This is a genomic window from Stenotrophomonas sp. 86156_Sma (assembly GCF_056481625.1).
The window spans coordinates 1,631,943-1,745,741 of sequence record NZ_CM151157.1 but is presented as its reverse complement, the minus strand read 5'-3'; the positions used below and the strand labels follow the sequence as shown (position 1 = coordinate 1,745,741).

104 protein-coding genes and 4 tRNA genes (2 of these 108 running past the window's edge) are annotated in these 113,799 nt (G+C 66.2%); 47 read left to right on the top strand and 61 right to left on the bottom strand.

The genetic code is table 11. From position 1 onward, the window contains the following. The 14 genes from ACZK33_RS08120 to ACZK33_RS08055 all read right to left on the bottom strand — a co-directional run. Positions 1–1,060, bottom strand: partial view of an NAD(P)/FAD-dependent oxidoreductase gene (locus ACZK33_RS08120; RefSeq protein WP_423174067.1) — the 5' portion only. It extends 47 nt beyond the left edge of the window; the window shows 1,060 of its 1,107 coding nt (coding positions 1–1,060); the start codon lies at positions 1,058–1,060; its stop codon lies off the left edge, out of view. A gap of 137 nt (positions 1,061–1,197) precedes the next feature. Beyond that, positions 1,198–1,273, bottom strand: a tRNA-Gly gene (locus tag ACZK33_RS08115). Between the two features lie 235 nt (positions 1,274–1,508). After that, entirely contained in the window at positions 1,509–2,135 is a 627-nt protein-coding gene (gene pgsA / locus ACZK33_RS08110; RefSeq protein ID WP_012510614.1) for a CDP-diacylglycerol--glycerol-3-phosphate 3-phosphatidyltransferase, read from the bottom strand. Between the two features lie 18 nt (positions 2,136–2,153). After that, positions 2,154–3,998 carry an excinuclease ABC subunit UvrC gene (gene uvrC / locus ACZK33_RS08105; RefSeq protein WP_071228378.1) on the bottom strand — a complete coding sequence of 615 codons (1,845 nt, stop codon included), beginning with the start codon at positions 3,996–3,998 and terminating at the stop codon, positions 2,154–2,156. Further along, complete coding sequence (locus ACZK33_RS08100) at positions 3,995–5,407, bottom strand: hypothetical protein (protein WP_423174066.1); 1,413 nt, start codon at positions 5,405–5,407, stop codon at positions 3,995–3,997. Before ACZK33_RS08100 ends, uvrC begins: the two co-directional genes overlap by 4 nt. Continuing rightward, positions 5,404–5,892: a low molecular weight protein-tyrosine-phosphatase gene (locus tag ACZK33_RS08095; protein ID WP_032128907.1), complete on the bottom strand. Its 489-nt coding sequence runs from the start codon at positions 5,890–5,892 to the stop codon at positions 5,404–5,406. Before ACZK33_RS08095 ends, ACZK33_RS08100 begins: the two co-directional genes overlap by 4 nt. Beyond that, positions 5,889–6,662, bottom strand: coding sequence for a 3-deoxy-manno-octulosonate cytidylyltransferase (kdsB, locus tag ACZK33_RS08090; RefSeq protein WP_032128906.1), 774 nt, complete (start codon positions 6,660–6,662; stop codon positions 5,889–5,891). Before kdsB ends, ACZK33_RS08095 begins: the two co-directional genes overlap by 4 nt. A gap of 74 nt (positions 6,663–6,736) precedes the next feature. After that, a complete protein-coding gene (gene lpxK / locus ACZK33_RS08085; protein ID WP_423174065.1) occupies positions 6,737–7,756 on the bottom strand; it encodes a tetraacyldisaccharide 4'-kinase in 1,020 nt (339 codons plus the stop codon). Next, a complete protein-coding gene (gene msbA, locus ACZK33_RS08080) occupies positions 7,756–9,504 on the bottom strand; it encodes a lipid A export permease/ATP-binding protein MsbA (RefSeq protein WP_032128904.1) in 1,749 nt (582 codons plus the stop codon). Before msbA ends, lpxK begins: the two co-directional genes overlap by 1 nt. Beyond that, positions 9,501–9,923 carry an ExbD/TolR family protein gene (locus ACZK33_RS08075; RefSeq protein ID WP_032128903.1) on the bottom strand — a complete coding sequence of 141 codons (423 nt, stop codon included), beginning with the start codon at positions 9,921–9,923 and terminating at the stop codon, positions 9,501–9,503. Before ACZK33_RS08075 ends, msbA begins: the two co-directional genes overlap by 4 nt. A 3-nt stretch (positions 9,924–9,926) precedes the next feature. Beyond that, positions 9,927–10,589, bottom strand: a complete 663-nt coding sequence (locus ACZK33_RS08070) for a MotA/TolQ/ExbB proton channel family protein (RefSeq protein ID WP_423174064.1) — start codon at positions 10,587–10,589, stop codon at positions 9,927–9,929. Between the two features lie 3 nt (positions 10,590–10,592). After that, positions 10,593–12,992, bottom strand: coding sequence for a DNA internalization-related competence protein ComEC/Rec2 (locus ACZK33_RS08065; RefSeq protein ID WP_423174063.1), 2,400 nt, complete (start codon positions 12,990–12,992; stop codon positions 10,593–10,595). 58 nt (positions 12,993–13,050) lie between these two features. Further along, positions 13,051–14,403, bottom strand: a complete 1,353-nt coding sequence (locus ACZK33_RS08060; RefSeq protein WP_049462677.1) for a sensor histidine kinase — start codon at positions 14,401–14,403, stop codon at positions 13,051–13,053. Between the two features lies 1 nt (position 14,404). Next, on the bottom strand, positions 14,405–15,076 hold the full coding sequence (locus ACZK33_RS08055) for a response regulator transcription factor (protein ID WP_032128900.1): 672 nt from the start codon (positions 15,074–15,076) through the stop codon (positions 14,405–14,407). A gap of 145 nt (positions 15,077–15,221) precedes the next feature. Between ACZK33_RS08055 and ACZK33_RS08050 the strand changes: the two genes are divergently transcribed. Next, on the top strand, positions 15,222–15,989 hold the full coding sequence (locus ACZK33_RS08050) for a MipA/OmpV family protein (RefSeq protein WP_049423236.1): 768 nt from the start codon (positions 15,222–15,224) through the stop codon (positions 15,987–15,989). A 31-nt stretch (positions 15,990–16,020) separates the two neighbouring features. Then, positions 16,021–16,305 carry a hypothetical protein gene (locus ACZK33_RS08045; protein ID WP_032128898.1) on the top strand — a complete coding sequence of 95 codons (285 nt, stop codon included), beginning with the start codon at positions 16,021–16,023 and terminating at the stop codon, positions 16,303–16,305. Between the two features lie 44 nt (positions 16,306–16,349). On the opposite strand, the gene ACZK33_RS08040 is transcribed toward ACZK33_RS08045, so the two are convergent. Next, positions 16,350–16,490: a hypothetical protein gene (locus ACZK33_RS08040; protein ID WP_165929929.1), complete on the bottom strand. Its 141-nt coding sequence runs from the start codon at positions 16,488–16,490 to the stop codon at positions 16,350–16,352. Positions 16,491–16,672: 182 nt separating this feature from the next. Here ACZK33_RS08040 and ACZK33_RS08035 point away from each other — a divergent pair, with 182 nt between their 5' ends. Continuing rightward, positions 16,673–17,005 carry a hypothetical protein gene (locus ACZK33_RS08035; RefSeq protein WP_197617159.1) on the top strand — a complete coding sequence of 111 codons (333 nt, stop codon included), beginning with the start codon at positions 16,673–16,675 and terminating at the stop codon, positions 17,003–17,005. 98 nt (positions 17,006–17,103) lie between these two features. On the opposite strand, the gene ACZK33_RS08030 is transcribed toward ACZK33_RS08035, so the two are convergent. From ACZK33_RS08030 to uvrB, 3 genes are all read right to left on the bottom strand, one after another. Then, positions 17,104–17,178: transfer RNA gene (locus tag ACZK33_RS08030), tRNA-Val, on the bottom strand. A 98-nt stretch (positions 17,179–17,276) separates the two neighbouring features. Continuing rightward, a tRNA-Val gene (locus tag ACZK33_RS08025) sits at positions 17,277–17,351 on the bottom strand. A 107-nt stretch (positions 17,352–17,458) separates the two neighbouring features. Then, positions 17,459–19,483, bottom strand: coding sequence for an excinuclease ABC subunit UvrB (gene uvrB, locus ACZK33_RS08020; protein WP_032128896.1), 2,025 nt, complete (start codon positions 19,481–19,483; stop codon positions 17,459–17,461). A gap of 92 nt (positions 19,484–19,575) precedes the next feature. Here uvrB and ACZK33_RS08015 point away from each other — a divergent pair, with 92 nt between their 5' ends. After that, the gene (locus tag ACZK33_RS08015; RefSeq protein WP_423174062.1) at positions 19,576–20,136 is read left to right on the top strand and encodes a GspH/FimT family pseudopilin; all 561 of its coding nucleotides are present in this window, start codon (positions 19,576–19,578) and stop codon (positions 20,134–20,136) included. A 60-nt stretch (positions 20,137–20,196) separates the two neighbouring features. Here ACZK33_RS08015 and ACZK33_RS08010 read toward each other — a convergent pair. The 12 genes from ACZK33_RS08010 to grxD all read right to left on the bottom strand — a co-directional run bounded on the left by ACZK33_RS08010 (position 20,197) and on the right by grxD (position 35,921). Continuing rightward, positions 20,197–20,273: transfer RNA gene (locus ACZK33_RS08010), tRNA-Asn, on the bottom strand. Positions 20,274–20,346: 73 nt separating this feature from the next. After that, complete coding sequence (locus ACZK33_RS08005) at positions 20,347–20,760, bottom strand: type IV pilin protein (protein ID WP_423174081.1); 414 nt, start codon at positions 20,758–20,760, stop codon at positions 20,347–20,349. Between the two features lie 23 nt (positions 20,761–20,783). Further along, entirely contained in the window at positions 20,784–25,475 is a 4,692-nt protein-coding gene (locus tag ACZK33_RS08000) for a pilus assembly protein (protein WP_336684304.1), read from the bottom strand. Further along, the gene (locus ACZK33_RS07995) at positions 25,472–25,963 is read right to left on the bottom strand and encodes a pilus assembly PilX family protein (RefSeq protein WP_097049164.1); all 492 of its coding nucleotides are present in this window, start codon (positions 25,961–25,963) and stop codon (positions 25,472–25,474) included. Before ACZK33_RS07995 ends, ACZK33_RS08000 begins: the two co-directional genes overlap by 4 nt. A gap of 7 nt (positions 25,964–25,970) precedes the next feature. Further along, positions 25,971–27,143, bottom strand: coding sequence for a PilW family protein (locus ACZK33_RS07990; RefSeq protein ID WP_232528294.1), 1,173 nt, complete (start codon positions 27,141–27,143; stop codon positions 25,971–25,973). An 8-nt stretch (positions 27,144–27,151) separates the two neighbouring features. Next, the gene (gene pilV / locus ACZK33_RS07985; RefSeq protein WP_049399922.1) at positions 27,152–27,622 is read right to left on the bottom strand and encodes a type IV pilus modification protein PilV; all 471 of its coding nucleotides are present in this window, start codon (positions 27,620–27,622) and stop codon (positions 27,152–27,154) included. After that, positions 27,619–28,134: a GspH/FimT family pseudopilin gene (locus tag ACZK33_RS07980; RefSeq protein ID WP_049399921.1), complete on the bottom strand. Its 516-nt coding sequence runs from the start codon at positions 28,132–28,134 to the stop codon at positions 27,619–27,621. Before ACZK33_RS07980 ends, pilV begins: the two co-directional genes overlap by 4 nt. A 161-nt stretch (positions 28,135–28,295) precedes the next feature. Further along, on the bottom strand, positions 28,296–29,684 hold the full coding sequence (ppnN, locus tag ACZK33_RS07975; RefSeq protein WP_010486098.1) for a nucleotide 5'-monophosphate nucleosidase PpnN: 1,389 nt from the start codon (positions 29,682–29,684) through the stop codon (positions 28,296–28,298). 788 nt (positions 29,685–30,472) lie between these two features. Then, the gene (locus ACZK33_RS07970) at positions 30,473–31,222 is read right to left on the bottom strand and encodes a Fic family protein (RefSeq protein WP_164079890.1); all 750 of its coding nucleotides are present in this window, start codon (positions 31,220–31,222) and stop codon (positions 30,473–30,475) included. 124 nt (positions 31,223–31,346) lie between these two features. Further along, positions 31,347–34,595: a TonB-dependent receptor gene (locus ACZK33_RS07965; protein WP_080355163.1), complete on the bottom strand. Its 3,249-nt coding sequence runs from the start codon at positions 34,593–34,595 to the stop codon at positions 31,347–31,349. A gap of 232 nt (positions 34,596–34,827) precedes the next feature. Continuing rightward, positions 34,828–35,604 carry an SDR family NAD(P)-dependent oxidoreductase gene (locus ACZK33_RS07960; RefSeq protein ID WP_423174061.1) on the bottom strand — a complete coding sequence of 259 codons (777 nt, stop codon included), beginning with the start codon at positions 35,602–35,604 and terminating at the stop codon, positions 34,828–34,830. After that, complete coding sequence (gene grxD / locus ACZK33_RS07955; RefSeq protein ID WP_005408852.1) at positions 35,601–35,921, bottom strand: Grx4 family monothiol glutaredoxin; 321 nt, start codon at positions 35,919–35,921, stop codon at positions 35,601–35,603. The genes ACZK33_RS07960 and grxD overlap by 4 nt, the downstream gene beginning before the upstream one ends. A 120-nt stretch (positions 35,922–36,041) precedes the next feature. On the opposite strand from grxD, the gene ACZK33_RS07950 reads away from it, so the two are divergent. Further along, complete coding sequence (locus ACZK33_RS07950) at positions 36,042–36,620, top strand: superoxide dismutase (protein ID WP_032128886.1); 579 nt, start codon at positions 36,042–36,044, stop codon at positions 36,618–36,620. A gap of 114 nt (positions 36,621–36,734) precedes the next feature. Here the strand turns inward: ACZK33_RS07950 and ACZK33_RS07945 are convergent, their stop codons facing one another. The 3 genes from ACZK33_RS07945 to purE all read right to left on the bottom strand — a co-directional run bounded on the left by ACZK33_RS07945 (position 36,735) and on the right by purE (position 38,837). After that, positions 36,735–37,076 carry a carboxymuconolactone decarboxylase family protein gene (locus ACZK33_RS07945; RefSeq protein WP_004152082.1) on the bottom strand — a complete coding sequence of 114 codons (342 nt, stop codon included), beginning with the start codon at positions 37,074–37,076 and terminating at the stop codon, positions 36,735–36,737. Positions 37,077–37,188: 112 nt separating this feature from the next. After that, complete coding sequence (locus ACZK33_RS07940) at positions 37,189–38,337, bottom strand: 5-(carboxyamino)imidazole ribonucleotide synthase (RefSeq protein ID WP_032128885.1); 1,149 nt, start codon at positions 38,335–38,337, stop codon at positions 37,189–37,191. Beyond that, on the bottom strand, positions 38,334–38,837 hold the full coding sequence (gene purE, locus ACZK33_RS07935) for a 5-(carboxyamino)imidazole ribonucleotide mutase (RefSeq protein ID WP_005412808.1): 504 nt from the start codon (positions 38,835–38,837) through the stop codon (positions 38,334–38,336). Before purE ends, ACZK33_RS07940 begins: the two co-directional genes overlap by 4 nt. 58 nt (positions 38,838–38,895) lie before the next feature. On the opposite strand from purE, the gene ACZK33_RS07930 reads away from it, so the two are divergent. The 4 genes from ACZK33_RS07930 to ACZK33_RS07915 all read left to right on the top strand — a co-directional run bounded on the left by ACZK33_RS07930 (position 38,896) and on the right by ACZK33_RS07915 (position 41,508). Further along, entirely contained in the window at positions 38,896–39,165 is a 270-nt protein-coding gene (locus ACZK33_RS07930) for a Trm112 family protein (protein WP_005408847.1), read from the top strand. Then, positions 39,162–40,013, top strand: coding sequence for a carboxylating nicotinate-nucleotide diphosphorylase (gene nadC, locus ACZK33_RS07925; RefSeq protein WP_423174060.1), 852 nt, complete (start codon positions 39,162–39,164; stop codon positions 40,011–40,013). The genes ACZK33_RS07930 and nadC overlap by 4 nt, the downstream gene beginning before the upstream one ends. Positions 40,014–40,088: 75 nt before the next feature. Then, positions 40,089–41,090, top strand: a complete 1,002-nt coding sequence (locus tag ACZK33_RS07920; RefSeq protein WP_032128881.1) for a DUF2272 domain-containing protein — start codon at positions 40,089–40,091, stop codon at positions 41,088–41,090. A gap of 67 nt (positions 41,091–41,157) precedes the next feature. Beyond that, a complete protein-coding gene (locus ACZK33_RS07915; RefSeq protein ID WP_049423257.1) occupies positions 41,158–41,508 on the top strand; it encodes a DUF3301 domain-containing protein in 351 nt (116 codons plus the stop codon). A gap of 85 nt (positions 41,509–41,593) precedes the next feature. Here ACZK33_RS07915 and ACZK33_RS07910 read toward each other — a convergent pair whose 3' ends face one another. The 7 genes from ACZK33_RS07910 to ACZK33_RS07880 all read right to left on the bottom strand — a co-directional run bounded on the left by ACZK33_RS07910 (position 41,594) and on the right by ACZK33_RS07880 (position 47,658). Next, the gene (locus ACZK33_RS07910; protein ID WP_019659028.1) at positions 41,594–42,046 is read right to left on the bottom strand and encodes a ClpXP protease specificity-enhancing factor; all 453 of its coding nucleotides are present in this window, start codon (positions 42,044–42,046) and stop codon (positions 41,594–41,596) included. 84 nt (positions 42,047–42,130) lie between these two features. After that, positions 42,131–42,766 (bottom strand): glutathione S-transferase N-terminal domain-containing protein, encoded by a 636-nt coding sequence (locus ACZK33_RS07905; RefSeq protein ID WP_005408842.1) that lies wholly within the window; start codon positions 42,764–42,766, stop codon positions 42,131–42,133. A 134-nt stretch (positions 42,767–42,900) separates the two neighbouring features. Beyond that, positions 42,901–43,650: a cytochrome c1 gene (locus ACZK33_RS07900; protein WP_032128878.1), complete on the bottom strand. Its 750-nt coding sequence runs from the start codon at positions 43,648–43,650 to the stop codon at positions 42,901–42,903. Beyond that, on the bottom strand, positions 43,643–44,902 hold the full coding sequence (locus ACZK33_RS07895; RefSeq protein WP_019337153.1) for a cytochrome b: 1,260 nt from the start codon (positions 44,900–44,902) through the stop codon (positions 43,643–43,645). Before ACZK33_RS07895 ends, ACZK33_RS07900 begins: the two co-directional genes overlap by 8 nt. Beyond that, on the bottom strand, positions 44,902–45,522 hold the full coding sequence (gene petA, locus ACZK33_RS07890; protein WP_049423262.1) for a ubiquinol-cytochrome c reductase iron-sulfur subunit: 621 nt from the start codon (positions 45,520–45,522) through the stop codon (positions 44,902–44,904). Before petA ends, ACZK33_RS07895 begins: the two co-directional genes overlap by 1 nt. A gap of 200 nt (positions 45,523–45,722) precedes the next feature. Next, a complete protein-coding gene (locus tag ACZK33_RS07885) occupies positions 45,723–46,643 on the bottom strand; it encodes a lytic transglycosylase domain-containing protein (RefSeq protein WP_423174059.1) in 921 nt (306 codons plus the stop codon). Between the two features lie 46 nt (positions 46,644–46,689). Further along, complete coding sequence (locus ACZK33_RS07880) at positions 46,690–47,658, bottom strand: helix-turn-helix transcriptional regulator (protein WP_071228398.1); 969 nt, start codon at positions 47,656–47,658, stop codon at positions 46,690–46,692. 80 nt (positions 47,659–47,738) lie between these two features. Here ACZK33_RS07880 and ACZK33_RS07875 point away from each other — a divergent pair, with 80 nt between their 5' ends. Both ACZK33_RS07875 and miaB read left to right on the top strand, forming a co-directional pair. Continuing rightward, positions 47,739–48,359, top strand: coding sequence for a glutathione S-transferase family protein (locus tag ACZK33_RS07875; RefSeq protein ID WP_012510589.1), 621 nt, complete (start codon positions 47,739–47,741; stop codon positions 48,357–48,359). 201 nt (positions 48,360–48,560) lie between these two features. Next, the gene (miaB, locus tag ACZK33_RS07870) at positions 48,561–49,979 is read left to right on the top strand and encodes a tRNA (N6-isopentenyl adenosine(37)-C2)-methylthiotransferase MiaB (RefSeq protein ID WP_049399909.1); all 1,419 of its coding nucleotides are present in this window, start codon (positions 48,561–48,563) and stop codon (positions 49,977–49,979) included. A gap of 79 nt (positions 49,980–50,058) precedes the next feature. Here miaB and ACZK33_RS07865 read toward each other — a convergent pair whose 3' ends face one another. Genes ACZK33_RS07865 through ACZK33_RS07855 form a run of 3 tightly spaced genes read right to left on the bottom strand, consistent with a single transcriptional unit; the run spans position 50,059 to position 53,068 of the window. Beyond that, positions 50,059–51,171 (bottom strand): ABC transporter permease, encoded by a 1,113-nt coding sequence (locus tag ACZK33_RS07865; protein ID WP_049399908.1) that lies wholly within the window; start codon positions 51,169–51,171, stop codon positions 50,059–50,061. Next, the gene (locus ACZK33_RS07860) at positions 51,168–52,091 is read right to left on the bottom strand and encodes an ABC transporter ATP-binding protein (protein WP_049399907.1); all 924 of its coding nucleotides are present in this window, start codon (positions 52,089–52,091) and stop codon (positions 51,168–51,170) included. Before ACZK33_RS07860 ends, ACZK33_RS07865 begins: the two co-directional genes overlap by 4 nt. Positions 52,092–52,111: 20 nt before the next feature. Next, positions 52,112–53,068 (bottom strand): HlyD family secretion protein, encoded by a 957-nt coding sequence (locus tag ACZK33_RS07855; protein WP_423174058.1) that lies wholly within the window; start codon positions 53,066–53,068, stop codon positions 52,112–52,114. Positions 53,069–53,551: 483 nt separating this feature from the next. Here ACZK33_RS07855 and ACZK33_RS07850 point away from each other — a divergent pair, with 483 nt between their 5' ends. The 7 genes from ACZK33_RS07850 to ACZK33_RS07820 all read left to right on the top strand — a co-directional run bounded on the left by ACZK33_RS07850 (position 53,552) and on the right by ACZK33_RS07820 (position 59,479). Continuing rightward, the gene (locus ACZK33_RS07850) at positions 53,552–54,538 is read left to right on the top strand and encodes a PhoH family protein (RefSeq protein ID WP_019337148.1); all 987 of its coding nucleotides are present in this window, start codon (positions 53,552–53,554) and stop codon (positions 54,536–54,538) included. Continuing rightward, the gene (gene ybeY / locus ACZK33_RS07845; protein ID WP_049399905.1) at positions 54,535–55,020 is read left to right on the top strand and encodes an rRNA maturation RNase YbeY; all 486 of its coding nucleotides are present in this window, start codon (positions 54,535–54,537) and stop codon (positions 55,018–55,020) included. Before ACZK33_RS07850 ends, ybeY begins: the two co-directional genes overlap by 4 nt. A 41-nt stretch (positions 55,021–55,061) precedes the next feature. Further along, complete coding sequence (locus ACZK33_RS07840) at positions 55,062–55,670, top strand: hypothetical protein (RefSeq protein WP_478454330.1); 609 nt, start codon at positions 55,062–55,064, stop codon at positions 55,668–55,670. Then, positions 55,670–56,257, top strand: a complete 588-nt coding sequence (locus ACZK33_RS07835) for a hypothetical protein (protein ID WP_423174056.1) — start codon at positions 55,670–55,672, stop codon at positions 56,255–56,257. The genes ACZK33_RS07840 and ACZK33_RS07835 overlap by 1 nt, the downstream gene beginning before the upstream one ends. 64 nt (positions 56,258–56,321) lie before the next feature. Further along, complete coding sequence (locus ACZK33_RS07830) at positions 56,322–57,203, top strand: HlyC/CorC family transporter (RefSeq protein ID WP_005408827.1); 882 nt, start codon at positions 56,322–56,324, stop codon at positions 57,201–57,203. Then, positions 57,200–58,450, top strand: coding sequence for a lipoprotein N-acyltransferase Lnb domain-containing protein (locus ACZK33_RS07825; protein WP_423174055.1), 1,251 nt, complete (start codon positions 57,200–57,202; stop codon positions 58,448–58,450). The genes ACZK33_RS07830 and ACZK33_RS07825 overlap by 4 nt, the downstream gene beginning before the upstream one ends. 6 nt (positions 58,451–58,456) lie before the next feature. Continuing rightward, positions 58,457–59,479, top strand: coding sequence for a magnesium and cobalt transport protein CorA (locus ACZK33_RS07820; protein ID WP_012510579.1), 1,023 nt, complete (start codon positions 58,457–58,459; stop codon positions 59,477–59,479). A gap of 191 nt (positions 59,480–59,670) precedes the next feature. On the opposite strand, the gene ACZK33_RS07815 is transcribed toward ACZK33_RS07820, so the two are convergent. The 4 genes from ACZK33_RS07815 to ACZK33_RS07800 form a co-directional block, all read right to left on the bottom strand. Continuing rightward, positions 59,671–61,035: an NAD-dependent succinate-semialdehyde dehydrogenase gene (locus ACZK33_RS07815; protein WP_125893507.1), complete on the bottom strand. Its 1,365-nt coding sequence runs from the start codon at positions 61,033–61,035 to the stop codon at positions 59,671–59,673. Between the two features lie 83 nt (positions 61,036–61,118). Further along, positions 61,119–61,961 carry an ABC transporter permease subunit gene (locus tag ACZK33_RS07810; protein ID WP_032130237.1) on the bottom strand — a complete coding sequence of 281 codons (843 nt, stop codon included), beginning with the start codon at positions 61,959–61,961 and terminating at the stop codon, positions 61,119–61,121. Then, complete coding sequence (locus ACZK33_RS07805) at positions 61,958–62,890, bottom strand: ABC transporter permease subunit (protein ID WP_049399899.1); 933 nt, start codon at positions 62,888–62,890, stop codon at positions 61,958–61,960. Before ACZK33_RS07805 ends, ACZK33_RS07810 begins: the two co-directional genes overlap by 4 nt. After that, positions 62,887–64,023 (bottom strand): ABC transporter ATP-binding protein, encoded by a 1,137-nt coding sequence (locus ACZK33_RS07800; protein WP_100468111.1) that lies wholly within the window; start codon positions 64,021–64,023, stop codon positions 62,887–62,889. The genes ACZK33_RS07805 and ACZK33_RS07800 overlap by 4 nt, the downstream gene beginning before the upstream one ends. Positions 64,024–64,296: 273 nt before the next feature. Here ACZK33_RS07800 and ACZK33_RS07795 point away from each other — a divergent pair, with 273 nt between their 5' ends. Then, a complete protein-coding gene (locus tag ACZK33_RS07795) occupies positions 64,297–65,697 on the top strand; it encodes a flavin-containing monooxygenase (RefSeq protein WP_423175402.1) in 1,401 nt (466 codons plus the stop codon). A gap of 39 nt (positions 65,698–65,736) precedes the next feature. On the opposite strand, the gene ACZK33_RS07790 is transcribed toward ACZK33_RS07795, so the two are convergent. The 3 genes from ACZK33_RS07790 to ACZK33_RS07780 form a co-directional block, all read right to left on the bottom strand. Beyond that, a complete protein-coding gene (locus ACZK33_RS07790) occupies positions 65,737–66,846 on the bottom strand; it encodes a polyamine ABC transporter substrate-binding protein (protein ID WP_004151739.1) in 1,110 nt (369 codons plus the stop codon). Between the two features lie 91 nt (positions 66,847–66,937). Further along, positions 66,938–68,335, bottom strand: coding sequence for a glutamine synthetase family protein (locus tag ACZK33_RS07785; protein ID WP_423175400.1), 1,398 nt, complete (start codon positions 68,333–68,335; stop codon positions 66,938–66,940). After that, positions 68,332–69,093, bottom strand: coding sequence for a gamma-glutamyl-gamma-aminobutyrate hydrolase family protein (locus ACZK33_RS07780; RefSeq protein WP_032127879.1), 762 nt, complete (start codon positions 69,091–69,093; stop codon positions 68,332–68,334). Before ACZK33_RS07780 ends, ACZK33_RS07785 begins: the two co-directional genes overlap by 4 nt. Positions 69,094–69,254: 161 nt before the next feature. On the opposite strand from ACZK33_RS07780, the gene ACZK33_RS07775 reads away from it, so the two are divergent. Both ACZK33_RS07775 and ACZK33_RS07770 read left to right on the top strand, forming a co-directional pair. Further along, on the top strand, positions 69,255–70,532 hold the full coding sequence (locus ACZK33_RS07775) for an NAD(P)/FAD-dependent oxidoreductase (RefSeq protein WP_423175398.1): 1,278 nt from the start codon (positions 69,255–69,257) through the stop codon (positions 70,530–70,532). A gap of 202 nt (positions 70,533–70,734) precedes the next feature. Then, the gene (locus tag ACZK33_RS07770) at positions 70,735–72,339 is read left to right on the top strand and encodes an MASE1 domain-containing protein (protein ID WP_049399959.1); all 1,605 of its coding nucleotides are present in this window, start codon (positions 70,735–70,737) and stop codon (positions 72,337–72,339) included. Between the two features lie 120 nt (positions 72,340–72,459). On the opposite strand, the gene ACZK33_RS07765 is transcribed toward ACZK33_RS07770, so the two are convergent. After that, positions 72,460–73,032 (bottom strand): hypothetical protein, encoded by a 573-nt coding sequence (locus tag ACZK33_RS07765; protein ID WP_134951119.1) that lies wholly within the window; start codon positions 73,030–73,032, stop codon positions 72,460–72,462. A gap of 117 nt (positions 73,033–73,149) precedes the next feature. On the opposite strand from ACZK33_RS07765, the gene ACZK33_RS07760 reads away from it, so the two are divergent. From ACZK33_RS07760 to ACZK33_RS07750, 3 genes are all read left to right on the top strand, one after another. Next, positions 73,150–74,703, top strand: a complete 1,554-nt coding sequence (locus ACZK33_RS07760) for an MASE1 domain-containing protein (RefSeq protein ID WP_423175396.1) — start codon at positions 73,150–73,152, stop codon at positions 74,701–74,703. Positions 74,704–74,798: 95 nt separating this feature from the next. Continuing rightward, entirely contained in the window at positions 74,799–76,142 is a 1,344-nt protein-coding gene (locus tag ACZK33_RS07755; protein WP_032127881.1) for a diguanylate cyclase, read from the top strand. 85 nt (positions 76,143–76,227) lie between these two features. Beyond that, positions 76,228–76,689, top strand: coding sequence for a bacteriohemerythrin (locus ACZK33_RS07750; RefSeq protein WP_004151683.1), 462 nt, complete (start codon positions 76,228–76,230; stop codon positions 76,687–76,689). Here ACZK33_RS07750 and ACZK33_RS07745 read toward each other — a convergent pair. Beyond that, complete coding sequence (locus ACZK33_RS07745; protein ID WP_423175394.1) at positions 76,670–77,971, bottom strand: MFS transporter; 1,302 nt, start codon at positions 77,969–77,971, stop codon at positions 76,670–76,672. The genes ACZK33_RS07750 and ACZK33_RS07745 overlap by 20 nt on opposite strands. A 147-nt stretch (positions 77,972–78,118) precedes the next feature. Between ACZK33_RS07745 and ACZK33_RS07740 the strand changes: the two genes are divergently transcribed. Further along, positions 78,119–78,760, top strand: coding sequence for a hypothetical protein (locus tag ACZK33_RS07740; protein ID WP_423175393.1), 642 nt, complete (start codon positions 78,119–78,121; stop codon positions 78,758–78,760). Positions 78,761–78,913: 153 nt separating this feature from the next. Here ACZK33_RS07740 and ACZK33_RS07735 read toward each other — a convergent pair whose 3' ends face one another. Next, positions 78,914–80,410 (bottom strand): aldehyde dehydrogenase, encoded by a 1,497-nt coding sequence (locus ACZK33_RS07735; RefSeq protein ID WP_423175392.1) that lies wholly within the window; start codon positions 80,408–80,410, stop codon positions 78,914–78,916. 104 nt (positions 80,411–80,514) lie between these two features. Here ACZK33_RS07735 and aptA point away from each other — a divergent pair, with 104 nt between their 5' ends. The 7 genes from aptA to ACZK33_RS07700 all read left to right on the top strand — a co-directional run bounded on the left by aptA (position 80,515) and on the right by ACZK33_RS07700 (position 89,110). Next, the gene (gene aptA, locus ACZK33_RS07730) at positions 80,515–81,867 is read left to right on the top strand and encodes an omega-aminotransferase AptA (RefSeq protein ID WP_423175391.1); all 1,353 of its coding nucleotides are present in this window, start codon (positions 80,515–80,517) and stop codon (positions 81,865–81,867) included. Between the two features lie 63 nt (positions 81,868–81,930). Next, a complete protein-coding gene (locus ACZK33_RS07725) occupies positions 81,931–82,809 on the top strand; it encodes a plasmid replication/partition related protein (protein ID WP_121503818.1) in 879 nt (292 codons plus the stop codon). A 118-nt stretch (positions 82,810–82,927) separates the two neighbouring features. Further along, complete coding sequence (locus ACZK33_RS07720) at positions 82,928–84,214, top strand: DUF445 domain-containing protein (RefSeq protein ID WP_423175389.1); 1,287 nt, start codon at positions 82,928–82,930, stop codon at positions 84,212–84,214. A gap of 291 nt (positions 84,215–84,505) precedes the next feature. Then, a complete protein-coding gene (locus tag ACZK33_RS07715; protein WP_423175387.1) occupies positions 84,506–86,731 on the top strand; it encodes a TonB-dependent siderophore receptor in 2,226 nt (741 codons plus the stop codon). A gap of 107 nt (positions 86,732–86,838) precedes the next feature. Beyond that, complete coding sequence (locus ACZK33_RS07710; protein ID WP_032127889.1) at positions 86,839–87,153, top strand: DUF3649 domain-containing protein; 315 nt, start codon at positions 86,839–86,841, stop codon at positions 87,151–87,153. Continuing rightward, the gene (locus ACZK33_RS07705; RefSeq protein WP_423175385.1) at positions 87,150–88,784 is read left to right on the top strand and encodes a PepSY-associated TM helix domain-containing protein; all 1,635 of its coding nucleotides are present in this window, start codon (positions 87,150–87,152) and stop codon (positions 88,782–88,784) included. Before ACZK33_RS07710 ends, ACZK33_RS07705 begins: the two co-directional genes overlap by 4 nt. After that, positions 88,781–89,110, top strand: coding sequence for a DUF3325 domain-containing protein (locus tag ACZK33_RS07700; protein WP_423175384.1), 330 nt, complete (start codon positions 88,781–88,783; stop codon positions 89,108–89,110). Before ACZK33_RS07705 ends, ACZK33_RS07700 begins: the two co-directional genes overlap by 4 nt. A 155-nt stretch (positions 89,111–89,265) precedes the next feature. On the opposite strand, the gene rlmKL is transcribed toward ACZK33_RS07700, so the two are convergent. Continuing rightward, entirely contained in the window at positions 89,266–91,404 is a 2,139-nt protein-coding gene (gene rlmKL, locus ACZK33_RS07695) for a bifunctional 23S rRNA (guanine(2069)-N(7))-methyltransferase RlmK/23S rRNA (guanine(2445)-N(2))-methyltransferase RlmL (RefSeq protein ID WP_049423319.1), read from the bottom strand. Between the two features lie 145 nt (positions 91,405–91,549). Beyond that, positions 91,550–92,077 (bottom strand): alpha/beta hydrolase, encoded by a 528-nt coding sequence (locus tag ACZK33_RS07690; protein ID WP_057502293.1) that lies wholly within the window; start codon positions 92,075–92,077, stop codon positions 91,550–91,552. A gap of 72 nt (positions 92,078–92,149) precedes the next feature. Between ACZK33_RS07690 and ACZK33_RS07685 the strand changes: the two genes are divergently transcribed. Further along, the gene (locus ACZK33_RS07685; protein WP_423175382.1) at positions 92,150–92,716 is read left to right on the top strand and encodes an N-acetylmuramoyl-L-alanine amidase; all 567 of its coding nucleotides are present in this window, start codon (positions 92,150–92,152) and stop codon (positions 92,714–92,716) included. A gap of 432 nt (positions 92,717–93,148) precedes the next feature. Here the strand turns inward: ACZK33_RS07685 and ACZK33_RS07680 are convergent, their stop codons facing one another. The 3 genes from ACZK33_RS07680 to ACZK33_RS07670 all read right to left on the bottom strand — a co-directional run bounded on the left by ACZK33_RS07680 (position 93,149) and on the right by ACZK33_RS07670 (position 95,689). After that, entirely contained in the window at positions 93,149–94,051 is a 903-nt protein-coding gene (locus ACZK33_RS07680; RefSeq protein ID WP_423174774.1) for a sulfurtransferase, read from the bottom strand. Continuing rightward, on the bottom strand, positions 94,048–94,851 hold the full coding sequence (locus tag ACZK33_RS07675; protein ID WP_032127895.1) for a CoA pyrophosphatase: 804 nt from the start codon (positions 94,849–94,851) through the stop codon (positions 94,048–94,050). Before ACZK33_RS07675 ends, ACZK33_RS07680 begins: the two co-directional genes overlap by 4 nt. 136 nt (positions 94,852–94,987) lie before the next feature. Then, positions 94,988–95,689, bottom strand: coding sequence for an FKBP-type peptidyl-prolyl cis-trans isomerase N-terminal domain-containing protein (locus ACZK33_RS07670; protein ID WP_032127896.1), 702 nt, complete (start codon positions 95,687–95,689; stop codon positions 94,988–94,990). A 167-nt stretch (positions 95,690–95,856) separates the two neighbouring features. Here ACZK33_RS07670 and ACZK33_RS07665 point away from each other — a divergent pair, with 167 nt between their 5' ends. From ACZK33_RS07665 to nth, 3 genes are read left to right on the top strand one after another with little or no spacing between them, the layout of a single operon-like run. Continuing rightward, entirely contained in the window at positions 95,857–96,639 is a 783-nt protein-coding gene (locus ACZK33_RS07665; RefSeq protein WP_088025462.1) for an enoyl-CoA hydratase/isomerase family protein, read from the top strand. A 4-nt stretch (positions 96,640–96,643) separates the two neighbouring features. After that, the gene (locus tag ACZK33_RS07660) at positions 96,644–96,997 is read left to right on the top strand and encodes a hypothetical protein (protein ID WP_032127898.1); all 354 of its coding nucleotides are present in this window, start codon (positions 96,644–96,646) and stop codon (positions 96,995–96,997) included. Further along, entirely contained in the window at positions 96,997–97,689 is a 693-nt protein-coding gene (gene nth, locus ACZK33_RS07655; RefSeq protein WP_049463598.1) for an endonuclease III, read from the top strand. The genes ACZK33_RS07660 and nth overlap by 1 nt, the downstream gene beginning before the upstream one ends. Positions 97,690–97,770: 81 nt before the next feature. Here the strand turns inward: nth and ACZK33_RS07650 are convergent, their stop codons facing one another. Continuing rightward, positions 97,771–99,003 (bottom strand): porin, encoded by a 1,233-nt coding sequence (locus tag ACZK33_RS07650; RefSeq protein WP_032127900.1) that lies wholly within the window; start codon positions 99,001–99,003, stop codon positions 97,771–97,773. A gap of 552 nt (positions 99,004–99,555) precedes the next feature. On the opposite strand from ACZK33_RS07650, the gene pstS (ACZK33_RS07645) reads away from it, so the two are divergent. From pstS (ACZK33_RS07645) to rnt, 11 genes are all read left to right on the top strand, one after another. Further along, positions 99,556–100,572 carry a phosphate ABC transporter substrate-binding protein PstS gene (gene pstS, locus ACZK33_RS07645; protein WP_004151437.1) on the top strand — a complete coding sequence of 339 codons (1,017 nt, stop codon included), beginning with the start codon at positions 99,556–99,558 and terminating at the stop codon, positions 100,570–100,572. Positions 100,573–101,085: 513 nt separating this feature from the next. Continuing rightward, positions 101,086–102,174 (top strand): phosphate ABC transporter substrate-binding protein PstS, encoded by a 1,089-nt coding sequence (gene pstS / locus ACZK33_RS07640; RefSeq protein WP_125895763.1) that lies wholly within the window; start codon positions 101,086–101,088, stop codon positions 102,172–102,174. Between the two features lie 82 nt (positions 102,175–102,256). Continuing rightward, positions 102,257–103,225, top strand: a complete 969-nt coding sequence (gene pstC, locus ACZK33_RS07635) for a phosphate ABC transporter permease subunit PstC (protein WP_049421601.1) — start codon at positions 102,257–102,259, stop codon at positions 103,223–103,225. Further along, entirely contained in the window at positions 103,225–104,088 is an 864-nt protein-coding gene (gene pstA / locus ACZK33_RS07630) for a phosphate ABC transporter permease PstA (protein WP_032127902.1), read from the top strand. Before pstC ends, pstA begins: the two co-directional genes overlap by 1 nt. A 19-nt stretch (positions 104,089–104,107) precedes the next feature. Then, entirely contained in the window at positions 104,108–104,938 is an 831-nt protein-coding gene (gene pstB / locus ACZK33_RS07625) for a phosphate ABC transporter ATP-binding protein PstB (RefSeq protein ID WP_005408788.1), read from the top strand. 91 nt (positions 104,939–105,029) lie between these two features. Next, entirely contained in the window at positions 105,030–105,743 is a 714-nt protein-coding gene (gene phoU, locus ACZK33_RS07620) for a phosphate signaling complex protein PhoU (RefSeq protein WP_110711740.1), read from the top strand. Between the two features lie 205 nt (positions 105,744–105,948). Then, positions 105,949–106,308 carry an HvfA family oxazolone/thioamide-modified RiPP metallophore gene (locus ACZK33_RS07615; RefSeq protein ID WP_423174773.1) on the top strand — a complete coding sequence of 120 codons (360 nt, stop codon included), beginning with the start codon at positions 105,949–105,951 and terminating at the stop codon, positions 106,306–106,308. After that, positions 106,295–107,170, top strand: a complete 876-nt coding sequence (locus tag ACZK33_RS07610) for an HvfB family MNIO-type RiPP peptide maturase (protein ID WP_423174772.1) — start codon at positions 106,295–106,297, stop codon at positions 107,168–107,170. The genes ACZK33_RS07615 and ACZK33_RS07610 overlap by 14 nt, the downstream gene beginning before the upstream one ends. Next, complete coding sequence (locus ACZK33_RS07605; RefSeq protein ID WP_049421604.1) at positions 107,163–107,918, top strand: HvfC family RiPP maturation protein; 756 nt, start codon at positions 107,163–107,165, stop codon at positions 107,916–107,918. The genes ACZK33_RS07610 and ACZK33_RS07605 overlap by 8 nt, the downstream gene beginning before the upstream one ends. Positions 107,919–107,945: 27 nt before the next feature. After that, positions 107,946–108,467, top strand: coding sequence for an HvfX family Cu-binding RiPP maturation protein (locus ACZK33_RS07600; RefSeq protein ID WP_423174771.1), 522 nt, complete (start codon positions 107,946–107,948; stop codon positions 108,465–108,467). Positions 108,468–108,636: 169 nt separating this feature from the next. Beyond that, positions 108,637–109,287, top strand: a complete 651-nt coding sequence (gene rnt, locus ACZK33_RS07595) for a ribonuclease T (RefSeq protein WP_423174770.1) — start codon at positions 108,637–108,639, stop codon at positions 109,285–109,287. A gap of 95 nt (positions 109,288–109,382) precedes the next feature. Here the strand turns inward: rnt and ACZK33_RS07590 are convergent, their stop codons facing one another. Next, positions 109,383–112,409: a ligand-binding sensor domain-containing diguanylate cyclase gene (locus ACZK33_RS07590; RefSeq protein WP_423174769.1), complete on the bottom strand. Its 3,027-nt coding sequence runs from the start codon at positions 112,407–112,409 to the stop codon at positions 109,383–109,385. Between the two features lie 177 nt (positions 112,410–112,586). Further along, on the bottom strand, positions 112,587–113,799 hold the 3' portion of the coding sequence (locus ACZK33_RS07585; protein WP_032127908.1) for an ATP-binding protein. Its footprint extends 197 nt past the window's final position; the window shows 1,213 of its 1,410 coding nt (coding positions 198–1,410); its start codon lies off the right edge, out of view — the gene reads right to left on this strand; the stop codon is at positions 112,587–112,589.

Genomic DNA, 113,799 nt, shown 5'->3' with positions numbered 1-113,799 from the left:
GCCGCGTGGTCGCCGTGTGCAGCAGTGCGTTGAGCGGCCAGTCGGCCTGCAGATGATCCATCGCCCAGCGCAGCAGGCGCTTGCCATGGAATGCCGGCGCCACCTGCCGCGCCACCTGTTCCGCTTCCGGCCCCTGGCCACGCAGATGACGGGCAATCGCCTCGCCGACCGCCCAGCCATGCCGCCACGAGGAATGGATGCCCCCGGCGGACAATGGCGAGACGATGCCCGCCGCGTCGCCGGTCAGGATCACGCGTTGGCCGGTGAACGGCCCATCCGGCCGGCCGCAAGGCACCAGGCCGGCACGGGTAGCCGAGGGGCGCGCCGAAGGCGGAATGCCGACCACATCGCGTACGTGCTCAAGGAAGCCATCAATATCAGGCGGGCGTACCTGATTCGGGTCATGGCGCAGCGCCAATCCCACCTGCAGGCCGGTTGGATTCTGCGCGACCCAGCCGATGTAGCCCGGTGCAAAGCGCTTGCTGACGAAGCAATGCAGTGCGTCGCCCTGCGGCAACTGCAGACCGGCGAACTCACGTTCGACGCCGTAGAGGTTGTCAGGCACCTTGCCGAGCCCGGTGCGCTGGGCAACGCGTGAGCGTGCACCATCGGCACCGACCAGGTAGGCGCACCGCCCTGCCCCTTCCACCTGCCAGCCGTCACCACTGCGATGGGCGTCGGTGAAGGACTGCTGCAGGCGAAGGTCGACACCGTTCGCGCGCAGCTCGCTGGCCAGCCAGCGCATCAGGTTCGGCGTATCGGTGGTGAGGAAGTAATAGCCCGGCGCGGCCAACAACACGCTGCGCAGGTTCGGCGCATACAGGCGCACATTGGCAACGCGTTGCACCAGGTGTTCGGGCATGCGCCCCAGCCAGGTCTGCTCCATCGCTTCCTTCACCACGATGCCGGTGGTGTGCAGGCGTTCGCCGGGGTCGGCCTTGCGTTCGAGTACGCACACGCGCAGTCCATATTGGACAGCAGCCAACGCACAGGCGGCACCGGCGAAACTGGCGCCGACGATGACCACGTCGTGGTCGTAGGCGGAGGATTGATGAGGCATCGCGGCGTCACCCTTGGAACGAAGGATGCAGCATCCAACCTTCATGTGGTGGGGCGATGGGGCGACGGTGAAGTGGCAATGAAGCGCGTTGGACGCAAACGAAAAACGCCCCCTTTCGGGAGCGCTTTTCTTGAATCTGGAGCGGGAAACGAGACTCGAACTCGCGACCTCAACCTTGGCAAGGTTGCGCTCTACCAACTGAGCTATTCCCGCTTGGGAGGCGAAATTTTACCTATTCCAAGGATGGCGTCAAGCGCTTTTTCAGGGTCTGCGAGGCACCTTGCATTGCGTATCCACGCATGGCGTGGATCTACTATGGCATCCCCGCAAACCGATGGATCCGCATCATCCGTGGATGCGGCATTTCCAGTTGATCCACGCCATGCGTGGATAAACGCACCGATGGGGTCAGAGCCCTTTCCCGAGGAAAGGGATCCGACCCCGGGGCTCAGTTGCCCAGCTTCTTCTGACGCGCACGCTCGCGCGCAGCGCGCTCGTCATCGCGCAGGCTCGGCCAGGCGGCGTGCAGGTACTGCAGGCCCGACCACAGGGTCAGCACCGCGGCGATCGCCAGGGTCCAGTCGCCGATGTGGAACACCGGCCAGCCCATCCAGATGTCTTCCACCGGCACGTTCGGTGCCACCGAATACAGCAGGCAGAGCAGCGCGACCATCTGCGCCGTGGTCTTGACCTTGCCGATCATCGCCACGCGCACCTTGGCGCGCTGGCCGAGTTCGGCCATCCATTCGCGCAGCGCCGACACCGCGATCTCACGACCAACGATCACCGCCGCCCAGAACGCCATCCACGGCGTCGGGTGACCCTGCACGATCAGGAACAGCGCCACCGCCACCATCAGCTTGTCCGCGACCGGGTCAAGGAAGGCGCCGAAGGCCGATTCCAGCTGGTAACGGCGTGCGATCCAGCCATCGAGCCAATCGGTGATCGCGGCCAGGCCGAAGATCGCCGCCGAAGCGAAGTTGGTCCAGGTGTAGGGCAGGTAGAACACCAGCACCAGCACCGGGATCATCACGATCCGCAACAACGTCAGCCAGGTGGGCAGGGTCAACTTCATGCTTGCGTGCTTCTCTCTCTACTCGGCCGCATCAGGCGTGGCCAACCCGTGCAGGTTAGCGTAGATACGTGCCGCGAGGGCGTCATTGATGCCTTCCACCTTGGCGATTTCCGCTTCGCCAGCGGCTTTCAGGCCCACCAGGCCGCCGAAATGCTTGAGCAGGCTGGCGCGGCGGCGCGGCCCGATACCAGGGATGTCCTCCAGCTTGCTGGTCATCCGCGCCTTCTGGCGGCGGCCGCGGTGGCCGGTGATGGCGAAGCGGTGCGCCTCGTCGCGCACCTGCTGGATGAACTGCAGCGCCGGGTTGGCCGCGCCGGGGCGCAGCTCGCGGCCGTCGGGCATCACCAGCGCTTCATGGCCAGCGCGCCGCTCCACGCCCTTGGCCACGCCCACCAGCAGCACACCTTCCACGCCCAGGTCGGCCAGTGCGGCCTGCGCCTGCGCCAGCTGCCCGGCGCCGCCGTCGATCAGCAGCACGTCCGGCAGCACGCCCTGCTCTTCCACCGCACGGCGGAAGCGGCGGTCGATGGCCTGGCGCATGGCGGCGTAGTCATCGCCCGGCTCGATGCCGCTGATGTTGAAGCGGCGGTACTGTGCGCGCACCGGACCGGCGGCGTCGAACACCACGCATGAGGCCACGGTGGCCTCCCCCATGGTGTGGCTGATATCGAAACATTCAACACGCTTGACCGGCTCGGCCAGGCCCAGCATGTCGCGCAGTGCATCGCTGCGCGCGTGCTGCGCGTTGCGGCTGTTGAGTTCGGTCGCCAGGGTCAGCTGCGCGTTGCGGCTGGCCAGCTCCACGTAGCCGGCACGCTCGCCGCGCACGTTCCACTTCAGCTGTACCTTGCGCTCGGCCGAGGCTGACAGTGCGGCGACCAGCAGGTCGGCATCGGGAATCTCGCGGTCCAACAGGATCTCGCGCGGCGGCTCGAATTCGATGTAGTACTGCGAGACGAACGCGGCCAGCACTTCCTCCGGGCTTTCTTCACCGTTGGTCCGCGGGAAGAACGGGCGGGTGCCGAGGTTGCGGCCATCACGGAAGGCCAGCAGCAGCACGCAGGCCTGCGAACCCTGCATGGCCACCGCCAGCACGTCCAGATCCGCGGCACGGCCATCCACGTACTGGCGGGTCTGCATGCTGCGCAGCGAGGAGATCAGGTCGCGCAGGCGCGCGGCCTGCTCGAACTCCAGTGCCTCGCTGGCGGCCTGCATCTGCTCGCCCAGTTCGCGGGTCAACTCGTCGCTCTTGCCTTCCAGGAACAGTGCGGCGCGACGCACCGATTCGGCGTAGTCCGGCGCCGGCACCAGCTCCACGCAGGGCGCGCTGCAGCGGCCGATCTGGTACTGCAGGCACGGCCGCGAGCGGTTGCGGAACACGCTGTCCTCGCAGCTGCGCAGCTTGAACAGCTTGTGCATCAGGTTCAGCGTTTCACGCACCGCGGTGACGCCGGGATACGGCCCGAAATAGCGGCCAGGAATGGCGCGCGGGCCGCGATGCAGCGCGATGCGCGGCCAGTCCTCTCGGGTCAGCAGCACGTGCGGATAGGTCTTGTCGTCGCGCAACGAGACGTTGTAACGCGGCGACAGTGATTTGATCAGCTGGTTTTCCAGCAGCAGCGCCTCGGCTTCCGAGCGCGTCACGGTCACGTCCATGCGCGCGATCTGCGAGATCATCGACATGATCCGCGCGTTCTTCGGGCTGCCGTTGAAATAGCTGCCGACACGGTTGCGCAGCGCGCGCGCCTTGCCCACGTACAGCAACGTGTCGTCGGCGGCGTACATGCGGTACACGCCAGGGGCGGTACTGAGCTGGGCCGCGAAGGCCTTGCCGTCGAAGGCCGGGGCGGGAACGTCTGTCATTCGCTGATCGGGACTTCGCTGAGCACGCCGCTATCCGGGTCGAATCGCAGCACGGCATGGGCGTCGGTCTCGGCGATCCACACCGCACCGGCGCCTACCGCCAACCCCGCCGGGCCATGCAGGCGTCGTGGCAACGGCTGGGTGGTCAGTTCGCCACCGCCCAGGCGCAGCGTGCGCAGGCGGCCGTTGCCGGTATCGGCAATCCACAACAGCGGCGCATCCGGGCTGAGCGCGATCGCCTGTGGGAACTGCAGGCTGGCGTCCGAACGCGGACCGTCTTCGCTACCGAAGCGCCACGGCCCCTGCCCGACCAGGGTCTGCACCAGATCGCCGCGCAACTGCAGCGCGCGGATCGAGGAACCCAGCGCATCGGCCACGTACAGCACCTGCTGCACCACGGCCAACGCGGTGGGTTGGGCGAAGGCGGCCAGATGCCCGCTGCCATCACGCTCGTCGATGGAACCACTGCCGGCGCGCCATTGCAGGCTGCGCTGGCCCAGGTGGTAGCTCCAGATGCGGTTGTCGCCGGCCATGGCGATGTGCAGCTGGTTGTCGGCAATGGCCAGGCCGACAGGATGGTCCAGCGCAACCTGCCGCGCCTGCGCGACCGGGCCTTCCACCGGTGCACCGGGACGGCCGTTGCCGCACAGGGTATCGACGATCCCGGTCAGCAGGTTGATACGACGCACCGCGTGGTTGCCGGTGTCGGCGACGTACAGCGAATCGCGCTCCAGCACCAGCGCCTGCGGGCGGTGGAACGCGGCTTCGGCGAGGTTGCCGTCCATGAAATCGGCGGTGCCCAGCCCGAACTGGCGAAGGATGCGGCCACCATGGCTGCATTCGAGGATGCGGTGATGGCCGCTGTCGGCGATGTACAGGCGTTCGGTACTGACTGCCAGGCCCAGCGGGAAGCGCAGCGCCTGGCGGGGTTCCGGGTGCAGTTCGCTGCCGCCACGCGGCGGCGCCGACGGTGCGCCTTCGCACAGCGCGTTCAAGGCACGCTCCAGCTCACCGGGGGCGCCTTGCCCGACCAGCCGTTGCTGTTCGCGGCCCTGCGCATCCAGCAGCACCAGGGTCGGCCAGGCGGTGATGCCGAAGCGGCGCCAGCCATCCCAGTCGGCATCAAGCAGCACCGGCATCGTCAGGCCCTGGCGACGCAGCAGCTTCAATGCGGCGCCGGCCTCGCGTTCGAAATCGAAGCGCGGCACCTGCAGCACCAGTGGCTGCAGCTTGCCGGGGTGGCGCGACAGCCATTGGCCGAACTCGGCCAGGCGTTGCGCGCTCCAGGCGGAGGCGGCGTTGACAAACAACAGCGCCACCGGCCGACCGCGCAGTTCGGTCAGGGTGCAGGGGGTGGCGTTGAGCCAGGTGGCGAACTCGGGCAGGTCCGGGACGGGCTGGACGTTCATGGCCCGATTATGCCGGAGTCGGCGTCATGCAACAGTCGTGCCACGGCACGTTTTGCAGCATCGTCGACCAATGTCCAGACCTGTTCGAAATGCTCACTGCCGCCGGTGTACGGGTCCGGGATCGCACCCCTGCCCTGCCCGCCGGACCACGGCAGGTACAGCGCCAGGCGTTCGCGCTGGGCGGGTGTGGCCAGGCGACCCGCATCGCGCAGGTTGGCCTCATCGGCGCACAGGATCCAGTCGAAGCGGTCGAAATCCGCGACCTGCAGCTGGCGCGCGCGCAGGCCGCCGATGTCCACGCCATGCCCGGCCGCGCAGGCGATCGCTCGCCGGTCAGGTGGCTCGCCCACATGCCAGTCGCCGGTGCCGGCCGAATCCACCTGCACCCGACCAGCCAGCGGCGAAGCGTCCAGGCGCGCGCGCAGCGCACCTTCGGCCATCGGCGAACGGCAGATGTTGCCGAGGCAGACGACCAGCAGCTTCATCGGGCAGCCAGCGTCTGCAGCAATGCTTCGGCGCGTTCCAGGTCCTCGGGCGTGTCGATGCCCGGCGGGAACGGTTCGGGCGAGATCGCCACGCTGATCGGGAAACCCGCTTCCAGCACGCGCAGCTGTTCCAGCGATTCGATCTGCTCCAGCTGGCCCGGCGGCATCGCCGCGAACTGCTGCAGGAAACCGGCGCGATAGCCGTAGATGCCGATGTGGCGCAGCCAGTTGTGACCGGCCGGCAGCGTGTCACGGCTGCGTGCAAAGCCATCGCGGTGCCAGGCGATCGGGGCGCGGCTGAAGTACATCGCCTCGTTGCGCACGTTGCGCACCAGCTTCACCACGTTCGGGTCGAACAGGGTATGCGCGTCTTCGACGGTCGTGGCGAGGGTCGACATCGGCGCATTGCCTTCAACCAGTGCCTGGGCCACCGCGCGGATACCCGCCGCCGGCGCGAACGGCTCGTCGCCCTGCAGGTTGACCACGACGGTGTCATCGGCCCAGCCGGCGATGCGCGCGCACTCGGCCAGGCGGTCGGTACCGGAGGCATGCGAGGTGGCGGTCATCGCCACCTTCACTTCGGCCAGACCGGACAGTGCGTCGGCAATGCGTTGATCGTCGGTAGCGACCCAGACCTCGCCGGCACCGGCCTGCAGCGCGCGACGCGCCACGTGCAGCACCAGCGGCTCACCGCCCAGCGGGCGCAGCGGCTTGCCCGGCAGCCGCGAGGCGGCATAGCGGGCCGGGATGGCGACGACGAATTCGGTCATGGGGCGGTACTCGGCAGGCTCGTTACAACGGGAATGCGGCCGGCGGCGCATGAATGCAAGCGCCGCCGCGCCACTCAGTTCGGTCGCAGCTTGTCCAGGCGGTCGGTCAGCGCCACCCAGAATGCGGCAGGCAGCTCGGCGCGCAGCGGGACCGCGTAGTGCCAGTCATTGCCGAACGCGCGGCATTTCACCGCGTCCTTTTCAGTCATCAGCACCGGCAGCTGGCTGCCAAAGGACAGGTCCTGCGACTGATAGGCCTGATGGTCAGCGAAGGCGTGCGGCACGACACCGATGCCACGCGCGCGCAGCATGTCGAAGAAGCGCTGCGGGTGGGCGATGCCGGCCACGGCGTGCACGCGCTGGCCCTTGAAATACGACAGCGGACGGGCACGGCCACCGGCCAGCGGTTGTGCGCTGTCGATGTGCAGGGCCATCGGCCACTGGCCGAAGCCACAGGCCTGCGTCGCGGTCTCTTCGTCGGCCTGACCCAGATTCACTACACGGAAGTCGCATTCGCTGGCACGGCTGACCGGTTCGCGCAGCGGCCCGGCCGGGATCATCCGGCCATTGCCGTAGCGGCGCTGCGCATCGACCACCTCGATCTCGATGTCGCGTGCCAGCCGGTAGTGCTGCAGGCCGTCGTCGCAGACGATCACATCGCAGCCGGCCTCGATCAGCGCCTTGCCGGCTGCAACACGATCACTGTCCACGCGCACCGGCACGCCGGTCTTCCAGGCAATCAGCACCGGCTCGTCACCGCCCTTGGCGGTCGGCGTATCGGCCTTGACCCACAGCGGCTTGTCGGCATCTTCGCGGCCGTAGCCACGACTGGCCACGCCCGGCTTCCAACCGGCGGCACGCAGGCGCTCCACCAGCGCGATGGTCAGCGGCGTCTTGCCAGTTCCACCGGCGGTGATGTTGCCAACCACGATGACCGGCACCGGCAGCGTGTAGCGCTTGCGCCAGCCACGCCGATAGGCGCGCCGGCGCAGCGCGGTGACGCCGGCATACAGCGGCGCCAGCAGGCGCATCGCCCACGGAACCGGGGTGCCGTCGTACCAGTACGGCGGGGTCTGGGTACCCTTGCCGGCCATCAGTCCTGCCTTTCGCGGAACTGCATGCTGTGCAGATGCTGGTACAGGCCACCCATGGTGAGCAGCTCCTTGTGGGTACCGCGCTCGACGATGCGACCGTGGTCCATCACCAGCACCTGGTCTGCATGCTCGATGGTCGACAGGCGATGCGCGATGACCAGCGTGGTGCGCTCGGGCATCAATCGTTGCAGCGCGTCCTGCACCAGGCGCTCCGATTCGTTGTCCAGCGCTGCGGTGGCTTCATCGAGGATCAGGATCGGCGCGTCGCGCAGGATCGCACGGGCGATCGCCAGGCGCTGGCGCTGGCCACCGGACAGCAGCGCGCCGTTCTCGCCCACCGGGGTCTGCAGCTGCTGCGGCATGCGTGCGATGAACTCCCAGGCATTCGCGGCTTCAGCTGCCGCTCGGATCTGTTCATCCGTCGCGTCCATGCCATAGGCGATGTTGGCGCCGATGGTGTCGTCGAACAACATGACCTTCTGCCCGACCATCGCCACCTGACGACGCAGGTCGGCCAGCGGATAGTCGTCCAGTGCCACCCCGTCGAGGGTGATGCGCCCGCCGCTGGGTTCGTAGAAGCGCGGCACCAGCCGGATCAGGCTGGTCTTGCCGCTGCCGGATCGACCAACGATGGCGGTGACCGTACCCGGCTTGGCCACGAAGCTGATGTCGTCCAGGGCGATGCCACTGTCTTCGCGGTAACGCAGCATGACGTGCTCGAAGGCCAGTTCGCCACGCACGCGCTGCACCGTGTTGCGGCCTTCGTCGCGCTCGACCGGCATGTCGAGGATGTCGAACAGGCGCTCGGCGGCGGACACACCGCGGGAGATCGAGGACTGCACGCTGGTCAGGCGGCGCAGCGACGGGATGATCGCCGTCATCGAGATCATCAGGCCCATGAACTGGCCGGCATTGAGGCGCCCTGCCAGTGCTTCACGGGTCGACACCCAGACGATCACCGCCAGCGCCAGCGCGGCCAGGAACTGGACCACGCTGGAGGCACCGGCACGGGTGATTTCCACCTTCATGTTCAGCGCCAGCATGCGGTTGGCCAGGCGCGAGTAGCGCGACATCTCATGCTGCTGGGTGCCGTGCACCTTCACTTCCTGCTGGGCCGCCAATGACTGCTCGGCGGTCTGCGCCATCGTGCCCATGCCGTCCTGGATACCGCGGCTGATGCGCCGGTAGCGCTTGCCCACGTAAGACACGATCACGCCGATCATCGGCACCACCACCAGCATGGCCACGGTCACCTTGACACTCATCTGCAGCATCACCGCCAGCATGGCGATGATGGTCAGGGTGTCGGCAACCACGGTCTTGAGCGCATCGGCGCTGGCCTGGGTGACCTGCTCGGTATCGAAGTTGAGGCGGCTGACCATCACCGGCGTCGATTCGGTATCGAAATGCGAGGACGGCAGGTGCAGGTACTTGGCCAGCACCTGTTCACGCAGGTCGCGCACCACGCTGCGACCGGTCTTGGCCAGCGCGTAGTCGCTCACCCAGGTGGCGGCGCTGCGCATCAGGAACAGGCCAAGGATGGTCAGCGGCAGGATCACCGCCATTTTCGGTTCGGGATTGACGAAGCCACGGTTGACCAGCGGCTCCATCAGCTTGGTGAAGTGGTAGCCGGCTACCGACTCCACCGCCATGGCGATGACGGCGGCGACCATCATGCCCCAGTAGGCACGGGTGTATCCCAGCAGACGTTTGTAGATCGGCCACACCGGCGCGTGTTTGGAACTCATGGACGCACCTCGGGTGCTGTTGCAATGGCAATACGGCGGAAGCCGAGCTGACCAAGCGCATCCTGCGCGGTCACCACGGCCTGATAGGGCGTGCGGGCATCGGCGCGTAACAGCACCGGCTGGGTGCGGTCGCTGCCGGCCACGGCCGCGATGGTCTGCTTGACCGACTCGACGTCGCTGCGCAGCACTTCCTGGTCATTGATGAAATAGCGGCCTTCGGCGTTGATCAGCACGCTCAACGAGCGCGGCGGCTCATTGCTGGGCTGCTGGCTGGCCGTAGGCAGCTCCACCTGGAGTGTCGAGCGCGCATCGAAGGTGGTGGTGACCACGAAGAAGATGATCAGCACCAGGATGACGTCGATCAGTGGCACCAGGTCGATATGCGGCTCATCCTGGGATCGGTCGTTGCCGATACGCATCGATCAGGCCTTCGCCGTGGCCGCGCCGGCCGGGCGCGTGGCAGCGGCAGGGTTCATCACGCCGGGGCGGCCATCCAGCGTATCCAGCAGCGCGCTGGCTTCCTGCTCCATCTCTACCACATAACCGTGGATGCGGCCCTTGAAGTAGCGGTGGAACATCAGTGCTGGAATGGCAACGATCATGCCGGTGGCGGTGCACACCAGCGCCTTGCCGATACCACCGGCCAGCTGGTTCACATCACCCACGCCATGGTCGAGGATGCCCAGGAACATCTGGATCATGCCGATCACAGTACCCAGCAGGCCCAGCAGCGGCCCGGCCGATGCGATGGTGCCCAGCGCGTTGAGGAAACGCTCCATGCGGTGCACCAGGTGGCGGCCGGTGTCTTCGATGCGCTCGCGGATCTGGTCACGCGGACGGTTGCGCGCTTCCAGCGCGGCGGCCAGCAGCGCGCCCAGCGGCGAGTTCGCCCGCAGGGTCTGCAGGTGGGCGGGGTCGAGCTTGCCGCGTGCCGCCCAGTTGCGCACTTCCTGGCCGAGGCCGGGCGGCAGCACTTCAGTACGTCGCAGGGACCAGAAACGCTCCAGGATGATCGCCAAAGCCAGTATGCCCAACAGCAGCAGCGGCACCATCGGCCAGCCACCGGCCTTGACCAGTTCCCACACGTTTCAACCCTCCGGCCCAACGGCCGCTTGTTCGATCGGCGATAGGATAGCAGCCGACCGCGCCCGCCCAGCGGCATCCCACCACCGGGATGCGTGGATGCGCTGTTCACGCAGCTGCAGCCCTTGTGCGCCAAGCCATATGCGGATCGCCCCGGAATCGGCCGTGGCCAGCACCTCGGCCCCTTGCGCCTGCCAGCGCTGGACCACGTCCTGGCGGGGGTGCCCGAAGCGGTTGCGGTGCCCGGCCGAGACCACCGCCAGCCGTGGCGCCACGGCCTCGACCCACGGCGCGCTGGAACTGCCACCGCTGCCATGGTGCGGCACCAGCACCACATCCGCCTTCAGCGCTGCCGGGTATGCCTTCAGCAGCGCCTGCTCGGCCGGGCGGCCGATATCGCCAGGCAGCAGGACCACGCCGTGACGGCTGGCGACGCGCAGCACGCAGCTGTCCTCGTTCTCGGCCTGGCGGCTGCCCGGTGCCGGGTGCAGGACCTGGAAATCAACTCCGTCCCACTGCCACTGCATCCCTTGCTGGCAGGGCGCAGCGCCGGCGATGGTGCTGCCCGGTGGCGCCAGCAGCTGCAGCCCGGGCAGCTGCCTTCGCAGGCTCGGCAGGCTGCCGGTGTGATCAAGATGGTCATGGCTGAGCATCGCCTGCTGGGGCGGCCCCTGTCCGAGCGCGCGCAGGGCCGGGACCAGAATGCGTTCGTTGCCGTCGCCGCCGGTCGGCGGCCCCACGTCGTACCAGAGCGCGTGCCGCGCCGTACGCACCAGCACCGCGGTGCCCTGCCCTACGTCGTGCACCAGCAGCTCCAGTTCGCCTTCAGCCGGTGCATGCCGGGCGGGCCACAGCAGCGGCAGGCACAGCAGCAGGCCTGCCAGGCCACCGCCAGCGCCGCGTGGCAGCAGCCACCAGAACACCCCCGCCACTGCCGCCGGCACCGCCCAGCGCGGTGCCTCGGCCAGCCACCACATCGCCTGCGGGTGCAGCGCCAGTGGCTGCAGGGCCTGCCAGCTGAGCTCGAACAGCCAGGCGGCGGCGCGCCATGCCCAGCGCCCGGCACCATCCTGCAACGCGTGCAGGCCGGTACCCAGCAGCGACAACGGCACCACCAGCAGGGTCCACCACGGAATGATCGGCAGATTGACCAGCGGCCCCAAGCGCGCGGTGCCGCCGAACAGGGCCACGCACAGCGGCAACAGGCCGAGGCTGGCCACGCCCTGGGCAGCCAGAAAGCCGCGCAGGCTCCCACCGACGCCGTCCGGCCCGGTCCGTGGAAGGCACCACAGCAGCCACAGCACGCCCCCGAAGCTGAGCCAGAAGCCGGCCGACAGCACCGACAGCGGCGCCGGCAGCAACATCACCATCGCGGCCAAGGCCAGTCCCTGCCCCGCACCCACCGGGCGACGCCCGGCACGGGCCAGTGCCACCAGCCCGATCATCAGCGCCGCACGCACTGTTGGAAGCGCGCCGCCGGCGGCCACTGCATAGACGGCTGCGGCCAGCGCCGCGCCCCATGCCGCCGCCTGCGGCCGTGGCCAGTACCGTCCCAGCACTGGGCACAGGCACCACGACACGCGGCACAGCAGCACGCCGAAACCCGCCACCACGCCCACGTGAAACCCGGAAATGGCGACCAGATGGGTCAGGCCCAGCGCGCGCAGGTGTTCCCAGTCGGCATCGGACAGGCCGCGGGTGTCGCCCAGGGCCAAGGCCTGCACGAATCGCGCGGCAGGATGTGCCACCTGCGTGGCGATGGCATCACTGCTGCGCTCGCGCCAGGCCGGCAGGCCCTGCGCAGGCGCGCGCTCACGCGCAGCGCCGGGGTCGCGCACCGTGCCATTGCCGGAAATACCGCGCAGCAATGCATGGCGTTCGCCGTCAAAGCCTCCAGGATTGATCCGCGAACGCGGTGCCCGCACCCGCAGCGCCAGCTCCCAGTACGCGCCAGCTTGAACCGCATGGCGCCCACCATCGGTGCCGCTCGCAGGCGGTCCACGCCATGGATCGTTCCAGGTGATCTGCAGGCGCTTGCCACGCAACGAGGGCAGCGCATCGGCCTCGTCGACCTTCAACACGAAACGGGTATAGCCGGGGCCACTGTGTGGAAGATCAACCACTCGGCCAAGGACCTGCGCGTCCTGCGCGGGCCCTCCGGGTGGAAGCTGGCCCTGCAGGACCCAGTGTCCGTGCAATGCCGCCCACGACAGGCCGAACAGCGCAGCCGTCCAGGCGCGGCCGCGCCAAGGCACGATCCAGCCTGTGGCGCTGGCAATGGCCAACGGCATGCACAGCCACAGCGGCGGCAGCACCGGCAGCTGCACGCAGGCCAGCGCACCCAGCACCAGACCGGCGGCACAACCACTGCCAAACAGCGGTGGAGCGGATCGTTCGGCGACCATCACCCCAGCCTGCCGCCGGGGCAGCAGCGTGCCTATCGGGCTTTAGCCCGTATTGGCGTCAGCGGCGGACGCTACCGCGATGGAAGTTGACCCGGAAGCTGGCACCACCGCCAGCCGCCTCACCGACACTGACCGAACCGCCGTGATGCTGCACGATTTCCTTCACCAGATGCAGGCCCAGGCCACTGCCGCTACCCGCTGCGCGCAGACGATGGAACGGCTCGAAGATCGCTTCACGGTCGCCCACCGGAATGCCGGCGCCCTGGTCGCTGACCTCCAGCAGGCCACGTGCATCCAGGCGCACGCAAATGGTGCCGCGTCCGCCGCCGTGGACGATGGCGTTGTGCACCAGGTTGGCGATCACCCGCCCCAGCGCCAGGCTGTCGCCATGGATCCACACTGGCATCTCGGGCGCATCCACTTCGAAGCCGTAACCGGCCCCCACCACCAGCGGCGCCAGATCGGCGGCCGCTTCGCGCACCAGCAACGCCAGATCCAGCCGCTGCAGTGCGCCGACATTACGATCAAGTCGCTGCAGGTCAAGCAGGTGCTCGGCAACGTTACCGAGCCGCGCAACGTCGGTCAGCAGCTGCGACTTCAGCTCGCCCTGCGGCAACTGCGACAGGCGCGCCTGCACCACTGCAATCGGCACCCGCAGTTCGTGCGCGGCATCGGCGAGGAACTTGTCACGCGCGGCATACCCCTGCTGCACCTTGTCGATCGCGTCGTTGAAGGCTTCCACCAGCGGTGCGACCTCGGTCGACACCAGCTGCGCATCCAGACGCGCCCCCGGCTGGCCGATATCCAGCTCCTTGGCCTGTTGTGCGGAGCGGCGCACGCCGCGCATCGCGCGGTGGATCACGGTCGGCATGACCAGCAGCGTGATCACGATCAGCGGCAGGAAAAACCACAGCCCGATCAGGCGCAGCACCATCAGCGCACCGTCCAGCAACCCGCCCTTCGGCGCCCCACCCACCATCACCGTGATGCGCCGCCCGTCCTCCTTGCGGATCATGACCCGCGCCACGTCCAGGTACGGCGGCACCAGCGAGCCGAGTTCGGTGGCACCCAGCGTCGGCAGGCGCGCGAGCAGCGGGGCGTGGATCGCCGGAATCGTGCCGCGTTCCAGCCAGACACCCTTGTCGTCGACCGCCGCGAACCAGAGGTTGCCCCCGGCCTCGGCGTCGAGCTTGTTCCAGCGCGCCTGGTCCAGCACCAACCGCCCGCCTTCACTGTGCACGGCCTTGGCCACGGCTTCAGCCATGAACATGTCCATGCCCCAGGTGTCCTTGTCGCCCCAGGTCAGGATCAGCGCAACAACGGCGAACAGCACGGTGAAGGCCTGCGCCAGGAACAACCGCCAGGCCAACCCCAGCGTGATGGAACGGATCGGACGTGTCGGACGCGCCATCTCAGGCCTCCGCCAGCAGGTAGCCGACGCCCCGGATCACATGGATTTCAACGCCCGCCCCGGCCTGCTGCAGCGCCTTGCGCAGCTTGGAAATGTGCGCATCGAGCGCATTGGACTGGATCTCATCGTCGAAGCCGTACACCGCGGCCTCCAGTGCCGTGCGGGTGACCGTGCGCCCCTGGCGCATCGCCAGTGCCTGCAGCACCAGCACCTGGCGCCGCGGCAGCGCCAGCGGTTGGCCCTCCACCTGTGCCTGCAGCGATTCGAAGTCGAATTCCAGCCGGCCCAGATGCAGGCTCGGTGTCACCATCGCCGAGGGCCGCCGCGAGACAGCACGGATCCGCGCCATCAGCTCCTCGATCGCCACCGGCTTCACCAGGTAGTCGTCGGCACCGACATCCAGGCCCTCGACCTTGTCCGACAACCTGCCCTTGGCCGTCAGCATGATCACCGCCAGGTTCGGGCGCAGCGCGCGTGCGGTGGCGACGAAAGCCACGCCATCGCCATCGGGCAGCTGACGGTCCAGCAGCATCAGCTGATGCACCGGCTCGCGCAGCGCAACCGCGGCTTCGGCCAGGCTGCCGACCACGTCGGCGACCACGCCCTGCCGCTCCAGGCCCGACTGCAGGGCTCGGGACAGATCGGGATCGTCTTCGACCAGGAGAATGCGCATCAGGGGCTCGGCTACCGGAAACGGTGCCGATCATAGTGCCTGGCGCCAGGTTTGGGCGTCTTCGTGTGCCAGTTGCGAAGGCGCAATGTTCTGACAATGTTGTACCCGCACCATGCACAGCCATCCCCCGCAAAGTGGTTGATCGATGCCGTCGCTGTCCCCGACCCTGCTGCGCCCGTTGCTGTTCTCCGCTGCCATCGGCCTGCCGTTGATCACCCACGCCGCCGACCGGAACCCGGGCGTGCAGGCCGGTATCAGTGCCGGCGCGACCTCGGGGGCGTACGCGCACTACGACGTCAAGCCGCTGGTCGTACCGTCCATTGCCTGGCAGGGCGAGCGCTTCTTCGCCAGCCCGGGCTCGCTGGGCATGTACCTGTACAAGCGCGAGGGCCTGCGCCTGTCGGCGGCAGTCACGCCCTACACGCTGCGCTTCAAGACCGGCGACGTGAACGACCCGCAGCTGCGTCGCCTGCACAGCCGGCAGATGTCGGCCATGGCCGGCATCAACGGTGAGTACAGCGCCGACTGGGGCATCGTCGAGGCCAGCGTGATGCGCGAGGTCACCGGGCACGGAGGTGGCATGGAGTCGCGCCTGCACTACAGCTATCCGATCCAGGCCGGTCGCTTCACCTGGGTGCCCAAGGTCGGCGTGGTGCACTCCAGTGCGCGCCTGCTCGACTACTACTACGGCATCACCGACGAAGAAGCGCTGCGCTCGGGACTTGCCGCCTACAACCCGGGCAGCGCGACATCACCGAGCCTGCAGATCGCAGTCAGCACGCCCTTGGGCACGAAGTGGCGCGCGACCGGCGTCGTCGCCAACCAGTGGTTCGGCGATGCAGTAAAGGACAGCCCGATGGCCCGTCGCGGTACACAGACGTCGGCCTTCGTTTCCCTGATGCGCTCGTTCTGATCGAGCGCCCGCAACGGACAAGGACCCCCCCATGGCCTCCGTCTCCCCTGCTGCTGAAGCGCACGCGATCCTGCGTGCCCCCGACCTGGACAGCGCCGAGCGCGTCTACCTGGGGCTGCTGCCCGACCTGGAACACGTGAACGCGCTGACGCGCCGCGCACTGGGCCTTTCGCGTGCTGCCGATGCGGCACGCGGCTACGCGTTGTCGATGACGCTGGTGGGATTGCGCCTGCAGGAACTGGAGATGGGCGAAGCGACCGCAAAGGAACATCGCCAGGCCACGCTGCGCAGCCTGCGCCAGGCCTTCAGCGCCTGAGCGCAGGCCAGCGACGCCGCCGCTGCCGCAGGCAGCGGGAAGACTCAGCGGAACGTGGTCCACGCCAGCACTGCCGCCAGCAGGGCCACCCAGATCACCGCCTTGAAGGTACCCTCCAGCATGTTGCCGCCGAACAGCAGTTCGATGATGGGATTGGGCCGGGAAACCGGAACGTGATCACTCATGCGGCAGCTCCTTGCAGTGACGGCGCGATTGCGCAGTAGACCGGAGTCTACGCCTGCACGGCCCGGATTCATCGCCCCCCGGCCGTCTTTGGCGGTTCAATTCCGGCCTTCGTCGCAGGCCGGCTGCAGCACCCCACATGTCATGCCAGCCTGCGTGCACTTTCCCGCTGGAGCACCGTGCCATGCCGATGCTTGCCCTGATGCTGCTGCTCTCCAGCCTGTTCGGCGCTGGCAACGGGCCCACTGAAGAGGCCCTTCGCAGCCAGATCCTGCGTGCCGAAACCCAGCAGCCGGACGTCGTACGAAAGGATTGCGGTTCGCCCTCCCTGCTGCTTTACCGGCTGCGCCAGGACCGGGTCCTGAGGCTGGCCAACCAGCCCCTGCAACACGAACCCGGCGTTGCCCAGCCCACGCGTGGTGCGACGGTTCGCGTCGCCCAGCTCTGGGAGCGCGTGGACGGTCACTGGAAGCTGCAGCGGATGATCAGCGTCGAAGACCTGGTCGTGCAACGCTGACCATGTGGAACCGTGATCGATGCCTGAAACGAGAAAAGCCGGCACAAGGCCGGCTTCCGTCGTGATCCACCGCTGCACCGGCAATGCCGGGAGCCAGGTGGTGGGCGGTACAGGGTTCGAACCTGTGACCCCTACCATGTCAAGGTAGTGCTCTACCGCTGAGCTAACCGCCCATCTTGTTCTTGCCGCCCGAAAGCTGGCCTTGCTACGTAAAAACCCGGCGCCAGGGCCGGGCTTTGCAGTTCACGACAGCCCCCTTCCAGGGACTTCGTGGTGGGCGGTACAGGGTTCGAACCTGTGACCCCTACCATGTCAAGGTAGTGCTCTACCGCTGAGCTAACCGCCCGATTTTGCTTCTGAACGTCCGCGATTGCGTCGGTGCAGGCCGCGTATATTACGGATGCCGGCCGTGAAGCGCAACACTTTTGTGAAGAAGATGCTGCACTGCCGCGTTCAGCCCAGACTCGCTTCCTTCAGCTGCCGGATCTGGTCACGCACGCGGGCGGCATCCTCGAATTCCAGGTCCTTGGCGTGCTGGTACATCTGCTGCTCCAGCGCCTTGAGACGGGACGCCAGCTGGGCCGGGCTGAGCGATCGATAGTCACTCCCTTCCTCGGCAACGCCGGGCCTGCCCTTGCCCTTGCCCTTCTTTGCTTCCTTCTCGGCCGCATCGGAGCGCGCACCTTCCAGCACGTCGGTGATCGGACGCGCCACCGAGCGCGGCACGATGCCGTGCTGCTCGTTGTACTCGACCTGCTTGGCGCGACGACGGTCGGTCTCGTCGATCGCCGCCTGCATCGAACGGGTGATCTTGTCCGCATACAGGATCGCCTTGCCACGCACGTTGCGGGCGGCACGGCCGATGGTCTGGATCAGCGAGCCGGTCGAGCGCAGGAAGCCCTCCTTGTCGGCGTCCAGGATCGCCACCAGAGACACCTCGGGCATGTCCAGGCCCTCGCGCAGCAGGTTGATGCCCACCAGCACATCGAACTTGCCCAGGCGCAGGTCGCGGATGATCTCCACGCGCTCGACCGTGTCCACGTCCGAGTGCAGGTAACGCACGCGGATGCCGTGCTCGGTCAGGTACTCGGTGAGATTCTCGGCCATGCGCTTGGTCAGCGTCGTGACCAGCACCCGGTCACCGGCCTTGATGCGCGCGTTGGCCTCGCTCATCAGGTCGTCGACCTGGGTGCCGACCGGGCGGATCTCCACCACCGGGTCGATCAGCCCGGTGGGGCGTACGACCAGTTCGGTGATCTCGTCACCGGCCTCGCGGTACTCATAGGGGCCTGGCGTGGCCGACACATAGATGCTGCGGGGGCAGCGCTCTTCCCACTCCTCGAAGCGCAGCGGCCGGTTGTCCAGCGCCGAGGGCAGCCGGAACCCGAACTCGACCAGCGTCTCCTTGCGCGAACGGTCGCCCTTGAACATGGCACCGATCTGCGGAATGGTCACGTGCGATTCGTCGATCACCAGCAGCGCGTCGGCTGGCAGGTAGTCGAACAACGTCGGCGGCGGTTCGCCGGCGTTCTTGCCGGTCAGGTGCCGGGAGTAGTTCTCGATGCCGTTGCAGTAGCCGACCTCGGCCATCATTTCCAGATCGAACTGGGTGCGCTGCGCCAAGCGCTGCGCCTCCACCAGCTTGTTCTGCGCGTACAGCTGCTCCAGGCGCTCCTTCAGCTCGACCTTGATCGTCTCGATCGCCGCCAGCACACGCTCGCGCGTGGTGGCGTAATGGGTCTTCGGGTAGACCGTGAAGCGCTGCATGTTGCGCAGCGTCTCGCCGGTGAGCGGATCGAACAACGTGATCTTCTCGACCTCGCCGTCAAACAGCTCCAGGCGCAGCGCCTCGCTGTCCGACTCGGCCGGGAACACGTCGATGACTTCACCACGCACGCGGAAGGTACCGCGCTGCAGCTCGTATTCGTTGCGCGTGTACTGCAGCTGGGTGAGGTGGTTGATCAGGTCGCGCTGGTCGATGCGCTCGCCCTTGGACAGGATCAGGCGCAGCGACAGGTAGTCTTCCGGCGCGCCCAGGCCATAGATTGCCGACACCGTCGCCACCACGATCGCGTCCGGGCGCGACAACAGGGTCTTGGTCGCCGCCAGCCGCATCTGCTCGATGTGCTCGTTGATCGAACTGTCCTTCTCGATGAAGGTGTCCGACGACGGTACGTAGGCTTCCGGCTGGTAGTAGTCGTAGTAGCTGACGAAGTACTCCACCGCGTTGTGCGGGAAGAACGCCTTGAACTCGCCATACAGCTGCGCCGCCAGCGTTTTGTTCGGCGCCATGATCAGCGTCGGCTTCTGCACGTTCTGGATGACGTTGGCGATGGTGTAGGTCTTGCCCGAGCCGGTGACGCCCAGCAGGGTCTGCTTGGCGATGCCCGCTTCGAAGTTGCTGGTCAGCTTCGCGATGGCATCAGGCTGGTCGCCCGCCGGCGAATACGGCGAGACGAGTTCAAAACGGTCGCTCATGGTGGTGCCAGTTCACGGGAGTGGTGAGTATACGGGGCATGGAGTGACGGCCCGCTGAGGGGTTTCCGGGCAGGTGAGCGCGGCGTTGGCTGATGGTGAATGCCCCGGCGTACGTCGAGGCTGGAGGCATGTCCCATCGTCTTCGCCCTGCCCGGCTCCACCGCGGGCTCCATCTGATCGAGCTGCTGATCGCCGTCATGGTGCTGTCGGTCCTGCTGGCGTTGGCCTGGGGCCCTTGGCAACGCACGCTGCGGCACTTCCAGGCGGAAGCGCTGCGCGCCGAACTGGTCGCCAGCCTGTCGATGGCGCGCAGCGCCGCCATCACCGAACACCGCCGCGTGACGGTCTGCGGATCGTCGGACGGCATGATGTGTGACCAGGCATGGAGCCAGGGCTGGCGGGTGCAGGTCGAACCGGCCAACAGCGCGACCGCCGCCGCAAGGGAACTGCGCGTGCACAGGACACGCCAGCGTCATGTCGACCTGCGCACCAGCGATCATCGGCCCGACGTGCGGTTCCGGCCCGACGGCCGCAATGCCGGTACCAACCAGTCCATCGTGTTGTGCGTGGATGGACAGGAGCACAGCCGCGTCATCATCAGCGTCCCCGGACGGGTCAGGAGCCAGCGCCCGCGCAGGTCCACCCCCTGCTGATACCTGCAATGCCATCGTGGAAACGAGAAAAGCCGCGATTTCTCGCGGCTTTTTCGAATCTGGCGCCCGAAGTTGGACTCGAACCAACGACCCCCTGATTAACAGTCAAGTGCTCTAACCGGCTGAGCTATTCGGGCGGGGTGCGCATTTTAGCCAGCGTTTGCAGGGGAGTGCAAGCCTTTTCTGCGATGCTGCCCAAAGCCCTGCGCTTTACCAGCATCCCGGCCCCTTGCTGGCATTCGGCGTCTTTCGTCCGGCCTGGTCCAGGCTCAGTGTGCCGCAGTCGTCCTTCTTCTGGATCTCGGTCGGTGCAGCCTGGAGGGTAAAGGAGGCGCCGTTCGGAGTTCCCACATAGGAAAGCGTGTATCTGGCGGTACCGTCTCGTGGCGATTGGGAGAACGGCAGCGTCATGCCCGCATAGGTGTTCTCCACGGTATGCCGCCGCTCCAGCATCTGCGCCAGCTCGACCAGATCGGCCTTGGCCTGGGCACGATTGGCCTTGCGCACATAGGCCTGGTACGAAGGCAACGCGATGGCAGCAAGAATGGCAACCACGGCCACGGTGATCATCAGCTCGATCAGGGTGAAGCCGGTGGCGGTTCGACGCCTGCTGTACACATGCATGGGCAACCTCGATATCGGATTCATCAACGGATCTGCCGCCACGACTGTCGTCCACAGGGCCGAGGCATGTAAAGCGGATCGGCGCCGGCTGCACGCAGCACGAACGTACACTGGCTGGCCTGCAGCATCTTGTCGACCGTGCATCCCGTGTCGCCTGGTTTGCAGGGCGTAAGCTTGGGCACAAAGATGTTGGTGTCCTTCACTGGCGGCCCTTGGCTGAGGTCACCCTTCTTGGTCAGGGCGACACCACCGCAGTTGCCGGTGCACAGCGCTTCTCCGCCGATCGTTGGGCTCAGGCCGGACATCTGGCCACCACCGGTCAGCAGGTTGAGACCGTACAGCCAGTTCACGCCACCGCCGCTGCCGCAGATGGCGGTACCCGGCACATAGGACGTGAAGAACACGATACCGTTCTGCACACGGGGGTTGCCGACGAAGCGCTCGCCCTCGACTGCCGATCCGGCCTGCAGGTCCACGTACCAACCGCGGGCCGAACCGTAGTTCACCGCATTGCGGGTGACATCACGCAATTGATAGCCGCTGGCCGATGTACCAGTAGTGATCACCTGCTGTACCAGGTTGTCGCGCGTGCCAACCGCACTGGCGAGGTTGTCCCATATGCCATACAGCGACTGCACTGGCGAAGTGCTGCTGACCGCATTGTCATCGGCGGCGAAATACTGACCGGTACCGAAGAATAGACTGATGCCACCGCCTGGGCCCGTGCTGATCTCGATGCCGCTCATGATCGGCTGCGGGCTGTTGTTGCGCGTTGCGGTGAACAGCGGAGTTCCAGACAGGGCGATGTTCCAATCGGCCGGATCGGTGCTGGAAAGATCAAATTTCCAGATATTGCCCTGCATGTCACCGCCATACACAGTGTCGGTGATGCCGTCATTGTTCTTCAACGCCACCGTGGCGATGTTGATCAGGCCGTTGCGTGCCGCGTACTTGGCACCTACCGGCGAAAGCCGCTTGAGCACCTTGCCGGTCTGGATATCGACCACGAACAGCGCTGCCTTGCCGCTGGTGGAGTTGACGCCATTGCCGAAGATCGCGACGAAACGCGGCGCAGCATTGGCATCGGCGCCCTTCACCGCCACCACAGCCGGCTTGCCCAGCACGAACCCAAGATCCGACTCCGTCTTGCCCGAGACTTCCCACAACACACTCGATGCACCGAATGCGGTCGGATCGCTGACATTCAGCGCGAACACAGAGCCATTGCCTACGCTCGCCGCATTGGGCGCCTTGCTGGACCCACCACCACCCGTAGTGCCCACCAGCACCGTGTTCCAGGCATCGCCGTAGTAGACGTCGGACGACGTTAGTGGGCCATCCACATAGTAGCGATGCCCATACTTGGGATTGGCCAGCTCAGCGATGTGCTGCATCGCAGCTGAGGGAATGAAGGCCAGCTCTTCCGTACCGCCGGACGCCCCATTCGAACCGTTGAAACCATGCACCATGCCGTCATTGGCGCCAACATAGATCATCGTCGGCGGCCCTGATGTCGCACGCTTCGCTTTCAGGAAGCTGTCATAAGACGTGCCCAGCGTCGCCTTCCACTTGACTGTCGACTGCCTCGCCCAGCTTGCATAGCCGAAGTCATCCGTTTTGGAGACGATCTCGGTGGTGGAATTGACGATGTCACCCAGCGGCGACGTGCGCGAACGCAGGCCACTCACCGCTGCCCCCCGCAGATAGTTGACCAGATTGGTCGAGGTCATCTTGCCGAACCAGGCAGGAATCGAGTCGCTGAATCCCAACGCAGACAGCTTCGCCCGCTCATCGGTGCCCGGCAGATTGGTGGCCAGGAACTCGGTCGCATTGACCGGGGTCACCGTGCCATCGGACGCAGTCCTGGTGGGGGACGTCGCCATGTAGATGCGGCGCGTGGCACTGCCGATGCTGCTGGACGCCTTCCACAGCACGGCACCATCCGCACCCTGGCCGTCGACCTGGGTGGCAATGACATCACCGGTCCAGTCCACAGTGCCCGAGGGCACGCTGTAGTGGGACGATACGGTGAACGAGTTGGTCGAAATACGCGCGCCACTGCCGCTGCCACCGACCGGCGCATCACCTTCCGCTGCACTGTTGAAGATCGCCTCCAACGCCTCCTTCAGTTTGGTCGGATTGCGTGCCAGGAAGTAGTTATCCGGCACGCCTGGCTTCTTGCTGTCCCACTTCTTACCGGCCGGGACACCGTACTTGGCGGCATACCAGAGCGGGCTTTCAAGCTGGCCAGCGGCAGTGGTAGAGGCCTTGTACTTGATGACTACCGGCTTTTGCCAATCATCGCGGAAGTTATTTGTGCTGGTCAGCACAGAGCCATTGCTGTTGCCCGGGCGCAGCGCCAGACGCTGCACTGTGCTGGAGGCATTCGAGCCTGTGATCGTGTAGCCGGTCAACATCGCGTTGCCCGCGTAGGCCGACAGGTTCTCAATGCGGACGAGTACCTCATCCTCTTCAACCTTGCCAGCCAGGGTCGTACCGATCCAGCTCTCCACTCTATTCTTTACCACGGTTGTGTAGTTGCACAGTCGTGTATTGCCGGCAGCACTGTTGCTCACTTTCGCATCAGCACGCCAGCAGATGTCGTTGAAATCCCCGGTGTCGTTGCACGCCGCACCCACGCAGTAGCTCAGCATGGCAACGACGTCGTTGTCATGGTCATTGCCCCACAGGGAGTCTTCCCACACCAGCGAGAAGCTGCCGGACTTCGCATCTGTACGGTAAGGACGGCCATAGACCAGCTTTCCGCCGGTGTCGTTGGCCTGCTTGGTGCCAATGCCGACCGAGCCCAGGAAGCAGCTGCGCCAGCCAGCGCTCGCTGCCGTTGCGCCACCGGTGTTGTTGGCCTGGCAGAGCGGAGCCAATCCGATCTTGCTGTTGCCCACCGCGATCTCGAACTGCGGGAGATTCTCGGCCATGGCAACGGCGTAGGTGGTGGCAGTGACCTTGTACGTACCTGGCTTGTTCTGCACGTTGGGGCGCAGATCGGTCACCGCGGCTGCCTTGGCCAGCCCCGCCATCAGGAAGCTGCCTTCCATGGAGGGAATGTCCGGGCAGATACCGCGCGCCTTGCTGAGGCTGCCGATTGTCTGCCCCTGGCAGATATCACTGTGGGTATCAAGCGAAGCACCGCGCGGTGTATCACCCACGCGACCGATCATGTAGCTCTTGCCGGCGATTCCTTCGGCCGTGCCGACTGCATCGGTCGCGGACTCCGCAGACGCGAGGCCGGTCACGGAACCGACGTTATCACTGTCGAAGGACGGCAGACCCGAAGACAGCACCAGAATGTTGCAGGTCGCACAATAGGAGTTGCCTCCATCTGCGGGCAAGCGATAGGGATCCTTCCAGCCGATATTGGTCGGCAGGCCGCTGAGATCTCCGCTGTCGCTGTAGATCTTGGAGCCCGCCGTGATGTAGCGCAGTGCTTCAGCATACATTTCCGCCAACGGGTTGCCCCAGGCGCTGCACTTCTGGCCACCGGTTCCCGGGTCGGCCAGGTTGCCATTTCCCTTCTGGTCCTGACGATTGAGGATGCCGTAGGTGTTGCAGTCATTCCAGTTGTTGGACCAGTTCCAGTTGTCCAAACGGAAGCTGGAAATCGCGTTGATCACCCCCTCGTCGTCGGCCTTGGCACTTCCCGTCAGGTTCAGGTAGCAGAACTGCCCCGTAGACAGGTCGATTTCATCACCCGTGCCGCAGAATTTCGTACCGTTGCCCGCGATCTTGCCGATGTTCCGCCGCAGGACACCACCATCCCGCGGATTGGCGTAGGTTCCCGTCACGAGTCCAAAGCGCAGTCGCCCGCTCTCACCGTAGGTCTGCAGCAGCCCAGCCGGCTTGAAGCGGTCGGTGATGCCATCGTTGTATTTGCGGCAGAAACTCTCGCGCACTGTGGAGTTGGCATCACACACCTCGACACGTACCGTGTAGTCTGGGACCGAGGTCGAGCGGGGAATGTCGGCGTAGCCATCGGCGTTGCTGGCTCGTCCGGTATCGCACTGATTGCTGGCAGTCGAAGCCCATTCGGTAAATGAACCTTCTGCCACACGCATCAAGGGCGCACCCTTGTCCGAACGCGTTACGCTGCAGAAGCTGAAAGCTGTCCCGCTTCCAGGAAGGTTGGCGAACTCGCGAAGATTCGACCCACTGTAGACCTTGACCCACGCATGCAGATCGCTGGGGATCGGTGCCCGCTCCAACACCGTCTTTTCCTTCGTATCGGTGAAGCGTTGACCGCCGTACAGAACGTAGCGCATCACATCCAGACGACTCATCGTCACCCAGTTGAGGAAGTTGCCCGACCACGCGCCGCTGCAACTGTGCTTGTTGGCGCCCTTTGCCTCTGCATTGGCCTTGAAGACACCACTGTTGTACGAGTAACAGAGGTTGTAGTCGAAGTAGCCTGAGTAATCGAACTTGTCTTGGTAGGTGGTATCCAGCACCCCGTCCCCATCCAGGTCGCTGTAGTCGCTGTAGGCCTTGTTGAACAGCTGCTCGTCGCGCGACATCACCATCATCATCAATGGCGGCTGGCTCTGCTTGCTGTACAGCGGCTCCTGCGCGATGTCGTAGTCACCAAGCGCGGCCTGCAGTGGAATGATCAACGCGGCAAGGCCCGCAAGCGCAACAACACCCACACCGGCCCGCAGCCAGGTGGAGGAACGAAGTCGAAGGAAACGGCGCTCGCTGTTCATGGGATGAAGATCGTGTCGATGACCGCACTGGCGGACGCATTGGAGGGATCGTCACTGGCAAGCGCCGTGACCTGGTAGATGTTCCCGGTTTCTTCGTTCTGTCGGCCGCCGGTGCGCCGGCTGGACGCCGCAAAGCACTTGTCGATGCGACGCGTGTAGGTGGACTTGGTTTCACTGAGACCATCGGCCCACGTCTGCGGATCGTAGGAGGGACTGCATTCCTCCTGGTTGGCCTTGAAGATGCCCCCGTCAGCCAGTGCCTTCTCGATGGATTTCTCGGTCTGCCGGGCGTCGGCCTCAGCGTTCTGGAAGGCAACGTTGCTGCGCAGATAGTTGGCGGCCATCCGTTCCTGCATGCTCGTGACCTGCATGCCGGCGATACCCAGCAGGGCCATCAGTACAAGCATGATCAGCACGACATACAGCACCGCGCCGCGCTGGGAACGCGGTGAATGCAGAGAGCGGCGGCGGGCGGGATGGGTACGCATGGTGGCCTCAGTTGCCATACAGGCGATTGCGCAGAGCGATCGTGCTCTGGTAGGCGGCGCGCATGCGGCCGTCAGAGGGCGCGGTATAGGTCACGCCGAGCGCGGTCAGCGGCGCACTCGAACTGGCCTGGACAGATGCGGCCGGATCTGGACTGGATACCACCAGCCCCAGCTGCACCGTGCCCACACGTTGCCAGCCACGCGAGGCCGGCACGATGGAGGCCTGAACATCGGTCGCGGTACCCTGGCGATCAATGTAGCCGGTGGGCGACACCGTGCTCAGACCGTGATCCTGGCCATACAGCAATTGCATGTTCTCCACGCCTTCGACCAGCGCCTCTGCCGGTCCCGCCACCAGGGCAGCACCGGGCTTGGCGGTGAAACGAAGGCGATACAACGACGATTGCTTGGTCGTAGCGTCGTAGCCCACGTACAGGATCGACGTCTCGGCGCGATACAGCACCGCCTGGCCGGGCTCGTAGTTGCGGGCGATGGCCACGTCGTTGTTGGGTGCAGTGCCCACCGTCACGGTGCCGGCCTTTGCATCGATCGCACGAGCCTGGAAGACCGTGGCGGAAATGCAGTCAGCCACACCGAACAGCCCCGGTTCGGTAACTCCGCTATCAAGCACGGCAAGACGTTTGGGATCAAAACTGAAAACCGGCTGGGCAACCGTTCCGGCTACCGCCGTGACCGGCACACCGGTCGGCACCAGATAGCGCAGAGCGACGATATCGCTGCCGTCGACCCGGTTCTTGATGGCCGCGGCGAACTCACTCGGCAACGCCGGGGAGTACTTGTTGCCCCCCGTTGACGGCGTTGCCGCCAACGTCACTGCGTCGCCCGGCTTGGTATCCGTTGCTTCGTAGCCCTGGATCGACCGCGCGAAGTCCAGCGCGGGGTGGCCTCCCGCAGCGAAGGTGGTTGCCAAGGTGCCCTGCGGATCATGTGCCTGATCATTCACGCAGCCGAAGTGTCCGGCCATGCGCAGTTCGCGTTGCAGGGAATCCATCGCGAAACGGCTGTTCTCCTGGACCCGCGCCAGCCCTTCAGACAGCTGGTAGGCCGTGCGTGAAGCGGCGAACACCTGGACCACGCCCAGCATGATGATCAGGCCGATGGTCAGGGCGATCATCAACTCGATCAACGACAGGCCACTCATCGTTTGGCGGGAGCGCATTCTGGTCATCACAGCAGGCTCTCGGCAGCAAAGGTGGTGTCAGCCTTCGAATCGGGATTCCAACGCTCATCGCCCCAACTGACCGACACCCGTACCCGACCGTCATTGACGGTTACCGTTCCGGATGCCGAGTCACCCAGTGCGCGGCCCAGGCGACAGCGCCAGTCGCGGGTGAAGTCATCCTTGCCGATATCCTTGCCAATGGACGGCGCGCAGTCCCCCTTGCCAGTGGTAGCAGCATAGGTACCGGCATAGCTGAGCGCGTTGATCCGGTTGGCCCGGATCTGATCAAGCAGCTCGTACCCCAGGTTGGTGGCCTGGGTGCGGTAGTTCGCGCTCTGCACGAACCGTACATTCATCGTCTGCAGCAGCGCGAAGCCCAGCAGGCCGATACCCATCACCAGGATCGCGATCATGACCTCGATCAGGGTAAAGCCCCCCTGCGCGGTACGGTGAGGCTGGAAGCCGATCCTTCTCATGAGCAACTCTCCTTCAACAGCCGGACCTGTCCCGTAGGCGATATGCGTAGCGTCCGCTGCAGGGGCTGGTCGCCACACTTCTCAGGGCGAAGTGTCACATCCACTTCCGCGTTGGCGCGATTGCGGCCACGTCCATCGAAGCCGATGGTCAACGTTTCAGTTGCGGACTTCATGGTCGGGCGACCTTCGCTGTAGCGCAGCACGTTCTCACCGGAATCAAGCGACCCGTTACCGTTGCGATCCTCCCAGACCATCCAGCCGTCGGTCCAGCTGCTGCCATCACATTCTTTGCCCGCTGTGGATGCGCATACAGCCCCACCATGCGTGTTCTTTATTGCCTCGGAACGGGCAAGTGCCAGCGACGCGATCAGTTCGTTGGTCGTCGTGGCCACACGATTTGAGCGGATCGTGCTCTGGAAGCTGGGATAGGCGATGGTGCTCAGGATCGCCAGCACGGCAACCGTGACCATCAACTCAACCAGCGTAAAGCCGTTTTGCCGGCGCAAAGACATTGGACGCTCCCCAGCGTGTTGATGGCCACGATGGGCCATCGCCCTGCCACCGGCAAGCGGCGGCAGGATGAACGGTCATTCCGGGGCGACGGGCGTCAACGCCTTGACGGCCCGCCCTCCCCTGCCTGTCCCGGCGAGATCCCCATCGCGCCGGCGCAGGCTCAGGCCAGCACCTGGTAGCAGGGCTGGTACTCGCCGGAGATCTTCATCCGGCGCTGTTCGACGAAGGCGCGCAGCAGCGCGTCCAGGGCCTGCATCATGTCCGGGTCACCGTGGATCTGGAACGGCCCGAACTGCTCGATGCGGCGCATGCCGTCTTCCTTCACGTTGCCGGCAACGATGCCCGAGAACGCCCGGCGCAGGTCGGCTGCCAGCGCGTGCGGGGCACGCCCGTGGTGCAGGTCCAGCGCGGCCATTGCCTCGTGGGTCGGCACGAACGGCTGCTGGTACTCCCACGGAATCTCGATCGACCAGTTGAAGAAGAACGAGTCCTTCTGTGCCAGGCGATGCTCACGCACGCGCTTGATGCCGTTGGCCATCTTCTTTGCCACCGCCACCGGGTCGCCGATGACGATCTCGTAGCGCTCGGCGGCCGCATCGCCCAGGGTCAGGCGGATGAAGCGGTCGATCTGCTCGAAGTACGGCGCCGCCACCGTCGGGCCGGTCAGGATCAGCGGGAACGGCAGGTCCTTGTTTTCCTCGCGCAGCAGGATGCCGAGCAGGTACAGGATTTCCTCGGCGGTGCCAACGCCACCGGCGAACACGATGATGCCGTGGCCAATGCGGACGAAGGCCTCAAGGCGCTTCTCGATGTCCGGCATGATCACCAGGTGGTTGACGATCGGGTTCGGCGACTCGGCGGCGATGATGCCCGGCTCGGTCAGGCCGATGTAACGCGTCACGGTACGGCGCTGCTTGGCGTGGGCAATGGTGGCGCCCTTCATCGGGCCCTTCATCGCGCCCGGGCCGCAGCCGGTGCAGATGTCCAGGCCGCGCAGGCCCAGCTCGTAGCCCACCTGCTTGGTATACAGGTATTCGTCGCGCGAGATCGAGTGGCCGCCCCAGCACACGACCAGATTCGGGTCGCCCGGGTTGAGGATGCGTGCGTTGCGCAGCAGGCCGAACACCGCGTTGGTGATGCCCTCGGACGACTCCAGCTCGGCCGCGTAGGCCGGGCCCATCTCGATGGCCATGTAGGCCAGGTCACGCACCACGGCGAACAGCAGTTCGGCGACGCCGCGGATGATCTCGCCATCGACGAAGGCCATCGCCGGTGCATTGACTAGGTCGATGCGCACGCCGCGATCCTGCTGCGCCACCTGGATGTCGAAATCGGGATACAGATCGCGCGCCGCGCGCGGATCGTCAGAGGCACTGCCGCTGGTCAGCACGGCCAGCGCGCAGCGGCGCAGCAGCTCGTGCATACCGCCGGCAGACGCATCGCGCAGGCGGGCCACTTCGGCCCGCGACAGCACATCCAGCCCACCGCGCGGGTAGATCCGCGCGTCCTGCACCGGCAATGCACGGGCTGATTTTTCGTTCGTGGTCATGTCCAATTTTTCGCTTCCTTCAAGGTTTCCGACTGTACTGCCGCCCCCTTAAAAAGCAAAACGGCCGGGAAGCCCGACCGTTGGATGTGTGCTTCCCGCGTTCGCCTTTCCGGGACCGCATCGGCGGCGTTGGCACCGCGCACATTTCCGGATGCTACGCCGATGCCAGATGACCTGCAAGGACTTTCGCATGAACGGAAAACGGCCGGGTTTCCCCGGCCGTTCGACAGAGAGAAGGCTCAGCCCTTGGACTGTATCAATGCATACAAGCCAGGTTACCTCCTGCAATCAAATATCGGCACAGGATTAGGATCGATGGGCACTGATGATGATGGATCAGTTATCTTCCAAGATTCATATGCAAGCCTCCCGTGGAGTTCCGGGATATCACGATAGGCTACGAAGTACTCCCCCCTATCCGAGTTTTCGTAGTAGTCAACTCGATATTCCAAAGGCAGTGAAAGGAAGCTAGCCAGCACCGCAGCATATCGCTCCTGCACCGGGGTATCGCAACTCATGTGCGCGCCGGAAACAAGAAGAAACGCATCCCCGCTCCGCCCCGAAGTGGACGTATCCCCCCCACCCGGATAGGTCGGAGTCGGGGGGCAGTAGCTTGGATTACACCAAGGATCCAAAGCACTGACCTTCGATGCCGCAGTCATACCCATACCAAATACGACAGATGCGATGATCACACTCAACTTCATGGCAACTCATCCTTGTTATGATTCCAACGTTGAACTTCAGAACACTTCACCTACGGACGTCCACTTCTACACATTGCAACTTCACGGCTCGGCCAGAATCCTTCCAAGCAGGACTCCGCGCCCCCACTCCTCCAACCCACCCGGATTCACGCTCAACCGCTCGAAGAGTTCGAGCGCAGCACAATTGAACTCCTCCAGGGCACCTGGCGCACCATCAGCGGCCAGTTCGATCGCGTGAACAAATTCTCTTTGCATGACCTTTATATAGATCGCCAGGAAAGCAAAGAAATCACAGTGATAGTGGATCGAAAAGACGAACGCAATCGCTCGCATCAATCGACCATTTCCATCCTCGAACGGATGAATGATGTTGACTGTCAACAGCAGCGCATACAGCCGAACGATTGGCGCCATTTTTTCAGTGGCACCAATAATTCGAGACAGATGTGATTGAACATCGATATGTGCTGCAACGAAGCTCTGAGGTACATCCCTCGGACCGACCCATATTCGCCCGACCCGAAATCCGGCACGTTCCACAGCACCACTGGAAAATCTAGCGTGAATGAAGAGAAGTGAACGAGCGTGCATACTCAGGATGTTGCACTTTCCTGCAGACTTAAGGTATTCAGCACCTCGGCGGCAGCGCAGGAAATGATCATCTGCAGAACGACAGCTCGGACAAAACCGCATTCGACATGAAAGCACACGAGCGAACAGCTCTCTCAGGCGTCGACTCGAGCAATGATCAGGAGCATTCTCCGGCAGTGCAAATTTACAATCCTGCAACCCTGCTATGGACGACTCCGGCAATCCGTACCTGACCTTCATTTCCGCCTTCCATGGGGAACCGCGCCAGTCAGTTGTATCAAGCAGAAGATTACTTGTCCATCTCAAAAAAGAAACGGCCGGGTTTCCCCGGCCGTTTCCACTTACTGCTTCAGGCTTTGACGGATCAGAACTTGTACTTCACGGTCAGCTGCATCGACCAGCGCGACACGGCAGTGTTGCCCTTGTCGTTGTTGTTTTCCTGGATCGACGAGTTGTCGGTACGGCCGGTGAAGTTGTACAGGTACTTGCCGGTAGCCGGGTCGATACCCGAGTAGTTGGCAACGCGACGGGTGGCGTAGAAGCCGTAATCGTCGATCAGACCCCACTTCTTGTTGAGCAGATTGCCGACATTCATGATGTCCAGCGCGATCTCGCCCTTGTGGGTCTTCGCAAAGCCCGGGAACTCCTGGCTGATGCGGACATCGAAGCTGTTGACCCACTTGGCGCGGTGCGCGTTGGCCGGGACCACACTGCCACGGTAGGCATCAAGCTCCGGATTCTGCGCCAGCCATTCGAAGAACTTCTTCTCCATGTCGGCGCCGCCGGTGAAGATCACGTCACCCGGGCCCTTCGGCACGTAGAACAGATCGTTGGTGCCTGCGCCGTCGCCGTTCACGTCGTTATAGAACACGTAGCTGTACGGACGACCCGAACGGCCTTCATAGAACAGGCCGACGCGGGTGGCATTGTCACCGAAGAAGTTGTGCTTCCACTCCAGGGTACCGGTGATGCGGTCCTTGATCGCATAGCGCGAGTTGTACGCAACGTTGTCGTTGGCGTTCAGGCTCAGCGTGTTGTTCCAATTCGAGGTGTTCTGCGAGCTGGACAGCGGGCTCACTTCCTTCGCCTGAGTGTAGGTATAACCCAGCGACCAGCCCCAGTTCTCGGTCAGCGGCTTGGCCAGCGAGAACGTAGCCTGGGAACCACGACCCTTGTCGGTGTTGCGCAGCAGGATCACGTCGCCGATATCGCTCGGACGGTTGACACGGTCACTCGGGCAGGTCTGATCGGTGGCCGAGCAGGCACGACCGTTCTTCTGGCCAGCCTGCATGCCGTTCGAGCCAGCATTGGCACCGTTCATGCCGTAGTCGTTCCAGTACAGCGCACGACCGTCCTGACCAACCGAGCGGTTGGCATTCGGGGTCATGACGTCCAGACGATCAAAGTACAGACCATCCTTGACCTTGGTGACCAGCAGCTCGGCCGACGCCACGATGCCGTACCACGGCAGTTCGTGATCGAAGGCCAGGTTGGCCTTCCAGACCGACGGCAGGCGGGTACCGGGAGCGATCAGGTCGACGTTCTGACGTGCCGAAGCAAGCGACGGGTCCGGGATGAACGGATTGTCAGCATCGAAGCTGAAACCACCCGGATTGCGGGTCAGGTTGTACTCGGCGTAGTTCAGGCCGGTGTTCTGGTAGGCACCCGCCAGCCACACGTTCGGGGCAGCACCGCCGAACAGGCCCACGCCACCGCGCAGCTGGGTCGGACGGTCGCTATCGAAGGTGTAGTTGAAGCCGACGCGCGGCTGGAACAGCTTCTTGTCGACCAGCTTGGTGTTGTTGAAGCCGTACAGCTGCTCGATGCGCGGGTTGTACAGGCGCTGGGTGCTGAAGTCCGGCATGTCAACGCGGACACCGAACATCAGGCTCAGGTTGTAGTTGATCGCCCAGGTATCCTGGATGAACAGACCCGTGTTCTTCAGGTGGAACTTCGCCGGAATGTCATCCAGGCTGCCACCAGCACGCGGCACGCGCACCTGGTACGCGGACGGGGTGCCGGCTTCAAACGCAGCCAGGTTGGCGAACTCATACGCGCCGTACAGGTTGCGACCGTAGAAGTTCATCAGGTCGTTGTCGGTGTAGTCAAAGCCGAACTTGACGGTGTGGTCACCGACATACCAGGTACCGGCACCGAAGGCGCTCAGTTCCTTCGACTCCACCAGGTTGGTGTGGGTGTTCTGCTCGGTACCCAGGTACAGCGAATTATTGTTGTCGAAGCGGACGCGGATCTGCGGCAGGTGCGAAGCGGCAACGCGGTTGGACGAGTAGTCCTTGTGCGAGACCTTGAACTCGGTCGAGAAGTTCTCGGACCAGTCACTGAACAGTTCACCCATCCAGGTCTCATACTCGGTCGGCTGGGTGTACCAGAAGTCACTCAGCGAAATTTCGCTGTTGCTGACCTTCGGGAAACGCACCACGTCCTGCTTCATCTTGTTGTAGCGCAGGGCCGCACGGTGGTTCTCGTTGATGTTCCAGTCCAGCTTGACCGCGTACTCTTCGATCTCGGTCTTGTTGTTCAGCGCACCGACGCCGCCGACCTGATAGCCAAGATCGGACATGCGCTTCTGGACGCGGGCGATATCAGCATCGCTGATGCCGCCAGCCTTGTTGTAGGGGCTTTCGCCAAGGCTGACGCCGCCACCGCTACGCTCGTACTTTTCGTAGTTGGTGAAGAAGAACAGCTTGTCCTTGACGATCGGGCCGCCGAAGGTCATGCCGTAGGTCTTCTCGTCCTTGAAGCCGTTAAAGTCCTGCTTGTCACCTTCCAGGCGCGAACGGACCATGTCCTTGTCGCGGTACGAACCGTACACGGTGCCGTGGAATTCATTGGTACCCGACTTGGTCACGGCGTTGATCACCGCACCGGTACCACCAGCGATGGTGGTGTCGTAGTTGGCCAGGTCGATGTTGATTTCCTGGATGGCGTCCATCGACACCGGCTGACGCTCGGTCGGCAGGTTGTTGGAGCCCAGGCCGAACGGATCGGAGGCGCTGATGCCGTCGATGCGGATGGCGTTGTAACGGGTGTTCTGGCCACCGGCCGAGATCGCGCCGTCAGCCTTGCTGACCTGCGAGATGCGCGGGTCCAGGCGGATGTAGTCCTGGATGTTGCGGTTGGCCGACGGCAGCGCGTCCATCGTTTCGCGCGTCACGTTGGTGCCGCTGCCCATCTTGGTGGCGCTGAACAGGTCCAGGCCGCCGGCGGTGGCGACAACGTTCACGGCGTCCAGGTTGGTGGCGGCCAGATCGCCGCCGAGGCTGGCGTTGACCGTGTTGACCTGGTTCAGGTTCAGGTAGACACCTTCTTCGGTCTTGGTGCCTTCACCGGACTTGGTGATGGTGATGGTGTACGGGCCACCCACGCGCAGGCCGCGCGCGTTGTAACGACCCGACGCGTCGGTGGTGGCACGCGAAACGGTGCCCGACTCGGTGTGGGTGATGGTGACTTCAGCGCCAGCGACAGGCTGGCCTGCAGAGGACATCACCTGGCCGCCGACACCGGCAGAGGTGCTCTGGGCGAAGGCGGGAGCGGCGGCGAGCGCAGCCACGAGACCAAGGGTGAGCTTGGACATCCGGAGTGGGTGGGTCATTTTTCGGTAGCCTCGATGCGAGTTGGCGATGGCGGAAAAAAAGCGCATCCAAACAGCCCTGCGGGTGGCTGGTCGGACATTTATCTGGGGTTCCCTACCGCTTGGCTGAAGGAAGCCACAACGGTTAACACTAGATTAACACGCTACGCCATCAATGTGACGGTTGTGCGACAAACGGCACCCGATCGCAACGCAATCGTGACGGGTTCTTCACTCCGCCTTTCCCCGGCACTCACTCGGCCGGGGACGCCCCGCTGGCATCGAGAATCCGGCCGCGCCAGGTGGCGCCAGCACCGGACAACAGGGTCACGGCCGCAGCGGCGGCGGCCTCCGGGCCTTGGGCGGCCGGGTCCTGGTCTACGGAATAGGCCCGGGCGCGCAGCGCCGTGCGCAGCGGGCCGGGGTATAGGCCACTGACGCGTACCGGGCTGCGGCCGAGTTCGTCGTGCAGGCTGGCGATCAGGCCACGCAGGCCATGCTGGGCCACACCGTAACCGCCCCAGTAAGCCTGCCCGACCCGGTCGGGGGCATCGACCGCAAACACCAGCGCCGCATCTTCGCGCTGCCGCAGCAGTGGCAGGCAGGCCTGGGCCAGCCAGGCCGGCGCGGTCAAGGTAACGTGCACCGCGCGGGCGAAACTGGCTGGGTCGGCCAGCTCAAACGGGGTCAGGCCCGGGAAGTGGGCGGCACAGAACAGCAGGCCGTCCAGCCGCCCCAGTTCGCGCTGCAGGGCCAGGGCCAGCTCGGCATAGTCGTCGGGGCCTGCACCTTCCAGGTCCAACGGGTACAGCAGGGGTTCCGGGCCGACAGCCTGGACCTGGGCGTAGACACGGTCCAGGCGGCGCGGCTTGCGGCCCAGCAAGACCACGGTGGCACCGGCCGCTGCGGCCGCAACGGCCGCCGCACTGCCCAAGCCACCACCGGCGCCTGCAACCAGCACCACGCGATCCTGCAACGGGCGGCCATCGAGCGCCCCGTCGGTCGGTGACGTCGATGGCCAGGCACTCATCCCTGGGTCGCCTCTTCGACGATGCGCTTGAGCTCGCCGGCTTCGAACAGCTCCAGGACGATGTCGCAGCCGCCGATCAACTCACCGTTGATGAACAGCTGCGGGAACGTCGGCAGGTTGGAAAAGCGCGGCAGGTTGGCGCGGATCTCGGGTTCTTCCAGCACGTTGACGGTGCGCAGGGTGACAGCGCCGGCCGCCATCAACGCCTGTACGGCGCGGCTTGAGAAGCCGCACATCGGGTATTGCGGGGTGCCCTTCATGAACAGCACGAGCGGGTAACGATCGACCTCGGCCTGGATTTGCTGCATTACCGCCACAACCACACTCCTTGCTTCGTCGGACAAACCGACCGTGATGGTCGGCTAGACTGCCCACGGTAGCCGCCATTGTAAGCGGATGGAACCGGCTGCCGCCGCCCCCTGGCCACGAACCTGTCCATGCCTGTCGAATTGCCTGCCCTGCCCTACCTCTCCGGCTCCCTGCAGCCGCACCTGTCCGCACAGACCGTGGAACTGCATCACGGCCGCCACCATCGCGCCTACGTGGATGCCGTCAACGCCGGCATCCTCGGCACCGAGTGGGAGGAAGCGTCACTGGAAGAGATCGTCCGCCACGCCCAGGGCACGCTGTTCGATGCCGCCGCACAGGCCTGGAACCATGGCTTCTACTGGCAGTGCCTGCGCCCGCGCGGCGGCGGTGAGCCGCAGGGGCGGCTGGGCGAGCTGGTCAAGCGCCAGTTCGGCGACGTGCAGCGCCTGCGCGAGGAATTCAACCGCACCGCACTGGGCCTGTTCGGCTCGGGCTGGGTGTGGCTGGTGCAGCATCCGGGCGGGCAGCTGGGCCTGCAGGCCACCCGCAACGCCGGCACGCCATTGACCGGCGAAAGCACCCCGCTCCTGTGCTGCGACGTATGGGAGCACGCTTACTACACCGACTACCAGAATGATCGCGCGCGCTATCTGGACGCGTTCTGGCAGATGGTCAACTGGGAATTCGCCGAAAGCCAGCTGCGCTGAGGCAGCGGCTCCGCCACGGGGTAGTGCCGGCCGCTGGCCGGCATCCCCATACGCGCACGACCATACCCGATCCGCCCGCCAGCGGCCGGCACTACCGGGAAACAGTACGGAGCTTCACGCGCTCTCGTGCGCGGCCACCGCGTCCATGACCCGCGCCGAGTACACCAGCGCCGCGCCGGCATTGAGCGACACTGCCACACCCAGCGCCTCGGCGATTTCCTCGCGGCTGGCGCCGTGCTTCAGCGCTGCATCCACATGCACGGTGATGCAGCCGTCGCAGCGGGTGGTCACTGCCACGGCCAGCGCGATCAGCTCGCGGGTCTTGGCATCCAGGTGGTTGGTCTGCGCGCCGGCATTGGCCAGGGTGGCATAGCCCTTGACCGTATCCGGCGAGAGCTTGCCGATCTCGCCGATGCGGCCCTTCAGTTCCTTGCGGTAGGCATTCCAGTCGAGCATGGTCGTGACTCCTGTGAAAGGAGCTCCACGCTACCACCGGGAATGTTGCGCCGATGCCTGCACCGGCGCGCCACATCGTTGCATTGCCGGCCAGCGGCCGGCGCTACCGGGTTCAGCGGTTGCGCAGCGCGTGTACCGCCGGCGCCACCTGGGCCTGGCGACCCAGCTCCAGACCCACCTGGTCCAGTGCATCGGCCAGTGCATCAGCAGCATCATCGCGCAGCGTGGCATGACCAACCTTGCGGCCCTCACGCGGCTCCTTGCCGTAGTCGTGCCAGTGGCCGCTGGCCTGGGCCAGCACCGGCGCGGGGTCCGGCATCGCGCCCAGCCAGTTCAGCATGCAGGCATGGCCGAGCATGCGGGTGCTGCCCAGCGGCAGGCCCAGCACAGCGCGCAGGTGATTCTCGAACTGCGAGGTCTCGCTGCCTTCGATGGTCCAGTGGCCGGAGTTGTGCACGCGCGGCGCCATCTCGTTGGCCAACAGCTCGCCATCGCGGCAGAACAGCTCCAGCGCGAACACGCCGACATACTGCAGGTGCTCGGCGACGCGACGGGCATAGCCGATCGCGGCCTCGTGCTCGGCGGCCGACAACACGGCCGGCGCCACGCTGGCCGACAGCACGCCGTCGACGTGCCAGTTGCCGGTGACCGGCCAGGCCTCGAAGCTGCCATCGCGGCCACGCACGGCAACCACGCTGACCTCCCGCTGGAAGGCCACGAAGCCCTCCAGGATCAGACCAGTACGCTCGACCTGCGCACCCAGCGCATCCCATGCGGCATCGATGTCGGCCTCGCTGCGCAGGCGGAACTGACCCTTACCGTCGTAACCGAGGCGGCGGGTCTTGAGGATGCACGGCAGACCGAACTCGGCAGCCTTCGCGGCCAACTCGTCACGGCTGCGGATGTCAGCGAAGGCCGGCAGCGGAATGCCCAGCTGCTGGAACAGGGTCTTCTCGCTCAACCGGTCCTGGGCCACGGCCAGTGCGGCCGGCGGCGGGTAGACCGGCACGCGGTCGGCCAGGAACTGCGCGCTGTCGGCCGGCACGTTCTCGAAATCGAAGGTGACCACGTCGACCTTGGCCGCGAAATCCGCCAGCGCCTGGCGGTCATCGAAGGCACCGACGGTGAGCGGCGCCAGCGGGCCGCTGCAGGCGTCGGCTGCGGGGTCGTACAGTTCGAAGCGCAATCCCAGCGGCGCACCGGCCAGTACCATCATGCGGGCGAGCTGGCCGCCACCCAGGATGCCTACGGTCAGGCTCATTGGCGCGGATCGTCGTGGGCCATCACGTCTTCGGTCTGGCGTGCGCGGAACGCGTCAAGCGCCTGGCCGATCGCCGGCTGGTCACTGGCCAGCATTGCGGCGGCGAACAGCGCGGCGTTGGAGGCGCCGGCATTGCCGATGGCGAAGGTGGCGACCGGGATGCCGGCTGGCATCTGCACGATCGACAGCAGCGAATCCATGCCGTTGAGGGCCTTGGACTGCACCGGCACGCCCAGCACCGGCACGGCGGTCTTGGCGGCGATCATGCCCGGCAGGTGCGCGGCCCCGCCGGCACCGGCGATGATCGCGCGCAGGCCACGCGGGCCCGCCTGCTCGGCGTAACTGAACAACACATCCGGCGTCCGATGCGCGGACACTACCTTCACTTCGAACGGAACACCCAGAGCTTCAAGCTTCTGGGCGGCGTGCTGCATGGTTTCCCAGTCGGAACGGGAACCCATGACGATGCCGACAAGCGGCGCGATCGGGTTGGGGGTCATTGGCCGTCACCTGCCTTAAAGACGTATTCTAGCCATCTTCCACGCAAGACGAAGAACCATGGATCGCAAGCTGCTCGACCTGCTGGTGTCACCGGACACCCGCCAGCCCCTGTCCCTGCTGGATGGCAAGGGCCTGGAAGCCCTCAACAAGGCCATTTCCGCCGGCGCGGTGAACAAGGCCGATGGCAACCCGCTGGCGCAGCCGCTGCGCGAAGCGCTGGTCACCCGCGACCGCAAGCAGGTGTTCCGCGTTGACGACGGCATCCCGGTGCTGCTGGCCGAGGAAGCCATCCCGACCGCCCAGATCGCCGACTTCCCGGCCGCATGAGCGCGCTGCCGACGCCGGATGCGGCCGTTGTCGCCGCCGATGTCGCGCGTGCGCTGGCCGAGGACCTGGGCAGCGGCGACGTCACCGCCGCCCTGCTGCCCGACCAGGCCGACAGCGCCTACCTGCTGTGCAAGCAGGACGGGGTGATCGCCGGCCGCCCCTGGTTCGACGCCACCCACCGCGCACTCGATCCGGACGTGCGCATCGAATGGCATGTCTCCGAGAGCGACACGGTCACCGCCGGCACCGTACTGGCGCTGCTGCACGGGCGCAGCCGCAGCCTGGTGAGCGCCGAGCGCACTTCGCTGAACTTCCTGCAGACGCTGTCCGGCACCGCCACGACCACCGCGCGCTACGTGGCGGCCGTGGCCGGCACCGGCACGCGCATCCTCGACACCCGCAAGACCCTGCCCGGCCTGCGCCTGGCGCAGAAGTACGCGGTGCGCTGCGGCGGTGGAGAGAACCATCGTTTCGGCCTGTACGACACGGTGATGCTGAAGGAAAACCACATCCGCGCTGCCGGTTCACTGGCCGCAGCCGTGGCTGCCGCACGCCGGCAATGGCCTGGGTTGCCGCTGGTGGTCGAGGTCGAGGATCTTGCGCAGCTGCGCCAGGCGCTGGAGGCTGGTTGCGAACGCATCCTGCTGGATGACTTCAGCCCCGACCTGCGCCGCGAGGCGGTGCGCATCACGGCGGGCCGCATCCCGCTGGAAGTCTCCGGCAGCGTCGGCCTGGGTGGCCTGCGTTCGATCGCCGAGGACGGCGTCGACTGCATCTCCATTGGCGGCCTGACCAAGCACGTGCAGGCGATTGATCTGTCGCTGAAGCTGGGCCCGCCGCCGGGCTGAGGCCTGACCCGGTTCTCACACCCGGCGTTCACGACAGCGCTGCGACGCTGCGGTCATCCCCCACAGGAGCCGCGCATGCGCCGGATGCTCTTGCCTGCCTGCCTGCTGCTGGCCGCAGCCCCCTTGTCCGCAGCGGCCGCCGAAGCCTGCGATGTGCCGCCCCGCTTCGGCCTGAGCCCGTTGGCGGTGGCCATCCGCAATACCGCCTGCAACGAGCACCGGCTGTGGTTCCGGCCCTTCATTGATCGCGATGGCCGCGCAGCCAGCCTCAGTGTCACCGAGGCCGAAAGCGATCACCTGGCCGACAACGGCCTGATCGCCTGGCAGCGCGTGGCCGGCTACTGGCGCAACAGCGGCACGCTCAACGCAATGGGCAGCATCGCCGGCGCCAGCAGCTGCCTGGCACCGCTGGGCACGCGCTACACCGACAGCGACTGCCGCGCCTTCCTGGTCGACAACCCGTGGTCGGCCGCGTTCATTTCCTGGGTGATGGTGCAGTCCGGCGTTCCCGGCTTCAACACCTCGCCACGCCACATCGACTACATCCGTGCCGCGTACCAGGGCGGCCCCTCGGGCGTGCCGTACCGGTTGGTCGATCCCGCGACCGCAAAGCCCGCACCGGGCGACCTGCTGTGCTTCCTGCGCGACCGCAGCACCACGCTCAGCTACAGCGGGCTGGTGCAGGCACTGGGCAATGGCTCGGTGGGCCACTGGAAATCACATTGCGAAGTGGTGGTAGCGGCCAATCTTGGCGGAGACCAGACCCTGTACCTGGTCGGCGGCAACGTGATGAACACCGTGGCGATGCGGCTGCTGCCGCTGGACCGCACCGGGCTGATCAAGCTGCCGCCCGCGCGCGAACGCAACAGCACCGGCATCGACCCCAGCTGCACGCCGGGCCGCGAGGACGAATGCAGCTTCAACCGGCAGGACTGGGCAGCGCTGCTGCAGTTGACCGCCACATCACCGCTGGTGATGCCCTCTCCCACTGCGACGCCGATGCAGCCCGCCCCGACACCGCAACCGGTCATCGTGCCCGCGCAACCGGTATCCAGCGAACCGCAGCCGCGGCGGTGAATCCAGCGCTTGATCCAGCGCACGTTCGCCGCCATCTTTGCGGAATCGACCTCTGACGGCTGACGCCATGCCCACCCTGCTGCTGTTGCTGATTGCCGGCGGAATCATCTACTTCTTCTGGAACGCTGCGCGTTCGGCCGCCGAGCGCGCGGTCGAGCTGGGACGCAATGCCTGCCGCGCAGCCGACGTGCAATGGCTGGACCAGGCGGTGCATGCCACCGGCCTGCGCCTGTCGCGCGGCGAGGATGGCCGGCTCGGTTTCGAGCGCACGTTCAAGTTCGAGTATTCCTACGATGGCATCGATCGCCACGTGGGCCGCATGGTGCTGCGCGGCGACCAGTTGATCTCGTTCACTGGCCCGGGCGCGGCGCGGATCAGCCAGATCCGGCCGGATGCGGAGGATGCCGAGGATGTCTAAGGGCTTTGAGTGCCGACCAACGGTCGGCACCCACCGGTAAATCCTGTAAAGGAAAACGCCGCCCATCGGGGCGGCGTCAGAGGGATTACTTGACCACGCGCAGGTTCGGGCGACCCTTGGGCGGCGGACTGGCCGGCGGGGTATCGTCCGGCGGCGTGCCTTCCTCATGCAGCAGTTCGTCGCTGGTCGGCGCAGTTTCGCTGCCCGGAATGTCATCCGGCAGTGCCATGCCCTGCCCGGTCTCGCGGGCGTAGACGGCCAGCACGGCGCTGATCGGCACCTGCACCGGGTAGCTGGTGCCGGAGAAGCGCGCCGAGAAGCTCACCATCTCGTTGTCGATCATCAGCCGCACGACAGCGCGTTCGGCGATGTTGAGCACAACCCGGCCATCCTTGACCGCCGAAGGCGGGACCTGCACGCCGGGGACGCCGGCGTCGACCAGGATGTGCGGGGTCAGCTGGTTGTCGTTGATCCATTCCACCAGCGCCCGCAGCAGGTACGGGCGGTGGCTGGTCATGTGGAAGAAGTCTTCGGTCATGCGTGAAGTGTACGCGCCCGGCGCCCCGCCGGGGCGGATCGCCTGCACGCCGGTCGGCGTGCAGACGGGTAAAGCAAGACGGGATCAGACCGGCAGATCGCGCAGCTTCTTTTCCTGGTCGGTCAGGCTGCGGACAAAACCCGGATGGCGGAAGATGCGGTTGCCGTAGTCTTCAATCGCCTTGCCGTCCTTCGGCAGCGGCACATCCAGCGACTGCAGGCGCCAGATGATCGGCGCCATCGCGCAGTCAGCCAGGCTCATTTCCGGGTTGAGGAAGAACTTGCTGGCCTTGAACAGTGGCAACGAGGCCGTCAGCAGTTCTTTCAGGCGCTTGCGACCGGCCTCGGCCTGGGTCTTGTTGCCCAGCTGGATGGCCTGCACCTGCGGCACCCAGTCGTGCTCGATGCGCAGCATGGCCAACCGGATGCGGGCACGCGACAGCGGATCGACCGGCATCAGCGGCGGATGCGGATAGCGCTCATCGAGGTATTCGCTGACCACCGACGCGGCGTAAAGCACCAGTTCGCGTTCGACCAGGGTCGGCACCGAGTGGTACGGATTGAGGTCGATCAGGTCTTCAGGCGGGTTCTGTGGATCGACCGGAACGAAGTCGAAGGTCACACCCTTGGCCGCCAGGACCAGGCGTACACGGTGGCACAGTACATCGTCGTTCGAGGAAAACAGCGTCAGTGTATTGCGCATGCGTACGCTCGCCGCCATCAAAGGCTCTCCCACGACAGGAGACCGCCTGCCGCATCGGCGCCGCCGGCACCGTGCCAGCGATCGACTCCTCCCCGAGTGTGCAACCGACCATCACAAAAGCCAATAGGCCCGTGTGATGGTCGGCGGCAGATTCAGTGAACGTCCTTCCAGTATTCCTTCTTCAGCAGGTACAGCAGGAAGGTCAGCAGGGCCAGGAACAGGATCACCCACACGCCCAGCTGCTGGCGCTTGAGCGCGGCCGGTTCGCCGGCGTATTCGAGGAAGTTGGTGATGTCACGCACGGCCTGGTCGTACTGTCCGGCATCGACGTTGCCTGGCGTTTCCAGGCGCAGGCCGGTCACCGGCGGGTCCATGCCCGGCGCCTCCGGCTTGCCATGCACGGCATGCTGCAGGCCCTGCATTTCCCACAGCGGGTTGGGCATGGACGCGTTGGCGAACAGCGCGTTGTTCCAGCCCAGCGGCCGGCTGCTGTCCAGGTAGAACGACTTGAGGTAGGTGTAGACCCAGTCACTGCCGCGCACGCGCGCGATCAGGCTGAGGTCCGGCGGCATCTTGCCGAACCACTTCTCGGCGTTCTCCTTGGGCATCGCCACCGGAATCGGGTCACCGATCGCCGAGCCGGTGAAGTTGAGGTTGTTCATCACCTCTTCCTCGGTCAGGCCCAGGTCCTGCGCCATCCGCGAATAGCGCAGGTACTTCAGCGCATGGCAGCCGGAGCAGTAGTTCATGTACAGCTGCGCGCCGCGCTGCAGCGAGGCGCGGTCACCGAGATCGTTGCCGGCCTGCAGCAGCTTGGTGCCGCCCTCGGCGGCGGAGGCCAGGAAACTGCCCAGCATCAGGGCGGCCGTCAGGGCCAGCCGGACCATCCAGCGTTCAGTCATGGGTGGTCACCCTCTCCGGTACCGGCTTGGTCCTGTCCAACCTTGTCCATAGCGGCATGGTGATGAAGAACGCGAAGTACAGGAAGGTCAGCACCCGCCCGATGTAGGTCTCGTGCACGTCGGTGCCCGGGCCGGACCCAATCACACCCAGCCAGACGAAGCACACCGCCAGCACGCCCAGCATCACCTTCGAGATCCAGCCGCGATAGCGCACCGACTTCACCCTGGCCTTGTCCAGCCACGGCACCAGGAACAGGATCGCGATGGCCGAGAACATCACCAGCACGCCGCCCAGCTTGTTCGGCACCACGCGCAACATCGCGTAGTACGGGGTGTAGTACCAGACCGGCTTGATGTGCTCCGGCGTCACCAGGCGATTGGCCTCGGTGAAATTGTCGTGCTCCAGGAACAGGCCGCCGAAACCGGGCGCGAAGAAGATGATGAAGGCGGCGATGATCAGCAGGAATCCAGCGCCGACGCCATCCTTGAGCGTGTAGTACGGGTGGAATGGAATGCCGTCGGCCGGGGCATTCGGCGACCAGCGGTTGCCCTTCGGCCCCTTCTTGATCTCCACGCCGTCCGGGTTGTTGGACCCCACTTCGTGCAGCGCGCCCAGGTGCAGCACCACCAGCAACAGCAGCACCAGCGGCAAGGCGATGACGTGCAGCGCGAAGAAGCGGTTGAGCGTGGCGTCACTGGGCAGATAGTCGCCCATGATCCATTCGGTCAGGCCGTTGCCGATCACCGGTATCGCGCCGAACAGCGAGATGATCACCTTGGCGCCCCAGAACGACATCTGGCCCCACGGCAGCACGTAGCCCATGAAGGCTTCGGCCATCAGCACCAGGTAGATCAGCATGCCCAGGATCCACACCAGCTCGCGCGGCTTCTGGTAGCTGCCGTACAGCAGGCCGCGGAACATGTGCAGGTAGACCACGATGAAGAACAGCGAGGCTCCGGTGGAGTGCATGTAGCGGATCAGCCAGCCCCACTCCACATCACGCATGATGTATTCAATGGAGCCGAACGCCTCGGCGGCGTTGGTCTTGTAGTGCATCGTCAGGAAGATGCCGGTGACGATCTGGTTGACCAGCACCAGCAGCGCCAGCGAGCCGAAGTAGTACCAGATGTTGAAGTTCTTCGGCGCGTAGTACTCGCTGACGTGCTTGCGGTACACCGGCATCAGGCCAGGTGCCCGGGCATTGACCCAGTCGGCCACGCCGCTGGCGGTACGGCTGAGGATATTGGCCATCAGGCAGCCCCCTGCGGATCGACACCGATGATGATGGTGTTGTCGTCCTGGTAGTGGTGCGCGGGCACCTTCAGGTTGATCGGCGCCGGCACGTCCTTGAAGACGCGGCCGGACATGTCGAAACGCGACTTGTGGCACGGGCAGAAGTAACCGCCCTTCCACTGCGGATCGTAGGGCTCGGGCCGGATCTCGGCGACCATTTCCGGCGAGCAGCCCAGGTGCGTGCACAGCCCGACCAGCACGGAGATCTCCGGCTTGATCGAGCGCAGCTCGGGGTTCTGCTTCAGCACGTACTCCGGCTGCTGGTCCTTCTCGCCGGACTCGGGGTCCTTGAGACGGCCGTCCAGCCCGTGCAGCGCATCGAGGATCGCCTTGGACCGTTTGACGATCCAGATCGGCTGGCCACGCCATTCCACGATCAGGCGTTGGCCTTCCTGCAGGGCGCTGATGTCGGCCACCACCGGTGCGCCGGCAAGCTTGGCGCGGGCACTGGGATTCCAGGATTTGATGAAAGGAACTGCGGTGAATCCGACGCCGACGGCGCCCACCACGGCTGTGGTGGCAGAAAGAAAACGCCGACGTCCGGTGTTGACTGGATCGTGTACCCCATCGTTGGCCATCCGGCACTCCGATATTGATTAGGTAGCTTTAAGGCTGCCAGCGGATCCGGTGGGGGCCAGAGCCGCATTGAATCACGGTCGAGTGTAGCGGAACCGTCGCGCGCCACACAACGCATTGCAACAACATTGATTGCGGGGTTGCCGGCCAGCGGCCGGTCGGTACCGGCCATTGCCCAGGGGTTGCCGGCCAGCGGCCGGCACTACTGGTGCGTCAATGCGGTGCGGTAACGCTCGGCCAGCTGCCCGACCCGGCGCACGTAGTACTGGGTTTCGCTGTAGGGCGGCACGCCACCGTGGCGGTCGACCGCGCCTTCGCCGGCGTTGTAGCCCGCCGCCGCCAGAGTCAGATCGCCATTGAAGCGCTTCAGCAGCCATGCAAGATACTGCACGCCGCCACGGATGTTCTGCCCGGCATCGTAGGAATCACTGACCCCGAAGCGCGCGGCGGTTGGCGGCATCAGCTGCATCAGTCCCTGCGCACCCGCGCGGCTGAGCGCGGTTGGGTTGTAGGCCGACTCGGCATGGATGATCGCGCGCACCACGGCCTCTTCCACGCCGAACTCGCGCGCGGCCGAGCTGATCTCGCCCTGGAAAGCCGTGGTGTTCAGGCGCACCGTGCCGAAGTCCACGCGCGGATTGACGCCGCAGGCGTAGCAACGCTCCATGAAACTGTAGCGGATGGTCCGTACCGGACCGAGGTTGGCCACCTGGGTCGGGCGCGCACTGGTGTAGTGGCGCACGCCGTCCTTCATGAAAGAATAGACCTGACCGCTGACCATGCGACCGGCGCGCGACGCGACCGGCTGCGCGGGTACGGATGCGGGTACGGACGCGGGCGCGAGCGTTGCCGGCGCTGCGGCACCGGCGGCAACGGCCACCGGATTGCGTTCGATGCTGGCCACCGTGGTCGGCGCCGGCCTGGGCGCGGCCACTACCGGGCGCGGCGCCGGACGGGTGTCACGGCTGTAGCTGATGGTGCTGCAGCGCGCACCGTCCACCCGCTTGCTCACATAACTGGTGACGCCGTCAGGGCCCTGGCACTTGTACAGGGTTCCGGCGCTGGCCGGCGCAGCGGCCAGCGCAGCGATGATGATCGCCGTTGTCCCCAGTATCCCCTTCATGGCGGCGAGTGTCCCAGCTTCGCCGGAACTTGCCAAGCGATGCGGCTCAGGCTGTGACCGGCGGCACAGCCAGCAGCTGGCCCAACCCTGCCAGGCGTTGGGCCAGTTCGTCACGCAGGCCGGGCGGCGTGGTCCACAGCGCCACCGGCAGCCGGTCCAGGCTCAGGATCTGCGCCAGCATCATGCCGCGGCTTTCGGCCCCCATCCGCAGCAGGCAATGGTCCGCGCCATCGGTTTCCAGCACGCCGCACCAGGGCGGGATGCGTCCTTCCAGCTCCGCGTAGCTGCCGGCCAGGCGGAGGATCGCCTGTAGCGCGAACGGGGCCTGGCTGACCGCCTGCCGCACCATCACGTCCGGTGGCGCCGGGGTGCGCCGGTGCATGCCCGGCTCGGCACATTCCCGCACCGTTCCCATCCGGTCCACGCGCAGGGTACGCCAGTCCTGGCGGCCCAGATCCCAGGCCAGCAGGTACCAGCGCCGGCCGTAGTTGACCAGGTGCTGGGCCTCGACCTCGCGCTGGGTGACCGCATCCTGCGCGCTGCGGTACTCGAAAGCCAAGCGCGAAGCCTGCCGGCAATGCTGGGCCAGCCGTCCGAGCAGGCGCGCATCGGTGGCCGGCAGCTCGGACAGGGTGGCGGTAGCGGCGTGCACCTCGCCGGCCTGCTGGCGGCGACGGGTCGGCACCAGCGGGTCGAGCTTGGACAGCAGGCCCCGCGCCGTGTCGTCGATGCCGGCGACGGTCGCCGAAGCGGCGCGCAGGGCGATGGCCAGGGTGGTCGCCTCCTCCTCGTCAAGCAGCATCGGCAGCACCGGTGCGCCGGCGCCGAGCTGGTAGCCACCGCCGACCCCGGCCGAGGCCTGCACGGGGTAACCCAGCTCACGCAGCCGCTCGATGTCACGGCGGATGCTGCGCCGGTCCACGCCCATGCGCTCGGCCAACTCGGCCCCGGACCACTGGCGACGGGCCTGCAGCAGGGCGATCAGGCGCAACAGTCGATGGGCGGTATGGCGCATGAAGAATCGAGGACAGAAGTCGTCCGCAATAGTGCCCCAGGATGAGCTCCAGTTCACCACCCACCGCAAGGAGCAATGCCATGACATCCCGCCAGATCACCCTGTACCACGCCGCCCGTTCACGCTCGAGCGGCGCCGTGGCCCTGCTCGAAGCGCTGGGTGCCGACTACCGCATGCAGGTGCTGGACCTGAAGGCCGGCGCCAACCTGGCCCCGGCCTACCTGGCCATCAACCCGATGGGCAAGGTGCCGGCCATCGTCCACAACGGCGCACTGGTGACCGAACAGGTGGCGATCTACCTGTACCTGGCCGACCTGTACCCGGAAGCCGGGCTGGCCCCGCCGATCGGCGACGCCCTGCGCGGCCCCTACCTGCGCTGGATGGCCTTCTACGGCGCCTGTTTCGAGCCGGCGATGATCGACAAGGCAATGCACCGCGAGCCGCCGCCGCGCCTGATGTCGCCCTACAACGACGCGGAGACGGTGCTGCAGGTGATCGAAGCCCAGCTGGCACAGGGGCCGTACCTGCTCGGCGAGACGATGAGCGCCGCCGACGTGCTGTGGGGCAATGCGCTGGCCTGGACCACCGCCTTCGGCCTGGTGCAGCCGGCGCCGGCCACGGCTGATTACATTGCACGGATGAGTGCGATGACCGCTTTCGACCGTTCGCGGCAGATCGATGCGGAGCTGGCAGCGGCCTGAGGCGTGCCGACGGGCACGGCCGGGCGCTACCGGGGGGCGGCCCCGGAATTCCAGTAGATCCACGCCATGCGTGGATGACCCGCCCGCCGTGCCTGCGGGACGGAAAGCAGCCAGGCATGGCCTGGCTCTACTGGGCCGGCGCGCGCGCTGGGATGCGGGTAGAATTGCCCGCTTTCCCGCCACCCGAATGGATTAAGCGCCATGACCGGGACGCCAGACGTCTTTCCGCCCGCCACGCCGGGCGGTACCCCGCTCGTTGCCCTGCCCGCCGGTCCGCGCAAGCCCGACCAGGTGAAAGGCAAGCTGTACATCAAGACCCACGGTTGCCAGATGAACGAGTACGACTCGGCCAAGATGGCCGACGTGCTTGCCGCCAGCGATGGGCTGGAACTGACCGACAGCCCGGACGACGCCGACGTCATCCTGGTCAATACCTGCTCCATCCGCGAGAAAGCGCAGGAGAAGGTATTCAGCCAGCTGGGCGTATGGAAGGGCCTGAAGAACAAGGGCCGCGAGGTCATCATCGGCGTGGGCGGCTGCGTTGCCTCGCAGGAAGGCGAGGCAATCATCAAGCGCGCGCCGTTCGTCGACCTGGTGTTCGGCCCGCAGACCCTGCACCGCCTGCCGGAACTGATCCGTGCACGGCGCGAGCAGAAGCGCCCGCAGGTGGACATCAGCTTCCCCGAGATCGAGAAGTTCGACCGCCTGCCGGAACCGCGCGCCGAAGGCGCTTCGGCCTTCGTCTCGATCATGGAAGGCTGTTCCAAGTACTGCTCGTTCTGCGTGGTGCCCTACACCCGCGGTACCGAAGTCAGCCGCCCGTTCGAGGACGTGGTGGTGGAGGTGGCGCAGCTGGCTGCACAGGGCGTGCGTGAGATCAACCTGCTCGGCCAGAACGTCAACGCCTACCGTGGGCCCTATGGGGACGGCGAGTTTGCCGACCTCGGCCTGCTGATCCGCACCATCGCCGAGATCGACGGCGTCGGCCGCATCCGCTTCACCACCTCGCACCCGCTGGAGTTCAGCGATTCGCTGATCGATGCGTTCCGCGACGTGCCGCAGCTGGCCAACTTCCTGCACCTGCCGGTGCAGGCCGGCAGCGACCGCGTACTGTCGGCGATGAAGCGCGGCTACACCGCACTGGAATTCAAGTCGAAGATCCGCAAGCTGCGCGCGGTGCGCCCGGACATCTCGATCAGCTCGGACTTCATCGTCGGCTTCCCCGGCGAGACCGATGCCGATTTCGAGAAGACCATGAAGCTGATCGAGGACATCGGCTTCGACCACAGCTTCTCCTTCATCTATTCGCGTCGCCCGGGTACGCCGGCTGCGGACCTGGAGGACACGATCAGCGATGCCGAGAAGCACGCGCGCCTGTCGCGCCTGCAGGAGCGCATCAATGCGCACGCTGCCGGCATTTCCGAAAAGATGGTCGGTACCGTGCAGACCGTGCTGGTGGAAGGCCCTTCGCGCAAGAACCCGAACGAGCTGACCGGCAAGACCGAGAACATGCGTTCGGTGAACTTCCCGGCGCCGGCACGATTGATCGGCCAGTTCGTGGACGTGGTGATCACCGAAGCGCTGACCAATTCGCTGCGCGCGCGCGTGGTGGCGGAATAAGGTTAGGGTGTGCCGACCAACGGTCGGCACCCACCGGAGTTGATGCCGGCCAGCGGCCGGCACTACCGGATGGCATGCCCTAATCCAACCGCTTGCGGAAACGCAGGATCGCCAGCGTCATCATCACCACGATGAAGGCCAGCAGCGCCAGTGCATCGTGCCACAGCTCCCACAGCGAGGCGCCGCGCAGCATGATGCCGCGCACCAGGCGCAGGAAGTGGGTCAGCGGCAGCACTTCGGCCAGCCACTGCACCGGCCGTGGCATGCCGGCGAACGGGAACATGAAGCCCGACAACAGGATCGACGGCAGGAACAGGAACAGCGTCATCTGCATCGCCTGGAACTGCGAGCGCGCGCGCGTGGAGATCAGCAGGCCCAGCGCCAGGTTGGCCAGCACCAGCAGCACCGCGGCCAGATAGATGTCCAGCAGGCTGCCGCGGATCGGCACCTGGAACAGCCAGGTGCCCAGCACCAATACCAGCGTGGTCTGCAGCAGACCGATAGCCGCATAGGGCAGCACCTTGCCGACCATCAGTTCGCTGCGCGACACCGGTGTGGCGATCAGCAGTTCCATGTTGCCGCGCTCGCGTTCGCGCACCACCGCTACGGCCGTGAACATCACCAGGGTCATGGTCAGGATCACCCCGATCAGGCCCGGCACGATGTTCACCGCCGAACGCCGCTGCGGGTTGTAGAAGCTGGTCACGCTGATCGGACCACCAGCGATGCTGCCTTCGCGCAGCGGCCGAGTGTTGCTGGTCGGACGCGTATCCAGCGGCACCTGTGCCAGCTGGATCGCTGCGCTCTGCACCACGGTGTCGCTGCCGTCGACCAGCACCTGTACCGCTTCGCGTCCATCGAAGCGACGACGCTCAAAGTCGGCCGGCACCACGATACCGACACTGATTTCGCCACGGCGCAGCGCCTGCATCAGCTGATCGGGCGTATAGGCTTCGCTGCGCGGCGTGATCACGCCGGTGGCAACCATGTCCTGCACCAGCGCGCGTGACGCCGCACTGTTGGCCTGGTCGGCGACACCGGCGTTGAGATGGCGCAGGTTGAGATTGATCGCGTAGCCGAACAGCAGCAGCTGCATTACCGGGATGCCGACGATCATCGCCAGCGTGATGCGGTCGCGGCGCAGCTGCCGCAGTTCCTTGAGCATGATCGCCCACAGCCGGCGCAGGTTCATGCCGCCGGCTCCCGGCCGCGGCCGCGGGTGGCGGCCACGAAGACGTCTTCCAGGTTCGGCGCCACCGCCTCGATGCGGGCCTGCGGATCGGCGCTGGCCAGCGCGCGCCGCAATGCGGCGGCGTCCGCGACATCCTCGCTGCACAATACCCGCAGCTGGGTGCCGATCTGCGCCACGCTCAGCACGCCGGGCAGCTCAGACAGTGCGCGGCTGGCCTGGCGCGGCTGCGTCGAGGTGACCTGCAGCGTGCGGCCGTCCAGCCGTGCACACAGTTCGGCCGGCGTGCCATCGGCCACCAGCGCGCCTCGATCGAGGATCGCCAGCCGGTGGCAACGCTCGGCCTCGTCCATGTAGTGGGTCGACACCAGCACCGTCGTACCGGCATCGGCCAGCTCGAACAGGGCTTCCCAGAAATCGCGGCGCGATTCGGGATCGACCGCACTGGTCGGCTCGTCCAGGAACAGCAGTTCGGGCGAATGCACCACGGCACCGGCCAGGGCCAGGCGCTGCTTCTGGCCACCACTGAGCGTGCCAGCCAGTTGTGGCTGGCGGTCCTGCAGCCGGTATTGCTGCAGCAGTTCGTCGACCCGCTGCCGGGCCTGTGCGCGCGGCAGGTCCTGGATGGCGGCGAGGAACTCCAGGTTCTCGCGCACCGACAGATCTTCGTACAACGAGAAGCGCTGGGTCATGTAGCCGATGCGTCGGCGCAGCGCTTCGGCCTGCTCGGGAACCGCCAACCCCAGCACCTCAATCTGCCCTGCGCTGGGTTCCAGCAGGCCGCACAGCATGCGGATGGTGGTCGACTTGCCAGACCCGTTCGGGCCCAGAAAACCGTATACCTGTCCGCGCGGTACGGTCAGGTCGACGTTGTCCACGGCCAGCAGCTCGCCGAAGCGGCGGGTCAGGCCCTGCGCATGCACCGCGATGTCCGCACCGGTGTTCAGAAGCGCACCTGTACCGGAAGACCCGCTGGCAGTTTCTGCATGTCGCTGTTCTCGTCCACTTCAATCTCGGCCAGATAGCTCAGCCGTTCGACGTCATCGCCGGTCAGTGCGTAGTACGGCGTGAACGATGGTTCGCTACGGATCGCACGTACATGCCCCTTCAGCACGGTGTTGCCGCCTTCCAGCTGTATCTGCGCGGCCTGCCCGACGGTGACCTGCAGACGCAGCGGTTGCGGCAGGTAGACACGCGCATAGGGGCGCTCGCCGACCAGCATCACCGCCACCGGTGCGCCGATGGGGGCCTGGTCACCCTGCCGGTACGGCAAGGCATCGACCACGCCATCGCGTGGCGCGCGCAGCTGCAGTTTCTGCAGGTTGACCCCCTGCACTACCTGTTGTGCCTGTGCGGCTTCGGCGGCGGCCTGGCCCTGGGCGATGTCCTGCGCGCGGCTGCCATGCACCAGCTCCAGCCAGGCCTGTTCGGCGGCACGCACGCTGGCCTCGGCATTGCCGGCGGCGGCACGTGCGCGATCCAGTTCGGCGGCGGCGATCAGGCGCTGCTGCGCCAACGGCTGGACCCGTCGGTAATAGGCACTTGCTTCGGCAGCCTGTGCGCGCAACGCGGCCAGTTGTGCCTGGGCCTGAGCGATCTGCTCCTGGCGTGGGCCGATCTGCAGTTCTTCCAGCTGCGCCTGCGCACGCGCCGTATCAGCCTGCGCTGCGGCGAACTGCGCGTCTCCCCGCGCCGGGTCCAGCTGCATCAGCACGGTCCCGGCCTTGACCTGCTGGCCCTCGCGCACCTCCACCGTGGCGATCACTTCGGCCGCCGGTGCCGGCACCGTGATCCGGTCCCACTCCAGCGTGCCCAGCGCAGTCGGCGTTGACTGCCCACACCCCACCAGCAGGCCGATGCCCGCCAGTCCGATTCCACGCATCCCGTTGCCGATGCCCATGCCATCCCCTCCTGCGACGGCGACACGGTGCCATGTGCCCCGTGCACCCTCAATGATTCCAATCAGCCCTGACGGTTTTTTCACCACGCGTGGGCAAGCCTTTTGCTGCAAGGCTCCGCACCACCTATCCACAGGTTGATTCGGCATCATTCCACAACCGTTGTGGAAATCCGGCACGACCCGGCGCTGTTGCTCGCCGGGCAACGAAACCTGCACTGCCATCACGATGAATGCCCCCCGCGCAGGCCACCCGTGGCAGTGCTGCCGTAGCGACCGGCGACCATGACGCTTTTTTCACCAGGACCTCATGGGCCTTGTGGCACAAGCATTGCGAAGGTCTATCCACAGGTTTCCGCGTGCCCCGTCCACACCGCGTGTGGAAAACGCTGTATCGACCGTCTGCTGGCCGTGTGCCCCGCACGCGCGCTACCCTTGTCCTCCCTGAATACACTGCGGTGGAAGGCGTCCGCCCCACCCCAAGCAATGAAAAGCATCGATCATCGAGACTTCACCCTGTCGCCGGAAGACAACGAGCGACTGGCCAACCTGTGCGGCCCCTTCGACGGGCACCTGCGCCAGATCGAGCTGAAGCTCGGCGTGGAGATCGCAAATCGTGGCTTCGTGTTCCGCATCAGCGGCCCCAACGAAGCCATCGTCGAGGCGCAGAAGCTGGTTGAAGCGCTGTACGCCGAAGCCGGCGAAACGACCTTCGACAACCATGCCATCCACCTGCGCCTGGCGCAGGCCAATGTCGAGCAGATCGCCGAGCGCTCCTACGAAGCGCAGGAGGTTGCGATCAAGGTCAAGCGCGGCACGGTGCGCGGCCGCGGCGCCAACCAGGGCCGCTACCTGCACCAGATCGCCACCCACGACATCAACTTCGGCATCGGCCCGGCCGGCACCGGCAAGACTTTCCTGGCCGTGGCCAGCGCGGTCGAGGCCCTGAATGAATCGCGGGTGCAGCGCCTGATCCTGGTGCGCCCGGCGGTGGAGGCCGGCGAGAAACTGGGCTTCCTGCCCGGCGACCTGAGCCAGAAGGTCGATCCCTACCTGCGACCGCTGTACGACGCCCTGTACGAGATGATGGGCGTGGAAAAGGTGGTCAAGCTGCTGGAGAAGAACGTCATCGAGATCGCGCCGCTGGCCTACATGCGCGGCCGCACGCTCAACGATGCGTTCGTGATCCTGGACGAAGCACAGAACACCACCATCGAGCAGATGAAGATGTTCCTGACCCGCCTGGGCTACGGCTCCACTGCGGTGGTCACCGGTGACCTGACCCAGACCGACCTGCCCAAGCACGTGAAGTCCGGCCTGCGCGACGCCATCGACGTGCTGCGTGAGGTCGAGGGCGTCAGCTTCACCTTCTTCGAATCCCGTGACGTGGTCCGCCACCCGCTGGTCGCGCGCATCGTGAGCGCGTACGACCGCCGCGACCTGCATCAGATCCAACCTGGAGCAACTCCATGACCCGTGGTCCCGTGCGATTGGACGTCGCCGTCAGCTATGCCCTGCCGCGCGCCGGCCTGCCGGCGGCAGTGAGCTTCCGCAAGTGGGTGGCCGCCGCGTTGAAGGGCCGCATCCGCGAGGCCGATCTGGCCATCCGCGTGGTCGATGCCAAGGAAGGACAGTCGTTGAACCGCCATTACCGCGGCAAGGACTACGCCACCAACGTGCTCAGCTTCCCGGCCGAAGTGCCCGAAGGCCTGCCCAAGGGCGTCAAATTCCCGCTGCTGGGTGACCTGGTGATCTGTGCTCCGGTCGTGGCACGGGAGGCCGACGAACAGAGCAAGGCGCTCAATGCCCATTACGCGCATCTGACCGTGCACGGCGTGCTGCACCTGCTCGGCTGGGACCACGAGGACGACAAGGAAGCCGAAGCGATGGAGCAGCTGGAGCGGGAAATCCTGGCCGAGCTGGGCATCGACGATCCATACGCGGGCGAGCGCTGAGCGGGCCACCGCCCGTCGCCAGGAACACGAGAGGAACAAGGATGACCTCGGGAAACGGCTCAATGATGTTTGTGATCGGCGCCACCTTGTTCGCCATGCTGCTGGTGCTGGGCGCGTATGCCGTGCGCCGCATCAGCGCCCGCGACCCCAGCGGCAGGCACTGGCTGCTGCGCAGCCTGGCCCTGCTCTCGCCCGTGTGCCTGCTGGCCGGGCTGGCGATCGGCATGATCGGCCCGCACCTCAGCGGACGGTTGGAACCGGCCCATCTCCCCGGTCTGCTTGAAACGTCGATGGTACTGACGCTGGTGGGTGCACTGACCCTTCCGCTCCTGTGGCGGATGATCGTGCACCGCCGCCTGGGCCGCTCCGTGAACGCACTCCCGTTCTTCCACGCCAGCCGTACCTCGCTGCTGGTGCTGTTCGTGCTGGCTGTGATCTACATGAAAGTGGCCAGGACCGCCGCAGCGGAACTGATGCCCTGGCTGACCAGCCCGGGCCTGTGGCCGGCGGTGGCGCGCATCGCGGGGCAATCGATGCAGGTCGCCATGCTTGCGGTCGTGCTGACCCTCTCACTGATGGTCGTGCGGCGGGCGATGACCGGTTTCCTGCGCCTTCTCACCGGGCTGTTCAGGCGCTCGCCGGGGCTATGATGGCGGCCCTTCGCCTGCGGAAACCGACCGTGTCACTGCGCTGCTGCCTGCCCCTGCTCTGTGCCCTCGCCGCTCCCGCCGCCTTCGCCACCCGCCTGGACCTGCCGGCCCTGATCGAATGCCGCCAGGGCGTGGCCGAGCAGGCCGCGCTGGCGCCGCTGCTGGCCGATCCGCTGATGGCCGTGGCCCAGGGCCTGCAGCCGCTGCCGCAGGGCAACCAGTTCATGAGCGAGTTCCGGCTGGCCAGCCCGATCACCGTCTTCGGCCAACAGACCGAGCGGGTGGCGGTGGCCGGCGCCAGCATCATGGCGGTGCTCGACCAGGCCGACCCACGCCCGCTGGCCAAACGGCTGGAATTGGAGACCGGCTACGACCAGGACGGCAAGTTCATGGCCGGCCGCGAACTGGTCAGCCGCGACGTGACCGACCCGAAGACCGGCGAGGCCCAGATCGAGTCGATCATCCTCAGCGTCTCCACCGTGGCCTCCCACCCCGGCAAGACCCTGGCCGGCTGCACCTACAGCCTGGACCTGCCCGAGGAGGAGCCGGCCCCGGCCGCCCCAACCCCGGCCACCGGCAGTCACTGACAGGCCGTCACATCCTGCTAGACTTGGGTCAACGCCCGGCCTGCCGGGTGCCTTTTTTCCAGAGATGTCAGAAGACGACAGTAGTAGCTCCCCTGCGGAGCACAGTGAAAAGAAGCGCGGCTGGCTTGAACGCCTGACCTCCGCCTTCTCCGGCGAACCCCATACCCGCGACGAGCTGGTCGCTGTCCTGCACACCGCGCAGGAAGAGGGTCTGATCGCCGCCGATACCCTGAAGATGATGGAAGGCGCCATTTCGGTGGCCGAGCTGACCGTGGGAGACGTGATGATTTCGCGCTCGCAGATGGTCTCGCTGCCGGTTGAAGCGCCCTTCCTGGAACTGATGAAGCAGGTGGTCGAATCCGGCCATTCGCGCTTCCCGGTACACGGCGAGAACAAGGACGACATCCTTGGCATCCTGCTGGCCAAGGACCTGCTGCGCGGCGTGGTTGCCGACAACGGCCCGGCCAACGTGCGCGAGCTGCTGCGCCCGGCGGTGCTGATCCCGGAAGCGAAGAAGCTCAACGTGCTGCTGAAGGAATTCCGCCTGTCGCGCAACCACATGGCCATCGTGGTCGACGAGTACGGCGGTGTCGCCGGCCTGGTCACCATCGAGGACGTGCTGGAACAGATCGTCGGCGAGATCGACGACGAGCATGACGAGGCTGAAGATCCCTCGGCGCAGATCGCCATCCAGTCCGACGGCCAGTACGTGGTCGACGCGCTGACCCCGATCGGCGACTTCAACGAGCGCTTCGGCGCGACGTTCTCCGACGAGGACTACGACACCATCGGCGGCCTGGTCACCGAGGCCGTGGGCCATCTGCCGGAAGTCGGTGACGAGCTGGCGCTGGATCGCTTCATGTTCCGCGTGGCCCGCGCCGATGCGCGCCGGGTACAGGCCTTCCACGTGACCGTGCTGCCGCCGGACGCGCAGGACGACGCTTGAAGCGCCGCGGCCTGATCCTCATGGTGTGGCTGGCACTGTGCGTGCTGGCCATGGCCCTGCCGCTGGCCGCCTTCGCGCAGCCGGTCGCAGCCACACCTGCCGTACCTGCAACCAACGCTGAAGCCCCTGCCCCGCGCATCGGCGTGGTGACCATGCAGCCGGGCACCGTGTTCTTCGAACGCTTCGGCCACGACGCCATCGTCGTGGTCGATCCGGTCAGCGGCGAGGCAACCTCGTACAACTTCGGCTACTTCGATCCGTCCGAGGACGATTTCATCAGCCGCTTCGCACGCGGCGACATGATGTATTACCTGGTGGCGCTGCCGTTGCAGCAGGACCTGTCCTACTACGACGAGACCGGCCGTGGCGCCAGCGTGCAGTGGCTGGACCTGCGCCCGGATCAGGCGCGTGCGCTGGCCGCCGACCTGGCCGAGCGGGCCAAGCCGGAAAACGCGCGCTACCACTACGATTACTACACCGCCAACTGCGCCACGATGGTGCGCGACACGGTGGACAAGGCACTGGGCGGCGGCCTGCAGTCGCAGCTGTCGGGGCGCTCGCGCGGCAACACCTACCGCAGTGAATCGGTCCGCCTGGCGTCGCCTGCACCCTGGATGTGGCTGGGCTTCGATGTCGGCCTCGGCCCGTTCGCCGACCAGCCGCTGTCGCGCTGGCAGGAAGCCTTCGTGCCGATGCGCCTGGCCGATGCGCTGCGCCAGGCACGCAACAGCGATGGCCGTCCGCTGGTGCAGTCCGAACAGGAACTGCTGCCGCATCGTATCGATGCGGAGCCGAAGGAATTCGCGCGCCGCTGGTGGCCATGGCTGCTGCTCGGGCTGATCGTGGCCGGCGGCGTGCTGGCGCTGCGCAACCTCCCGCGCCTGCTGGCCGGACTGGCCCTGCCGTTCTGGCTGCTGTGCGCCCTGTTTGGTGGCGTGCTGGTGTTCCTGTGGGGCTTCAGCATCCACTACGCCGCGTGGGCCAATCGCAACCTGCTGTTGCTTTCACCGCTGGCCATGCTGCTGTTGCCGGGTGCAATCGCCCTGCTGCGCCGTCGCGTGCCGGGCCGCATGTTCAGGATCGTGCTGTGGCTGCTGGCGGTACAGGCGGTGGCCGCGCTGGTACTGCACTGGCTGAGCCTGCAGGCACAGTACAACGTGCAGTGGATCGTGCTGTTGCTGCCCGTCCACGTCGCGCTGGCATGGGTGCTGGGGCGTACTCCTCACTTGTCCAAAACACAGCCCTGACGCACGATGGCGGGCATGTCATTGCCCGCCTCTGCTGCCGCGCCCGCCTCGGCCAACCCCGCCTGCGTCATCAACTGCGTCCACTACGATGACGAGGGCAAACGCCACGACATCACCCTGGATGCCATCAGCGATGTCATTGCCAGTGGCAACGGCTTCGTCTGGGTCGGCCTGTACGACCCCAACGACGATGTACTGTTGAAACTGCAGGAAGAGTTCTGCCTGCACGACCTGGCCATCGAGGATGCGCGCAACGCGCACCAGCGGCCCAAGGTCGAGACCTACGGCAATTCCATGTTCGTGGTGGTGACCACCGCGCAGATGGTCGACGAGCGCATCCAGTACGGCGAAACCCATGCCTTCCTCGGCCCGCGCTTCCTGGTGACGGTACGCCATGGCGCTTCGCTGTCCTATGCCCCGGTGCGTGCGCGGGTGGAACGCGAGCCGCAGCTGCTGAAGATGGGCCCGTCGTACTGCCTGTACGCGGTGACCGACTTCGTGGTCGACAACTACCTGCCTATCGTGCACCGCTTCCGCGACACCCTGGAGCTGCTGGAGAAGGACATCTTCGCCGACACCTACAAGCGCAGCACGGTGGTGCGGCTGTACGAGCTCAAGCGCGAGCTGAACAAGATGCGGATGGCGGTGGCGCCGCTGCAGGATGTGCTGGCGCAGCTGCGCCGCTACCAGGGCGAGCTGATCCCCGACGAAGTGAAGCTGTACATCCGCGACGTGCACGACCACGCGGTACGCATCAGCGATGTGATCGACACCCTGCGTGAGATGCTGGGCACCGCGCTGAGCGTGAACCTGTCGCTGGTGACGCTGGCGCAGGGCGAGACAGTGAAGCGGCTGGGTGCATGGGCCGCGCTGCTGGCGGCGCCGACGCTGATCACCAGCTGGTACGGCATGAACTTCAGCCACATGCCGGAGTTGAGCGAGCCGTGGTCGTACCCGCTGATGATCGTGGGCGTGGGCGGTGTGTGCGTCGGGCTGTACCGGTTGTTCAAGCGCGCGAAGTGGTTGTGAGGGGTATCGACCAACGGTCGATACCCACCAGGCAAGGGGGGCGTCGATACCCACCAAGCACGTGGGCATCGATACCCACCAAACCGGTAGGCCACGACCGTTGGTTGTGGCGCATGACCCGCTTCTGGTAGTGCCGGCCGCTGGCCGGCAACCAGGCAATGCCGGCCAGCGGCCGGCACTACCGTTCGGCATCAAGCCACGTAGACGGTCTTGATGTTCATGAACTCATGGATGCCGTGGTCGGCCAGCTCCCGGCCGAAACCGGACTGTTTGCTGCCGCCGAACGGCAACCGCGCGTCGCTCTTGACGATGGCGTTGACGAACGCGGCACCGCATTCCATGCGCTGCGCGAAACGTTCGCCGCGCACTGGATCGCGCGTCCACACGCTGCCGCCCAGGCCGAAGCGGGTGTCGTTGGCCACGCGCAGTGCCTCGGCCTCGTCAGCGACACGGATCACCGCAGCCACCGGCCCGAACAGCTCCTCGTCGTAGGCCGGCATGCCCGGGCCGACCTGATCGAGCACGGTGGCCGGATAGCCGGCATGTGTACCCGCAATCGGCTCACCACCCAGCAGTACCCGCGCGCCCTTGGCCACGCTGGCCTGCACCTGCTTGTGCAGTTCGTCACGCAGATCGGCACGGGCCATCGGCGCCAGCGTGGTACCGCGCTCGTCCGGATCACCGTACTGGCGCTCGGCCGCGGCTTCCACGAAGCGCCGGGTGAACTCATCGGCCACCGCCTCGACCACGATGAAGCGCTTGGCCGCGATGCAGGTCTGCCCGCTGTTATCGAAGCGCGACTTCACCGCCGCCGCCACGGTCTTGTCGAGGTCGGCATCGTCGAGCACCACGAAGGCATCGCTGCCACCCAGCTCCATCACCGACTTCTTCAGCTGGCTGCCCGCGTTGGATGCGATCGAGCGCCCTGCCCGCTCGCTGCCGGTCAGTGTCACCGCCTTCACCCGTGCGTCGCGCAGCACCTCAGCCGCCTGGTCGTTGTCGATGTGCAGTACATCGAACACGCCGTCAGGCAGGCCACCGTCACGGCATACCGCCAGGATCAGGTCGGCGCACTGCGGCACGTTGCTGGCGTGTTTGAGCAGGGCCACGTTGCCTGCCATGAACGCCGGGGCGAGGAAACGGAACACCTGCCAGATCGGGAAATTCCACGGCATCACCGCGAACACGCAGCCGATCGGCTCGTAGCGCACATAGCTGCGCTGGGCTTCGGTGTCGATCAGCTGCGGCTTGAGATAATCAGCTGCGTGGTCGGCGTAGAACTCGCAGGCCGCCGCGCACTTGTCGACCTCGGCCAGCGCTTCGGCCTTGAGCTTGCCCATCTCATGGGTCATCGCCTGCTGCAGATCGTCACGGCGCGCACGCAGTTGGCCAGCGATCTGCTTGAGGATCGCCCCCCGCTCCTGCAACGAGTGATCAGCCCAGCCGGGGAATGCATCGGCGGCGGCCTGCAGGCGCTGCTCGACGTCGGCAGCACCCATCAGTTCATGGCGGTAGGTCACCTGGCCGGTGGCCGGGTCGACAATCTCGACGGTCATGGGGGATCTCCATCTGGTAGACCCCCATTGTGCGCCGCCGGCCGTGAGCCGGATGTTGCCGACGCTGTCGACAAACCGTGTGCTCAGCCGTTTTCCTGCCGCGCCAGCTGCAGGTCGCGCTGGCGCCGTTTCTCGGCGCGGGCGTTGATGTACCAGCCGATCACCGCGGCGATCGATACCGCCGACACCAGCAGCGTGGCCAGTGCATTGATCTTCGGGCTGATACCCATGCGCACCGAGGCGAACACCTTCATCGGCAGCGTGGTCGAGCCCGGCGTGGCGACGAAGCTGGCCACCACCACGTCATCCAGCGACAGGGTGAACGCCAGCAGCCAACCGGCCACCAGCGCCGGCGCGATGATCGGCAGGGTGATGCGCCCGAACACGGTCAGCCGGCTCGCGCCCAGGTCCATCGCGGCTTCTTCCAGCGACAGGTCCATTTCCTGCAGGCGCGAGGACACCACCACGGTGACGAAGCACAGGGTGAAGGTGACGTGGGCGATCCAGATGGTGGTCAGGCCGCGCGCCGGAAAGCCGGGAATCGCGCCCATAGAGGCCAGCAGCGCCATCAGCGAGAAGCCCAGGATCACATCCGGCATCACCAGCGGCGCGGTCACCAGCGCGCCGAACAGCGGCTTGCCACGGAAGCGCTTGAAGCGCGTCATCACCATCGCCGCCAGCGTGCCCAGCACGGTGGCGGTACAGGCGGTCCAGAACGCCACCACCAGGCTGGTCCACATCGCATCCATCAGCGCGCGGTCGGCGAACAGGTCGCTGTAGGCGCGGGTGGAGAACCCGGCCCAGACCATCGCCAACCGCGAGCTGTTGAACGAATAGAACATCAACAACAGGATCGGCAGGTACAGGAAGGCGAAGCCGAGCAGCAGCACGCCCAGCCCGAGGCCCTTTGCGCTACGCGGGCTCATGCCTGCTTCCCTTCCAGCAGGCGCTGCTGGGAACGGTTGAACAGCAGGATCGGCACCAGCAGCAACAGGATCATCGCAACTGCCATCGCCGACGCGCCCGGCCAGTTGCGGTTGTTGAAGAATTCATTCCACAGCTGGCGGCCGACCATCAGCGTTTCCGAGCCACCCAGCATTTCCGGAATCACGAATTCGCCGATCGCCGGGATCATCACCAGCATGCAGCCGGCGATGATGCCGGCCTTGGACAGCGGCAGGGTGATGCGCAGGAACGCCTGCCACGGCTTGGCACCGAGGTCGTAGGCAGCTTCCAGCAGGCGGTGGTCATGCTTGACCAGGTTGGCGTACAGCGGCAGCACCATGAACGGCAGATAGCAGTAGACGATGCCGATATAGGCGGCGGTCGGGGTGTCGATCAGCTGCAGTTTCGGCAGGCCCATCGACGTCATCAGCGTCTGCAGACCGGTGAACTGCAGGAACTGGTCGAGCAGGCCGTTGCGGTCCAGGATCGCCTTCCATGCATACACGCGGATCAGGAACGAGGTCCACGACGGCAGCACCACCAGCATCATCGCCACGTTGCGCGCGGCCGGCGACAGGCGCGCGATGGCGTAGGCCATCGGGTAGCCGATCAGCAGGGTCAGGAAGGTCGAGATCGCCGCGATCTTGATCGAGCTCAGGAACGCCTGCGCATAGATCGAATCGCGGAACAGCGCCAGGTAGTTTTCCAGGTTCAGCTTCAGCGAGAAGCCGCCATCGGCGTACTGCAGCAGCCAGGTGTACGGCGGCGAGCCGACCCGGCTGAGCGAGAAGCTGATCATCAGCACGATCAGGAACGGCACTGCGAAGAACAGCAGCAGCCACAGATACGGAATGCCGATCACCGTGGCACGCAGCCCCGGCAACCAGCGCTTCAGGCCGGCGACGCTCATGAGGTCAGCACCACGCCGTCGTTGTCGCGCCAGTGCACCCACACCTCGTCGCCCCAGGTGAGGCCATCACTGGCCCAGCGCTGCGAGTTGGCGAAGTTGGCCAGTACCTTGGCACCGCTGGGCAGGCGCACGTGGTACACCGAGTGGCTGCCGAAGTAGGCAATGTCCTCGATCACGCCCTGCGCCTTGTTGGTGTGCCCTTCCGGCTCGTCCTTGCCGATCATCACCTTCTCCGGGCGCAGCGCGAACGCGACCGGCTGCCCTTCATAGCCGGTGATGCCATGGGCGATGTAGATCGGCGCCGGGAACAGCGGCGAGCGCACGGTCACGTACTCGGGAAGGTCCTCGTCGATCACCCCGTCGAACAGGTTGACCGAACCGATGAACTCGGCGACGAAGCGGTTGGCCGGCTGCTCGTAGACCTCGTCCGGCTTGCCGACCTGCTGGATCCAGCCGGCATCCATCACCGCGATGCGGGTGGCCATGGTCATCGCTTCTTCTTGATCGTGGGTAACCATCACGCAGGTCACACCCGACGATTCGATGATGCTGACCAGTTCCAGTTGCATCTGCGAGCGCAGTTTCTTGTCCAGCGCGCCCATCGGCTCGTCCAGCAACAGCAGCTTCGGCCCTTTGGCCAGCGACCGCGCCAGCGCCACGCGCTGCTGCTGGCCGCCGGACAGCTGATGCGGCTTGCGCTTGCCCAGGTGCCCCATCTGCACCAGGTCCAGCATCTCGCCAACGCGCTTGCTGATCGCGTCCTTTGCCATCCCGTCCTGCTTGAGGCCGAAGGCGATGTTCTGCTCGACCGTCATGTGCGGGAACAGGGCGTAGGACTGGAACATCATATTGACCGGCCGCTGATACGGCGGCAGCGCGTCCAGGCGCTGGCCGTCGAGGGTGATGCTGCCCTTGGTGGGCGTCTCGAAGCCACCCAGACAGCGCAGCAGGGTCGATTTGCCACTGCCCGAGCCACCGAGCAGGGCAAAGATTTCGCCCTTGCGCACGTCCAGATTGACGTCGTCAACGGCGACGAAACCGTCGAATTCCTTGCGCAGGTCACGAATGGAGAGATAGCCGGGCGCACCGGTCGTGTCGACGACGGTGGCTACCGGCTGGGCTTCAACGGGCATGGGGGCTCCGGGAGCGGGCGGTGGACAGCGGCCGCCATTCTAACGGCCGGGGGGCCCAGGGGATATGACGGCGGCAGGCGGAAGCGGCCGCTGGCCGGCTCCGGGGGCCCTGGGAGTGTCGGTTTTCCCCCGCCATGGTGGCCTGCCCGCGCAAAGGCCCGGGCTCCCCTGGACGACCCTGCGGCCGTCCCGGCCAGACACCACAGGCGACGCCTCGATCTGCAACGTTTTTCAGAACCGGATCTGTTGAAGGCCCGGGGCATTCCCCGCGCAATGGCCCGGATCAAGCCCCTGCATGGACCCATCCTGGTGACTTCCCCGGACAGCCCCTCCCCTTTCCCGCCCCGCCTGCCGGGCTCCCTGCCTGCAACGCTGCCGCTGGTCATCATCGGCGCCGGCCAGGCCGGGCTGTCCCTCAGCGCGCTCCTGCAGGAAGCCGGCGTCGAGCATCGCGTGCTGGAGGCCGAAACCGTGGGCGCCAGCTGGCAGCGGCGCTGGGATTCATTCCAGACCAACACCGCCAACGCGACGATGGCCCTGCACGGCCATGCCTATGCAGGTGACGACCCGGAAGGTTTCATGGGGGCCCCGGAGGTGATCCGGCGGCTGCGCGGCTATGCCGACGAACGTTCGTTGCCGATCAGCGAAGGTTGTGCGGTTCAGCGGGTCACGCCCGCATTGGGCGGCTATGCCATCGAAACCAGCCACGGATTGATCCGGGCTGGGGCGGTTGTGGTCGCTACCGGTGAATACCGCCGCGCGCGGATGCCCCGGGTCCCGTTCGCGCCCGCGCGGGGTCTGACGGTGCTGCACTCCGGCGACTACCGCAACCCCCGCCAGCTGCCCGACGGCGGCGTGCTGGTCATCGGTGGCGGCCAGTCCGGCGCGCAGATCGCCCAGGACCTGCGCGACAGCGGTCGCAGCGTACACTGGTCACTGGCCCAGCGGCATTCGCATACCCGCCGGCTGCGCGGCAAGGACTCGATGACCTGGTGGGACATGGCCGGGCGTATCCACCAGCATGTGAGTGAAGCGGCCGCCGTCCTGGCCGGAGAACCGGATGCGCTGCGCAAGGCCCGTACCGCCGAATTCCCGCTGATTTCCGGCAAGGGGCGTGCCGGCCTGGGCAGCTCGATCAGCCTGCTGGCGATGCACCGCGCGGGCATCAGGCTGCTGGGCCGGTTGCAGGGCTTCGATGGAAATGTCGCCCGCTTCGCCGATGTACGCCCGCAGCTGCGCACCGCGATCGAGGCCACGCGGGCCGAGTACGCCTATCTCGATTCGCTGGCCTGCGCGTACTACGCCACGCGTCCCGAGCCACGCACCGACGATGCCCGCTACATTCCGGAGGAGGTCTATCTGCACTGGGAGCCGGACGCATCCCCGCGCGAACTGGATCTGGAGGCGGAAGGCATCCGCTCGGTGGTGCTGGCCACCGGCTTCGTCGCCGAATGGCCCTGGCTCGACGTACCGGGCGCGCTGGATGCACATGGCTACCCGCTCGGCGACTTCGGTGTTTCACCGCAACCGGGGCTGTTCTTCATCGGCATGCACAACCTGCAGCGGATGAGTTCATCGTTCCTGTGCAACGGCGGTCGCGATGCACGCGACCTGTTGCCGGCGATCCTGCGGCACCTTGACCAGGGCGGCGGTACCGCGCCCGGCCAAGGATGAAGCAATCCGCCGGGCATGGCCCGGCGGCGCCAGACCGGCTTAACGGCCGGTCTTCACCTCGGTCCACAGCCGGGTGTAGAGCTTGTCGGTCTCCGGCGTGTTGATCGAGTACGTGAACATCTTCTCGGCCACGTCGGCCGGCGGGTAGATGGTCGGGTCGGTACGGATCGCCTCATCCACCAGCGGGGTCGCGGTCGGCACCGGGTTGGCGTAGTGGATGAAGTTGGTGTTGGCCGCGGCAACCTTCGGCTGCAGCAGGTAGTTGATGAACGCGTACGCGGCCTCCGGATGCTTGGCGTCCTTCGGGATCGCCAGCATATCGAACCACTGCGGGGCGCCTTCCTTCGGGATCGAATAGGCCACGTGCACGCCATTGCTGGCTTCCTCGGCGCGGTCGCGGGCCTGGATGATGTCACCCGACCAGCCGACCACCAGGCAGGTGCCGCCATTGGCCAGCGAACCCACGTACTGCGAGGAGTGGAAATTCTGCACGTACGGTCGGATCGACTTCAGCAGGTCGGCCGCCTTCTGCAGCTCGGCCGGGTCACCGCTGTGCGGGTCCAGGCCCAGGTAATGCAGCGCGATCGGGATCATGTCCGCCGGCGTGTCCAGGATGGTCACGCCGCAGTCCTTCATCTTGCTGATGTTCTCCGGCTTGAACACCAGGTCCCAGCTGTTGGCGATGTCGGTGCTGCCGCCGAAGCGCTGCTTCAGCATCTCCACGTTGTAGCCGATGCCGGTGGTGCCGATCATGTACGGCACGCCGTACTGGTTGCCCGGGTCCTGGGTGGCGATGCGCTTCATCACCGCCGGATCGAGGTTGGCCAGGTTCGGGATCTTGCTCTTGTCCAGCGGCAGGAACACACCGGCCTGGATCTGGCGGCCGAAGAAGTTCAGGGTCGGCACCACCACGTCGTAGCCGCTGTTGCCGGCCAGCAGCTTGGTCTCGACCATCTCATCACTGTCGAACACATCGTAGGTCACCTTGATGCCGCTCTCCTTCTCGAAGGTCGGGATGGTGTCCTCGGCGATGTAATCGCTGTAGTTGTAGACGTTCAGGACCTGGCTGTCCTGCGCGCCGCCGTTGCCACCGCTGCAGGCGGCGAGCATGGCGGAGGCCAGGCCGAGCGTGAGGATACGCAGCTTCATCGGGTGCTCCAGAATGCGGAAAGGGGGGCCGGCGGGGCCGGCGACGGGTGCCAGCCTACCCCCCGGCGGCGGATTTTTCTATTCCAGATGCTCAGACGTTCAGCAGCAGGAACTCGCGCTCCCACGAGCTGATGACGCGGAAGAAGGTCTCATATTCCTTGCGCTTGACCGAGATGTAGGCGCGGCAGAAGCGCTCGCCCAGCAGCGCCTGCAGCTCGCTGCACTGCTCCAGCCCGTCCAGCGCTTCGCCCAGCGAGCGCGGCAGGTTGTAGCCCAGTTCCTTGGCGCTGCCGGTCACCGGCGCATCCGGTGCCAGCCGCTCGCGGATGCCCAGCAGGCCGCAGGCCAGGGTCGCCGCCATCGCCAGATAGGGATTGGCGTCAGACCCGGCGAAGCGGCTTTCCACGCGCATGTTCTCCGGCGTGTCCAGCGGCACGCGCAGCCCGCAGGTGCGGTTGTCATAGCCCCAGTGCACGTTGCTCGGCGAGACCTCGCCGAACACCAGCCGGCGATAGGAATTCACGTTCGGCGCAAAGAAGGCCATCGCCTGCGGCACGTATTTCTGCAGGCCGCCCAGGTAGTGGCCGAACACCGGGCTGAACTCGCCCTCGGCATGGGTCTCACCGGCGAACACATTGCTGCCATCGCTCACCCGCACCAGGCTCTGGTGGATGTGCATGGCACTGCCCGGCTCGTTTTCCATCGGCTTGGCCAGGAACGTGGCATACACCCCGTGGCGCATCGCCGCCTCGCGCATGGTGCGCTTGAACAGGAATACCTGGTCGGCCAGGTCCATCGCATCGGCGTGGGTGAAGTTGACCTCCAGCTGCGCGGCGCCGGATTCGTGGATCAGCGTGTCCACGTCCAGCTTCATCGCATCAGCATAGTCGTACATCAGGTCGAGGATCGGGTCGAATTCGTTGACCGCATCGATCGAGTACGACTGCCGCGCGGTTTCCGGACGCCCGGAGCGGCCGGCCGGTGGCAGCAGCGGGAAGTCCGGGTCGGTGTTCTTCTGCACCAGGAAGAACTCCAGCTCCGGCGCCACCACCGGGCGCAGGCCCAGCTCGGCGTAGGCCGCCATCACGCGGCGCAGCACGTTGCGCGGTGCCAGCTCGTGCGGCTCACCGCTCTTGGTGTAGCAATCGTGGATGACCTGCGCGGTGGCATCGGCCGCCCACGGCACCATGCGCACCGTGTCCGGATCGGGGCGCAGCATCATGTCCGAGTCCGACGGCGAGGTCAGGTCGTAGTAATCGTCAGGGAATTCGCCGGTGACGGTGGTGGCGAAGATGCCCTCGGGCAGCCGCGTGCCGTAGTCGTGCGAGAACTTGTCAGCCGGAATGATCTTGCCGCGCGCGTTGCCGGTGATGTCCGGCACCAGGCACTCGACCTCGGTGATGCGCCGCTCCTTCAGCCAACGCAGCAGACTGCTTTCCTGCGGTGCGGGGGGCGTAGCCGTCTTGCGCGGGCGCGTTCGGGAACTCATCGGGAATCCAGTCGGTTCTGTTGGTGCTGCCGGCAAGCTTGGCCGAACGCACGGAAAATAGCGTGATAGAACGGCGAATCCATGACACGCCACTCCGGGTGCCACTGTACGCCGAGCACGAAATCATGGTGCAGGCTGCGTGCCGCCTCGACCAGGCCATCATCGGCCACGGCTTCGACCTGCAGCCCCTGCGCCAGACGAGCGATACCCTGCCCGTGTACCGAATTGACCTGCGTCCGGCCACTGCCGCTCCACCGCGCCAACCAGCCATCAGCGGCCAGGGTGACCGTGTGGGCCGGCCCGTACTGCACCTCCACCGGCGCCTGCGGGTCTTCGCGATGGTCGGCCAGACCAGGCACCGCGTGCACCTGCGGATGCAGGTTGCCACCCAGCGCGACGTTCAGTTCCTGGAAGCCGCGACAGATCGCCAGCACCGGCAGGTCCAGCGCCAGCGCTTCGCGCAGCAGCCCGAAGGCATTGGCATCGCGGGCCGGGTCGTGCGGATTGCCTGGCCAGCTGCGGCCGCCCTCGTAGTGCTGCGGTTCGATGTTGCTGACCGCGCCGGTCAACAGCAGGCCATCGAGCCCCTGCAGCCATTCGCCAGCCGGCAAAGGAGGCTGCAGGCTCGGCAATACAACCGGGGTCACTTCGGCAGCCTCGGCCAGCGCGCGCACGTACTTCTCGCCGGCCACCGCGAAGCGGTGATGGCCGAGCACGGTGCTGTCGGTGGGCAGGCCCACCCAGGGCAGGCGGCGCATGGGAAAACTCCTTGGCGTGCCGACACGTTACCCGTCGGCCCGCGAATGCGGCAAGTCGTCGCCGTCACACCATGGCCGTCACGCATCGGCGAAACTAGTCGCGTGAACACTGATCGTCCTCCCCCGCTCCGTCCTTCCGTACTGCGCCTGCGAGGCCGGCGGTGAGCGCCGCCTTCCCGCCCAGCTGGTACGCCGCCAGCCTGCCCGAGCCGCCCGCACTGCCCTCGCTGCAGGGGAATGTGCAGGCCGATGTCGCAGTGCTTGGCGCGGGCTACACCGGCCTGACCGCAGCACTGGAACTGGCTACGCGTGGCCAGCGCGTGGTGGTGCTGGACGCGCAGCGGATCGGTTGGGGCGCGTCCGGTCGCAACGGTGGCCAGGCGCTGGTGGGCTATGGCTGCGAGGTGGACGAGCTGGAGCGCCAGCTCGGCCGCGACGATGCGCGCCACCTGTTCGACTGGTCACGTGACGCGGTCGGGGCAATGCGCACGCGCATCGATCACCACGGCATCGACTGCCATTGGGTGGAAGGCCATGCCAGCGTCGCCATCCGTGAACGCCATGAGCGTGAACTACTGGCCAACTGCGAGCACCTGCAGCGCCACTACGACTACCCGATGCAATGGTGGGACCGTGATGCCCTGCGCGCGCAGCTGGACAGCCCGCGCTACCGCGCCGCGATGTTCGACCCGCTCAGCGCGCACCTGCAACCGCTGGCGTATGCACGCGGCCTGGCCGATGCGGCGCGCGCCGCCGGCGTGGTGATCCACGAGAATTCCGCAGTGACCCGCGTGCAGCGCGGACCACAGCCTTCCCTGCATACCGCTCAGGGCAGCGTGCGCGCTGCGCATCTGGTGGTGGCCGGCAACGCCTGGCTGCAGGGCCTGCTGCCCGAGCTGGAACGGCGGATCATGCCGGTGGGCACCTATATCGGCGCCAGCCAGCCGCTGGGTGCTGAACGCGCCCGGGCCCTGATCGGCAACAACATGGCCGTGGCCGACACCGCATGGGCTCTGGACTACTTCCGCCTCAGCCACGACCACCGGCTGCTGTTCGGCGGCCGCGCCAGCTACTCGGCCCTGCCCCCACCCGGCCTGCGCGGGGTGATGCAGCGGCGCATGCACCAGGTGTTCCCACAGCTGGCCGACGTGGCACTGGACCAGGTCTGGGGTGGTTATGTGGACATTACCCGCAACCGCGCCCCGCATTGGGGCCGGCTGGACGGCAACCTGTACTTCGCGCAGGGGTTCTCCGGCCATGGGGTGGCCGCCGCCGGGCTGGCCGGCGAGGTGATCGCCGCCGCCATTGCCGGCCAGAGCGAGCGTCTGGACGTGTTCCAGCGCCTGCGGCATGCGCCCTTCCCCGGTGGCCGGCTGCTGCGCACGCCGCTGCTGGTGGCGGCGATGTCGTGGTACAAGCTGCGGGATGCGTTGTGGTGAGTTGATCAGGGATCCCCCTGAATCAGCTGCCTCGAAAACTGTGAAACCCGTCGCCACGGCAATTCATGTGATGATTTTCTCACTTGCCCGGCGCTGCGCTGCAGTGATTGCATAATCGAACGCGTGTCGATACCGTCGGTAAGAACCGGGTCCCGCGGCGAATGGATGCTGACAGGGAACGTACTGTGAAGGGGTAGTGCGATTGAATTGGTGGAATGAAGGCCTGCAGCTGAAGTTGCGCATCCATCCGGCAGGACTTGCCTTGGCTGTGCTGTATGCCATTGCCTGTTGGGCCACCCGCCAGCTGTCCCTTGATCAGTTCTATCTGCCCGCTGGTGTACGCGTGGCCGCGGTACTGCTCTGCCCTCCTCGGCTTTGGCCCTATCTCCTGCTGGGCGAGTACGCCTATTTCGCACAGATGCGAGTGCCGATGATCGATCGGTACGGGCTGACATGGGTCATTCTCGGCTCGGTGTTCCAGATGCCGGTTGTAATGACGATCGTCTATCTCCATCGCAATGTAATCTCGGCAGTAAAGAACGCTTGGCTCATCTCGATTGCTGCCTTCGCTGCAGTTTCCGTCACACTGATCAACCTGCTTCTGGCGAACTTCCTCTGGCCAACACCTCCCGCTTTTCCGCTGTTGACCGGAATCGTCCGCCTGGTAGTAGGTGACTTCATAGGCATACTCACGTTTGCGCCGCTTGTGCTGCTGTGGTCGCGAGGCAAGGCTGAAGTGCAGGTCCGGAAACGGGATATCGCACAGATGGCAGGAGCGCTTGCGCTGATGGTCGTGTTCGGCCTTTGGGCTGCGGACGTACCTGCCGATGCTGTGACGACAAAAGTATCCCTGCAACTCCTCATGGCGCTTCCCGCCGTTCTTCTCACATGCGTATATGGGTGGCGGGGCGCCGCCATCGGCGTGCCGACCCTGAACATGATTATCGGTCTGACAACACCTTCGTCTCACCCTGAGTCATTCGATCCTGCATCGTTCGCGACCCAGCAGATCATGGCCGTCACGGGCGCAGCACTGCTCATACTGGGCTCCCGGATCACTCACTACTATCACCGTTATCGACTGCGGGAGGTCGGCGAGAAAAATGCCATCAGACTTGCTCGGAGCTCCCATGTCGCCAGTGAGCTGGATCTTCGCGAACGCGCGTTGCATCTGCGGAAGCTTGGGGATGGCATTGATCATGCGCTTGACGAGGTGATCAACTGGCTTACTGCACAAGGCCATCATGCGATTGCGGAGAGCCTTGTACATGTGGCGTCGATTCATTCGCGCCAGTTCCGCGAGCAGACAAGCATGATTTATCCGACCGCCCTGGAGCAGCTCGGCCTTTATGTTGCCCTCCGAGCAGGTGGCGTTCGCGAAGCATGGGAAAGAACGGCTCGCGTCGCCAATCCGTCGTTGCTTGGCGACCCCTGTCAACTCAGTGTCGGACTGCAGCTTGCTGCCTACCGCACTGTGATAGATGCGGTGTCACTGCTGATCCAGGGTGAAACGGGACAGATCTACGTGCGGGCGCGTTGCGGACGGACGGGTTCGCATCGTGGAATCCTGATAGCGGTATCACTACTGGATCAACATCAACGCCTTTCGGACACAACCGCCGCTGCCGCGATGGAACGACTGGCCGGCAGGACGCTTGCCTACGGCGGCACACTGAAATGCAACCGAAATCGCATCGTGCTGGCAATGAAGGAAACGGGTACAGCCGCTCCTCTGGATGCTTTTTCATCAGATGCCCGGAACAGCCTTTCGGGACTCGAAGCGGGTCCCTCACGCGCTCAGGCTTGAATGACAAGGTCTACTGACTTCTGTTTCGATAGCAGGCATTTGCCCCCGCCTTGAGCGTGGTCGCGGAAACGTGCAAGCGGTTTTGATCGCTCGCACGCCTCAAGCCCTCCGGTCCGGGCGCTACGGTGTTTCGACAGACCAGATGTCGCCATCCGCGGTGGCATACCGCACCAGTACCACGTCCTGCGCACGATACACCTCGGAACGCTTTGCAGTGGATGGGACAGTGAGTCGCTGACCGGGAAGCGAAACAAGTGCTGCGGACTTGCCGGCAGGCAATGCAAAGTACGCACCAGCGGCATTGCCGATGATCAGCTTTACCTGCCCGGTCAGATCGTTGACCTGCAGGTAGACCATGCCATCGCGTTGGAAGGCATACACCTGCCAAGCGGGATCGGCGCTGATGTCTGCGGCGGCAGGGTTGGTCTCACCAAGGCCTGCCTTCGAAACTGCGGCACTTGCCAAGGGACTGCCGTGGTAGTCACCGCCCCCTCTATCACTCGCGAATACCGGAGCTGCGGCGAACAATGTTGCCCCGGCTACAACACCAACAAATATGGATCGCACAATGACCTCCTGGTCGGGATAAGAGCAAACAACCTCAAAACGATAGTAGCGCCTTCCCGCCACAACAAAGTGATTGACGGATAATCCGGACGATTTAGTTCCATTCGTGCCCCCCTTGCACACCATGCCCGCACCACGTCATCTGCAGAAGAAGGAGGGTGCTGATTGCGCCTGCGACGATCTAGTGGATAGTGTCCAGTAGCGGGCCAGCGGTAGCTGAGCGGGAGCAAAGGAGGCTTGTTTTTGGACCGATTCAAGAAAGCAATTGAACTGAGCTTCCGGATCCGTCCGGTCGGTCTCGTGCTGGCCGCCGTCTATGCGGCCAGCTGCCTCATATCGCGTCAGTTCTCGCTCGATCAGTTCTTCCTGCCCGCAGGCATCCGGGCAGCGGCACTGCTGATCGTCCCGCCCCGCTTGTGGCCCTACCTGTTGCTGGGCGAATACATCTACTTCGCGACGCTGCGCATCCCCATGATTGATGCCTACGGCTTGGCGTGGGTCATCCTGGCGTCAACACTGTTGATGCCGATGGCGATGCTGGTGGTCCACCTTCACCTCAGGAGAATACCGTCCGAGGCCGCCACCGGTCTCTGGCTGCTGTCGTTGTCGATCTGCACGGCACTGTTCGTCCCGGGTCTCAACCTGAGCATTTCATATGTTCTCTGGTCGAACCCTCCGCCGAGCAACCTGCTGGACGCGGTCGACCGAACGCTCTTTGGTCACTTCGCGGCCATCATTACCCTGCTCCCGCTGGCCTTCCTTTGGGCGCAGCGGCACGCGGATCCCAGGTGGAGCACCCGCTTTGTTGCGCCTACAGCTGCAGCGATCCTGGCGATGCTGATACTGGGGTTGGGCATGCAGCTGACAGACAGTAGCGCACATACCACCCGCACACACCTTGTCCTGCTGGCGGCTCTACCTGCCATCGCCCTGACCTTCATGCATGGCTGGCGCGGCGCTGCCATCGCGATTCCGCTGTTGAATCTCCCACTTCACGGCGCTACGCCCAGTACCGGCCTGCCCTCCTCTTTCGACCTCGGTACGTTCGCCACCCAGCAGAACATGGCGGTGATGAGTGTCGCGCTGCTCGCGCTCGGGTCCAGCATCAGCTACCACCATCAGCGCGCCCGGTCCCGCGGCCTGGCCGAAGAAACGACGCTGCGCCTGGCACGCAGTTCCCACCAGACCAGCGAGCGGGAGCTGCGTGAACGGGCCGTCCACCTGAAGCATCTGAGCGACGGCATGGACAGCTCGCTCGTTGAAATGGTCAGCTGGCTGAAGGCTCAGGGCCATCATGCAGTGGCGAACAGCCTGCAACACGCTTCATCCGTGCACTCACGGCTGTTCCGTGAACAGGCCAGCCTGGTCTATCCCACCGGACTGGAGCAGGTGGGGCTGTACATCGCCCTGCAAGCCGGTGGTGCATGCGAAATCTGGAACAACACGCACCGCGTCATTCCGCCCAGGCTGGCGGGCAACCCCTGCCTGCTGACCGTGGATCTGCAACTTGCCATTTACCGCTCCCTGATCGAGGCGGTGTCGCTGCTGCTGGAGCTGGAGACCGGGCAGGTCTGCGTGCGCGCCCGAAGTGGCCGCGCGGGCGGACGTCGCGGCATCGTTGCCGTCGTGAGCCTGCTCGACCGTGACTGCACGCTGTCGACACGCACCACCCAACAGGCCGTCGAGCGTCTGGCCGGACGGATGCTTGCCTACGGCGGAACGGTCCACTGCCGGGGCAATCGCCTGCGACTGGTCCTGCATGAATCGATCACCCACGCCTCGCCAGCGGCGGCCTGACACGGGATCTGGCCCGGCGCGCAACGTTCGCCGCTAAAGTTACACCCGAAACCGCCGCTATCCGTGCCGAGCCCTCCTTCGTGAGCCACCGCATCATGCCCGTCCTGCCGCAGGCCGCCGTCGATGGCGACCTGGCCGATCCGCTGCCGCAGCGGATCCTGCTGGTCGAAAATTCCCGTGCCTTTACCGGCATGCTGCGCGAAGCCATCGAGCAACGCCTGGAACTGCCGGTGGTGATCGCCTCCACCCTGGCCGAGGCCGATCGCCTGCTGAGCGAGGGTGGCGGCTGGTTCCTGGTGCTGACCGGGTTGGTGCTGGCCGACGGCGACCGCGATGCGGTGGTCGAGTTCTTCCTCAAGCGCGACCTGCCGACCGTGGTGGTCAGCGGCGTGTACGACGAGGACCTGCGCAAGCGCGTGCTGCAGCAGCAGATCATCGACTACGTACTGAAGAACACCCCCGGCAGCATCGACTACCTGGTGTGGCTGGTACAGCGGCTGGAACGCAACCGCCGCATCGCCGCGCTGGTGGTGGACGATTCGCCGTCCGCGCGCGGCTATGCCGCGGCCCTGCTGCGCATGTATGGCCATGAGGTGCACGAAGCGGCCGATGGCAACGAGGGCCTGGCCGCGATCGAGGCGCATCCGGCGATCCGCCTGGCCGTGGTCGACCAGGAAATGCCGGGCATGCAGGGCGTGGAGTTCACCCGCCGCCTGCGTACCCTGCGCTCACGCGACAAGGTGGCGGTGATCGGCATCTCCGGCAACACCGACGCCTCGCTGATCCCGCGCTTCCTGAAGAACGGTGCCAACGACTTCCTGCGCAAGCCATTCTCGCGCGAGGAATTCTTCTGCCGGGTCTCGCAGAACGTGGACCAGCTGGAACTGATCGGCACCCTGCAGGATCTGGCCACCCGAGACTTCCTTACCGGCCTGCCCAACCGCCGCTGCTTCCTGGAACAGAGCCAGCGCCAGTTGCCGCAGCTGCAGCTGCATGGCCAGTGCGTGGCGGTGGCGATGATCGACATCGATCACTTCAAGCACATCAACGACACTCACGGCCACGAGGCCGGCGATGATGCGCTGCGCGCGGTGGCCGGTGCGGTGGCCGCGCATGCACGCAGCCAGGACCTGATCGCACGCTTCGGTGGCGAGGAGTTCTGCCTGCTGGTGCCGGACATGGAACAGGACGAAGCACTGCAGTACTTCGAGGAGCTGCGCCAGCGCATCGCCGCACTGGAAGTGGACATTGGCACCGCGACGCTTCGCATGACCGTCAGCATCGGCCTGTGCTGCCTGCGCCCGCAGCGTGATGCGCTGCACCGGCTGATCTCCGAGGCCGACCGCCAGCTGTACCTGGCCAAGGCCGGTGGCCGCAACCGGGTCAGCTGCACCACGGTGGCCAGCCCGCTGCGCCCGCGCGAGCCCGCCCTGCCCTGACCGGCCCGCTTTGATCCAGATCAACGCCGCACCCGCGCGGCGGCTCTACAGTCGGCCCCGACATACGCATGAAGGGGAGCCGGGGATGGCACTACTGGTCTGGCAGGACGATCTGAACATCGGCATCGATGTGATCGACCAACAACACCGCCGCATCATCGAGATGCTCAACCACCTGCACGTGGCCCAGGCCAGCATGCAGCGTGCGGCGGTGGGTGAAGTGATCGACGAGGTGGTGGACTACACCATGTCGCACTTCGCGTTCGAAGAAGAGTTGATGGAAGAAGCGGGCTACCCGTTCTGCGCCGCGCACAAGCGCGTGCATGAGGTCTTCATCAAGCGGGTATCGGAATACCGCATGCGCTTCCAGGCCGGCGAGGACATCAGCGACGAACTGCGCACCATGCTCTCACGCTGGCTGTTCAATCACATACGCGGTGATGACCAGGCCTATGCCGAACAGGTCAAGGCGCACCTGAACCAGTTCGCCCGCGAGCACCAGGGTGGCGGTTGGCTGGGGCGTACGCTCAAGCGCTTCTTTGGTTGAGCCGCAGGGCGCGCCGGTGCAGTGCCACCAGCGCGCACAGGGTCGCCACCGCAGTCAGGCACAGGTAGTAGCCGACCGCGACCAGGCCGAAGCGTTCGGCCAGCCAGGTGGCCAGGTACGGCGCCGGTGCCGCACCGAGAATGCCGGCCAGATTGAATGACAGCGAGGCGCCGGTGTAGCGCACCTCCACCGGATAGATCTCGGCCAGGAAGGTGCCACAGGGGCCGTAGGTCAGACCCATCAGGAACAGGCCCAGGCACAGGAAGGCCGTGACCAGCCACGGGCTGTGCGGCTGGAACAGCGGCGCGAACAGCACACCGAAGCCGACGATCAGTACGCTGGCGACAATCATCGTGCGCCGCGTGCCCCAACGGTCGCCATAGCGCGCCGACAGCGGGATACCCAGCGCGAAGAACAGCATGCCGGCCATCTGCATCAGAAGGAACTGCTCGCGGCTGTAGCCCAGCACCGCGGTGCCATGGCCTAGACTGAACACCGTCATCAAGTAGAACAGCACGAAGGTGGCGAACGCGCCCAGAGTGCCCAGCAGCATCGGCACCGGATGGTCACGCAGTACCGTCCACATCGGCAGCCGCACCGGCGCCTTGCGCTCCAGCGCTTTCTTGAAATCGGGCGTCTCGTGGATGTTCAGGCGCACCCACAGGCCGAGGCCGACCAGCAGTGCGCTGGCCACAAACGGGATACGCCAGCCCCACTGCAGGAAGTCTTCCTGGCTCAGGCAGCGGCCGAGCACCAGGAAAATGCCGGCCGACAGCAGGAAGCCGAGCGGCGCACCCAGCTGCGGGAACATGCCGTACCAGGCGCGCTTGCCCGGCGGTGCGTTCTCGGTGGCCAGCAGCACTGCCCCACCCCACTCGCCGCCCAACCCCAGGCCCTGGCCGAAGCGGCACAGCGCCAACAGCGCGGGGGCCCACAGGCCAATCTGCGCGTGGGTCGGCAGCAAACCGATCAGCACCGTGGACAGGCCCATGGTCAGCAGCGCGGCCACCAGCGTGGCCTTGCGGCCGATACGGTCGCCGAAATGGCCGAACACCGCCGAGCCGACCGGCCGCGCGATGAACGCGACCGCGAAGGTCGCCAGTGACTGCAACAGGGCCGCCTGTTCGCTGCTGTCCGGGAAGAACAGGTGTGGGAACACCAGCACCGCGGCCGTGGCGTAGATGTAGAAATCGAAGAACTCGATGGTGGTGCCGATCAGGCTGGCCAGCAGGACTCGACTGGGGGAATTCACTGACGGCGCGGCAGCGGTGATCGTCGACATCGGCAACACGGGTAACGGCGGATCGCCCGATTCTGCCACGGGCCGGTGGCCGCACGGGGCGATGGTTTCAGCCGACACCGATGCCAACGGAATTTTTCGGGTCACCCGCTAGGCTGCGCCACCGGTCCCTGCATGGATGCTTTGCCGATGACTGCAGTCGCGCTGTCGTGGTCCGATTCGCCGAAGCTGCCGCGCATGGCGGCATGGCTGGTGGTGCTGCTGGTGCATGGATTGATGGCAGTGTGGCTGCTGGGCAGCGGCAGGATGACGCTGCGCAGCGACGGAGGCGCCAGGATGACGTTGTACTGGCTGCCACCGAAGCAGCCCGTGCCGGCGCAACCGCGCCCGGCGCAGCCCACCGCAGAGGCAGCGCGCCCGGCCGCATCGACAGCGCCACGCCCGCCCCCGGCGGCACCTACGGATGCCAGTACCCCCGCGTTCGAGGAACCGCCTGCAACGGCGCCACTGATGCTGGACCTGCCTGCGGGCAGCATCGATGGCGGTGACGGCATCAGCGCAGCGGGCGTGGCCCCACGCCTGATCGGTCGGCGCGAGGTCCATCCCGCGTTCGCGCCGCGCCGCAATTACTTCCGGATCCGCCGGCAGATGACGCCGGAGCAGATCGTGCATGGCGTAGCGCAACTGCTGGGTTTGTGGCCACCGGGGTACATCGTCGACCCGTGCGAGCTGGGCAAGCAGGACATGGATTACTTCCAGAATGCCGTCGAAGAAGCCGACCGGGATCTGCTGCGTGCAGCGGTGCTGCAGGTGAGTACCCGCTGCCGGTAGCTCGACAGCTGTCTGCCTTCTGTAGAGTCGAGCAAGGCTCGACTGCTCTTCGCGAGAAGCAGCCGAGCATGGCTCGGCTCTACCGAAGAACGAAAAGCAGTCGAGCATGGCTCGACTCTACAAAGAGCGAACAGCGGTCAAGCAGCCACGTCGTTACAACTGGATCCAGGTGGCCTTGATTTCGCTGTACTTGTCGAAGGCATGCAGCGATTTGTCCCGGCCGTTGCCGGACTGCTTGTAACCACCAAACGGTGCGGTCATGTCGCCGCCATCCCAGCCGTTCACCCAGACGCTGCCAGTGCGCAACTGTCGCGCGACCCGATGCGCGCGGCCCAGATCGCGTGTCCAGAGACCGGCGGCCAGTCCGTAGCGGCTGTCGTTGGCCACGCGCACGGCTTCGGCCTCGTCGTCGAAACCGAGCACCGCCAGCACCGGCCCGAACACTTCCTCGCGTGCCAACGCCTGCTCCGGGCGCACCTGGTCGAACACCGTGGGCTGCACATAGCTGCCACCCGCCTCCACCTCGGCACGATGCCCGCCCAGCAGCAGGCGGGCACCTTCAGCTTCGGCGCGTGCGATATCCCGCATCACCTTGTCCAGATGCGCGGCGTCCACCAGCGCGCCCATCGGCGCGTCGGCGTCCAGCGGATGCTGCGGCTGCATGTGCTGGCCATAAGCAACCACCTGGTGCACGAAATCCTCACGGATCGAGCGCTGCACCAGCAAGCGCGACCCGGCGGTACAGACTTCGCCCTGGTTGAAGAAGATGCCCTGCGCCACGGCCTTGGCCGCCGCGTCCAGATCGGGAGCGTCGGCGAACACCACGTGCGGGCTCTTGCCGCCGCATTCCAGCCAGACCCGTTTGAGGTTGGATCGCCCGGAATACTCCAGCAGCTTCGCGCCGGTGGCAGTGGAACCGGTGAACGCCAACACATCCACGTCCATGTGCAGGGCCAGCGGTTCGCCAACGCGCGCGCCATGGCCCGGCAGCACGTTCAGCACGCCCTCCGGCAGGCCCGCCTCGGCGGCCAGCGCCGCCAGCCGCAGCGCACTCAGCGGCGACCGCTCCGAAGGCTTGAGCACCACCGAGTTGCCCATCGCCAGCGCCGGCGCGATCTTCCAACAGGCCATCAGCAACGGGAAATTCCACGGCACGATGGCCGCCACCACGCCCGCGGCTTCGCGGGTGACCAGTCCGAGTTCGTGCGGGCCAGTCGGCGCGATCTCGCCATACAGCTTGTCCACCGCTTCGGCGGTCCAGGTCAGGCAGCGCACCACACCGGGCAGGTCGATACGGCGTGCGTCACGCACCGGCTTGCCCATGTCCAGGGTTTCCAGCAGCGCCAGCTCATCGGCGTGCTTCTCCACCAGCGCGGCCAGCGCCAGCAACACGCGCTTGCGATGCGCCGGGCTCGCCTGCGACCAGTGGCCCGCCTCGAAGCTGCGCCGCGCGGCCAGTACCGCGCGTTCGACATCCTGCGCGTCGCAGTCGGCAACCGCGCCCAGCACGCGACCATCGATCGGGCTGATGCAGTCGAAGCGGGCGCCGCTGGCGGCATCGACATAACGGCCATCGATGAAGGCCTGGCCGGGCATCGAGAGCTGAAGGGACAGCGCCTGCCAGTGGCTGCGGTCGGGGAAATCGGCCATGGGAAGCTCCAGCGGTCAACGAGCTTTGGTTATACCGGGACCGCCGCGACTCCACCGTGACGCGGCTGCGCTACATTCGTCGCATCGGACCCGATGGAGCTGGCATGAAGCGTCCCGAAAGCGACCTGCACGACCTGGCCACCCAGCGTCCCGAGTCACTGGACGCGTACTGGATGCCGTTCACCGCCAACCGCCAGTACAAGGCCGCGCCGCGCATGCTGGTACGCGCCGAAGGCATGCACTACGAGGACGTTGACGGCCGCCAGATCCTCGACGGCACCGCCGGCCTGTGGTGCTGCAACGCCGGCCACGCCCGCCCGCGCATCGTCGAGGCCATCGTCGAGCAGGCACGCACCCTCGACTATTCGCCGGCCTTCCAGATGGGCTCGCCGCCAGCCTTTGCACTGGCGCAGCGGCTGGCCGCGCTGGCGCCTGCCCCGCTCAACCATGTGTTCTTCACCAGCTCCGGTTCCGAGGCGGTGGATACCGCGATGAAGATCGCGCTGGCCTATCACCGCCAGCGTGGCGAGGGCCAGCGCACCCGCTTCATCAGCCGCGAGAAGGCTTACCACGGGGTCGGTTTCGGCGGCATGGCGCTGGGTGGGCTGCCCAACAACCGCAGGGCGTTCGGCCTGCAGCTGAGCGGCGTGGACTACCTGCGGCATACCCTGGACCTGCCGCGCAATGCGTTCAGCAAGGGCCTGCCACGCCAGGGCGCGGAGCTGGCCGACGACCTGGAACGGCTGATCGCGCTGCACGATGCCTCGACCATCGCGGCGGTGTTCGTCGAGCCCATTGCCGGTTCGGCCGGGGTGATCCTGCCCGCGCCGGGCTATCTACAGCGCCTGCGCGAGCTGTGCGACCACCACGGCATCCTGCTGGTGTTCGACGAGGTCATCACCGGCTTCGGCCGGGTCGGCATGCCCTTCGCCGCGCAGCGCTTCGGGGTCACCCCGGACCTGCTTACCTTCGCCAAGGCGGTCAGCAACGGCGCGGTACCGCTGGGTGGCGTGCTGGCCAGCGACGCCGTGCATGCAACCCTGATGCAGGCACCGCCGCAGGCCATCGAGCTGTTCCATGGCTATACCCATTCCGGCCATCCGCTGGCCTGCGCCGCAGCACTGGCCACGCTGGAGGTCTATGCCGAGGAGCGCCTGTTCGAGCGTGCCATCGAGCTGGGCGAATACTGGCAGGAACGGCTGCACGCGCTGCAGGGCCTGCCCAACGTGATCGACATCCGCAACTTCGGGCTGGTCGGCGCGGTCGAGCTGGCGCCGCGCCGCGATGCCCCCGGCAGCCGTGGCTACGAGGTGTTCCGGCGCTGCTTCCAGGACGGTCGGCTGCTGGTGCGCTGTACCGGCGACATCATCGCGCTGTCGCCACCACTGATCGTGGACAAGGCGCAGATCGACCAGATCACCAGCACCCTGGGCGAGATGATCCGGGCCACCGCCTGAGCCCGGGCCGGCGGTGGCGAGCGGGTACAATGGGCGGTTCCGCTCCTGCTCGCTGCCGTGCCCATGGATATCGTCGTCAAAGAAGAACTCAAGGCCTACATCGACCCGCTGACCGCGGACGAACATGACGCGCTGGAGCGCAGCATCCTGGCCGAAGGCTGCCGCGATGCGCTGGTGCTGTGGGGTGATGTGCTGGTCGATGGCCACAACCGTTTCGGCATCTGCCAGAAGCATGGCCTGCCCTTCAATACCGTGCAGAACACCCGCTTCCAGAGCATGGAAGACGTGCACCTGTGGATGATCGAGCAGCACCTGGGCCGCCGCAGCGTGTCCGACTTCCAGCGCGGCGTGCTGGCGCTGCGCAAGCGCGACATCCTGGCCGCCCGCAAGCAGATCGAGCAGGCGCAGCTGCAACGCGAGAGCGACGGCACCGCCGAAGCCATCGAGGACGCGGGTGAGGACAGCCCGCCGTGGGAACCGGCACCGAAGATCAGCCGCGCCGAGCTGGCCCGCGAGGCCAAGCTGAGCACCAGCCAGGTCGGCATGATCGAACGCATCCACGCCCAGGCCGCGGCCGAGGTGGTGGAAGCGGTGAAGGCCGGCGTGATCTCGATCAGCGCTGCTGCTGCCGTGGCCGACCTGCCGGAAGACGAGCAGCGCGCCGCTGCCGCCGGTGGCAAGGATGAGCTGAAGCAGGCCGCCAAGCGCGTGCGCGAGTCCAAGCGCAAGCCGCGCGCACCGAAGCCGGGAGCAGCCGAGATGGACTTCGAGGAAGCGGACGAAGAGCAGATCGCCAGCCGCGACGCCGAGGTGCTGTCGGCACTGGAGCAGCTGGGCGAGGATGCCCCGGCGCTGCGCCGCCGCGTGGTCGCGCTGACCCGCGAGAACGACACCCTGCGCGCGCAGCTGGCGGCGTTGCGCAAGCAGCTCGAAGCGCTCTGAACCAACGGGTAGTGCCGGCCGCTGGCCGGCAACCCCATGAACGTTCCGGGTGCGTTGCGGATGCCGGCCAGCGGTCGGCACTACCAGATGCTCATGCCGTGCCGGTTAGACTTCCGGCATGACGTCTGCCAACGATCCGCGCCGCGCACAGCTGCGGCGCCTGAAAGCCCTCGCGCTGGGACTGCTGCTGTTGATGCTCGCCGGTTTCGCGGTCAGCCACTGGCAGGGCGAGCGCGGCATCTGGGCCTGGGTTTCGGCCTTCTGCGAAGCAGCGGCCGTGGGCGCACTGGCCGACTGGTTCGCGGTCGTTGCCCTGTTCCGGCGGCCGATGGGCCTGCCGATCCCGCATACGGCAATCATCCCGCGCAGCAAGGAACGCATCGGCGACAGCCTCGCCCTGTTCGTGCGCGACCAGTTCCTGGAGCCGGGTGTGCTGCTGGCCAAGCTGCAGGTGTTCGATCCGGCCAGCCGCCTCGGCAGTTGGCTGGCCGATCCGGCGCGCTCACGGATGCTGGCCGACATGGCCCGCGGCTGGGCCTTGCAGGCACTGGACTTCTTCGACGAAACCGCGGTGCGCCGGCAGCTGCACGCCTTCGTGGTGCAGCAGCTGCGGCAGTGGAATGCCGCCGCCACCGCCGGTGAGCTGCTGGCCCTGCTGACCGCCGATGGGCGCCACCAGCGCGTGCTGGACGAGGGCCTGCAGCGCTTGGGGCGCTGGCTGGAGCAGCCGGAAGTGAAGGAGCGCGCCTCGCAGCTGATCGTGCGTTACATCCAGCGCGAGTGGCCGACGCTGTCGAGCACGGTGAACTGGGTCAAGCCGATCGACGAGATCGGCGACAGCCTGGCCGAGCGACTGGCACGGGCAGTGCTGGAAGAACTGCAGCAGGTACTGGCTGAGCCGCAGCATCCGCTGCGCCAGGACTACGAGACCTGGTTGCAGAACTACGTGCAGCGCCTGCGCGAGGACCCGGCCCTGGCCGAACGCATCGAACAGCTCAAGCAGGAAATGATCGACCACCCGGCCCTGCAGGACTACGTGCAGGGGCTGTGGGCGCGCATCCATGCCAGCCTGCGTGCTGACCTGCAGCGTGAGGATTCAGCGCTGGTCGGCCACCTGCAGCGCAGCCTGGGTTCGCTCGGCGCCAGCCTGCAGGCCGACCCGGCCCTGCGCGACGCGCTCAACCAGCATCTGCTGGAGGGCGCCCAGCGCCTCACCGGCCGCCTGCGCGAAGGCGTGACCACGCATATCGCGCAGACCGTGAAGAGCTGGGACGAACGGCATCTGGTCGAACAGCTGGAACTGAGCGTGGGCCGCGACCTGCAGTTCATCCGCTTCAACGGCACCCTGGTGGGCGGCCTGATCGGCCTGCTGCTGCACGCCGCGACGGTGGTGTTCAGGTTCTAGGACCCCATCCGGCAGTCGATCCACGCCCTGCGTGGAGACGGAATTCGTCACGCTTGATTAACGAAATGAGAATGCCTATCATTTGCCGATCGGTTGTACGCTTAGCCAAGCGGGGCACGGAAGCACGCACCCACCCGCCCCTTCGCCCGTGTACATCCCCCGACTACCGGGTCGCCCGCACCAAGCGGGTGGCGCACCGTCGATGGGACTCGCTGGGCGACGTGCGCGAAGCGCATGGCTGCTGTGTCTGCGCATTCCATCGCCTGTTTCGTCCTGCATGGAATCGCACCGATGGCAATGCCGTTGAACCACCCTCGTCCCACTCTGCTGGCCCTGGCCGTGACCGCACTGATGATCGCCCCGCTGGCCCACGCCGACGGCACTGCCGATCCTTCCGCGCGCACGCTGGATACGGTCCAGGTCACCGCTGACGGCGATATCGTCGACAGCTATACGGTCAAGCGTGCCAGCACGGCCACCAAGCTCGGCCTGTCGCTGCGCCAGACGCCGCAGTCGATGACCGTGGTCACCCGCCAGCGCCTGGATGACATGGGCTTGTTCTCGCTGTCCGATGTGATGGGCCAGGTCACCGGCGTGGCGGTATCGGTTACCGACAGTGAGCGCATCAACTACGTCTCGCGCGGCTACAACATCACCAATTTCCAGGTCGATGGGATGCTCAACACCTTCGGTGGGTACATCAAGACCAACACCGACAGCGTGATCTATGACCGCATCGAAGTGGTGCGCGGCGCAACCGGCCTGACCACCGGTGCCGGCGATCCCTCCGGCACCATCAACTTCGTGCGCAAGCGTCCTACCGACAGCTTCCAGATGAGCGCCAACCTGACCCTCGGGCGTTGGGGCAACCAGCGCCTGGAGGCCGACCTCGGTGGCCCGGTTGCGCTCGACGGCCGCATCCGCGCGCGCGTGGTGGCGGCCAAACAGCAGAGCGACTCGTTCCGCGATGTCTACAAACTGGACAAGGACGTGTTCTACGGCATCGTCCAGGCCGACATCACCGACACGACCCTGCTCGAGGCCGGCTACGAATACCAGTCGCCGCGCACCACAGGCGTGACCTGGGGCGTGGTGCCGTACTGGGGGTCCGATGGCCAGCCCGCCAACCTGCCGCGCTCGACCAACCTGTCCGCCCGCTGGAGCAGTTGGCCGATCATCGAAAAGAGCGCATTCGCACGCCTTGAGCAGCAGTTGGGCAACGGCTGGACCGCCAAGGCCGCCTATACCCGCTCCAAGCGCGAAACCGACGGTGCGGTGTGGTACGGGGCCTCCGGCTACCCGAATGCCGATGGCAGCGGCATCAGCGCCTTCGTCGGCAGCTTCGGCGAGAACGGCGATATGCAGGTGTTCGACTTCAACGTTGGCGGTCCGTTCCGGCTGTTCGGCCGCGAACATGAGCTGGTGCTCGGTTTCGGCCAATCGGTGCGCAAGGGTGACGTGCCTGCCACCGACACCGCTGCATACCCGGACAGCTACACCCGTGTACCGGATTGGCACCGCTGGAACGGCGACGTCTCGCCGCTGCAGGTCACCCGCCTGGGCTATCTGGCTTCTGAAGACAAACTGCGCCAGCGCGCGGCCTATCTGGCGACGCGCCTGCAGCTGGCCGATCCGTTGACCGCGGTGCTCGGCGCGCGCTACGGCAGCTGGGAAACGCGCACCTGGAACTACACCCATGACGCCGCCGGTCGCCTGACCGATACGCGTCGCGGCGGCTACAAGCCGGACGACTCGCTCACTCCGTATGCCGGCTTCATCTACGACTTCAACCGCTACTTCAGCGGCTACGTCAGCTACACCGACATCTTCCAGCCGCAGAACTACCGTGACCGGGACAACAACTACCTCGAACCGGTGGTCGGTGACATGTGGGAGGCCGGCGTCAAGGCCGAGTTCTTCGACGGTCTGCTGAATGCTTCCGTGGCCGTGTTCAAGGGCCAGAAGGACAACGTTGCCGAGCTCGACGACTCGGTGCCGGAAAACTCGCTGCCGGGTGGGGTCAGTGCCTACCGCTCCACCGGCAAGGGCAACAAGGTCAAGGGCTGGGAGATCGAAGCACAAGGCAGCCTTGGTGAGAACTGGAACCTGGCGGCCGGCTTCACCCACACCGTCAGCCGCAATGCGCAGGGCGTGCGCCAGAACACCGTCGTCCCGGTCGATCTGTTCCGCCTCAACGCCAGCTGGCGACCGGGCGGTGCTGAAGGCCGCTTCTGGCTGGGCGGTGGCGCCACCTGGCAGAGCGGAATCTGGAGCCTGAGCAACAAGCCGCGTGCGGATTTCCTGACCAGCGGCAAGCGCGACCGCGTGGCAATCGAACAGGGCGACATCTACCTGCTCAACCTGTCGGCGGGCTATCGCTTCAACGAGAACTTCACCGCGCAGGTAAACGTGAACAACCTGCTGGACAAGAAGTATTACAACCGCGTCGGTTTCTATGACGGCGTGTTCTGGGGCGAACCGCGCAATGTGACGATGACACTGCGCTGGAAGCTCTGACCCTCGATGGATGGCACCGGTTCTGCGACCGGTGCCCGGCCACGGATGGCCAACCCCGGCGCGCTGCGGTGCGCCGGTTCCTTTTCACTGAAACCTGCAGGAACGCCGTGGACCGCTCGCCCGCAACCGCCAGCCCCCGCACCTTCTTCTCCAACCCGCGCTGGGGCGTGCTGTCACGCTCGCTGGCGGCGATCTTCGGCGGCTACGCGCTGGCTTCCGTGACCAGCGTATTCTGCGCGGTGGCGCTGCCCGGCGCACGTGGCCAGACCGTGCTGACCGGCATGCTGCTGGCCATTCTGGTGGCCGCCTGCGCGGCGCTGTGGGCGTTCGCCACCCGCAGTGCGCTGCGTGCGTGGGTCGGCATCCTCGCCCCCACCCTGCTGATGGCAGTCATCGCGCGCATGCTGGGGGCTTGGGCATGAAGAACGGATTCCGCCAGTCGATGGCCTGGCTGCACACCTGGACCGGCCTGCTGGTCGGCTGGTTGCTGCTGCTGATCTTCATGGCCGGCACGGCCAGTTACTACCGCGAGGAAATCAGCCGCTGGATGCGTCCTGAGCTGCCCTCCAGCAACGTCAGCATCGACGTCGCCGCGCAGCGTGCCGTGGATTACCTGCAGGCCAATGCCGCGCAGGCCGAGAACTGGTTCGTAACGTTGCCGCAGCCGCGCAATCCCGCCATGCAGATGTTCTGGCGGCTGCCGCCGGAGCTGGCCGACCCCAGCCGTGGCCGTCGAGGGGGCTTCGGCGACGCAACACTGGACCCGAACACCGGGCAGGCACTGAAGGCCCGCGAGACCCGCGGCGGTGATTTCTTCTACCGCCTGCATTTCGACCTGCACTACATCCCGGTGCTGTGGGCGCGCTATCTGGTCGGCTTCTGCGCGATGTTCATGCTGGTGGCAATCATCACCGGCGTCATCACCCACAAGAAAATCTTCAAGGACTTCTTCACCTTCCGCAAGGACAAGGGCCTGCGGTCCTGGCTCGATTTCCACAACGTCAGCGCGGTGATGGCCCTGCCCTACCACGCGATGATCACCTACACCGGCATCGTCACCCTGATGATCATGTACCTGCCGTGGGGCGTGAAGGTGGCCTACCCGCAGGACGAGGATGCCTTCTACAGCGAGGCCTTCGGTGGCATGCCGGAGGTGACTGCACCTGCCGAAGGCCGCGCCACCCCGCTGCCGATCGCGCAGCTGCTGGACAGCGCGCGAGCGCATTGGCACGGCGTGGAAGTGGCCGGCTTCACCGTGTCCAACCCGGGCGCGGCCAATGCAGTGATCGACATCCGCCAGCGTGACGGCAAGCGCCTGTCCACCGACACCCCGGCCGTGCGCTACGACATGGTCAACGGCACGCTGCTGGAAGAAACACCGCCTTCCGGTGGCGCCACCGCCACCCGCGGCGTGCTGTACGGCCTGCACCTGGCGCGCTTCGCCGACTGGGGCCTGCGCGCACTGTTCTTCCTGTCCGGCCTGGTCGGCTGCCTGATGGTGGCCAGCGGCGTGGTGCTGTGGGCGGTGAAGGAACGGCCCAAGCACGCCAAGAGTGGCCGCACAGGCTTCGGCCTGCGCCTGGTCGATGCGTTGAACATCGGTACCGTGGCCGGCCTGCCGATCGCCTTTGCAGCGTACTTCTGGGGCAACCGCCTGCTGCCGCTGGACATCGCCGAACGCTCCAGCGCCGAGGCCAACGTGTTCTTCTACGCCTGGGGCGCGGCACTGCTGGCCGCCTTCATCTGGCCGAAGCGGATGATGTGGGCCTGGCAGCTGTACCTGGGCGCAGCCGCGTTCGCGCTGGTTCCGGTGGTCAATGCGCTGACCACGCATGCGCACCTGGGCAACACCCTGCGCAACGGGGACTGGGTGTTGGCGGGCTTCGATCTGTCGATGATCTCGTTCGGCGCGATGCTGGCGCTGTGCGGCTGGCGCATGCAGCGCTGGACGCCACCACTGTCTGCGGCCGAGAAGAAGAAGCGTGCCGCCACGGCGGCAGCCAAGGCCCCGGTGGACGCTGCGGAAACCGCCGAAGCGGAGGCCAGCGCATGATGCTGCTGGCGTTGACCCTGTCGTTCTCCGCGTTCACCGCATTGTCGCTGGCGATGGAGAAGCACCAGCACGATCTGCACGGCAAGGCGGCAGCCACTCCGGCACGGCGCACGCAGTGGCGGGTGCTGGGCTGGGTACTGCTGGCGGTAGCGTTCGCACTGTGCGTGGTCGACCACGGCTGGGCGATGGGCCCGGTGCTGTGGCTGGGCGTGATGACCGTGGGCGGCGTGGTGCTGTCGTTCGGGTTGTACCCGTACCGGCCGAAATGGATCGCGCCGCTGGCAATCGCGCTGCCCGTGGCCGGGCTGCTGGTGGCCTTGCTGTAACCGCCATCCACGCATGGCGTGGATCTACTGAACAATCCTCCACGCATGGCGTGGATGTGCCGGCCAGATATGGGGAGTGCCGGCCGCTGGCCGGCATCCCATGAACCCTCTGCGGATCTGACACCGTTGCCGGCCAGCGGCCGGCACTACCGGGCTTACCCCAACCGCTTCAGTTCCCACGCGCGGTGGATGCGCGCGTTGCGCTCGAAATCCGGGCCGATGGTGCGTGCGGTGATCTCGCGGCACTGGGCGAATTCTGCGATAGCGTTCTCTTCCAGCTTGAAGCGGCGGAAGTTGTTGGAGAAGTACAGCACGCCACCCGGCGCAAGCCGCGCCACCGCCGCGCGCAGCAGCTTCAACTGCTCGCGCTGCACGTCGAAGTCATCGGCGCGTGCGGAGTTGGAGAAGGTCGGCGGATCGCAGAAAATCACGTCGTACTGGCCACGGTCGCCTTCCAGCCAGGCCATCGCATCGGCCTGCACCAGCAGGTGCTGGTTGCCGCCCTGCCCGTTCAACGCCAGGTTGTCGTAGCACCACTGCAGGTAAGTGGCCGACAGGTCGACGCTGGTAGTGCTGGCGGCACCGGCCACCGCCGCCTGCACGCTGGCCACGCCGGTGTAGCAGAACAGGTTGAGGAAACGCTTGCCACGCGCCTGCTCGGCCATCATCCGGCGCAGCGGGCGGTGGTCGAGGAACAGGCCGGTGTCCAGGTAGTCGAACAGGTTCACCTGCAGCAGCGCGTTGTTCTCGCGCACCACGATGAATTCGTCACGCTGCTCGAAACGGCCGTACTTGCTGCCGCCCTTGCCGCGCTCGCGCGACTTCATCGACACCTGCTCCGGCGGCACGCCGAACACTTCACGCGCAGCGGCCAGCAGTTCGTTGCGGCGGCGGCGCACGTCGTTCTCCGGAATCGCCGCCGGTGCGGCGTATTCCTGCACATGCAGGAAGGTGCGGCGCTTGCCACCGTCTTCCTCGTAGACATCGATGGCTGCCGCGTACTCCGGCAGATCGGCATCGTAGGCGCGGAAGCAGGTGATGTCCTCGCGGGCACGCCAGCTCTTGAACTTCTTCAGGTTCTTGCGCAGGCGGTTGGCCACCATCTGCGCACCTTCGCTGAGTTCGCGCGGCTGCGCCGGGTCGCGGCCCGGCACGGCGATCGGGTCGCAGACGATCAGCGCGCATTCCAGCGCACCGTTGAACATCTGGTACTTCTTGCCCGCACGCAGGCCGGTGGCAAAGGCCAGTTCGTCGTTGCCGCACAGCAGGCTGGCGCGCCACTGCGGCACCGCCTTCTGCAGAGCATTGCCCAGTGCGCGGTACAGCGCCGGGTCGGCGGCCAGGCGTTCGTCATACGGCGGGTTGCAGACCACCGCACCGATCTCCTGCTCCGGCGCGGCCAGGTCGGCCACATCGGCGCGGGTGAAGCGGATCGCGTGGGCGACACCGGCCACCTCGGCATTCTCGCGTGCCGCCTGGATCGCGGTCGGGTCGATGTCGCTGCCGTGGATGACCGGCTTCAGCGCGGCCAGGCCAGCCGCTTCGCGGTCACGCGCCTCGCTCTGGATGCTCTTCCAGGCCGCCTTGTCGAAGCCCAGCCAGCGGCTCGGCGGCAGGCTGCCATGGCGCATCAGGCCGGGCGCGACGTCGGCGGCCATCAGCGCGCCTTCGATCAGCAGCGTGCCGCTGCCGCACATCGGGTCCAGCAGGCCGCCACCGGCAGCGTGCAGGCGCGGCCACTGCGCACGCAGCAGCAGCGCGGCGGCCAGGTTTTCCTTCAGCGGTGCCTCGTGCGCGGCGCCACGCCAGCCACGGCGATGCAACGGACCGCCGCCGAGGTCGATCGACAGCGAGGCACGGCCTTTGCGCAGTGACAGGTTGACGCGCACATCCGGCAGGTCGGTGTTGACCGACGGGCGCTCTAGGCCTTCATCACGCATGCGGTCGACGATGGCGTCCTTGATCCGCTGCGCGGCAAAGCGGGCATGGGTGATCTTGTCGCCGGACACGTGCGCGTCCACCGCCAGGGTCATCTCCGGCTTGATGTGCTCGTGCCACGGCAGCGCACGCACGCCGTCATACAGGGCCTGCTCGTCCGGGCAGTCGAACTCGTCGATCGGCCACAGCACGCGGCTGGCCAGGCGCGACCACATCACGATCCGCAGCGCCTGCTCCAGTTCGCCCTCGGCGTTGACGCCGGCAATGGTGGCAGTGGCCTTGCCAAGGCCCAGGGCCGACAGTTCATCGGCAAGCAGGTATTCCAGGCCCTTGGCGCAGGAGACGAAGAATTTCACAGGATCGGTTCGCAGGTGGTCGGGCGCGGCACAGGGGCCGGGCCAGTCGGAAAGGAGGGCCGTAGGCACGGCCGGCAGGCCCGCGCCGGGGGCGGCGGGGCTGCCATTGTAGTCAATGCGGGCGGGCGCGCCGTGCGCCCGGGCTTCACAGTTGCCGCAGCAGGCGCTCGAAGGCCTGCGCGGAGGCCTCCACGTGGTGCTCCAGGCGGTGGCCGTCGTCGACCAGCAGCAGCTGCGCCGAACGCGCCTGGGCCCAGGCGATCACTCCAGCGGCCGGCACCACATCGTCATGCCAGGCCTGGACCACGGTGGTCGGCACGGCGGCGGCGTCCAGCGCCGGCATCGGGCCCATGGTGGTCGGCGGCACCATCAGGAACAGGCCGGCCACCGGCACCTGCAGCGAGGCGATGGCAGAGATGTAGGCACCCAGGCTGGAGCCGGCCAGCACCACCGGGCCCTGCTGGGCGGCGATGGCGGCGCGTTCGACCAGGCGCTGCAGGCGGGTGCGCACGTCCCCCACCCGGCTGACCTCGCTCATCGCATCGAGGTCGGTGTAGTCCGGACGCTCATGGGTCCAGCCCAGGCGCTGCGCCACGTCGGCCAGCGCGGTGACCTTGGTCGCCTCCGGGCCGCTCTCGAAACCGTGGGACAGGATGCAGTGGCCGCGGCTCATGCGCGCGCTCCATGGGAGCGGGCCGATGAGGAAAGGGAAGGCAGGTTCATGCCGCAATGCTAGCATCGCCGGATGCCCAACCCGCTCCTGCCCGGCCTGCAGCTGCAGCCGCTGCCCTACGAAGACCGTCTGCCACTGCGCGACCCGGCCACGCTGGAGATGGTGGTGATCCACTGCACCGAGCTGCCCGATCTGGCGATGGCCCGTGAGTACGGCGAGCGCGTGCTGTATGACAGCGGCGCCGGCAACAGCGGCCACTTCTACATCGACCGCGATGGCAGCGTGGTGCAGTACGTGGCACCGGAGCGGGTGGCCCACCACGTGCGCGGCATGAACGCGCATACGCTGGGCATCGAACTGGTCAACACCGGGCGCTACCCGCACTGGTTCGACAGCCGCCAGCAGGCGATGGACGAGCCGTACACCGAGGCACAGCTGCAGGCGCTGGAGCAGCTGTTGCTGGCGCTGGTAGCGCGCTACCCGTCGCTGCGGCGGATTGCCGGGCACGACCAGCTGGATCTGGAGCAGGTGCCGGCCAGCGATGACCCGGCGCTGATGGTGGCACGCAAGCGTGATCCGGGGCCGTTGTTCCCGTGGGCGCGGGTGCTGGCGAAGGTGCCGTTGCAGCCGTTTGGGTGAGGGTTTGCAGGGCTGCGCCCTGCACCTGCAGAAGCCTAAGCCAGAGCAACAGCAGAAGCTGACTTCCTGAGGGGAGGCGGGGTGGGTCCGGTTGCGGGGGGCGCTGCAAGTACGTCCATGGGGGCTTGGCCGCGGCTTGCTCGTGTGCGCTGTCCTGCGCACACGGCAAGACCGGGGTTGGGCGTCCTGCCCAACCCGCCCGAGGCATGCCTCGGGCCCATGCGGCTCACGCCCCCGCAACCGGACCCACCCCGCCTTCGACAGATTCCCGCTGCTGTTGGTGGGTGCCGACCGTTGGTCGGCACGGGATCGAATCGATCGGAGGGTGCCTTTGTAGAGTCGAGCCACGCTCGACTGCTCTTTGCGTGCGAATCGGGCACGAGGGGGGGCAGAGCCGTTTCCCGTTGGGAAACGGATCCGACCCCGCGCGGCTCAGGCGCCGCTGGCCACCGGGCGGCTGCTGTCGCTGACCCAGCCGCTCCAGGAATCGGCGTAGATGCGTGCGCCGGACAGACCGGCCGCTTCCATCGCCAGCAACAGGTGGCAGGCGGTCACGCCGGAGCCGCACATCAGCACCACCTGCTGCGGATCACGGTTGCCGATCACGCCCTGCAGTTCGGCGCGCAGTTCCTGTGCATCACGCAGGCGGCCGTCGGCGACGTTCAACGCAAACGGACGGTTGACCGCGCCGGGCACGTGGCCGGCGACCGGGTCCAGCGGCTCCACTTCGCCGCGGAAGCGCTCACCTGCGCGTGCGTCGACCAACCAGCCCGGCGCGTGCTTCAGGCGTGCGCTGATTTCCTCGGCATTGGCGATCTGGGTGGTGTCGAAACGGCCCGGGTAAACCGGCAGCGCGGTCACCTCATCCTGCCCCGTCGCCAAGGGATGCCCTGCGCCCTGCCATGCGGCGATGCCACCATCAAGCACGGCCACCTTGCTGTGCCCGATCAGGCGCAGCAGCCACCACAGGCGCGAGGCGGCCATGCTGCCATCGCTGCCGTCGTAGACCACCACCTGGGTGTCGGGACCGATGCCCCACTGGCCCAGTTTCGCGGCGAAGGCATCGCTGTCCGGCAGCGGGTGACGGCCGTGGCCGCTGCGGGTCAGATCCGACAGGTCCCGATTGAGGTCGGCATACACCGCGCCCGGAACATGCCCCGCGAGATACTGGCCGTTACCCGCCTGCGGATCGGCCAGCGAGGAACGTGCATCGACCACGCGTACGGCGGTACTGGCAGTAGCACGTGCGTCGACCACGCGAACGCCCTCGCCCAATGCAGCGGCCAGGGTGGCGACATCGACCAGGGTGGTCCACGGCGGATCGATCGGCTTCATTGCACTTGCTCCAGGCGGCGACGCAGGTTGTAGAGGATGGCGGCGGTGGCGCCCCAGATGCGCTGGCCGGGCCAGCCATATTCGAGGACGTGGCGGACGCGGCCGCGATGATTGATTTCGACCTGGTGCAGGTTGTCGGCTGCCATCAGGTAATCGAGCGGCACTTCAAACACTTCGGCCACTTCACTGGGCTGCGGCACCGGCACGAAGTCCGGATCGACCACGGCCACCACCGGCGTGACGCGGTAGCCGGTGATTGTCACGAAGGGATCGAGATAACCCAGCGCCTGCACCTGGCCGGGCGCCAATGCGATTTCCTCCTGGCTCTCGCGCAGTGCAGCGGCCAACGCATCGCGGTCATCGGGTTCGGTGCGGCCACCGGGGAAGCCGACCTGACCACCATGGGTGCGCAGGGTTTCGGTGCGACGGGTGAGGATGACCTGTGCGCCGTTGGCGCGCGGCACGATGCCGGCCAGTACGGCGGCTTCCACCGGGGGCCCGGGCGGAAGCAGATCGATCAGTTCACTGCGGTTCCAGCCGTCGCCGGCCGGCGGCTCGGCCAGTGGATGCAGCGCGCGCATCAGGCGCTCGTGATCAGCCAGCGAGCCGCGCAGTGATTGCTGCAGCTGTTCACGCAGAGGTTGCACGCGATGCAGGATGCGGCTGCGTTCCTCGTTGCTCATCGACGACCACCGCGCGATCTCATCGATATGCCGCCCGCAGCCGGTGCATTGCCGGTGCGGATCCAGCGTGCACACTCCGATGCAGGGACTTGCGACAACACGCGCCGTTTTTTCCATTGTTTGCACCCGGCAACAGTAGCGCGATCGGGCTGAATTTGCGCGGGGTCAATATGCAGTGCACGGCAGCGTCGCGCTCCGCGCAAACAAAAACGCGCCGGTGGGATCACCGGCGCGTTTCGTTTACCGCTTCGATTTACTTGACGCTGACCAGCTTGATCTCGAACTGCACAGCCACGTTCGGCGGGAACGGGGTGCGCGGGTCGGCACCGTAGGCCTGGTCCGGCGGCAGGGTGACTTCCCACTTCGAGCCAGCCGGCATCTGCAGCAGGGTCTCGCGCATGGCCTTCATTTCGACTTCGCTGACCTTGATCGACGGAATCTGCTGGGCCGGGCGGGCTTCGGTCGGGCGCTGGCCGTACGGGAACGGACCGGCCACTTCCAGCTGCACGGTGCTGGCCTGGGTCGGCTTGGCGCCCTTGCCGGCTTCGATCACGCGGTACTGGACGCCGCTCGGCAGGGACTGCACGCCGGCCTTGGCCTTGTTCGCCGCGATGAACTGATCGCTCTTGGTCTTGTTTTCGGCAGCAGCCTTTTCGTACTCGGCCTTGGCAGCCTGGGCACGGCCCTGCTCGCGCTTCTGGAACGCTTCAACGGCCGGCTTCAGCTGGTCGGCGGTGATCGCCGGCTGCTTCTTGGCGTAGGCGTCCTGCAGGCCCTTCACCACCGAGTTGATGTCCAGCTGCTCACCACGACCGGTCAGCTCCGCCAGGTTGTTGCCGTAGTCGTAACCGAAGTAGTAGCTCAGCTTGCCCTTTTCGGACGAGACGTCCTGGGCGAAGGCATTGCCCGTCAGGGCCAGGGCCGCGACGGCGACCGCGATAGAACGCAACTTCATCAAACAGTTCTCCAGGGGTGGTAACTCAGGGACGTTCTGCGCCGCCCTGAGGCGACGGGTTAGGATAACGGGCACAACGTGTAACCGCTACTCACGATGCAGGCTAAGACCCGTCTGCGTTGGCGGAGTTCAATCTCACTTTTTTTTAACGTTTCAGGAGTTTCCCCGTGGCCGATGCCCTGATCGCTGTCGCCGACGACGGCGCCATCCGCACCGTGACCGTCCAGCGCCCGGACAAGCTCAACGCCTTGAATGCCGCGACCCTGCAGGCGCTGGCCGAGGCGTTCAGCGCCGCCGCAGCCGACCCGGACGTGCGCGTGGTGGTGCTCACCGGTGCCGGTCCGAAGGCTTTCGTGGCCGGGGCCGACATCGCCGAGATGAACACACTCAGTGCGGTTCAGGGACGTGATTTCTCCCTGCTCGGCCAGGCCCTGATGCGCCAGATCGAGCGCATGCCCAAACCGGTCATCGCCCGCGTCAACGGTTTTGCCCTGGGCGGCGGCCTGGAGCTGGCCATGGCCTGCCACCTGCGCATCGCTGCCGATACGGCCAAGGTCGGGCAGCCGGAGATCAATCTCGGCCTGATTCCCGGCTTCGGCGGCAGCCAGCGCCTGCTGCGCCTGTGCGGCCGCGCCGCCACCCTGGAGCTGTGCCTGCTGGGTGCACCGATCAACGCCGCGCGTGCGCTGGAACTGGGCATCGTCAACGAGGTGGTGCCCGCCGATGCGCTGGACAACCGTGTACAGGACATCGCGCGCCAGCTGGCACGCTCGGCCCCGCTGGCCCTGCGTGGCCTGCTCGACGCGGTACACGTGGGTGGCGAATGCAGCCTGGAGGCTGGGCTGGAGTACGAAAGCGCGCAGTTCGGCCTGCTGTTCGCCACCGAAGACATGCGCGAAGGCACCAGCGCCTTCCTGCAGCGCCGCCCGCCGGCCTTCCAGAACCGCTGACGCCATGGCATCCCGACCCAACCCCGCGCAGTTGTTCGCCCGGGTCCAGGCAGACGATCTCGATGGCGCCCTGCAGGCCGGTCTCATGGACTACGTCGCCCGTGCCGGCGACGAACAGCTGCTGCCCGGCCACCCGGACCTTCCGCAACGCCTGTGCCAGGCCCAACAGCAGCTGCACGCGGCCTGGGCCGCACGCGAACGCTACCGTGCCCGCGCCGTGCGCCTGGCGCGCCGCGAGGCCGAACGCGATGCGCGACGAACGCCAGCCCCGGCGCCGGACGTGAAGCCCGCCCTGCCCCCGGCCGCCGCCGCGATTCTCGCCCGGGCCAAGGCCCGCGCCACCGGCAAGGAGCAGTAATGGCCGCTGCGAAGAAGACCCCGCGCGCGCCGGCGCGACGCGGTGGCAGCATGCCGCGCGCCGACGTGGTGGAGATGTTCACCCGCCTGCGCGAACTCAATCCGCACCCGAAGACCGAACTGGAGTACAGCTCACCGTTCGAACTGCTGGTGGCGGTCGCGCTGTCGGCGCAGGCCACCGACGTGGGCGTCAACAAGGCCACGCGCCGCCTGTTCCCGGTGGCCAATACCCCGGCAAAGATCCTCGCGCTTGGCGAGGACGGGCTGAAGCAGTACATCGCCACCATCGGTCTGTTCAACGCCAAGGCGAAGAACGTGATCGCCACCTGCGCGATCCTGCTGGAGAAGCACGGCGGTGAAGTGCCGCGCGATCGCGATGAACTGGAAGCGCTGCCGGGCGTGGGCCGCAAGACCGCCAACGTGGTGCTCAACACTGCGTTCGGTGAGCCGGTGATGGCGGTGGACACGCATATCTTCCGCGTCTCCAACCGTACCGGCCTGGCCCCGGGCAAGAACGTGCGCGAAGTGGAAGACAAACTGGTGAAGGTGATTCCGGCCGAGTTCCTGCTCGACGCGCATCACTGGCTGATCCTGCACGGACGTTATGTGTGCAAGGCGCGCAAGCCGGATTGCCCGGGCTGCGTGATCGCCGACCTGTGCCGGTTCAAGGAAAAGACCACGGCCGAGGCGTGAACGCGTTCGTGGTGTGACAAAACAAGGACGGCGGGCACAGGGCCCGCCGTCTTTGCTTGTAGACAAGAGTGCTTCAGGGCATCAGAACGACAGGTCGCCCCAGACGCCGAACTCCTTGGTCTTGTCGTTCTTCTTGTCGCTGGCGTTGGCCAGGTGCGTGTACTTGTACACGGTCGACAGCTTGAGGTTCTTCATGACCGGGAACTCGACGCCGACGTTCCAGTACTTGTCGCTCAGGGTCGGGTCCAGCGTCTTGCTGACGTCGGTGTCATCGTAACGACCGAACACGTTGATGCCGCCGTCGGTGACGCGCACGCTGCCCCACACCGACCAGCCGCTGGTCTTGTCGGTGGCAACGGTCATCACGTTGTTGAGGTTCTTGGCCTGGAAGTACTCGCCACCGACGCGGAAGTCGCTGCTGGCGTAGGCCACCATCGCATTGGCGCGGGTGTAGGTGTTCTCGGCGCTCTGGATGTCGGTTTCCTTGCCCAGCTTGCCACTGTAGCCACCGACGGCAACCACGAAGTTCTCGTTCGGGGTATAGGCCGCGCGGCCTTCCACGTCCATGCCCTTGCTGCGGGTCGGGTTCTTGTAGCCGGCGCCGGACACAACCGAGACCGCGTAGTTGAAGTTGTTGCCCAGGTTGCCGAAGCCATGCAGGCCCCAGTCGGACGAGTTGCCGTACTTCAGGCGGTCGGTCAGGGTGTTCTCGACATAACGCATGCCGTAGAACTTCTCGACATACGGAATCCACGGCATGTCGGCGGCACCGACGCGCAGGTTGAAGGCCGGGTCGAAGCTGCCCTGCACGTAGGCCTTCTTGACGAACAGTTCGGTGTTGCCGATGGCCGAGCTGTACTGGAAGTCGGTGGTCAGGTTGGCCGACCAGATGTCGTTGAACTTGTGGTCGACGGTCAGGTAGAAGCGCTTGACGTCCAGACCGGTGCCGCTGGCGGCGGTGTCCTTGCCGTTGCTGGTCTTGTCGATGTTGGTCAGGTCGAAGAACATGCGACCGCCGATCTTGTTGTCATTGACCAGCTTGGCCAGCTTGTCGACGCTGGTCTGGGTCTTCTGTGCACCTTCCAGGGCCTGGGCCTGGGTGATGTTCACTTCGGACTGCGCATCGGACTGTGCCTGCAGCGCCTGCGAATCGTTCTGCAACTGCTGGACCTGGGCCTGCAGGGCAGCGATCTGCGCCTGCAGCTGCTGCAGCTGTGCCTGGGATACGCCCGTGCTGGCGGGAGCTGCGAAGGCGTCGGCGGAAACCAGACCGAGGCTTGCAACGACCGCGGCGGCGAGCAAATGGGAACGCATTTTGGATTTCTCCAGAGGGTTGGAATGGCTTGGGCAGAACGCCACGCCGGCAGGCCGGTCAAGCGTTTTGCGAACATTCCGTTAAAACCATGACAGCCGAATGACAACCTGAGCACCAACCACAGATTTCTTCGTGCGGTCATGCGTACGACTCATTTGCCGCCACATGCTTGTCGATCCCTTGCGGCATATGGCGTCACGTATCAGCGTCCCGGCCCGGGCCGACCGCCGCGCAGCGCTCAACTGCATTGATGGTTTCGTGTGGATGACGCGGCATCACTGCGGAATGCCAGGCCGGGATGGCATTGACGACCACACCGGGCAGTCCATCAGCGACATATAGAACGTGATCGCAACCGGGCCACGTCCGTCTCCGGCGCATGGTCATCACGTTGCCCGCAGCACTCAGAACCTTCACGCCCCTGGCTGTGCGGACGCCGGGCAGCGCTGTAACGGTTGCGTCATACAACGGTCCCTGCGCTGTCATCGAGCCGTTATGGAATGTGCGCCGGGCGGGTAACCCCGCATCCCAATCAACCCAGGAGCCACCCCGTGATCCACGCCTTCAAGTCGCGCGTTGCCGTTGCCGTCTTCGCAGCGTCGTCCGTGTTCGCCGCCAACGCCGCTGAAATCACCGGCGCGGGCGCCTCGTTCATCTACCCGGTGATGTCGAAGTGGTCGGCCGACTACAACGCTGCCACCAGCAACAAGGTCAACTACCAGTCGATCGGTTCCGGCGGTGGTATCGCCCAGATCAAGGCCAAGACCGTTGATTTCGGCTCCTCCGATGCTCCGCTGAAGCCGGAAGAACTGGCCGCTGCGGGCCTGGCGCAGTTCCCGTCGGTGATCGGCGGCGTGGTGCCGGTGGTGAACGTGGCCGGCATCGCCCCGGGCGCGCTGAAGCTGGACGGCACCGTGCTGGCCAACATCTTCCTGGGCAAGATCAAGACCTGGAACGACCCGGCCATCGCCGCACTGAACCCGGGCGTGACCCTGCCGAGCGCCAAGATCACCGTCGTGCACCGTTCGGATGGTTCGGGCACCACCTTCAACTTCGTCAACTACCTGTCCAAGGTCAGCCCGGAGTGGAAGAGCTCGGTCGGTGAAGGCACCTCGGTCCAGTGGCCGGCCGGCATCGGTGGCAAGGGCAACGAAGGCGTTGCCGCTTACGTGAAGCAGATCAAGGGCGGCATCGGCTACGTCGAACTGTCCTACGCGCTGCAGAACAAGCTGTCGTACACCGCGATGAAGAATGCCGCCGGCCGCTTCGTGCAGCCGAGCGATGCGTCGTTCGCCGCCGCCGCTGCCAGCGCCGACTGGGCCAGCGCCAAGGACTTCTACCTGGTGATGACCAACGCCCCGGGCGCCGAGTCCTGGCCGATCACCGCCACCAACTTCATCCTGGTGCACAAGAAGCCGAAGAATGCTGCCAACGGCAAGGCCACCCAGGAGTTCTTCCGCTGGGTCTACAAGAGCGGCGACGCCCAGGCCCGCCAGCTGGATTACGTGCCGCTGCCGGACAGCCTGGTCCGCCAGATCGAGACCTACTGGTCGCAGAACCTGAAGTAAGCAAGCGCGTTCCCCCGCAGGAACGGGATCGGCGGGTCCTCTCTCCCCCGCCGATCCCACCCCGGGCGCGAGATCCTCGAGATCTCGCGCTCTTCTTGTTTTTGGGGGTTGGTCGTGAAGAGCGTTTGCGCCTTCGCTGATCCGTGGGTGAGTCGGTGGGCCAGGGCGTGCAGGACACGCCGTAAACCCTTCCTTGGGGGCTCGGCCACGGCATCCATGCCGTGGACGGTCCTGCACGCCCTGGCCCACCGCCTCTCGACAGTTCATCGGGGGCGCGGTGGGGTCATGAAAGGCAGGAGCAAAGGCAAGAGCGTTTGTAGAGCCCCGGCGGTCATATCGGTGCGCAGATCCGGGGTCTGCGGGGGTCTCCCGGACCGTGGCCAACCCCGTGAAACCCTTGTCAGAACGTGATCCAGGACACCTCTGTCATCGTCGTAATACGGCTGTAACAAAAACATCATTTCATAGCCGCATCCGCCGACGACGTCGGCTCTTCCCCGCTATGGAGTGACCATGAAACTGCACTCGGCCGGCCTTGCCGCCCTTTCCCTGGCCATCGCCCTGGGCCTGTCGGCCTGCGGTGGCGACAAGCAGGCCGCGCAGCAGCCGGCTGCCGACGGTGCCGCCGCCCCGGCCGCTGCCGGTGCCAAGGTGACCGCCGAAGTGTCCGGCGCGGGCGCGTCCTTCATCTTCCCGCTGGTCTCCAAGTGGTCGGCTGACTACAACACCAGCACCGGCGCCAAGATCAACTACCAGTCGATCGGCTCCGGTGGCGGTATCGCCCAGATCAAGGCCGGCACCGTCGACTTCGGTTCCTCCGACAAGCCGCTGAGCAGCGAAGAGCTGGCCCAGGCCGGCCTGGCCCAGTTCCCGTCCGCCATCGGCGGCGTGGTGCCGGTGGTCAACATCGAAGGCCTGGAAACCGGCAAGCTGCGCCTGAGCGGCGCCCTGCTGGCCGACATCTTCCTGGGCAAGGTCAAGACCTGGAACGACCCGGCCATCGTCGCCGCCAACCCTGGCGTGAAGCTGCCGGACGGCAAGATCACCCTGGTCCACCGTTCGGACGGCTCGGGCACCACCTTCAACTTCTCCAACTACCTGTCCAAGGTCAGCCCGGAATGGAAGAGCAAGGTCGGCGAAGGCACCTCGGTGCAGTGGCCGGACGGCGTCGGTGGCAAGGGCAATGAAGGCGTTGCTTCCTACGTGAAGCAGATCAAGGGCTCGATCGGCTACGTCGAACTGGCCTACGCGCTGCAGAACGGCATGCCGTACACCGCCATGCAGAACGCGGCCGGCAACTGGGTCGAGCCGAGCGCGGAAACCTTCGCCGCTGCGGCTGCCAGCGCCGACTGGGCCAGCGCCAAGGACTTCAACCTGGTCATCACCAACGCGCCGGGCGAGCAGGCGTGGCCGATCACTGCCACCAACTTCATGCTGATGCAGAAGCAGCCGAAGGATGCCAAGCGCAACCAGGACACCCTGGCCTTCTTCAAGTGGGCCTTCGAAAACGGCCAGGCCCAGGCCAACGAGCTGCACTACGTGCCGCTGCCGGCCGAACTGGTCAAGCAGATCGAGGCCTACTGGGCGACCGACCTGAAGTGATGGACACGACGGTGCCCGCCCCGCGCGGGCACCGCCTCTTCCACGCCGTGCCGCCCCGCCCCTTCCTGGCCCTGCCGTCCCCATGAATGCCATCGCCCAGCCTGTAGCCGCCCCGTCCACGCGTGATGCGCGTGATGCCCGCAACGACAAACTGTTCCGGTGGGTGCTGGTCGGCACCGTCATCTTCGTCCTGATCGCCCTGGCCTGCGCCGCGCTGTCCATGCTGTGGGGCGGCCGCCATGCCCTGCAGATGCAGGGCCTGAGCTTCTTCTTCTCCGCCGACTGGAATCCGGTCGAAAACAAGTTCGGCGCCCTCGCTCCGATCTACGGCACCCTGGTCACCGCGCTCATCGCGATGGTCATCGCCGTGCCGGTCAGCTTCGGCATCGCCTTCTTCCTCACCGAAGTCGCGCCGCGCTGGCTGCGTGGCCCGGTCGGTACCGCCATCGAACTGCTGGCGGGCATTCCTTCGATCATCTACGGCATGTGGGGCCTGTTCGTGCTGGTGCCGGTGATGACCGAGTACGTCACTCCGTTCCTCAACGAAACCCTGGGCGAGATGCCGATCATCGGCCCGCTGTTCCAGGGCCCGCCGCTGGGCATCGGCATGCTCACCGCCGGTTTCGTGCTGGCCATCATGGTCATTCCGTTCATTTCCTCGGTGATGCGCGAAGTGTTCCTGACCGTGCCGACCCGCCTGAAGGAATCGGCCTATGCGCTGGGCTCCACCAAGTGGGAAGTGAGCTGGGACATCGTGCTGCCCTACACCCGCTCGGCGGTGATCGGTGGCATCTTCCTCGGCCTCGGCCGCGCCCTGGGCGAGACCATGGCGGTGGCCTTCGTGATCGGCAACAGCGTGCGCCTGTCGCCGTCGCTGCTGGAACCGGGCACCACCATCGCCGCGCTGATCGCCAACGATTTCGGCGAAGCCACTGAAACCTACCGCTCGGCCCTGCTGCTGCTCGGCTTCGTCCTCTTCATCGTCACCTTCGTGGTGCTGGCCATCGCCCGCCTGATGCTGATGCGCCTGTCCCGCAAGGAGGGCAACTGATGTCCACCACCGCTGATTCGCTGTATCTGCGCCGTCGCATCGGCAACGTCGTTGCGATCACCGCCTCCTGCGCCACCGCCCTGTTCGGCCTGTTCTTCCTGGGCTGGATCCTGTTCACCCTGGCCTCCAAGGGCCTGGCCGGCATCAACTGGGATCTGTTCACCAAGATGACGCCGCCGCCGATGCAGGAAGGCGGTCTCGCCAACGCCTTCTTCGGCAGTGCCGTGATGTGTGCGCTGGCGATCGGCATCGGCACCCCGCTGGGCGTGCTGGCCGGCACCTGGCTGGCCGAGTACGGCAACGCCCGCAAGGCCGGCACCGTGGTCCGCTTCGTCAACGACATCCTGCTGTCGGCCCCATCCATCGTGCTTGGCCTGTTCGTCTACACGCTGTACGTGATGCAGACCGGCGGCAACTTCTCGGCGTTCGCCGGTGCGCTGTCGCTGGCCTTCATCGTGCTGCCGGTGGTGGTTCGCACCACCGACGAAATGCTGCGCCTGGTGCCCTCGCAGATGCGCGAAGCGGCCCTGTCGCTGGGCATCCCGCAGTGGAAGGTGATCGTGCAGGTGCTGTACCGCAGTGCGTCGGCCGGCATCATCACCGGCATCCTGCTGGCGCTGGCCCGCATCTCCGGCGAGACCGCACCGCTGCTGTTCACTGCCTTCGGCAACCAGTACTGGAACAACAACATCTTCCAGCCGATGGCCTCGGTGCCGGTGGTGATGAACCAGTTCGCCGGCAGCCCGTATGAATCCTGGCAGGTGCTGGCCTGGGCCGGTGCCCTGGTGCTCACCGTCTTCGTGTTGCTGGTCAGCCTTGCCGCCCGCGGCATCCTGCTGCGCAACCGTATCTCCCATGACTGACCTTTCCGTGGATAACGCCATGAACGACCTTTCCAACGCCGTGCCGATGCAGCGCATCGCCGTGCCGTCCTCGCACGAGAGCCTGCACACGCCGTCGCCGGTGAAGCTGGCTGCGCGTGGACTGGACTTCTACTACGACAAGTTCCATGCCCTGAAGGGCATCAACCTGGAGATCCCGGAAAAGCGCGTGACCGCGCTGATCGGTCCCTCCGGCTGCGGCAAGTCGACCCTGCTGCGCATCTTTAACCGCATCTACGCGCTGTACCCGAAGCTGGAGGCGCGTGGTGAAGTGCTGCTGGACGGCGAGAACATCCTGTCACCGAAGTACCCGATGAACCGCCTGCGCAGCAAGGTCGGCATGGTGTTCCAGAAGCCGGTGCCGTTCCCGATGACCATCTTCGAGAACGTGGCCTACGGCATCCGCCACCACGAGAAGCTGAGCAAGGCCGACATGGCCGACCGCGTCGAGCAGGCACTGCGCCAGGGCGCACTGTGGGACGAAGTGAAGGACAAGCTGGGGCAGAGCGCACTGGGCCTGTCCGGTGGCCAGCAGCAGCGCCTGTGCATCGCCCGTGCGGTGGCCCTGCGCCCGTCGGTGCTGCTGCTGGACGAGCCGACCTCGGCGCTGGATCCGATCTCGACCAGCCGCATCGAGCAGCTGGTGGAAGAGCTCAAGCACGAGTACACCATCGTCATCGTCACCCACAACATGCAGCAGGCCGCGCGCGTGTCCGACTACACCGCCTTCATGTACCTGGGCGACCTGATTGAGCACGACCGCACCGAAGTGATCTTCTCGCAGCCGTCGCAGCGGCAGACCGAGGATTACATCACCGGTCGCTTCGGCTGAAACGGCAGTCGAGTTACAGCTAACGTCAGTCGAGCGTGGCTCGACTCTACGGATAACGTCAGTCGAGCATGGCTCGACTCTACAGAGTGGAATGAACATGAATCTTCCCAACGACCACATCGTCAAGAGCTACGACGAAGAACAGCAGCGGCTGGTGGCCGAGATCGTGCGCATGGGCGAGATGGCCGTCGCCCAGCTCGAAGCGGCGATGGACGTGATCGAGAAGCGCGACGAGAACGCTGCCCATCGCATCATCGCCAACGACGAAGCGATCGATGCGCTGGAACAGCAGATCAGCCACGACGTGATGCGGCTGGCGCTGCGTGGCCCGATGGCGCGCGACCTGCGCGAGATCCTGGCCGGCCTGCGCATCCCGGCCGACATCGAGCGCATCGGCGACTATGCGGCCAACGTTGCCAAGCGTTCGATCGCGCTGGGCAAAGTGCCGCCGCTGCCACAGATCCAGGGCCTGCGGGCTCTGGGTCGCCTGGCCGCGCAGCAGGTGCGCCGCGCCATTGCCGCCTACCGCGACAACGATGCCGACGCTGCGCTGGCGCTGCGCGAGGACGACGCCCGCCTGGACGCGCAGTACACCGCGCTGTTCCGCGAGCTGCTGACCTACATGATGGAAGACCCGCGCAACATCACCCCGTGCACCCACCTGCTGTTCATGGCCAAGAACCTGGAGCGCGTGGGCGACCACGCCACCAACATCGCCGAGAACGTGTGGTTCCTGGTGCATGGCGAGCAGCCGCTGCCGCCGCGTGAAAAACGCGACGAGACCTCCAGCACCGGCCAGCCCTGACGCTGCACTGCAACACCGGAGTTGACTCCACGGTGGCCGCTGTCCTGGTGACAGCGGCCCTTTTGTTGTGGGCGTTCCGGCCACCGGTCTCCCCCTCTGTAACAAATCTCACGAAAATTTGAGTTCTTGGCGAGGATTCGTTGAGTAGGATCGCTGCACCATCGATTCACCCCGGGCGCCTGCCCACCACCTAGGAGTAAGACCGATGAGCAGTTCCAACAAGACCCTGTCCCTGCTGACCGCTACGGCCCTGGCCGCCGGCCTGGGCATGACCACCAGTGCCTCGGCCCTGAGCATGAGCGACCTGGCCCAGGGCTACCTGGTGGCTGGCCAGGCGGCAAAGGCTGCCGATACCAAGCACGCCGAAGGCAAGTGCGGCGCCGACGGCAAGACCGCTGAAGGCAAGTGCGGCGGTGACAAGGGCAAGGCTGCCGAAGGCAAGTGTGGCGAAGGCAAGTGCGGTGCCGACAAGGGCAAGGCTGCTGGTGCAGCCGCTGCCAAGACAGGCGACAAGAAGTCGGCTGAAGGCAAGTGCGGCGAAGGCAAGTGCGGTGGCAAGCACTGACGTCCGCGCCAGCCTCGTCCACCCGCGGTCGCCGCTTCGTGCGGCGGCCGCCGGGTTGGGCCTGCGCCGGGCGCTGCTACAGGACCTGCGTGACGCCCCGGCAGGCGACTTCGATTTCCTCGAATGCGCGCCGGAGAACTGGATCCATGTGGGTGGTCCCGCCGGGGATGCACTGGCCGAACTGGCGCAGCGCCATCCGTTGAGCTGCCACGGCCTGTCGTTGTCGCTGGGCGGCAGCGCGCCGCTAGATACGCAGCTGCTGGAACAGGTCGGCCAGTTCCTGGAAAAGCACCGCGTGCCGCTGTACAGCGAGCACCTGAGCTACTGCAGCGATGACGGTCACCTGTACGACCTGCTGCCGATTCCGTTCACCGACGAAGCCGTGCGCCACACTGCGGCACGCATCGCCCGCGTGCAGGACCTGCTGGGCCGCCGCATTGCAGTGGAGAACGTCTCCTATTACCTGGCACCGGAACCGGCGATGGACGAACTGGCCTTCACCAATGCGGTGCTTGCCGAAGCCGACTGCGATCTGCTGCTGGACGTCAACAACGTCTACGTCAACGCCTGCAACCACGGCTACGATGCCGACACCTTCATCGCCGGACTGCCCGCAGAGCGCATCGTCTGCCTGCACGTGGCCGGGCACCTGGACGAGGCATCGGACCTGAAGATCGACACCCATGGCAGCGCGGTGATCGACCCGGTCTGGGAGCTGCTGGCGCGTACCTACGCGCGCATCGGCCCACGCCCCACCCTGCTCGAGCGCGATTTCAACTTCCCCCCATACGCCGAGCTGCAGGGCGAACTGCAGACCATCCGCCGCCTGCAGGCGACGCACGGGGGGACTGCACATGACTGACGCTCGCGGCACCCTGCGCGCGCAGCAGCATGCGTTCACTGCCCATCTGCGCGATCCGCAGGGCGTGCCACCGCCGGCTGGGCTGGAGGCACGCCGGGTCACGGTGTACCAACGGCTGCTGTTCAACAATCTGCTCGGCCTGTTGAGCAACGGCTTCCCGGTCTGCGTGCGCCTGCTCGGCGAGCCCGCCTGGAGCGACCTGGTGCGCCACTACTTCGCCACCCATCGCTGCCAGACACCGCTGTTCACCGAACTGGCCGCCGAATTCGTGCAGTGGCTGCGGGCACAGCCGCAGCTGCCGCACCCGGCGTTGGCCGAACTCGCTCATTACGAGTGGGTGGAGACCGCGCTGTACCAGTTGCAGGCCGAGCCGCTGCCGGCACCCGGCGACATCGATCCGCTGCAGGTACCGCTGCAGCGCTCACCCCTGGCGTGGCCGCTGCTGTACCAGTGGCCGGTGCATCGACTCGGTGCCGAGGATGCGCCAATGCAGCCGCCGGCGGAACCGACCGGCCTGCTGGTCCGCCGCGAGGCCGATGGCGAAGTGCGCTTCGCCGTGCTCAGCCCGCTGGCGGTATACCTGCTGTCCAGCGTCGGCGAACGACCCGGCCTCGATGGACATGCCTATCTGCGGCAATTGGCCGCTGCGAACGGCCTGGCTGAGGAGGCGCTGGCCGGGCCCGGTGCCGCGCTGCTGCAGCAGTTCCTGCAGGCCGGCGTGATCGGCCCGCTCACAGTCCCTGGCTGACGCCCTTTCCCCCACGGAGAACCACCGATGAACCTTCCGACCCTGGCCGCCACGCGTGGCCAGCTGGACCGTCTCGCCCCCTGGTTGGCCCCGCTCGGCCTGCGCCTGCTGCTGGCCTGGGAATACTTCGAATCCGGCCGCGAAAAGCTGCACGGCCAGAACTGGTTCGCCGACCTGCAGGACGCTTTCCCGTTCCCGTTCGACCAGCTGCCGGCCACCCTGAACTGGCAGCTTGCCACCTGGTTCGAGCTGATTGGCGCGGCCTGCCTGCTGGTTGGCTTCGGCACCCGGTTTGCCGCCGCCAGCCTGCTGGTGCTGACCGTAGTGGCCACCTATGCGGTGCATTGGCCGATGGAGTGGAACTCGCTGGCCGACCTGGCCATGGGCTACGCGATCACTGACCAGGGCTTCGGCAACTTCAAGCTGCCAGTACTGTTCATGGCGATGCTGCTGCCGCTGATCTTCACCGGCGCCGGCAGGCTGAGCGTGGATGCGTGGTTGCCGCGGTGGTCTCCCTCGGCCACGCCTGCACGGCCAGCAGTCCGGTAATCGCCAAACCTGGTCGGCGCACCGTGTGCCAACCAAGGTTGGCACCTACCGGAATCCTGAGCGCGCGGTGTCCCGGTAGGTGTCGACCTTGGTCGACACACGCCCGCGCAGGGAACGCATGCACCGAAGGCTGGCCGGGCGCTCAGGGTCGCTCTGCTAGAATTCACGCATGACTGACCCCACCCCCGCACCTGCCGCCGCTCCCGATTCCGCAGTCCCCCAGGCGCAGCGCGCGATGTCACAACGCTTCCGCGGCTTCCTGCCGGTGGTGGTGGACGTGGAAACCGGCGGCTTCGACAGCCAGCGCAACGCGCTGCTGGAAATCGCCGCCGTGCCGATCGAGATGGACGAGAACGGCCTGCTCTACCCCGGCCAGACCGCCAGTGCCCACGTGGTGCCGGCCGATGGCCTGGAGATCGACCCGAAGTCGCTGGAAGTGACCGGCATCATCCTCGACCACCCGTTCCGGCTGGCCAAGGAAGAGAAGGCGGCGCTGGACCACATCTTCACCCCGGTACGCGCGGCCATGAAGAAGTACGGCTGCCAGCGCGCGATCCTGGTCGGCCACAACGCGCATTTCGACCTCGGCTTCGTCAATGCAGCGGTGGCGCGGACCGGGCACAAGCGCAACCCGTTCCATCCGTTCAGCGTGTTCGACACGGTGACCCTGGCCGGCATCGCCTACGGTCAGACCGTGCTGGCGCGTGCGGCCACCGCCGCCGGGCTGGGCTGGGATGCCAACGAGGCGCATAGCGCGGTGTATGACACCGAACAGACCGCGCGCTTGTTCTGCACGATCGCCAACGCCTGGCCGCGGTAAGCCAGCCAACGGCGCAACCGCATCCACGCAGTGCGGACCAACGGTCCGCACCCACCACTCACCGGACGGTAGATCCACGCCATGCGTGGATGCGATCAACCAATGCTCGTTCGGTCGCGGCCGTCGCTCTTGGCGCGGTACAACGCGCGGTCTGCGCGCTGGTACAGCAGTGCCGGGGTGCGGTCGTCGGCATCCAGCTCCACCAGCCCTGCGCTGAAGGTCACGCGCAGTCCGTCCACGCCGGCCCAGTCGGGGTGGTCATGGAACAGGCCGCGCAGGCGCGCGCACAGCTGTGCGGCTTCCTCCAGGCGGGTGTCGTTGAGCAGCAGCGCGAACTCTTCGCCACCAGTCCGCGCCGGCAGGTCCGAATCGCGGCTGGCGGCGGCGATCAACCGCGCCACCTGCACCAGCACCGCATCACCGATGCTGTGGCTGTGGCGGTCGTTGACGTCCTTGAAGTGGTCGATATCCAGCACCACCAGGCACAGCGGATGACCGCTGCGCTGCGAACGGGCGAAGTCACGCGCCAGCGTTTCATCGAAGGCACGGCGGTTGGCCAGGCCAGTCAGTGCATCCTCGCGGGCCTGCCGTTCGAATGCCTCGGCCTGGCGTGCGAGGCGCTCGGCCAGTTCGGTCTTTTCCTGGTTCAGCGCCTGCAGGTGCACGGTCTTGGCCTGCAGGTCGAAGGTCGCCTCGTCCACGCGCCGCGCCAGGCGCAGGTTGCTGGCCTTCAGCTGCTGCAGCAGCAGGCGGTACAGCGCCACCAGCCCGGCCAGCAGCAGCAGTCCACCCAGCACCTGCACGCTGCGTCGCTGCCACCAGAACGGCTCCACGGTGAAGCTCCATACCGCTTCCTGCTGGCCCCAGCTGCCGCTCGGATGGGCAGCGGCCACGTGCAGGGTGTAGTCGCCCGGCGGCAGGCCGACGAACTCCACGCTGCGCTGCGGGCCGCGTTCGACCCACCCCGTATCCAGGCCGTCCAACCGCGTGCGGTAGCGGATCCGATCAGACATCAGGTAGCTCAGGCCGACATAACTCACCGCCAAGCGGCGGCCGCCGGGAATGTAGTTGCGGTCGGGGCCTTCCCAATGCACCGGTGCGCCATCCACCTGCACGCTTTCAATCGCTGCAGGCGGTGAAAGACGCTCGCGGAAACGCTGCAGGCGTTGCGGATCGACGGTGCTCAGGCCTCCGGCGGTGACCACCCAGAACGTGCCGTCCTGGCGCAGGATCGCCGATGGCCCGGAGCTGCCGTTGGCCTGCGCATTGGCCATGCCGTCAATCTCGTTGTAGCGCTCCACCACCACCCGGGGTGCGCGGCCATCGGCCACGGCGTTGAGGGTGCCCATGTCGGTGCGCAGCACGCCGCGGTTGCTGCTGATCCACACGTTGCCAAGGCGATCCGGCACCAGTTGGAACACCGCATCCACCGGCATGCCCTGCTCCAGCCCCACCCGTGCCAGCGTGCCGTTGCGCCAGCGGTACAGGCCGCGATCGCTGCTGATCCACATCGCGTCACCCAGCTGATGGAAGCCGAACACGCTGCGGCCACCGCCCATCGGCGCGAGGTCGATCGACTGCACGTGATCGCCGCGCAGTACGCGGATGCCCTCGATGGTGCCGATCCACAGGTTGCCCTGGTGATCGTGCTCAAGCGCGGTGATCAGGCCGCTGGGCATACCCGCAACGCTTGATACCTGCACGCGGTCGCCGTCGATGCGGACCACGCCCTTCTGGGTGCCGGCCCAGACCACACCCTGCGGGTCCACGCTGATCGCGCGGATGTTGCCGCCCGGCATGCCATCGGCGGCGGCATAGTTGTGCCGCAGCCGGCCATCGGGGCCAAGACGGTAGACGCCATCACCGAACGTTCCGACCCACAGGTCACCGTCCGGACCCTGCGCCAGGCTGAGCACCGAAGGTGCCTTGCCGCCGCGGTTGTGCAGCGGCATCGCGCGGAAGCGGCCATCAGCAGCCTGCAGGTCGAGGCCGCTGGCACTGCCGACCCACAGCTGGCGTTCGCGGTCCTCGAACACGGTGCGCACATAGTCGCCACTGAGGCCATCGCGCTCGGTGTAGCTGCTGAACAGTGTTTCGCGCAGGCGGTACAGGCCACCGTTGGCACCCACCCAGATGCTGCCCTCGGCATCCTCGCGCAGGCTGACCACGCGCCCACCCGGCAGGTTCAGGCCCGCCGGCAGGCGCTCCAGGCCATGCGCTGAGATCCGCAGCAGGCCCTGGTTCTCGGTGCCCAGCCACAGGTCACCATGGCGATCCTGCAGCATCGAGGTCAGGTGCAGCTGCCCCGGCAGGCGGTGCATCAGCACCAGCTGATCATCCTCCACCCGGTACAGGCGCTCGCCGGCGACGATCCACAGCGCGCCATCCGGAGCGCGGTACGGCCACGACAGGCCACTGCCGGCGCCCAGCCCCCAAGTCGCTGGCGCCCGCTTGAGCACCCCGTCGTTGTCGCGCAGCACCAGTCCATCCAACGTGCCGGCCCAGACCCGGTCCTGCGCATCGACCACCAGCTTGGTGAAGCTCATCGCCATCGGCAGGTCGGCGGCCGGAGCCTGGTAGACGATGCCGGTGTCCGGCGTCAGATAGCCGATGCCCTTGCCTTCATACAGCAGCCACAGGCGGCCCTGGCTGTCCATCTGCATGGACTGGATCAGGACCTGCGGGGTATCGGCCTGGTGCTCCCAGACACGCCACTGGCCATCGTTGCCGCGATGGCTGACATTGCCCCGCGAATCACTGATCCACAGCCCACCCTGGCGGTCGACGAACAGCGCGCCGATGCCGTTGTCGCGCAGGCCCGGGCGGGTACTGCGGTCGAACACGGTGAAATCCAGCCCGTTGTAACGCACCAGGCCTTCCCAGGTGGCGAACCAGAGGTGGCCTTCGGGGGTCTGCGCGATGTCGCGCAGCGAGTTGTGCGGCAGGCCGTTGCGCGACGTCCATACATCAATGGCGTAGTCGCGCAGTGGCGGAGCCCCCTCCTGCGCTGCCACCGGCAGTGCAAGGGCCAGCAGCAGCCACAGCAGGCCCTGTCGCAGCCATCGACCGATATCTGATCCGCAGCGCTCCACCCAGCGCCCGATGTCCCCCTGTCCGGCCATCAGTGCAGCGGCGGCGGCCAGGCAGGGCTGCCGGGCCTGGCAGCATGCGGGAACTGCCGGGCAGCGCGGGACGGCATGCCGGCGGGAACGGGCTGGCTCATCGGGGGGGAACTGGGAAGATGCGCAGATGATAGGCCAAACCCGGCCCAGGGCGTCACCATCGCCAGCCGCGAAGGCTCAGCCCGCGCGGCCCGGCGGCGTCACCTGTGCACTGGCCGGCCACTGCACTACCGCCTCCAGCCCGCCTTCGACGCGGTTGCGCAGCCACAGCCGCGCCCCGTCTTTCTCAGCCAGGGCGCGGGCGATGGTCAGGCCCAGACCGGCGCCGCCGGTTTCGCGCGAACGCGAGGTTTCCACCCGCACGAACGGGTCGAACACGGCTTCCAGCTGATCCTCGGCCAGGCCCGGGCCGTCATCGGCCACCACCACGGTGATCGCGCCACCACTTCGCTCGACCCGTACCCGCACCCGGTAGGCATACATCACCGCGTTGTCCACCAGATTGGAAAACAGGCGATGCATGGCCAGCGGACGCAACATCAACACCGCTCCGCTGCCACCTTCAAAGACGACATCTCCGCCGCCCTCGGCCGTGTCTTCAACGATGCTCTCCAGCAGCGAATCCAGGTCCAGTGCGGCGCGCTGCTCGGCGCTCTCCGCGCTGCGCGCCAGCTCCAGGCCTTCGCGCACCAACGCCTGCATCGCGGCCAGATCGCCGATCAGGCGCTCGCGCAGCACCTCGTCGCTGACATTCTCCAGGCGCAGGCGCAGCCGGGTCAGCGGGGTCTGCAGGTCATGGGTGATCGCCGCCAGCATCTGCGTGCGCTCGGCCAGGTGCCGCTGCAGGCGATGCTGCATGGCGTTGAAGGCTTCGGCGGCACGCTGCACTTCGCGCGGGCCGCGCAGCGGCAGTGGATCGCGCTGCAGGTCGTCGCCCAGGTCTTCGGCGGCTGCGGCCAGTTCCTGCAGCGGCGCGCTGGCCATGCGCGCGACGATATAGGCCAGCACCGCGATCGCCAGCACCAGCAGGGTCAGGAACCACGGGTCCACGGCGAGGATGCCGTTGTGTGCCACCGCCGGCGAATCCAGCGCCAGCTTCAGCAGCGTGCCGTCGTTGAGGGTCACGTCGACCGCACGGCACTTGGGCGGGATGAACGCCGGATCACGTTCGCGCGGATGCTTGCGATGCCCCGGTGGCGGCGGGGGCAGCAGGTCCTGCAGCTTGGGAATGCAGGAGCGGAACGAAGCGAAGTGCACATGCGCGCGTGCGACCGGGCCGGGCCGGTCATCGAGTACTTCCATCAACGCGGTATCGGCCCGCCCCAGGCGTGCGCCGGGTTGCAGCGCACGTACGCTCGGCCCACCGATTTCGAGCAGGCGCTCGCGCAGT

Bases quoted from the DNA above. Each gene is read 5' to 3' on its own strand.
- pgsA (WP_012510614.1), bottom strand. From the start codon at position 2,135: ATGAAGTTGACCCTGCCCACCTGGCTGACGTTGTTGCGGATCGTGATG.
- uvrC (WP_071228378.1), bottom strand. From the start codon at position 3,998: ATGACAGACGTTCCCGCCCCGGCCTTCGACGGCAAGGCCTTCGCGGCC.
- ACZK33_RS08100 (WP_423174066.1), bottom strand. From the start codon at position 5,407: ATGAACGTCCAGCCCGTCCCGGACCTGCCCGAGTTCGCCACCTGGCTC.
- ACZK33_RS08095 (WP_032128907.1), bottom strand. From the start codon at position 5,892: ATGAAGCTGCTGGTCGTCTGCCTCGGCAACATCTGCCGTTCGCCGATG.
- kdsB (WP_032128906.1), bottom strand. From the start codon at position 6,662: ATGACCGAATTCGTCGTCGCCATCCCGGCCCGCTATGCCGCCTCGCGG.
- lpxK (WP_423174065.1), bottom strand. From the start codon at position 7,756: ATGGCCGGCAAGGGTACCCAGACCCCGCCGTACTGGTACGACGGCACC.
- msbA (WP_032128904.1), bottom strand. From the start codon at position 9,504: ATGAGTTCCAAACACGCGCCGGTGTGGCCGATCTACAAACGTCTGCTG.
- ACZK33_RS08075 (WP_032128903.1), bottom strand. From the start codon at position 9,923: ATGCGTATCGGCAACGACCGATCCCAGGATGAGCCGCATATCGACCTG.
- ACZK33_RS08065 (WP_423174063.1), bottom strand. From the start codon at position 12,992: ATGGTCGCCGAACGATCCGCTCCACCGCTGTTTGGCAGTGGTTGTGCC.
- ACZK33_RS08060 (WP_049462677.1), bottom strand. From the start codon at position 14,403: ATGGCGCGTCCGACACGTCCGATCCGTTCCATCACGCTGGGGTTGGCC.
- ACZK33_RS08055 (WP_032128900.1), bottom strand. From the start codon at position 15,076: ATGCGCATTCTCCTGGTCGAAGACGATCCCGATCTGTCCCGAGCCCTG.
- ACZK33_RS08050 (WP_049423236.1), top strand. From the start codon at position 15,222: ATGCCGTCGCTGTCCCCGACCCTGCTGCGCCCGTTGCTGTTCTCCGCT.
- ACZK33_RS08045 (WP_032128898.1), top strand. From the start codon at position 16,021: ATGGCCTCCGTCTCCCCTGCTGCTGAAGCGCACGCGATCCTGCGTGCC.
- ACZK33_RS08040 (WP_165929929.1), bottom strand. From the start codon at position 16,490: ATGAGTGATCACGTTCCGGTTTCCCGGCCCAATCCCATCATCGAACTG.
- ACZK33_RS08035 (WP_197617159.1), top strand. From the start codon at position 16,673: ATGCCGATGCTTGCCCTGATGCTGCTGCTCTCCAGCCTGTTCGGCGCT.
- uvrB (WP_032128896.1), bottom strand. From the start codon at position 19,483: ATGAGCGACCGTTTTGAACTCGTCTCGCCGTATTCGCCGGCGGGCGAC.
- ACZK33_RS08015 (WP_423174062.1), top strand. From the start codon at position 19,576: ATGGTGAATGCCCCGGCGTACGTCGAGGCTGGAGGCATGTCCCATCGT.
- ACZK33_RS08005 (WP_423174081.1), bottom strand. From the start codon at position 20,760: ATGCATGTGTACAGCAGGCGTCGAACCGCCACCGGCTTCACCCTGATC.
- ACZK33_RS08000 (WP_336684304.1), bottom strand. From the start codon at position 25,475: ATGAACAGCGAGCGCCGTTTCCTTCGACTTCGTTCCTCCACCTGGCTG.
- ACZK33_RS07995 (WP_097049164.1), bottom strand. From the start codon at position 25,963: ATGCGTACCCATCCCGCCCGCCGCCGCTCTCTGCATTCACCGCGTTCC.
- ACZK33_RS07990 (WP_232528294.1), bottom strand. From the start codon at position 27,143: ATGCGCTCCCGCCAAACGATGAGTGGCCTGTCGTTGATCGAGTTGATG.
- pilV (WP_049399922.1), bottom strand. From the start codon at position 27,622: ATGAGAAGGATCGGCTTCCAGCCTCACCGTACCGCGCAGGGGGGCTTT.
- ACZK33_RS07980 (WP_049399921.1), bottom strand. From the start codon at position 28,134: ATGTCTTTGCGCCGGCAAAACGGCTTTACGCTGGTTGAGTTGATGGTC.
- ppnN (WP_010486098.1), bottom strand. From the start codon at position 29,684: ATGACCACGAACGAAAAATCAGCCCGTGCATTGCCGGTGCAGGACGCG.
- ACZK33_RS07970 (WP_164079890.1), bottom strand. From the start codon at position 31,222: ATGAAGGTCAGGTACGGATTGCCGGAGTCGTCCATAGCAGGGTTGCAG.
- ACZK33_RS07965 (WP_080355163.1), bottom strand. From the start codon at position 34,595: ATGACCCACCCACTCCGGATGTCCAAGCTCACCCTTGGTCTCGTGGCT.
- ACZK33_RS07960 (WP_423174061.1), bottom strand. From the start codon at position 35,604: ATGAGTGCCTGGCCATCGACGTCACCGACCGACGGGGCGCTCGATGGC.
- ACZK33_RS07950 (WP_032128886.1), top strand. From the start codon at position 36,042: ATGCCTGTCGAATTGCCTGCCCTGCCCTACCTCTCCGGCTCCCTGCAG.
- ACZK33_RS07945 (WP_004152082.1), bottom strand. From the start codon at position 37,076: ATGCTCGACTGGAATGCCTACCGCAAGGAACTGAAGGGCCGCATCGGC.
- ACZK33_RS07940 (WP_032128885.1), bottom strand. From the start codon at position 38,337: ATGAGCCTGACCGTAGGCATCCTGGGTGGCGGCCAGCTCGCCCGCATG.
- purE (WP_005412808.1), bottom strand. From the start codon at position 38,837: ATGACCCCCAACCCGATCGCGCCGCTTGTCGGCATCGTCATGGGTTCC.
- ACZK33_RS07930 (WP_005408847.1), top strand. From the start codon at position 38,896: ATGGATCGCAAGCTGCTCGACCTGCTGGTGTCACCGGACACCCGCCAG.
- nadC (WP_423174060.1), top strand. From the start codon at position 39,162: ATGAGCGCGCTGCCGACGCCGGATGCGGCCGTTGTCGCCGCCGATGTC.
- ACZK33_RS07920 (WP_032128881.1), top strand. From the start codon at position 40,089: ATGCGCCGGATGCTCTTGCCTGCCTGCCTGCTGCTGGCCGCAGCCCCC.
- ACZK33_RS07915 (WP_049423257.1), top strand. From the start codon at position 41,158: ATGCCCACCCTGCTGCTGTTGCTGATTGCCGGCGGAATCATCTACTTC.
- ACZK33_RS07910 (WP_019659028.1), bottom strand. From the start codon at position 42,046: ATGACCGAAGACTTCTTCCACATGACCAGCCACCGCCCGTACCTGCTG.
- ACZK33_RS07905 (WP_005408842.1), bottom strand. From the start codon at position 42,766: ATGGCGGCGAGCGTACGCATGCGCAATACACTGACGCTGTTTTCCTCG.
- ACZK33_RS07900 (WP_032128878.1), bottom strand. From the start codon at position 43,650: ATGACTGAACGCTGGATGGTCCGGCTGGCCCTGACGGCCGCCCTGATG.
- ACZK33_RS07895 (WP_019337153.1), bottom strand. From the start codon at position 44,902: ATGGCCAATATCCTCAGCCGTACCGCCAGCGGCGTGGCCGACTGGGTC.
- petA (WP_049423262.1), bottom strand. From the start codon at position 45,522: ATGGCCAACGATGGGGTACACGATCCAGTCAACACCGGACGTCGGCGT.
- ACZK33_RS07885 (WP_423174059.1), bottom strand. From the start codon at position 46,643: ATGAAGGGGATACTGGGGACAACGGCGATCATCATCGCTGCGCTGGCC.
- ACZK33_RS07880 (WP_071228398.1), bottom strand. From the start codon at position 47,658: ATGCGCCATACCGCCCATCGACTGTTGCGCCTGATCGCCCTGCTGCAG.
- ACZK33_RS07875 (WP_012510589.1), top strand. From the start codon at position 47,739: ATGACATCCCGCCAGATCACCCTGTACCACGCCGCCCGTTCACGCTCG.
- miaB (WP_049399909.1), top strand. From the start codon at position 48,561: ATGACCGGGACGCCAGACGTCTTTCCGCCCGCCACGCCGGGCGGTACC.
- ACZK33_RS07865 (WP_049399908.1), bottom strand. From the start codon at position 51,171: ATGAACCTGCGCCGGCTGTGGGCGATCATGCTCAAGGAACTGCGGCAG.
- ACZK33_RS07855 (WP_423174058.1), bottom strand. From the start codon at position 53,068: ATGGGCATCGGCAACGGGATGCGTGGAATCGGACTGGCGGGCATCGGC.
- ACZK33_RS07850 (WP_019337148.1), top strand. From the start codon at position 53,552: ATGAAAAGCATCGATCATCGAGACTTCACCCTGTCGCCGGAAGACAAC.
- ybeY (WP_049399905.1), top strand. From the start codon at position 54,535: ATGACCCGTGGTCCCGTGCGATTGGACGTCGCCGTCAGCTATGCCCTG.
- ACZK33_RS07840 (WP_478454330.1), top strand. From the start codon at position 55,062: ATGACCTCGGGAAACGGCTCAATGATGTTTGTGATCGGCGCCACCTTG.
- ACZK33_RS07835 (WP_423174056.1), top strand. From the start codon at position 55,670: ATGGCGGCCCTTCGCCTGCGGAAACCGACCGTGTCACTGCGCTGCTGC.
- ACZK33_RS07830 (WP_005408827.1), top strand. From the start codon at position 56,322: ATGTCAGAAGACGACAGTAGTAGCTCCCCTGCGGAGCACAGTGAAAAG.
- ACZK33_RS07820 (WP_012510579.1), top strand. From the start codon at position 58,457: ATGGCGGGCATGTCATTGCCCGCCTCTGCTGCCGCGCCCGCCTCGGCC.
- ACZK33_RS07815 (WP_125893507.1), bottom strand. From the start codon at position 61,035: ATGACCGTCGAGATTGTCGACCCGGCCACCGGCCAGGTGACCTACCGC.
- ACZK33_RS07810 (WP_032130237.1), bottom strand. From the start codon at position 61,961: ATGAGCCCGCGTAGCGCAAAGGGCCTCGGGCTGGGCGTGCTGCTGCTC.
- ACZK33_RS07805 (WP_049399899.1), bottom strand. From the start codon at position 62,890: ATGAGCGTCGCCGGCCTGAAGCGCTGGTTGCCGGGGCTGCGTGCCACG.
- ACZK33_RS07800 (WP_100468111.1), bottom strand. From the start codon at position 64,023: ATGCCCGTTGAAGCCCAGCCGGTAGCCACCGTCGTCGACACGACCGGT.
- ACZK33_RS07795 (WP_423175402.1), top strand. From the start codon at position 64,297: ATGGCCCGGATCAAGCCCCTGCATGGACCCATCCTGGTGACTTCCCCG.
- ACZK33_RS07790 (WP_004151739.1), bottom strand. From the start codon at position 66,846: ATGAAGCTGCGTATCCTCACGCTCGGCCTGGCCTCCGCCATGCTCGCC.
- ACZK33_RS07785 (WP_423175400.1), bottom strand. From the start codon at position 68,335: ATGAGTTCCCGAACGCGCCCGCGCAAGACGGCTACGCCCCCCGCACCG.
- ACZK33_RS07780 (WP_032127879.1), bottom strand. From the start codon at position 69,093: ATGCGCCGCCTGCCCTGGGTGGGCCTGCCCACCGACAGCACCGTGCTC.
- ACZK33_RS07765 (WP_134951119.1), bottom strand. From the start codon at position 73,032: ATGGTGTGCAAGGGGGGCACGAATGGAACTAAATCGTCCGGATTATCC.
- ACZK33_RS07755 (WP_032127881.1), top strand. From the start codon at position 74,799: ATGCCCGTCCTGCCGCAGGCCGCCGTCGATGGCGACCTGGCCGATCCG.
- ACZK33_RS07750 (WP_004151683.1), top strand. From the start codon at position 76,228: ATGGCACTACTGGTCTGGCAGGACGATCTGAACATCGGCATCGATGTG.
- ACZK33_RS07745 (WP_423175394.1), bottom strand. From the start codon at position 77,971: ATGTCGACGATCACCGCTGCCGCGCCGTCAGTGAATTCCCCCAGTCGA.
- ACZK33_RS07740 (WP_423175393.1), top strand. From the start codon at position 78,119: ATGACTGCAGTCGCGCTGTCGTGGTCCGATTCGCCGAAGCTGCCGCGC.
- ACZK33_RS07735 (WP_423175392.1), bottom strand. From the start codon at position 80,410: ATGGCCGATTTCCCCGACCGCAGCCACTGGCAGGCGCTGTCCCTTCAG.
- aptA (WP_423175391.1), top strand. From the start codon at position 80,515: ATGAAGCGTCCCGAAAGCGACCTGCACGACCTGGCCACCCAGCGTCCC.
- ACZK33_RS07725 (WP_121503818.1), top strand. From the start codon at position 81,931: ATGGATATCGTCGTCAAAGAAGAACTCAAGGCCTACATCGACCCGCTG.
- ACZK33_RS07720 (WP_423175389.1), top strand. From the start codon at position 82,928: ATGACGTCTGCCAACGATCCGCGCCGCGCACAGCTGCGGCGCCTGAAA.
- ACZK33_RS07715 (WP_423175387.1), top strand. From the start codon at position 84,506: ATGGCAATGCCGTTGAACCACCCTCGTCCCACTCTGCTGGCCCTGGCC.
- ACZK33_RS07705 (WP_423175385.1), top strand. From the start codon at position 87,150: ATGAAGAACGGATTCCGCCAGTCGATGGCCTGGCTGCACACCTGGACC.
- ACZK33_RS07700 (WP_423175384.1), top strand. From the start codon at position 88,781: ATGATGCTGCTGGCGTTGACCCTGTCGTTCTCCGCGTTCACCGCATTG.
- ACZK33_RS07690 (WP_057502293.1), bottom strand. From the start codon at position 92,077: ATGAGCCGCGGCCACTGCATCCTGTCCCACGGTTTCGAGAGCGGCCCG.
- ACZK33_RS07685 (WP_423175382.1), top strand. From the start codon at position 92,150: ATGCCCAACCCGCTCCTGCCCGGCCTGCAGCTGCAGCCGCTGCCCTAC.
- ACZK33_RS07680 (WP_423174774.1), bottom strand. From the start codon at position 94,051: ATGAAGCCGATCGATCCGCCGTGGACCACCCTGGTCGATGTCGCCACC.
- ACZK33_RS07675 (WP_032127895.1), bottom strand. From the start codon at position 94,851: ATGGAAAAAACGGCGCGTGTTGTCGCAAGTCCCTGCATCGGAGTGTGC.
- ACZK33_RS07670 (WP_032127896.1), bottom strand. From the start codon at position 95,689: ATGAAGTTGCGTTCTATCGCGGTCGCCGTCGCGGCCCTGGCCCTGACG.
- ACZK33_RS07660 (WP_032127898.1), top strand. From the start codon at position 96,644: ATGGCATCCCGACCCAACCCCGCGCAGTTGTTCGCCCGGGTCCAGGCA.
- nth (WP_049463598.1), top strand. From the start codon at position 96,997: ATGGCCGCTGCGAAGAAGACCCCGCGCGCGCCGGCGCGACGCGGTGGC.
- ACZK33_RS07650 (WP_032127900.1), bottom strand. From the start codon at position 99,003: ATGCGTTCCCATTTGCTCGCCGCCGCGGTCGTTGCAAGCCTCGGTCTG.
- pstS (WP_125895763.1), top strand. From the start codon at position 101,086: ATGAAACTGCACTCGGCCGGCCTTGCCGCCCTTTCCCTGGCCATCGCC.
- pstC (WP_049421601.1), top strand. From the start codon at position 102,257: ATGAATGCCATCGCCCAGCCTGTAGCCGCCCCGTCCACGCGTGATGCG.
- pstA (WP_032127902.1), top strand. From the start codon at position 103,225: ATGTCCACCACCGCTGATTCGCTGTATCTGCGCCGTCGCATCGGCAAC.
- pstB (WP_005408788.1), top strand. From the start codon at position 104,108: ATGAACGACCTTTCCAACGCCGTGCCGATGCAGCGCATCGCCGTGCCG.
- phoU (WP_110711740.1), top strand. From the start codon at position 105,030: ATGAACATGAATCTTCCCAACGACCACATCGTCAAGAGCTACGACGAA.
- ACZK33_RS07615 (WP_423174773.1), top strand. From the start codon at position 105,949: ATGAGCAGTTCCAACAAGACCCTGTCCCTGCTGACCGCTACGGCCCTG.
- ACZK33_RS07605 (WP_049421604.1), top strand. From the start codon at position 107,163: ATGACTGACGCTCGCGGCACCCTGCGCGCGCAGCAGCATGCGTTCACT.
- ACZK33_RS07600 (WP_423174771.1), top strand. From the start codon at position 107,946: ATGAACCTTCCGACCCTGGCCGCCACGCGTGGCCAGCTGGACCGTCTC.
- rnt (WP_423174770.1), top strand. From the start codon at position 108,637: ATGACTGACCCCACCCCCGCACCTGCCGCCGCTCCCGATTCCGCAGTC.
- ACZK33_RS07590 (WP_423174769.1), bottom strand. From the start codon at position 112,409: ATGGCCGGACAGGGGGACATCGGGCGCTGGGTGGAGCGCTGCGGATCA.